Genomic DNA, 115,343 nt, shown 5'->3' with positions numbered 1-115,343 from the left:
CAAGAAAAAGATATCAATACAATTGCGCAACCTAACCTTTTAGTTGTTACAAAAGATACGCCTGAAGAGACTGTATATTTACTTACTAAAACAATTTATGAAAACTTACCTTTCTTAAACACAGTTCATAAAGCAACAAAAGCTATGTCTTTACAAAAAGCGATTGATGGTTTACCAATGCCATTACATCCAGGTGCAGCTAAATACTACAAAGAGCAAGGTATTAATATTCCTAATGCTTTAATTATCAAATAAAAAACATAAAGAGGATTTTCCTCTTTATGAAAGTCACTATAAAAATAGTGTCTTTGATAAATAGGAATCTTGGAAGGATTAATCAATGATCAAAATTAAATATTTTAAAGAAATCACTTTTGTATATGCAATATTTATATCGCTATTTCATTTTTATATAAATGTTTTTGGGGGTATTAGTGATTTGTGGTTTAACTCTGCGCACTTTGCACTTCTAGCTTCACTTGGCTTTTTAACATACGAAGCAATGAAAAATGAAGAGGGGCACAAAGATGAAGTTTCATTAGCTAATATCATTTTTGCTGTTTTAGCATTGGTGACATTTTTTTATATGGCATTTTTTGAAGAGTCATTATATGCTGAATATAATGGTGAGATGAGAGTAAGTGATATTATAATTGCTTCTATGACAATTGGTCTTGCAATTGAGATGGTTAGAAAATCAACTGGGTACATTATCCCTGCAATCATCACTTTTTGTATTGCATATCTATTATTTTTAGGTCAATATTTTGAGGGTGTTTTTGCCTTTGGAGGAATGACCCCCGAAAGATTTTTATATAGAATGTACTATACAAGTGAGGGGATGTTTGGTTCTATTGCAACTATTTCATCAACATATGTTTTTATGTTTATTTTATTTGCTGCTTTTTTACTTAAATCTGGAGCAGGGGACTTTATAGTTGATTTAGCAAAAGGAGTTACTTCAAAATATACAGGTGGAACTGGTCATGTTGCAGTATTTTCATCAGCACTTATGGGAACTATTTCAGGTTCGGCTGTTGCAAATACAGTCTCAACTGGGTCAATTACAATTCCTATGATGAAAAAATCAGGTTTTAAACCAACCTTTGCAGCAGCAGTTGAAACAGCAGCAAGTACAGGTGGACAAATCATGCCTCCAATTATGGGAGCAGGGGCTTTTATTATGGCTCAAATGACTCATATTCCCTTTGTAACTATTATTTCAGTTTCAGTTTTACCAGCAATTTTATATTTTGCTTCTATCTCTTTTTATATTCATATTCATGCAAAAGAGCATAATATAAAAGGTGAAGCAGAAAATGTAGATATAAAAGCAATTTTAAGAGAGGGTGCTCACTTTTTAATTCCCCTTGTAACTTTAGTTGGACTTTTAATTTATGGATTTTCCCCAACATATTCAGCAGGAATCTCAATTGTAGCAATTATTGCAGCTTCATATTTAACAAAAACAAAAAGAATGGGATTAAAACAAATTTTAGAGGCTTTAGCTTTAGGCGCTCAAAATATGGTTGTAACAGGAGTTTTACTTGTTGCAGTTGGTATTATTGTTGGTATTATTAATATCACTGGGGTTGGTATCACCTTTTCTCAATTAATTATTGAATGGTCTAATAACTCACTTATGATAGCTATGATTTTAGTTGCATTAGCTTCTTTAATTTTAGGAATGGGTTTACCTGTAACTGCTTCATATGTAGTTTTATCAGTTTTATGTGCACCAGCACTTGTAGGTCTTATGTTAAGTCCAGAGATGGCAGCACTTGTAAATGCTGGAATTGAGATGCCTGAAGTTGCGATGTATTTACTTGCAGCACACTTGATAATCTTTTGGTTATCCCAAGATTCAAATTTAACTCCACCTGTTTGTCTTGCAGCTTTTGCCGCAGCAGCTATTGCAAAAACTCCACCAATGAGAACAGGTTTTATGTCTTGGAAAGTTGGAAAAGGTATGTATATAGTTCCTCTATTGTTTGCCTTTACTCCACTTATAACAGGAACTTTATTTGAAAAACTTGAGGTATTTGTTTTTGGTTTATTTGGAATCTTGGCTTTTGCAATTGCTATGGAAGGTTTTTGGGATAAAAGAACAAATATTATTGAAAGAGTTATATTTGCCTTTGCATCATTAATGTTATTAAGTCCTGATAGTATGTTTGGATATGAAACAGTTTTTGAAATTGTACAAAATAATCATATAATTGGAGCAATTTTATTTATTTTAGCAATGGCTTATCATAAAATTACATATAAAGTTCATAAAAAGGAATTACATGCAACAACTGCTTGATACTCTAAAACAATGTGGATATGATCCACATTTTGTTCAAACTAAACAAGAAGCTTTAGAATTATCAAAAACTTTTATAAAAGATGAGATGAGTGTAGGGCTAGGTGGCTCTACTACAGTTAGCGAAATAGGTTTACTTGATGAGATTGTTAATAATAAGAATATCACACTTTTTAATCAATATGAAAAGGGTATTTCTATGGAAGAAAATACCAAAAGAAGAAGAGAAGGGATGTTAACTGATCTTTACGTTACAGGGACAAATGCCTTAACAAAAGATGGCAAACTTGTAAATGCTGATGGAAGTGGAAATAGAGTAGCTGCATTAATTTTTGGACCTAAAAAAGTTCTGGTTGTTATTGGAGTTAATAAAATCGTTGAAAATGTTGCTGAAGGTTTTAAAAGACTTATGGAAGTTGCAGCAGTTAAAAATGTTGATAGAATGAACTCAAAATCAATTGAGATGGGAAAAGAACCTAGACACAACCTTGATAATATTGCAAATAAGTTTACTTATATAAAAGCTGATGTTAAAGATAGGATTTCAATAATCATTGTAAATGAAGAATTAGGATATTAATCTTTTAGCTTTAAGTTACTTTTTTCTTAAAAAACCAAGTTGCGATGATTAAAGTTGCAAAACCAATGATAATCATCGGCACTATTTGGTTTAAAGCTAATTCCCACGAAATATCTTTTAAATATACACCTTTTATTAAAATCAAAAAATATTTTAGTGAAATAAAATCTGTAAATGGTATAAGCCAATCTGGCATATTTTCAACTGGTGTTGCAAAGCCTGACATTAAAATTGATGGTACAAGAAGCACAAACGCTCCTAAAATTCCTTGTTGTTGGGTTGATGAGATAGATGAGATAAAAAGACCAAATCCAACAATAGAAAAAACAAAAGCAAAAATAGAGGCTACTAAAATCCAAAATGAACCTATAAAAGGTACACCAAAAAAGATTATAGCACTTAGATAGATAATCATTGCTTCAATAATAGAAATAACCATAGGTGGAATTGTTTTTCCTATAATTAAAATCATTGGACTAATAGGAGCAACTGATATTTGCTCAAAAGTTCCAAGTTCCCGTTCTCTTGCTACAGAAAGTGAAGTTAAAATAAGAGCAATAATCATAGTTAAACTTCCAACTAAATTTGGTAATATCCACCAGAAGTTGTCCAAATTTGGGTTATACCAATTTCTAGTAATAATCATCTCTTTTTTATTTATAAAAGTAGATTGAATTATTTGCTTGACATAAGCAATTGCTAGTTGGGAACTATTTGATTTCCTACCATCTCCTATAATCCCAATAGTAGCAGTTTGACCTTGCGACAAGTTTTTTGAAAAATCTTGAGTAATCTTTATAGCTAAAACAATTTTCTGAGAATCTAATTTTTTCTCTAAATCTAAAACACCATTTAAATATAAAACCTCTTCAAATCTATCGCTGTATTTCAAACTTCTAATTAATTCTTTACTTTGTCTTGAACCATCTGAATCTAAAACTCCAATTGAGATATTTTTAACCTCTAAAGTTACTGCAAAAGCAAAAAGTACAAGTTGTAAAAGTGGAGGTATGATTATAACTATTCGTGAACGTTTATCACTCCATATTGCTAAAAATTCTTTTCTTATTAGGGCTAGTAATTGATTAAACATTAGTTTATCTTCTTTTTTGTGATTAAAAAAATGATGAAAAAAAGTATAAAACCTATTAACAACATAAAAATAGAGTTAGGGATTATAATTTCATAAATATTGCCTGTTAAAAATAGAGTTTGTAAAATAGGTATAAAATATGTTGCTGGAATACCATTTGTTAAAAACTGTAGCCACTGGGGCATACTTGAAATCTGAAAAATAAAACCTGATAAAATCATAGCTGGTAAAAAGCCAACTATTAAAGCCATTTGAGCTGCAACAAATTGATTTTTTGCAAGTGTTGAGATTAAAAGTCCAAGACTAAGACTTGGAATTAAATAAATAGCAGAAGTTAAAAATAAAAGAAAATATGAACCTCTAAATGGTATTTCAAACCAAAAAAGTGTGATTAAGACACAAATAGTAAGGGAAATTAATCCAAGAAAAAAATAAGGGAATAGTTTACTAATAAGTAGTTCTAAAATTGTTGTAGGAGTAGACATAATAGCTTCCATTGTACCTCTTTCCCATTCTCTTGCAACAACCAGAGCTGTTAGAAGAGTACCAATAAGAGTTAGAATTATTGCAATAGAACCTGGCAATAAAAAATATTTACTAGAAAGAGGTGCATTAAACCAATACCTAGTTCTAACTTCAATAGTCGAAGTTGAAGTTAAATTTTCATACTTTAACCAAGATTGCCATAGCTCATTAGAGTATTTATTTACATATCCAGCAATACTTGGTTCACTACCATCAGTTATAATCTCTATTTGTGGCTTACCTTTTAAAATCTCTTTATCAAAATTTGAAGGTATTATTATCATAGCCCTTAAACTTCCTTCTTGAAGTTTAGAAATAAATTCTCTTTTATCTCGACCAATTTCAACTTTAAAGCTTTCACTACTTTCAAATGATTTAATTAAACTTGAGGTGTATTTTGAACTTTTTTCTAAAACTATCCCTACTGGTATCTTTTTAGCATCAAGTGAGATTGCATATCCCATCAAGAATAGAAGCATTAAAGGAAGTATTATAGCAATAATCAAAGCACTAGGATCTCTTAATATTTGGATAGTTTCTTTTATAAATATTGCTTTTAATCTTTGTATACTAATCATTGTCTTCTCTTTTAATTAGTTCAATAAATGCCTCTTCCATTGTTGCATTTTCGGAAACTTCTTTTATAAGATTATGTGGTGTATCAAGGGCGATTGCTTTACCTTTATAAATCAAAGCAATTCTATCACAATATTCTGCTTCATCCATAAAGTGAGTTGTAACCATAATAGTCATACCTTTTCTAACCATTGCATAAATATGATTCCAAAACTCACGTCTAGTTTGTGGGTCAATTCCTGATGTTGGTTCATCTAAAAATAAAACAACAGGGTCATGCATAACTGCACAGGCTAGTGATAATCTTTGTTTATAACCTAAAGGTAAATCACCTGATGGCATTTTTCTATACTTTTTTAAATCAAAAATATCAATCATATTTTCAATTTTTTCTTTTCTTTTTTTCCCTTTTAAACCATAAACTCCTGCAAAAAACTTTAGGTTTTCATATACAGATATTCCTCCATAAAGTGAAAACTTTTGAGACATATATCCTATTTTTGCTCTTGCCTTAAAAGATGATTTTTCTAAGCTCATATTTAAAACTTTTGCAGTACCACTAGTTGGAGGTAAAAGACCACAAAGCATTTTAAAGGTTGTTGATTTTCCAGCTCCATTTGGACCTAAAAAACCAAATATTTCACCCCTTGGGATTTGAAAGTTTACATTATTGGTTGCTACAAATGAGCCAAATTTTTTACTTAAGTTTTTAGCTTCTATTAAAAACTCTTCATCACTTTTTTCAAGCTCTCCCATTTGGGAAGCTAGAGGTGAATCTGCATTAAAGTTACCATTTAATATATTCATAAACCCATCTTCAAAATTAGGAGTTATTTTTTCATATTTACAATTCTTTGCCCCTATAGTTTCTACTTTTGGAAGTAATTCTTCACTATCACAAATTAGTTTTATACTATTTCCTAAAATTACTCCATCTTTTATATTTTTATTTTTTAGTGCAGCTCTAAGGGTTTCTCTTTTATCTTCAATTTCTCCTATGATTTTAAAGACTTTATTTTCCATTGTGTTACTTAAATCTTTTGGAATACCATTAAATACTATTTCACCTTCATTTAGTAAAATTACTTCATCACAAAGTTCTGCTTCATCTAAATAAGCTGTACTCCATATAACTCCAACACCATCAGAGATTAAACTTTGAACTATTGCCCATAATTCTTTTCTTGAAATAGGATCAACTCCGACACCGGGTTCATCTAAAAGTAAAAGTTTAGGCTTTTTAATTAAAGCACAAGCAAGTCCAAGTTTTTGTTTCATTCCACCTGATAAATCCCTTGCTAAAAAGCTAGTGAAATTTTTAAGATTTATAAATTCAAGAAGCTCTTCTATTCTTTTCTTTTGTTCTTCTTTTTTGATTGATTGTAAATTTGCATAAAGTTTTAAGTTCTCTAAAACTGTTAAGTCTTCATAAAGTCCAAATTTTTGTGGCATATAGCCAATCTCTTCTTGAACTTTAAAAGCATCATCTGGCAAGTTATAGTTTAAAACTTTTAGCTCACCTTCTTCTGAGTCTAAAAGTCCTGTCATTAGTCTAATAAGTGTCGTTTTCCCTGCACCATCAGGACCAACAAGTCCTGTAATTTTACCCTCTTTAATCTCTAAAGAGATATTACATAGTGCTTTAGTTTTTCCAAAGTTTTTACTTAAACTTTTAACTTCAACCAATGACATAAATTATCTTATTTTAAATCTTCAAACTTGATAGTTACAGGCATACCTTGTCTAACATTATCATCAGGATTTTGTAAAATTAGTCTAATTCTATAAACTAATTGTGTCCTTAACTCTTCTGTTTGTACATTTTTTGGTGTAAACTCAGCTTGTGCAGAGATAAAACTAACTTTTGCTTTATATTTTTTATCTGTACTATCAGTTGTAACTATTGCTATACTGTTAGGTTTAATTAATCCTAAGTATTTCTCATCAATATAAGATCTGACCCAATATTCATTTGTAATTGCTAAATCTATTACAGGAGTTCCTTTGTTAACTATAGCTCCTATTTCATATGCTCTTGTTAAAATAATACCATCATTTGGCGCATAAAGTTTTGTATCTTTTATATTTATTTTTGCAAGACTTTCTTTTGCTTTTAAGGATTCAAGTTTTCCTTCCGCCATCATTATATCTTCTCTTTGGTATCCATTTTCAAGTTCATCTAAGGCACTTTTAGTGTATGTAACTTGTGCTTTTGAAACTTCATACGCAAATTTATAATCTTCAAAGGTTTGATTTGAGATTGATTGAGTATCATATAGCTTTTTAAATCTTTCATAATCTTTTTTACTTTTTCTAAGTTCAACTAAACTTTTTTTATAGGAAGCTTTTGCTTTTTGAATCTCTTCAATTCTATAACCTTTTTTTAGTTTTAAAATATTTGATTCTTGAACTTTAATTTGAGCTTGTATTTCTTTTAATGCTTCTTTGTAAATATCATCTTCTAGTTCAACTATTAATTCACCTTTTTTGACAAATTGACCTTCATCAAAATAGATATTTTTTATTTTACCTGATACTCTATGTCCTAAACTTACAGTTCGTAAATCTATATTTCCATAAAATTTTGTTTCTTCTTCTTTCTTTGAGCATGCTAAAAAAATCATTGAGATTAAAATAGGTAGTAATAGTAGTTTCATCTTCATTATATAGCCTTATGGTCTGTTATAAAATTATTATAACAAATTATCAGTTAATAGAATTTAACTTTTTTTGTTATTTTTTTAACTTATGAGAGCATTGATTTTATAAATGCCCAGTTTTTACAAAGATTATAGTTTCCTCATTTACATAAGGATGGTGCCTACTTAGATGTGGACTTCTAATCCAAGTACCTATTTTGTACTCTCCATGTTCATCTATAAACGTTCCTTTTAAAACAAGTATCTCTTCTCCTCCCCAATGTGTATGGGGGATAAAAACTTCATCTTTTGGCCATTTTACTAAAGCTGTTTGGTCTGATAGGGGCATCACTTGTAAATTACCTTGACCTTGCAACCATTGAGTATTTGATGTATCAACAATTGAACTTTCTACTGTATTTTGAGAATAATTTATTTTTTTAAAAATTTCACAGCTACTACCAGTAGTGATTCTTGATTCATCCTCTCTTGGAAGTTTTAAATAAGTTCCTTTTTTAAAATCTCCAAACTCATTTGAATATGTTCCATCTAAAATAAAAATTTCAACACTGTTGATTCTTTTGCTATTTTTAAAGCTTGAATTTTTATCAAGTTTAATCAAAGAAGTTTCTTTATCTTCATCCAATGAGAATATCTTTTTATGGCAATTTAAAATATCATCATATTGCCATTTGATATTAGCTTCATCTAAAGATATTGACTTATCATATTCTATATTTATCATCGTTTCCCTTTTTAAACTTCTTAGAAATTCATATTAATCAAATAATTGCTTATCTTTGGTATGTAATCTTTTCTACAAACTAAACAAGTTGGAATATATGCTGTTTTCTTATCTAACTTTGTAATTTTAACATCATTTATAAATCCAAGTTTTTCTACCAAGTTTGTGGGAAGTAAAGTTTTACCCATACCAGATTTCACGCAGGCAAGTATTGTTTCTAAGCTACCAAAAGAGAGACTTTTTTCAATAGTTTCTCCTTTTTTTTGATAGTAGTTTTTCAAAAACTCATCATAGGCACAACCTTCTTTAAATGATAAAATTACATTTGGAGTGTTTTCCTCTTTTGGCTCTAGTATTGCTATCTCTTCTTCATATTTTTTTAAGACAAGTAATTCATCATCTTTAGGCTCCCCACTAACAAAAGCAATATCTATTTTATAATTTAAAATTAATTGAATCATATCTCTAGTTGTACCAGTTAAAAGTTCCATTTGCATTTTTGGAAAGTCTTTATGTAGTTCCATTAAAAATTGTGAAATTCTAACTGCTGCATTACAATCTGTTGAACCTACAATTAACTTTTTTTGGTGTTGTTGATTCTGTATATCAGATATTGCAAATTCAACTTTTTTTACTATTTCAACTGCATGTTTGTAAAGTCGTTCCCCTTCATTTGTCAAAATCACACCCTTTGGTACTCTATGAAAAAGAGTGCAGTCTAAAGATTTTTCTAATTGCTTTATTCTAGATGTTACATTTGATTGGGCAAAACCAAGCTCATTTGCTCCCAAAGAAATACTTTTATTGTTTGCAACACTTATAAATATTTTTAGTAAATTTGAATCCATATCACTAATCCTTATATCACATATCACGATTTAGTATTTGACACCATATCACATTTAGTGATAGTATACATAAAAAATATTTAACTACAATCTATTTTAAAGGAGTTTTTATGCCAATAATTAATGTAAAAATGACCCACGAAGATGGTGGAGCAACAAAAGAACAAAAAGAGCTTTTAGCAAAAAAACTAACAGATGCCTTTGTAGAGGTTTTTAATAGAGGTGAAAAAACTTGTGTTGTAACAATTGATGAAGTTTCTACAGATAATTATGCAATTGGTGGGAAAACTATTACAAATATTAGAAAAGGTGATTAATGAATCTAAATTTATTAGATAGAAACAACAATTTATCTATATTAATAGCTGGAATTATCGCAGTTATTATAGGTATTGGTGTAGCAAGGTTTGCCTTTACTTCCCTTTTACCACCAATGCTTGAAGGTTTTTTAACAGTAACTTTTGCTGGTCTTTTAGCTGCTGTTAATTTTGCAGGATATTTAAGTGGTTCAATCTTTTCCATGTTTATAAAAGATATTAATCAAAAAGTATTACTTTTTAGAATGGGAATAGTTTTATGTATATCAACTACTTTTGTTTTAGGGCTTACTGAAAATGAAACAATTTGGTTTATAAGTAGAATTATTGCAGGCTTTGGGGCTGCTATGGCCTTTGTTGTTGGTTCTGCAATTGTAATGACAAAACTAAATTTTGAAAATAAAACAAAAGCAATGGGGATACATTTTAGTGGAATTGGTTTTTCGATTTTAACAACCGATTTAGTTAGTCGTGCTGTTTTAAGTAGTGGTTATGATTGGAAAAGCTCTTGGTTAGTTTTAAGTTTTTTTGCTATTTTAGCATCAATATATTCTATGTATATTTTATGTTTTGATAAAAAAGTAAAAACAAAAGTTGTAAAACATAAATTTAATTTTTCTTTATTTACTCCTTTTGTAATTTTAATTATCATTGCTTACTTTACAGAAGGAGTAGGTTTTGTTGTTCAAGCAACTTTTTTACCTGACATAATCAATACCCTTGAAGGTCTTGAAGGGTATGGTAGTTTAACATGGACTTTAGTTGGATTAGCTGGGATTCCTTCATGTATTATTTGGATGAATCTTGCATCAAGAAAGGGAAGTGTAAATATTATAATTATTGCTTTATTTGTTCAAATGATAGGAATTTTAATCCCAACTTTTACAACTAATATCTATATGAATCTGCTTAGTGGGGTTTTGTATGGTGGTACATTTGTTGGACTTGTTGGATTATTTATGAATTTAGGTGGTAAATTAGCTGGAAGTAATCCTGTTATTTTAATGGGAGCTGTTACAACATCTTATGGAGTAGGGCAAGTTATAGCGCCATTATATTCTGTTTATTTTATTGAAAAGTATGGAAATTATGATTACTCTTTATATTTGACTGCATTAATAGTATTTTTGGGAATTATTCTTTTATTTTTTGCTAAAACAATAATGACAGATGAACAAAAGAGATTATAGTTTAGGCTAAAATCTCTTTTACCTTCTCAACTGCTAGATTGTTATCAAAAGGCTTATGTAGAATCCCTTTTGATTTTTCTTTTATATTTTCGTTAATTTGTTCACTATCTTTTGTTGCAATAAGATAATTAACCTCTAAATTTAAAATCTTTTCAATATTTGATTCTTCCAACGACTCATTATCAATAACAAGTAAATCAAACTCTTCGTCTCTTAGTTTTTTGAACATATCAATGGTATTGTTGATTTGTTGAGTTTGGAAGTTTTTATTAAATTCAATTATTAAACTCATATAACTAATTGGATCACTATTTAGCACTAAAATTTTAGATGTATCTTTTGTTTGATTATCCTCTTTTTCATCTTCCATATCAAATAAAAATTCATGTTCTAAATCTTCAAGTTTATTTGAGTTATTTACTTTTTTAGTAACTTGTTCACTAGATACCATATCTAGGTTTTTTGGTATCTCTATTTTTATTGTTGTTCCTATTTTAACTTTACTTTCTATATTTATTGAACCATTAAATAGAGTAATTAAGTCTTTACAAATTGCTAAACCTAAACCAGTTCCTCCATATTTTCTAGTTGTACTTCCATCTGCTTGTTTAAACCTATCAAATATATGTTCTAGTTTATCTTCAGAAATTCCAATTCCATCATCACTTACAACAATTTGTATGGTTTCTTCTTTTTCTTGAACAATTAATCTAATCTCACCATCTTTTACAAATTTAATTGAATTTCCAATTAAGTTTTTAAGTACTTGATTTAATCTTGATTCGTCTGTATATATCTCTTTTAAAGATTTATCAATTTTAGTTACAAGCTTAATACCTTTCTCTTTTGCTTGAGGATAGAACATGTCATTTATTTTTTGAATAAAAGATTCAATATTTATCAACTCATAATTTAGTTTCATTTTTCCAGCTTCTAATTTTGAAAGGTCTAAAATGTCATTGATTAAGAAAAGTAAATCATTACCACAGTTGTTTATAATTTTTAAGTTTTTAATATCTTTTTCATCAAATTTATCAGACTTATTTTTCATCATTATAGAACTAATAAGATTAATAGAATTAAGTGGAGTTTTTAACTCATGACTCATATTTGCTAAGAAATCATCTTTTGTTTTGTTAGCTTCTTCTAAAGCTTTTTTCTGTTGGTTTTGAATCATAGTTAGCTGTTTTAAGTTGATGATATCTTCACTTATTTTACTTGACATTTTATTAAAAGATTTTGCTAGAATTGTTAACTCTCTCATGTTTTTTAAATCTAATTTAATAGCAACTTTCTCATCATCATGGGATTCAAAACTTTTAATACCATCAATTAACTCTTTTAAAGGCATTGTAAGATATTTGTGGGTTGCATAAACTGTCAATCCCCAAAAAAGTAATATACTTAAAATAATATTGAAAATAATTAAGAAAATTGTCTCTTTTGTATAATCAAAGACTGTCTGTTTTGTAGTATAAAAAGTTAAAGTTCCTATCTCTTCACCATTTCCATCAACGAAATTGTGTATTTTATGATTAAAGCTAATTAAAGGAGATACAGAATAGACAAAGTTTTCATCTCTTTCTTTCCCTTTGTATTTATCTCTTAATTTTTTGTCAACAAGTCCCCGTAAAGTAATAACTTTGTTTTTTGAAACTAAAGAGATTCCCTTTATATCATCTTGTTCTAGCATCATTTCATTTAATATATTTTTTAAATTATCTTTATCATCAAACCAAACTCCATAAGTCAATCTTTTATTAAAATGTTTAAATGCTTGATTGAAATCTTTTCCCATTCTATTAACTGATGTATTAAGTTCTGAGTATATTTGGTATGAGGTTAATAATGAAGCAAAAATAATATACGAAATCAATATTTTTTTAAATATTAAATAGCCAATGGTATTATTGAAATTTCTAAAAATTTGATTATCCAAAATATACTCCTTAAACATTTGAAACTATTATAACTTTTAAAGGTATCGTAATAGTATTAGAATAGAAATAATTTTGTAAAATAATGAGAATTTAAAAAAAGTTTATAAAATAAAATAGAAGAATAAAGCAAGAGGTGCCCCTCTTACCTAAGCTTAATTAGTAGTTGGATCTACAAAAGTTCTTCCTGCTAGATCTTTATCAATTGTAAATAATCCATAACCATTGTCTCCAACAAGTTTTATATGATCAATTATTTCACTTAAAGTTGCTTCTTCTTCTACTTGTTCTGTAACATACCATTGTAGTAGATTGTATGTTGCATGGTCTTTTTCTTTCATCGCTAAATCAGAAAGATTATTTAAATTTTTTGACATTGATTGTTCATGTAGGAGTGCTTTTATAAATACATCTAAAAGTGATTTATATTCTACTCTTGAACTTTTAATTTCTGGAAGTTCAATATCTGAATCTTGATCTTCTAAATATTTAAAAAATTTCATTCCATGGGAAACTTCTTCTTGATATTGAATTAAAAACCAAGATGCAGCTCCATTAAAACCCTCCTTTGAACAATATGCACTCATACCTAAATATAGATATGCAGAATGAAATTCCTTGTTAAGTTGTTTTACTAATGCTTTTTCTAAATTTTTATTTATCATAATTTCTCCTTTTTGACATTCTAACTTTTTCAATTGAAATAATTCTATTTAATCTATTGTAGCTTTAAGACTTAAAATAATCCTAAAAGAGATTTAGATAGAATCACGCAAAAAGAAAGATAACAAGGATATATTTTATGGCAATTTATACATGTGGACATACAACTCCTGATTCAGATTCTATTTGTTCAGCAATCTCTTTAGGGTACCTTTTAAATAAAATTGGACGTGAAGCGATTCCAGCTAGACAAGGAGTAGTTTCTCCTGAGACTCAATTTATCTTAGATAAATTTGGTTTTGATGCTCCTATGCTTAAAACAGAGTTTGCTGGTGAAGAGATTTTTATTACTGATTATTCTGATAGAGGACAAGCTCCAAAAGATATTGATGAAGCAACTATTGTTGGTATTGTTGATCACCACAAATTAGGTGACTTAACAACTTCAACTCCATTAGAGTGTTGGATTAGACCTGTTGGTTGTACAAATACAATTGTTAAAGAGATGTATGATTATCATAAAGTAGAAATACCAAAAGAGATTGCTGGTGTTATGTTATGTGCTATTTTAAGTGATACTGTAATTTTTAAATCACCAACTTGTACACCAAAAGATATCGAAGTAGTTAGAGAATTAGCTGAAATTGCAGAGGTTGATGATTTTGGTGAACTTGGTATGGAGATGTTTAAAGTAAAATCAGCTGTTGATGGAACTCCTGTTAGAGATTTGATTTTAAGAGATTATAAACCTTTTGACATGCATGGAAATGATGTTGGTATTGGGCAATTAGAAGTTATTGACTTAGCAATTTTTGATTCAATCAAAGATGAATTACAAGCTGATTTAGACAAACTTAGAGAAGAAAACAATCTTCATACTGCTTGTTTATTATTGACTGATATTATGAAAGAGGGGTCTGAAGTATTAGTTTCTTCAAGTGATTCTTCTATTTTTGAAAAAGCATTTGATGTAAAACTAGAAAATGGTAAAGTTTGGTTAGATGGTTGTCTATCTAGAAAAAAACAAGTTATTCCTTTCTTGCAACCTGCATTTGCATAATTCTTAAACACAAAACATATTCAAATAGAGTAGCTTCTTTGCTACTCTTATTTTATTTTTATTAGGATTTCCCATGGAACTTTTTGCTGATATTACTCTTTATTGGGTAATAGGATTTGTTATTGCTGGTTTTTTAGCAGGGTATATAGACTCAATAGCTGGTGGTGGTGGAATGGTACAAGTTCCTGTATTACTTCTAAGTGGTTTATCTCCTATTCATGTTTTAGCTTCAAATAAAATGGCTGGTTTAGTTGGTGTTTTAATGGCAACAATTAAATATGCACTTAGTAAAAAGATATCTTGGAAAGTTGTAAGTATCGCTATTATTCCTTGTCTAGTGGCTTCTTATATTGGAAGTAGATTAATAATGTTTGTATCTGATGAGATAATTACTTGGGCTATCATTTTAGCTATTCCTGTTGCTATGGTATTTTTATTTAAAAAAAGTAAAAAAATAGTAGAAGAAAAAACAAAACTAAATAATAAAAATATTATTCTTGCAACTGCTCCAATTGGATTTTATGATGGTTTATTAGGTCCTGGAACAGGAACTTATATGACTATTTCTATGAAAAAGTTTTTGCATCTTGATTATTTAGTTTCAACAGCATCAACTAAGCCTTTAAATTTTGCTACAAATGTAGGTTCTGCTATTGCCTTTATTTTTGCAGGAAAAGTATTATGGGGAGTTGCTATTGTTTTGGGATTAGCAAATATAGCTGGCTCATATGTTGGAAGTCATTATGCTATCAAAGGTGGAGAAGAATTTATAAAAAAAGTACTTGTCTTTGTACTTGTTTTTATGTTAGTTGGAAATATAATAAAAATAGTTGTGAGTTAATGAAAACAAAAATTTTTAAAATAACGTTTGACTTTAGCCAATAAATTCCCGCTAGGGTAATTTATTGGCTCCACTGATTTGTTATCTTATTCTCCATAATGTGACCACATTCTAGAAATTCTTACTTTCTTTTCATCTTCTTTTACTTCATAAACCAGTCTATGTTGAATATTTATTCTTCTCGAATAGGAACCATTTAAGTTTCCTACTAATTTTTCATAAGGAGGTGGGTTTTGAAATGGATCTTTTCTTATTATTTCAATAAGCTCTTTAGCTTTTTTATCTAAATTAGCACTTGATAGTTTTTTAGCATCTTTTAATGCTAATTTACTATAAAGTATTTTATACTCTACCATTCAATATCTTCACTAAACTCACTATCATCTGCATTCATAGACTCTTGAATTGAAGAAGCCATATTTGGTATAGAATTTAAATATAGTGTTTCTTCTATTGCATTCCAGTCTTCTTGTGAAAGCATAACCACATTGTTTCTTTTTCCAGTAATAAGCACTGGTTCATGAGTCTGTGCCGTTTCATCCATGACATTATAAATGTCCGCTCTAACTTGACTTACTGACATAATTTTGGTCATATTCAACCCTTTAAGTTAATTTTATATATTGTACTCAATATCGTACGTTTTGTCAAGAAGTATGATTTTTTAGATAACGGTTGACTTGAAAAACAAGGGATGATGCCACTTGATTATTTGAATTTTCATTTTAGCTTTTTTGTTCTAAAAAGTTTAAATTAACCGCAGTGTACCCTTGTTTTTCTTCCAAGGTTTTGTTATCTATTTAAATAGTAATTTAATTTTGCCATCCCAAATTACAAAGTTGACTTTCCATATTTGTTTTGGCTTATAGAAGATACACATATACCTAATTGCCATGTTGTCATATTTTAAAATATAAGTATGCTTAACAAAACTATTTCCTACTTTTTCTGTATCAATAAAATCTGTACCAATAGCATTTCCAAAACGTTTGTCTACCATAGATAATTGCGTTTGTGTCTGATATGCAACATTATCAATTTCCACTGATGGCAAAGGCCAATAAGGTTTTAAATCGTTAAATGCTTATTGAATTTTTCTATTCTTTACTTAATTATATATCCTGTTCAAGAATTTCAGATTTATCGTTATCACTTGACCCCTATTTTCTTATCTGTGCTTTAAGCTTAAAATAGTTTTGAAAAAATCATTCTTGAAAAACTAGTTGACATAATGGACATCATATCTCTGCGTATGTTCATTTATCTGTAAAGTTAAATGATTATACATTATTTATTATATAGTATTTTGGTTTGGGAAAAGAGTATAGATAGGATTAAATAAGTATTGTGTCTCCGGAATTTTCAAATTTTTTCCAGATAGTTTTACCCGTGGCACAAACTTTATTTGTGCTTTTAATTTGAATAGTATGTACAAAAGAGTTTTCAGAACTATCCTTTTTTGTTGAAGATAAAATCACATCACCATATTGAGCCTCTGATATAAAACGCCCATCTATAAAGTACAAATAATAGTTATTTAATATCTCATTAGGTATTGATTCTATTAGCCATTGTAGATATCTAAGATTATTAACATGTTTGTTAGTATCAGTATCATACATATTAACTTTAAACTCTTTTCTATATTCAAAAGAATCAAGAGCTTCAATTTTATTACTTATATCGTGTTCATGAGATACTGATTTGTCTGATGACCATCTTTTTAAAAAGTCTGGAAGTATTCGTGTAGGTCTTCTTTTTTTTATATCATAAAAAAGCCATAAACCTCTAGCTCTTCCTATAATATTATAGTTTTCATCATAAATGATATTTTCTCTAAATCCTCTAATAGTCTGATATTTTGATATCCAAGTTCTAATAATTATTTTTTCTTTATATAAAGGATAGCGTTGCATTTGCATCATACCAGATAGCAATACCCATCCAAGATTTTCTGACATCAAAGATAAAAGATTATGCCCAGCATAATGACAATGCTCAGCAGCAGTTTCTTGAAGCAAAGTCAATATAGCAATAGGAGAAGCTTCCCCTAATCTATTCAACTCAAAAAATCTCAATTCAAACTCTTTATCAAAATAATTTTCCACAAAAACTCCTTTAATAAATAGAATATATGCAATTTAATAAGTATTGTCAAGAGTAAAGGAAAAATCCCCGGATTTTTCAATTGCTTTAGATAATGATTCTGCATTTTTGGGTATTATATAAAGTTATTTAAAGATATTTAGTAGTCTCTTTTTTAATTGTTATCTTTAATCTTATCTTTCATCTGTATTATTATTTTACCATAAGATTAAGTGAATTTTCTATTTAAAATTATACATTCTTTACTTAATTATATATCTTGTTCCCAAAATTTCAGAGTTATCGTTATCACCTGACCCCTATTTTTCTGCTAGGTTTTGTTAGTTTTTAAACTACAATTATATTTAAAAGTTAGCATTATTTATTTTATTTAACATTTGTATCATTTGATTAACTTGTAATATAACATTCTTAGTTTCAGGATGTTCTTGTCCAAGTATTTTTGATTTTATTTCACAAACTACTTTATAATATTCTATTGACTTAGTATATTGTCCTATACAACCATAAGCTATTCCTAGAAATTGATAGGTTGATGCTGTATCAAGATTATATTTACCTATTGTTTTTAATTGTATATTTACTGCTTTTTCTAAATAATTTATTGTAATATTATGCTTACCTATAAATCCATATGCTTTACCTAAGTCATAGTATGTTTCAGCCGTATTAAAATGATTTTCACCTACAGTTTTTAGTCTTATGTCTAACGCTTTTTTATAATAATCTATTGCTTCATCATATTCTTTTTTATTGAAATATGACTTTCCTAAATTACTATAATTTGAAGCTATAATAGGATTTTCAATTCCCATAGTTTTTAGTCGTATTTCTAATGATTTTTTAAAATAACTTATAGAACTATCATATTCATCTTTTAAACCATGTGCTATACCTAAATTATTATATGTAAGTGCTGTATCAGGATGTTTATCTCCTTGTATTTTAAGATTAATACTTAATGCTTTTTTATAGTATTCTATAGCTTTATCAAATTCATTTTTTGATTTGTATGCTATTCCAAAATTATTATATAATCCAGCAATGTATGGATGGTCTTCACTTACTAGTTTTAATTGTATTTCTAATGCTTTTTTATAATATTCTATTGCTTCATCATATTTTCCTTTTTCTTTTAAAACTATACCTAAATTACTATATGTATATGATATTATTTCATCAGCTCTATCATCATTGATTTCAAGTAATATCTTTAAAGCATTTTTATAATATTCAATAGCGTTTTGATATTCACCTTTTGAATATGAACTTACTCCTAGATTAACATATATACCAGCTAGATTTGTATTGTATTTACCCTCATTTTTTAATGTTATATCTAGGGCATTTGTAAAATATAATATTGCTTTATCATATTTTCCAGTAGAAATATATATTTTTCCTATGTCGTTATATGTTGATACTATATTTTTATGATTTTTACCTAAAGTTTTTATTTTTATTTCTAAACTTTTCTCATAATACATTATTGACTTAATATAATCAAACTGAAGATATGCAATATTTCCAAGCCTACTATATGAAGTAGCAAGCTTATTTTCAGTTTTATTTATGTTAGAAAGTTCAAGTCTTTCTGCTTCTTCAAAATCTTCATTCTCTAATGCAATTTGGAACTTTTTACTTGAACCTTTTTTTAAACTAACATATTTTTCTTTCCATTCTCTTATAATTTTATTTTTATTTTCAATTGTAATTTCTTGTGTATCTAATTTTTGTACTAAATGGGTATAAACTTTTTCTGGAATTTTTTCATTTTTCTTATTTTCAAACTGTTTAAGTATTAGAGCTACTATAATACTTAAAATTATAACTCCTACAGCTGTGCCAGTAAACAATTCATTTAATAAATAATTTGAGTTTAATAGTGTAGTATCAATAATATTTTTGAAACCTATTTCAATGAAATATAATATTGTTGTAACTATTAATATTATTGTTCCAATCAAGATTAAAATTCTAAAATTTTTATTCATTTGTACACTTTATCCTATACTTTAAAGTTTATATTACTATGGAGACTAACGGCAGTGCTGAGCGACACTCAGAAAGGAGGATTGAAAACGGAGTTTTCGAAATCCAACTGAATGAGTGGAAAAGAGTGTTCGCTCCTGCGACTTGTTATCCGAACGCCGTAGGCGAAGGATGACAAGAACTCGCTCAGTACTGCCGTTATCAGGTCGCCGTAGGCGAGCTGATAACTATTTATTGAATATACATTATATAAATAAAGCACTTAAATGCACTTATTTATTATATTTTCCAAAAGAGCTTATTTTAAGGTAGTTTGTAAAAAAACAATAGAAAATATGATGACTTTTTTCTATACTTTTATTTCAAGTTATAATTTTCATGTGTATTTTATGTCGATATTTAGAACTTTAATATACATAATGTATGTTAAATGTGAAAAATCAACTTGAAACAACATTTAGGATATTTTTAAGTCATTTTATTTATATGATATTTTATTTTGACTTGCAAGTAAAGCAGAGCAAAGTTGGTATAAAACCCTTGCTCCAACATTCTCATCCCAGTCATTCTCACTACTTCCTACTTCACACAAATCAAACCCTATGATGTTTCTACCACTTTCTACAACCATATAAATTAAGTGTTCTAATTGGCTATATCTTAATCCACCAGGAACTGGTGTTCCTGTATTTGGGCAGTTCAAAGGTTCTAATCCATCAATATCAATAGAAAGATATACATTTTTAGGAAGTTGTTCTATATAAGAAGAAAAAATACTTTCTAAAGACTCTCCTTTGGCAAGAAGTTGTTGCATATTTGTATCATATAAACATGCACCTTTTTGTTTATAATTTTTCATTCGTAAAGATTCTTCATTGCTATAATCTCTTATTCCAACTTGAACAAGTTTGCTAACCTTCTCACACTCTTTCATAGTATTATAAAAAATAGATGCATGGGAATAAGTAAACCCTTCATAGGCCTCTCTTAAATCATGGTGAGCATCAACATGTAAAATCCCAAACTCTTCAGTTTGAGTATCATTTAATGCTTTTAAAAGACCTAAAGGTGAAGAATGATCACCTCCTACAACACCTACAAACTTATCTTTTTTTAATTGTTTTAGTGATTTTTTATAAACAGAGTTATTTAGTATATTTGATGCTTTATTTACAAAATCTAATGCTTTTTTGTCTGTTGAATTACTTTCTAATGCTTCAATAACTTTAATAGCCTTTTTTCTTGCTTTATTGCTTAGCTTTAAAAGTTTTTTATCAGTTTTAAGCATTGTAATACCAGCCGTATATGGTTTTTCATAATGAAAAGTTTCTAAATCAAGTTGATGACTTGATATTTTAATCTTATCAGGAGCTTTTGCTGTTCCTTCTCCAAATGAGACAGTTGTTTCCCATGGAACTGGTATTAAGATTAAACTTGCTTCATTTGGATCTAATTTCCCTCCAATAAAACCATCATCTTCTTGAGGTGGAAGACCAAGCTCTAGTATTTTTATCTCTTCTTCTAAAGTTCTATATGACATCAATTTTCCTAAAATCTATTAAATTTATTAAATTATAGAATAAAAATCTCAATAGTATTGTTAATTTTTAATTTTATTTATATAAAATCTAATATGGCAGAACAATTAAAGAATATTTATACCCACGAGTATATATCAAACTTAGCTAATAAAATAAAATTAAACTATAAAGATTTTGAAAAAGAGAGTTTTTTCAACTCTATTTTTGATAAGTTATGGGATGGGCTTGAATTAAAACAAAGAATGAGACATATAGCTATTTGTTTGAATCAATACTTGCCAATATCTTATGAAAATCAATTAGAGGTTTTAAAAGAAGTTTCAAAAGATTTTTCATCTTATGAAGCTATGTTTTTTCAAGATTTTGTTGAAGTTTATGGTTTAGAAGATTTTGAAAACTCAATGAAAGCATTGGAAATTTTTACTATTGATTCAAGTAGTGAGTTTGCAATTAGACAATTTATTATAAAATATGAAGATAAAACAATGTCTCAAATGAAACTTTGGGCAAAAAGTAAAAATGAACATATTAGAAGGTTATCTTGTGAAGGGTGTCGTCCTAGACTTCCATGGGCAATTGCTCTTCCTAAGTTTAAACAAAACCCTTCAAAAGTTTTAGAGATAATTGAACTTTTAAAATATGATAAATCAAAATATGTTCAAAAAAGTGTTGCTAATAACTTAAATGATATTTCAAAGGATAATTCACACTTAGTAATAGATTTTGTAAAAAAGAATTTAGGAGTCTCAAAAGAACTTGATTGGATTTGCAAACATGCAAGTAGAACACTATTAAAAAAATCAAATGAAGAGATTTTAGAATTATTTAATTTAGGGAAATCAAGTCATGTTGATATTAGAAATTTTGATTATGATAAAAAAGTAAAATTAAATGGTATTTTAAATTTCTCTTTTGAACTAGTTTCACAAGAAGTTTTAGGAAATCTAAGAATAGAATATGAAATAGATTATTTAAAATCAAATGGAACACATAATAAAAAAAGATTTATGATTTCACAAAATTATATTGATAGTAAAAGTAAAACTTTTTTAAAAAAACAACAATTTAAAAACTTAACTACTAGAAAACATTATTTGGGTAAACACTATTTATCAATAATTATAAATGGAAAAGAGTTTATAAAAAAGGAATTTATATTAAATGACACCAGCAATTAATTTACTTAAGAAAAATAAAATAAAATTTCAAATTCATAAATATGACCATGATCCTTTATGCACGGATTTTGGTAATGAAGCGGTTGAGAAACTTGGACTTGATAAAAACCAAGTTTTTAAAACACTTTTAGTTGAATTAAGTCCCAAAGAGCTTGCTGTAGGGGTTGTACCAGTCTCTTCAATGTTAAGTTTAAAAGAGATAGCAAGTGCTTTAAAAGCAAAAAAAGCAGTTATGGCAGATAAACAAGAAGCACAAAAAGTAACAGGATATTTATTAGGAGGAATCTCCCCTTTAGGTCAAAAGAAAAAATTAAAAACTGTGATTGACAACAGTGCCTTTGACTTTAAAACAATATTTATTAGTGGAGGGAAAAGAGGTTTAGATATTGAGCTTGATCCAACTGATATAAAGAAATTATTAAACGCTGTTACTTATAAGATATCCACATAGATATAATTTATACAATTAATTATTTTTTTAACATTTTCTTAATATTTTAAGAGTAACATATCATAAGACTAGTTTACAAAGGATATAATATGGCTAAAAACTCTTCGGATTTGAATGCTATTTGTTCTCAATTATTAACTCCAAAAGACTTAAAGATATCAGAGGAGTTATTTAATGAGGTTCAAAATGAAAACATTGTAACTCAAATTGTTGATAATGGTGATTCAAAAAGTATAAAAATCTATTCAACTTATCAGTTGTTTTTATCTTCAATAACTCCAATTTTACATGATATTGGGTTTATGATTATTGATGAGGTTACATACAATATAAGAAATGGTAAAGATTTAATTTATGTTTCTAGATTTAATCTTAATATCTCTTCACCAGGCGATTTTAATAGAATCGAAAATGCTAAAGAGAATCTAGAAAAGATAATAGTAAGCTGTATAAAAGACAAATCATTAAAACATACAAAGGCATTTTCTCTTGTTTTAAATCAAGATTTTGATTTAAAAAAGATTTTTTTAGTAAATGCTTTTATTGAATATATTGATCAGTCTGTATTAACAATTAATAGTGCAACTATTTTAAAGACACTAATAAATCATCATACTATTACAAATTTGTTTGTGGATTATTTTACAACAAAATTTGATCCTAAGATAAAAGCAAAGAAAACAAAACTAGATAAATTAGAAGAAAATATTGAAAACTTAGTAAAGGTTATTCCTCACATTATTGATGATAGAATATTAAAATTAACACTATCATTTTTACATTCACTTTTAAGAACAAACTATTTTTTAAATAAAGAAACAATTTCATTTAAAATCGATACTAAAAAATTTGGTGAAAACTTAAAAGGATTACAACCAAATTTCGAAAACTTTATTTATCATCCAGATTTTTATGGAGTTCATTTAAGAATGAGTAAAATTAGTAGAGGTGGACTTAGATGGTCTGATAGACATGATGATTATAGACAAGAAGTAAAATCTCTTATGATTACTCAAGAGGGTAAAAACTCAATTATTATTCCCGATGGATCAAAAGGTGGTTTTGTAATCAATAAAAACAACTCTTCAATTACAAAAGAGTATTTTCAAGAAATTTACTCAATGTATATAAATGCAAATCTTGATTTAGTTGATAATATGGTAAATGGTGAAATTGTAAAAGATGAAAATATTGTTGCTTACGATGACGATGATCCATATTTTGTTGTTGCAGCTGATAAAGGAACTGCAGCGATGAGTGATGTTGCAAATAACATTGCAATTGAAAGGGGTTATTGGTTAGGTGATGCCTTTGCAAGTGGTGGATCAAATGGATATGGTCATAAAGATTTAGGTATCACTGCACGTGGTGCTTTAATGTCAACAAAAAGATTTTTTATTGAAGAGGGAGTTGATATCTATAAAGACAGTATTACTGTTATGGGTATTGGTTCTATGAGTGGAGATGTTTTTGGTAATGGCATGATTGAATCTGACAAGTTTAAACTTCTTGCTGCTATTGGACACAAAGAGATATTTATTGACCCAAATCCAGATCCTCAAAAGAGTTTTGATGAAAGAAAAAGACTTTTTGAAGATAAAAATTCTGGATGGAGCTTCTACGATGAAAAAGCAATTTCAAAAGGTGGAGGAGTATTTTTAAGAAGTGAAAAAGAGATAAGTTTAACTCCTGAAATTCAAAAACTAATAAAAACTACAAGAAAAGTTGTAAGTGGTGAAGAGTTATGTAAAATGTTGCTTTGTATGGAAGTTGATATGTTCTTTAACGGTGGAGTTGGAACATATGTAAAAGCTAGTGATGAAAACTCAATTGATATTGGGGATAAACAAAATGAAGCAGTAAGAATAGATGCTACTGAAATGAAAGCGAGAGTTGTTTGTGAAGGTGGAAACCTAGGATTTACACAAAGAGCTAGAATTGAATATGCTTTAAATGGTGGTAGAATAAATATTGATGGTATTGATAATGCTGGTGGAGTTGATACTTCAGACCATGAGGTAAATCTAAAAATCTTATTAAATACAATTAAAATAAGTGGAAATATTTGTGATGATGAGAGTAAAACTATGCTTCACTCATTAACAGATCAGGTTGTGAACTTAGTGTTACAAAGTACTTATAATCAAGCTTTAGCAATCTCTTCTGATGAAAGATTTTCAAGGAGATATCGAAATGACTTCTTAAAGACAATTCATATTTTAGAAAATCATGTAGAGGCTTTTAATAGAACATCATTTTTTATTCCAAAAGATGAGAATATTCATGAGGTAATAGATATTAATGGTTCAATTGTAAGACCAGTATTGTGTTCATTACTTTCATATTCAAAAATCTTTGTTAAGAAAATCTTATTGGGATCAACTTTAGTAGATGAACAGTTTGCCCTTGATTATTTAAATAGATATTTCCCGAAATCATTTGTTGGAATGTATGAACATGAATTATTGAATCATCCATTAAAAAGAGAAATTATTGCTACAAAGATGGCAGATATTTTAATCAATTCTCAAGGATGTACTTTTATTAGTGATTATGAAAAACTTGGCAATGAAAGATTCTTATTAAAAATAAAATCTTATCTAGTAGCAAAAAAACTATTTGGAACAAAAGAGATTAAAGAAAAAATATATTCTCAAGATTACATAATGGATGTGGAAGAGCAATATAGATTGTTATCTAAACTTGAATATACTTTATATGTAAGTACAAGATGGATGGTTAAATATCTAAAGAAAAATCAGTTAGATGCTACACATATACTAGACCACAAAAACGAACTTTTCAATCACTTGACAGAAGTTCATGAAGGTGGATTAAAAGTATACATAAAAGACGATTTAGAATTTAATCAGTTCTTTAGTGTTATTGATTATTTAAGATTTGCAGTTCCTGCAATTGTAATTAAAACAAATACAAGTCACACCTTTAAAGATGTATTAGTATTATTTTATTTATTAATTCATGAATTTAATATTCTAGATATTTTAATGTCATTAAATAAAATAGAATTAAAATCAAGAAATGATATGGTTTTAAGGGGACAAGTCCTACAATTTATAGAACATATTGTTGTTCATTATACAAAGAAAATATTAGATTTCAAAAGAGTTGATGAACATCCAGAAGATGCTTTTAAAAGTTATGTTAAAAATGAACATGAAGTTTTTTATAAAGTAAGAGATAATCTTGACACATTTATGTCAAAAGAGAACAAGGATATAAAAGAGATAGCAGTAACAGTAAATCAAATAATGGTTTCTTCATTATAAGAATTATTTATAATTTTATAATAAATTAAACTAATATTAAAAAATAGTATAACTTGAACTTATGACATTTATTTTAAGTTCTAATATGTTATTGTTCAAAAAAAAGGAGTTAGTCATGAAAAGTAATATGGATGATGAATTAAGCCTTGATAAAATTGAAGATTATAACGGAAATGAGTCAAAAGAAAAAAGAAATACTGTAAGAATTGTAGTTATTGGTATTTTACTAGTTGGAGCAGTTTTTGCATATTTGAGATATAACAGTAGTTATGATGACTATGTTGGAACTCAAGATGCTCCAGGAATTGTTACTAATAAAAAATAAAAGGATTAAGAGTGTCAGAATTCTATGATTACTTTAAATATCATATGAACACAAAACACTCTTATTTTTCTATTAGAAATAATCCAAATAGACTTGATTGGAATAACCAACCAAGTGTATTTAAATCTTATCCTGATACTTATGAGAAAGTCACTTTAGATACAAAAAAACAAAATCATGAGTTTATTTATTTAATTGCTGGAATAAACGCAAAAAAAACTTATCCTGGCGTTGAATACTACTTAAGAATAAATCCAAGTGCAGGGGCTTTATATCCAAATGAAATCTATTTTCAAAGTAGAGCAAATAAAGATCTTGAAGATGGGATTTATCACTTTGATATTAAAAGTTCAAGTATCACTTTTCTAAAAGAAATCAAAGATAGTGGACTTGAGCCATATTTTGATTTAGAAACAAAACAAGACGGGTTTATTTTTTTAATCTCTTCACTTTATTATAGAAGCTCTTGGAAATATAAGAATAGGGCTTTTAGGTACTGTTTACTTGACGCGGGACATGTTTTAGGCTCAATTGAAGCTTCCTCTTATTTACACAATAAAAACTTTAAGATTGTAAATGATTTTGATAAAAAGAAAATGAATGAACTTTTTAATTTTGATGAAAAAGAGTTTTTTACTTCAGCTGTCTTTTTGACAAAAAATACAAATGAAAGTGTTAAAAAAGTTAATCTTGAATTAGAAAATATTGATGGAACTTTAGTTTTTGAAAAAAATGAGATGATAGAAAATGCCTATTTTGATTCTTTAAAAATTGAAAACAAAAAACCTCAATTAAAAGAGGTGAATTTCAATTTTCAAAAAAGCTATTTTAAAGAAGTGATACTAAAAAGAAGATCAATAAGAGGATTTAGTCAGCAAAGTATCACAAAAATTGAGTTCGATTCTATAATGGAAAATGTAAATAAAGTTGTTAGTTCAGATTGTGATGAAGAGATAGATATTTATTATGTGATAAATAGAGTTCAAGGTATGAAGCTTGGATTGTTGAAAAATGGTGAATACATAAAAGAAGGTGATTTTTTATCAAAAGCAGGATATTTGTGTTTAGAACAACAACTAGGTAGTCAATCTGCAGTAACATTTTTCTTTTGTTCAAAATCAAAGAACTATCAAACAATGTATCAAAAGGCTGGATTATTAGGGCATAGACTTTATTTAGCTTCAAACTATTTAGGGATTGGATGTTCTGGTATTGGAGCTTATTATGATGATGAAGTTTGTGAATTTATTGGTGATTATACGCAAGTTTTATATGCCTTTGCAATTGGCAAATAAGAGGGGAAACCTCTTATTTTAAATAGTTTTCTTTTTTATCTGATGTATCTAATTCTTGACCAATCTCTTGGTATCTTTTAAAATAATATTTAACAAATGATTTGATTTTTTCATTTGTTGGCATAAAATATTTATCTTTTTTTTCTGCAAAGTTATTTAAGAAGATTGTGGCATCTTTTTTATCTAAATAATGAATTGCTAGATTAGTATAGGTGTCGATATACCATTGTTTTAGTTTATCATACTTAGTTGAACTCATATCAATAATTAATTCTTCATCTTCAAAGTTTAGAATTTTAGTTTCAAATAGACCTGTTAGATGAATAAGTCCTTCACAATAATATGGTTGCACTTCATCAACTTCCATCCATCCAATAAGACTAACAGCCCTTTTTATAGTATCTACTAAAACTTGTTTTTCTAAATCTTTTTCTTCATTGCTTTCATCTAAAAAGAAAGAAACTAAACCACCAGTTGTTGCTTTAAACTCTTCAATATTTTTGAAGTTTCCAGTTTTATTCATAAGAGTTTCAGTTTCTTCATCACACCAAAGAATATGTCCAAACTCATGTCCGATTGTTGAGATATCATAAACTTGATGCCAAGCTTCAGTTTCATTAAAAAGAAAAATTCTATCTTCGCTTAAAAACTTTTGCCCGAAAATCTCTTGCGAAAGTTTTAAGAATGGTTTAGCTCGACTTGTTTGCAAAATCTCATCAGAAAATGCAAATATCTTTTTACCTTCTTCTTTTGATACAACTTCATCATTTGGCACAACTTGAGCAGAGAATAAACCATTGAATTCAGCTCCAAAGAATAGGGCAGGTCTTCCAACATACAGTTGAACTTTGTCAAGTGATTTTAGTGAGAAATCATATATCTTTTGATATTCACTTGTTTTCTGCGTTTTTTCATATATTTTTTCAAAAGCAGATTTGATTTTATTTACTCTATTATCATTTTGAGCAAATTGTGGATTTGTAAGTCTTATATCCCATTCTAATGCAACTGCTTTTCTATAATGGTCTTCATAATACTCTAAAGGATGTCCTATTTGAATTGGAGTTTTTATTTTCATCCAAGCTCTATCAACATCTGCCCATTTTTCAACTAAAAGGTGGGTTTTATTTTCACCAAAGGCTTTAATTAATGATTGAATATAAAGGATATAATCCCATTTTTGTTCATAAACTTCATCTTCTAATTCAATTAATACTTCTTCAAAATCTTCTAAAGCATCGATAACTTCAGTAGTTTGTTTTTTAAAAGAATCAATATATGCTTTTGAGTGGTATTGGTCTTTGTCTTTTATTAATGCAGAGTATGATCTATCCGCTAATATATTGTTATGTCCTAAATCAAATAAATGATTTTTTTCTAAGTAGTCCATAACCTTTGCTTCATCACCATCAAACATATTTGATAACTCTTTATTAATTCCATTTATTATGTGAGCAGTCCAAGAACTCTGCCATGAAGACATTTTTAGTCCAACATTGTAAACACCTTGGAAAACCTCTTGGTAAAATGGAGTTAAAAGATTATTGTGTTTAATATATTCTATAAAATGTTTATGTTTTTCTTGCCAATAATCTCTTACAAAACAATATGCTTTTTCTTGTAGTTCTATTATCTCTTCTTCATTTTTCTCAAGTTTTTTTAAAACTTGAACCAATGAATCATCTCTTAAATTAACTAATCTTGTTGTTAATGCAACTCTTAAATTTTCATTCATATCTAAGTCTAAAAATTTTGCAAACTCATCAATAAGTTCTAATTTCTCAAACTCATTATTTTCTAAAAAAGATAAAAGTTTATTAGTTGAGTTTTTTTGAAAATCTAAGTACTCATAAATATCATTCAAATCTTCAATAAATTTTTCTTTAATCATGTAAGTCCTTTGTGAGATAATTCTACAATTTTTTGCTTAAATTAGCACTTAAAACTAAAAAGTGCTAAAAAAAGCTAAAACTTTAGCTTCCTTTTATAAAGTTTTGTTAAAATTTCATTACAAAAATTAAAAAATATAGGAGAAATTAGAATGGCAAAACATCAATTTCAAACAGAAGTAGGACAATTATTACATTTAATGACACACTCTTTATACTCAAATAAAGAGATTTTTATTAGAGAACTTGTATCAAATGCAAGTGATGCAATTGATAAATTAAACTATTTAAAGTTAACAGATGAAAAAATTAAAGCTGCACTTCCAGAAGATTGGGCAGGGCAAATTACAGTTAAGATTGATGAAGAAGATAAATCAATTACAATTGTAGATAATGGTATAGGTATGAATGAAGAGGACTTAATTGCTTCAATTGGTACAATTGCTAAGTCTGGAACTAAATCATTTGTTGAAAACTTAACTGGAGATGCAAAAAAAGATTCAAACCTAATTGGACAATTTGGTGTTGGTTTTTATTCAGTATTTATGGTTGCACAAAAAGTTGATGTAATCTCTAAAAAAGCTGGCGAAGAGCAAGCTTTTAAATGGTCATCAACAGGAACAGGCGAATTTGATTTAAGTACTTGTACAAAAGATTCTTCTGGTACTGTAATCTATATTAAACTTAAAGATGATGAAGTTGAAGATTATACTTCAAAACACAGAGTTGAAACAGTAATTAAAAAATATTCTAATCACATTGCATATCCAATTAACTTAGCATATACAGAAGAGGTAACTGAAGAGTTAAGTGAAGAAGATAAAAAAGCTGGAAAAGAAGCTAAAACAACAAAAGAAAATAGAAATGAAAAAATCAATGAAGCAACTGCTTTATGGATGCAACCAAAATCTAAAGTAAAACAAGAAGAGTATAACGATTTTTACAAATCTATTTCACATGATTCTCAAGATCCAATGCTTACAATTCATACAAAAGCAGAAGGTGTAAATGAGTATACTACACTATTTTATATCCCATCAATAGCTCCAATGGATATGTATAGAGCAGATTATCAACCAGGTGTAAAGCTTTATGTAAAAAGAGTATTTATTACAGATGATGAAAAAGAGTTATTACCAACTTACCTTAGATTTGTTAGAGGTATTATTGATAGTGAAGATTTACCATTAAACGTTTCAAGGGAAATTTTACAAGAAAACAGAGTTATGGCAAATATCAAACAAGGTTCTGTTAAAAAGATTCTTGGTGAAATCAAAAAACTTTCAAAAGATGAAGAAAAATATGCACCATTTATTGAGCAATATAATAGACCATTAAAAGAGGGTGCTTACCAAGACTTTACAAACAAAGAAGCACTTTTAGAGTTATTAAGATTTAAATCAACAAAAACAGAAAATGCTAAAATGACTTCATTATCAGCATACAAAGAAGCAGCTGATTCTGAACAAAAATCTATTTACTATATTGTTGGTGAAAATGAAAATGTATTAAGAAACTCTCCATTATTAGAAAGTTATAAGAAAAATGATATTGAAGTATTAATCTTAGATGATAAAGAGATCGATGAGATTGTTACTCCAATGTATGGTGCTTATAAAGAATGGGAATTCAAAGATATTACTTCTTGTGAAGCTCCAAAAGTTGAGCAAAGTGAAGAAGAGAAAAAAGAAGTTGAAGAAAAATTCAAAGATATTACAACTAAAATCAAAGAGGCTTTAGGTGAAGCAGTAACTGATGTTAGAGTAACTAACAGACTATCTGAATCTCCATCTTGTGTTGTTAAAGATGCAGGTGATGCACAAATGCAACAAATGGCTCAAATGATGAGAGCAATGGGTCAAGAGATGCCAGAAACTGCGCCAATTTTAGAAATTAATCCAGACCATGAAATTGTTTCAAAATTAAATGGTTTAAGTGATGATGGTTTAGTAGCTGATGTATCATGGGTATTATTAGACCAAGCTAAGTTAAGTGAAGGTATGGAAATAACTGATACAGTAGCGTTTGCTCAAAGACTTTCAAGAATCACAGCAAGAGCACTTTAAAAATAAAAGAACTATTTGCACGCATCTTCAGCGTTGCAAATAGTTTTTCTTTCAGTCACTTACTTTCATGTAAGCTCCTTCAATAAAAACTATCCACGCCTTGAATCTTCATACAACTAGCTCTTTTAAAGTAAACTTTCAGGATAATATTTTTTTATTATATTTGGAATATTTTCATTTATAGAATTAATAGTTTTTATTGTAATTGGTTCATGATTTTTTTTAACTATGATGAAATAATCAGATATTGTTATATCTAATCCACTAATCTCATCTTCATCTTTACTACTATCTACTTCATAGTGATTTGAGACCTCTATAAACTTCCCCTCTTTAATAATTAATTTTTTATCATTTGTGAGTATATAATCTTTTCTTTCAAAAGAGTTGTCATCTTCAATAGAAAAATTTTCCACTTGATTGTTTATTAAGCTATAACATATAAACATTTAATTCCTTTTATTTATATTTTTTTTATTGTATAATAATTTCAAGCTAAGGATTAAAAAATGACAAAAGAATATATTATCAACTATTTATCAGAACACAAAGATGAATTTTCTCAAAAGTTTGGTATTACTAAACTTGGGCTATTTGGTTCATATGTTAGAGATGAAGCTAAAAATAGTAGTGATGTAGATATTCTAATTGAACTTGAAAATAATCTTACAAATATACATGAAAAAAAGTTAGAGTTTAAGAAAACTTTAGAAGATTTTTTTCATCTTAAAGTAGATATTGCTAGAGAAAAATATTTGAAACCTTTATCTAAACAAGAGATTTTAAAAGAGGTTGAATTTGTCTAAATTAAAACTATCTCTTTTATCAATCATTGAAGCAATTGGTAAAATTGAGAATTATACAAATGAATTTGATAATGCTGATGACTTTTATCATGATGAAAAAAGTTTTGATGCTACTATGATGCAGTTTGTAATTATTGGTGAAATGATTTCAAAACTTGATGAAGACTTCAAAGAAAAATATTCAAATATACCTTGGCAAAAAGTTAAAGACTTTAGAAATATTGTAGCTCATAATTATTTTGGTATAGATGCTGATGAAATTTGGGAGATAATTACTACAAAAATCAAACCTTTAAAATATGATATTAAAGGTTTGTTAGATAAAGAACTTTAATCTTCTTTTATCTCTTCTATTTCACTTTCATCAACTTTTTCAACTCTTTTTTCAGCTTTTGAAATTATCTCTAAATAAAATGTTTCGCATTTTTCATTATCCGCTTCATTTACAAATTTTATAATATCTGAAAATGGTATCTCTTCTGGTGTTTCATCATCTTTGGCAAATTTACAATCAAAAAACCAAAAGTCTTTACCTTCGGGAAGCGCTTTTCTTTGTTCTCTTTTTATGTATTTTCTAATCTCATTTTTAATTGATTCTACAACTCTGTCTTGGTTTTTATTTTCTGCTTGAAGTTTAAAACTTTTTTTCAAAAATTTCCTTTTTTGCAATTGTATCCAAGTCTTTACATTTTTGTTGTAGATTTAATTAAAAATCATCATTTCTTTTTAGATTTGCAAAGGGATATTAATTGATAGTTAATTTTTCTTTGATATATTTCTGGAAATTAAATTTTATAGGATTTAAAATGTCAATTACTATTAGAAATGCAGTTATATCAGATGCTAAAATTATTTATGATTTTATTATGGAACTAGCAATTTATGAAAAAGAACCTGATGCTGTTGTTACATCAGTAGAGGAAACAAGAGAAAAAATATTTAATGAAAATTCAAGTGTAAAAGCTTTAATTTGTGAAGAGAATGGAAAAGCAATAGGTATGGCAATATATTTTTATAACTATTCAACATGGCTTGGTAAATATGGTATCTATTTAGAAGATTTATATGTAACTCAATCAAAAAGAGGAATAGGAGCAGGAAAACTTATGCTTAAACATATAGCAAAGAAAGCTTTAGAAGAAGATTGTGGTAGATTTGAATGGTCTTGTTTAGATTGGAATAAACCTTCAAGGGATTTTTATGAATCAATTGGAGCTAAATCTCAAGAGGAATGGATAGGGTATAGATTAGAAGGAGAATCTTTAATCAACTTTGCCAATAGTTGATTTTCATTTACTTTAATATTGGTTTTGATATAATCTTTAGTAATGCCTTTTGGTATTACTAATAATTATATGTGATATTAAAGGTTGTAATGATGGAAATGAATTTTATTCTACTTCTTGCCATAATTGTATTATGGGCTTCAGTTGTACATGGAGCAATAGGTTTTGGTTTTGGTATGATATCAACACCACTGGTTGCATTAATGGCAGATATTCAAACAACAATTATATTTATGCTTTTACCAACAATGGCTGTAAATATTTTAAGTATAGTTAGTGAAGGTAACTTCTTTGAGGCTTTAAAAAAGTTTTGGTTTATAATTTTACTTATGGTTTTAGGTAGTGCCTTAGGTACAGTACTTCTTGTTTACTCTAATTCAGAATTTTTTAAACTCCTACTTGCTGGAATCATATTTTTATATCTATTACAAGGGCTTGTAAAAATAGAAGCAACATTTGTTTCTAAATATCCTAAGTCATCAACATATGGATTAGGTTTATTTGGCGGAGTTATCTCTGGACTTACAAATGTAGTTGCACCACTTATGATAATGTATACATTAGAGATGAAATATTCTAGAAAAGATACAATTCAATTATCAAATTTATGTTTTTTATTTACAAAAATAGGACAGATTGCAGTATTTATTTTTTATGGAACTTTTACCCTTGAAACCTTAGGTATTTCAATTTCTACAGTATTAGTAGTTTGTATTGGTATGTTTTTTGGAATAAAAATTAAAAAAAGAATTGACGTAAAATACTATACAAAGATATTAAAAGGCTTATTATTTATAATAGCTTCATTTTTAGTAATCAATACAATATTTAATTAAAGAGTAGCATATGGATTCAAATTTATTAAAAGTATTTATTAGTGTATCAAATACAAAAAGTATTTCAAAAGCTGCTAAAGATTTAGGCTTCACCCAATCAAATGTAACTCTTAGAATAAAACAACTTGAAAAAAACATTGGATGTGAACTTTTTCATAGAACAAATAGAGGGGTTATTTTGACAAATGAGGGGGAAAGTTTCTTACCATTTGCAGTTGAAATAGTTAAAAAAGTTGAAGAATCATATTTAAAAATGAGAAATATTAATCATCAAGAACTACTTAAAATTGGCTCAACTCAAACAAATGCAACAATAAGATTAATTCCAATACTTGAGATGTTAAATAAAGATTTTAAAGATATGAAAATAGAGTTTACAATAGATAGTAGTAAAACTTTAGTTGATATGATACTTAACTATGAAGTTGATATAGCTTTTATAAATGGTGACCCAAACAATAAAGATATAGAGGTTTTAAACACCTTTGAAGATGAAGTTTTTTTTGTGGAGCCCAAAGATAAAGAAGCACAAAACTGTGCCTTATCTTTTAAAGAAAATTGCGCTTATTGTTTATTTTTAGAAGAATATGTTAAAAAAACAAAAGAAGAGAAATATAAAACCATAGCACTAAAAAACTATGAATTAATATTAGGTTGTGTAAAAGCAGGATTAGGAGTATCTTTACTTTCAAAACAGATTATAGAAAAGTTTGGATATGAAGAAAATTTAAAATTGACACCAGTTGATTCAAATCTAAATTCTCATCTTATTTGTAGAAAAGATTATCTTCCAATGATTGAAAAATATTTAAGGGAAATAAAAATTTAATATTTTTTGTTAAATTACTCTTTAAAGTGCCTCATAGTAATAAAATATTACAATTCAATAAATAAGACATAAAGAAGGTGCCTTTTGAAATTTGAGTTACTTTATGATGAGTTTAATGAAAAAATTGCAAAAAAAGAATTTGAAGATTCATTAAATTTAGTTCCAAAACTTATTGAGTTTGCAACTAATGATTTAGATGTATTTTATGCTTTAATGGGAAAAGCTACTGTACTTACAAATCTTAATGAAACAGAAGAAGTTATTGAAACTTATGATGAGATAATTAATAAGTTTGATAGTTCTAAAGATTCAATTATTTTGAAGTATTTAGCTTATGCCTATTATAACAAGGCATTAGTTTTTGCAAAGCTTAATAAGTATGAAGAGGAATTAGAAGTTTATAACATACTTTTAGAAAAGTTTATTGAAGATACATCTGAAGATTTAGAGATAGTTTTAGCAAAAGCATATGTAAACAAAGCTATTTGTTTAGGGGAGCTAAATAAATTAGAAGATTCTATTATAGTTTATAAAGAGTTGATTCTAAACTTTAAAAATACAACTGATTCAACAGTTCTTAATACTTTAGTTAGTTCTTACTACAATATTGCATTAACATTTGCGAAATTAGGTGATAATGAAAAAGCAATTGAAACCTATGATGAATTAATAGAAAAATTCTCTAATTCAACTAATGAAAATATTTTAGAATATATTGCAAAATCTTTAGTAAATAAAGCTAGTAGATTAAAAGAGTTAAATAAAAATTTAAAAGCAATAGAAACCTATGATGAGGTTATAAAAAGATTTGATTCTTATGATGGAAAAATCATATCTCAAGTTGCAATTGCACTACATAACAAAACAGTAATTCTTGGTGAACTTCAAAAAGAGGATGAACTTTTAAACACTTGTGATTATATTATTGAAAAGTTTTCAAATGTTAACAATGAATTGATTATGAATATTGTATCAACGGCACAAGTGATAAAAGATAAAGATAAATTTAATAATAATACTTACTAGTAAGTATTATTACTTTCTGGGTTATCTTCTAAGCGAACTTAGAAGATAACTCTTTTAATATACTGTTAGTTTCAAATGAATCACCATTATATTTAACTAATTTAATCCCTTGAGAGGTAAAAGATTTAGCTGTATTTTTGCAAGCTTTTTTAACAACTACAAAATCGCAATCTGTTAAAACTCTACCCATTTTATTGTGCTGTTCAATATGATCTGCATCATCATGGTCATGGTTACATTCATGATCCTCTTCTGGCTCATCATGGTCAATATCTGTTCTTGGGTTATTTTTTATTTCATTTAACTCAAATGATCTAAACATACCTGTACCATTCATAGTAAATACTGCAAATTTAGGAGTGTGTCCTGCATTTGGAAAAAACATTAGATTTTCATCTTTAACTGGCACTGCAATTCTCATAATATATCCTTCAAATTTTTTATTATATTACATCTTAATTATTAAACTATGCAATAACTAATCCATAAATAAATTTTTTTAAGTAAATTGTAAAATTAGCTTTTAATAAAAACTTTTATGATAGAGTATCTAAAAATAGGAAAATAATATGGGGTTTTTTAAAAACATTGTAAATCTAATTGCAAAAGCATCAATACCAACTTATAAGTTTGAAGAAAATAGCTTGATTTTTAAATTAAATAATGATCAATTCTTTACATATGATTTAGGTGAATATGAGATTAAAACTAGACATGATTCCTATGCTTTAGAAGCTTATACTTTAAAAAATGATGATATTTTTTTAGAATATATAAGAACCCATAACAATGCTTCATGGAACGGACAACCCCTATCACTATTTGAAGGTTTTTTCAAACTTAAACTAAATATCAAATCATTTAATCTTTTAGAAAAAAAAGAGATAAATAAATACACATTTAAAGTGTTTAAAGTTGATGATTCTTTTGTTTTACATATTATTTATATTTATACGGCAGTTTCTGATATTATTATTGTGGATATGAAAGGGGAACTTTATAAAAACTTACTTACAAGGCTAGATGAGTCCTATGAGTATAAGTTTAATAGCGAAGAAAAAGGCTTTGTTAATTTCAATATCTCAATGATAAAAGAAAACTATATTCAAAATTTTATAGAAGGTGAAAAATGAAAATAAAAAACTATTTACTTATGGCTTTATTAACTTTTTTCTTTATTGGATGTACTTCCACTACAAGATATCAATTTAATACAAATAAGCTAGTTTTAGGGAAAACGGATAGTTTAGTTAATTTAAACTTTACAAATCCAAAGTTTCAAAGGCAAGGTTCTTTTTGTACCACTGAATCATATACGATAAGTGATGAAAATAAAGATTATGGATATATTTTTATAGAATCAATAGAACTTAGTAATAATTGTTATTGGAATGGCTTACCAAGCTCTTTTTTACAAAACAATATAAAACAACAGTTAAACTTGAATTCGCTAAAAACGGTTGAAGATTATGATATTGACGGATATAACTTTAAGACTTTAAAAGTTAATGATGACTCTTATCTCAATCTAATTTATATTTATAGTGGAAATAAAAATAGGTTTATTATAGATTCCAAAGGAAATTTATATGATAAACTTTTAAGAGGTTTTAAAAAAGATTATAAAAATAAATATTTAAAAGAGAAAAGATTTCTTGGAAAATATAATGACAGTTTAGTTCGAAAAAATATAATTAATCGATATTTTGAAGCTGAGAAAATCGAAATGACTTCTCAACTTATTTTACCCCTTTAGTTTCCAAAAACTTTTTTTAGTAAAGAGGTAGTTTGCTCAACGGGATTAGTTCTTATAAGAGCTTCTTTTTGAGCAATCATCTCAAATAATCCATCTATAGCTTTATTGGTTACATAATCATCTAAGTTCTCGTCACTTGCACTTGGAATATAAGAATCAACCCCAAATCCTTTTGCTAAATTCATAACAGAACTATTCTCAACAACATCTTTACCATATTGTTTATAATATGAATTAAAAGAATCATAGTATTTTGCTACACTATTTTGAGCCATTGTTTCTTGAACAATTGGTTTTATCATATTTTTTAATGATGTAGTTGTATTATTTTTAAAGTAGTTTGTTGCTGCATCTTTGTCACCATTTAAAATCTTTTTTGCATCATCTAAAGTCATCTTATCAATTGCATCTACAAATATCTCTGCAGTTTTAGGAGCAGCTTTTGTTGCTGCGCTGTTCATCGATTTTATTAAATCATCCGCAACTTTATCTCCACCAACTTTTCTAATTAGTGTTTCTGCTTTTTGTAAGTTTTCAGGTAAAGGGATTTTTACAAGTGAATTATTTAAATATCCATTTTGGGTACCAAGTGTATTAACAGCATAATCAACACCAACTTTTAGTGCTTCTTTTAAACCACTAGAAACTGTTGAGTTTTTTAAATTAGAATCTGTAGTTGAACTGCTAGGTTTTGTTACATTATCCGTAACTGCTTTAGTAATACTTCCTAAGTCAAAGGCAAAACTTAATGTTGAACATAAAAGTAAAGATGCAACGATTGATGTTTTTTTATTTATCATGATATATCCTAATTGATTTTTTTATTATTATATGTTAATTTCCATAAAATATGATTATTTTATTTATTTACTATATAATAATTGTGTAAATAAGGAGTAAGAGTGATTAATGAGATTTCAAATTTTTTACATAGTTTTAAAAACAAAACATTAGAAACACACGAAATAGTTGAGTTAAAAGAGAAAATATACAAGTTTGCCAATGATATAAAAGAACAATCTTTTGATAAAGAATATGAAGAGAATTTTTTAACTATTTTAGGTTATAGCTATAGGTTAGATGATTTATCACAAAGAATTTTCTATACTTTTCAAGAGGCAGTTTATGCAATAGATTTAGATATATTGATGAAAAATGAGGATTCAAGAAAATTAAATTCTATTGTCTATATTTTAGTTTTAGAGCAATTAATTAAATATTATGAATCAAATTGTGAAGATGAAGAGTTAAAACAAAAAGCTCTTGAAACATATAAAATTATAGAAGATAGAAAAGCAAAAGAGAATAAAAAATATCATATGTATCAGTATTAAATTGTCATGAATTACAAAATAATGATAGAATATGTTAATAATTAAAGAGGTTTAGTGTGGCAATTTTTAAAAAAAATGTATGGATGATTTTTTATATTATTTTTTTAATTAGTTTAATCATCTTTTTATTTTTAATATATAAAGTTGATAAAAGTGAATATAATGAATTTACCGAAAAACAAGAAAATCTAACCAAAATCACTGCAAATTCAATTAATTCAATTTTTTTACAATATGAAATGGTTTTAGATATTCTAGGATCTCAATTAGTTAAAAATAAACTTTATAAAGATTTTGAATCCTCAAGAAAACTTTTAGATAATTTATTAACTGTTAATACAAATCTTCTTGCTTTTGCTTTAGTTAAAGAAAATGGACAAATATATGTAACTAGTACCAATCTTTCTAAAATAAAAGATCTTCCAAATCTGTTGGATCTCGAAGAGACTAGAGATACTTTTTTAAAATCATTAAATTCAAAAACGATGGTAATTGGTAGAACTTATTATAGTAATGAATTAAAGAATTTAGTTATCCCTATTAGAAAAGCTATTAGAGATAAAGATGGAAATGTTATAGCTGTTATTATAGCAGGAATCAAAGTAGATGAAAATTTTAAACTATTGAGTGATACTCAAAGTAAAACTGTTTTGATTAGAGGGGATGATAGGTATATACAACTTTTGGATTATACTAAAAGCAATCATTTAAAAAAATTTTATAAAATTCAAGTTCCTTTAGAGCATCTTGAAGACAATATAAGAAAAATTGAAACAAAATATAATCAAAAAATTGAGGATATACAAAATAATGAAAACATAGTTACTATTGAATATAAGGCTTTAATGATAAGTAAAAATGTTTTAGCTTCAGTTCAATATTTAAAAAGATATAATTTATGGGTAATATCTCAAATAGAGAAAATTATTATAGAAGAGCAAATAAATAAGAAAATATTGATTATTAGTATATTTTTTGTAATAGTGTTATTTATTTTTTATCTATTAATTAGAAGTATTGATAAATTTGAGATGAAGAAACAAAAAGCTCTTTATTATCAAGCAACCCATGATTATTTAACAAATTTAAATAATCGTTTTTATTTATCAAAAAATTTTGAAGAGAAAGAAATACTTGATAAGTACACACTGTTTTTTATTGATTTAGATAATTTTAAAAACATAAATGATAACTATGGACATGCTATTGGTGATTATATTCTTAAAGAAGTTGCTTCTCGACTTAATTTTTTTAAAGAAGAAAGAGATATTCTAACAAGAAACAGTGGTGATGAATTCTTATTAATAAAAGAATCTATAAATAAAGATTATATTAATCAGATTGCACAAAAGATTATTAATAAAATATTAGAGCCTTATTACATACAAAAATATAAAATTACTATAGGTGTAAGTATTGGAATTGCACAATATCCAAGTGATGCAAAAAATTTTGATGAGCTTAAAAGATATTCTGATATTGCAATGTATAAAGCAAAAAAAGTAAGAAATACATATTGTTTTTTTGAAGATTCAATTAAACATAAATATCTAAGAGATTCCTTAATTGAACAGGAATTAAAAAATGCAGTAACCAATAATGAGATATATTTAGTTTATCAACCACAAATAGATAAAAATGATCTCCTTTTCGGTGTTGAGGCATTAGTTAGATGGGAGAATAAAAAACTAGGAGTAGTCTCTCCAGATGAGTTTATTAAGATTGCAGAATCAACAGGTCAGATGGTTAATATTGGAGAACATATATTAAAAACTTCAATAAAAGAGATAACTGAGATTCAAAGTTCGCTAAATATATCTTTTCAATTATCTATTAATGTTTCAGTAAAACAGTTTATGGAAATAGATTTTTATGATAAGTTTTTTAAAATAATAGATAAATATAATATTGATTATAAATGTATAACTTTAGAAGTAACTGAGAACGTTTTTATAGAAGATTTAAAGTATATACTAGATTTATTGAGTAAATTAAAAACAAAAGGGATTAGAATCTCTTTAGATGATTTTGGTACAGGATATTCATCTTTAAGTTTGTTGGGTAAACTACCAATTGATGAACTTAAAATTGATAGAAGCTTTGTGGAAGATGTTTTATCTGATGTAAATTCAAGAAACATGATAGATGGTATTATGTCAATTGGTAAAAAATTAGACCTAGAAGTTTTAGCAGAAGGTATTGAAACAATTGAACAAAAAGAGTTTTTATTAAAATCAAAATGCGATTTATTTCAAGGGTACTATTTTTCTAAACCTTTAAAAAAAGATCAGCTAAAAGAATATGTAAAAGAAAATTTTAAAGATAAGGTATTTTAATGATTAGATTAAATTGTGATATGGGTGAAAGCTTTGGTGTTTGGAAGATGGGAAGAGATGAAGAGATAATGTCTTATATTCATCTTGCAAACTTGGCCTGCGGTTTTCATGCTTCAGATGCTGTTACAATGAATCGGTCAGTAGAACTTGCAAAAAAATATAATGTAACAATTGGAGCACATCCTTCTTATAATGATTTAATTGGTTTTGGAAGAAGAAGTATTCCTTGTTCTTTAGAGGAGATTAAATCTATTGTTTTATATCAATTAGGTGCATTAAATGCCTTTTGTAAGTCCCATGGTACTTATGTATCTTATGTAAAACCCCATGGAGCTTTATATAATGATATGATGAAAGATGAAAATATTTTTAAAGCAGTTCTAAATGCTATTTCTTCTTATGATAGAAATATAAAGTTAATGATTCTTTCAAAACAAGATAATGAAGCTTACGCTTATACTTCAAAAATATATGGAATAGAATTAATCTATGAAATCTTTGCCGATAGACATTACAATGATGATGGAACATTAGTTTCAAGAGTACATCCAAATAGTGTTATAGAAGATGAATTAGATGTTTTACAAAGGATGAAAAATTTAATTGATAATGGTTATATAAATAGTATAAATGGAAACAAACTTTTTTTAAAAGCAGATACAATTTGTGTTCATGGTGATGGAAATAATGCTTTAAATTTTATAAGTGCATTACAAAAAGTAATTAATTAATGACGATAAAAGTTGCATCTGTCGATTCAGTTATAATATATTTTGGTGAAGTTATATCTAAGGATATATCAAATAAAGTAAAATCTGCTTATGCATATTTAAAATCCTTAGAAAATGATAGCTTTATAGAAATAATCCCCTCATATACATCTATTTTGATAAAGTATGATATCTTTAAGTATGATATCTCTTCAATAACTAATTTTTTAAAAAATGAATTAAAAGATATAGAAAATGAAGATTCTATTTCAAGTAAACTTATTGTTGTAGATACTTTTTATTCTACAGAAGTTGGCTTTGATTTACAAACTGTTGCCTCAAATGCAAATATTTCCATTGAAGAAGTTATCAAAATTCATAGTTCTAAGATTTATGATGTTTATACCATCGGTTTTTTACCAGGGTTTGCCTACTTAGCTTCAGTTGATGAAAAAATTATTACTCCAAGATTAAAAACCCCAAGAAAGAAAATACCAAAAGGTAGTGTTGCTATTGCTGATTCTCAAACAGCTGTTTACCCATGTGATTCCCCTGGAGGTTGGAACATAATTGGTAGAACAAACTTCAAATTTTTTGATAAAAGTTTAGAAAATTTAAGTCCAATTTGTATTAATACAAAAATAAAATTTAATCCAATATCAAAAGAAGAGTATATTGCACAAGGTGGGAAAATTGAGTTTTAAAGTTTTAAATTCAGCAATTTTAACTTTGATTCAAGATAGTGGGAGGTTTTCATATTCACATTTAGGGGTTACAAATTCAGGATATATGGATGAATATGCTGCCTTTGCTTGTAATAAACTCCTTGATAATGATATAAGAGGAAATTTATTAGAAATCTCTTTTCCCAATTTACATTTAGAAGCTACAAAAGATACTACTCTAGCTATTACTGGTGCTTATTGTGAGTTTTTTATTAATGGTAAGGAAAAAAACACATGGTCTAGCCATAAAATAAAAAAAGGTGATAGCATAAAAATAGGAAGGTTTATAAGTGGACAAAGGGTTTATTTAGGCGTAAAAAATGGCTTTATTTTAAAAAAAGAGTTTGGTAGCTTTTCTACAACACTAAAAGAGGATTTTGGAAAAAAACTTGAGAAGAATTCTATTTTAGATTTTGAAGAGTTTATAGAGATAAAAACTAAAAGATGGCATGAAAACTACTTACCAAAATATGATAAAGAGTTAACACTTAGAGTTATTCTTTCTTATCAAGAAGATTTATTCTTAAAAGAAGCAAAAGAAGTTTTTTTTAATAATAAATATAAAATCACGTCTGATTTTAATAGAATGGCTTGTAAATTAGATGGAAAAGAAGTAAATTCAAATATAAATGGAGTTATCTCTGAAGCTGTAAGTTATGGTTCCATACAAATACCAACTGATGGTAAACCTATAGTTTTGTTAAAAGAAGCACAAACAATTGGTGGTTATCCAAAAATTGGGAGTGTTTTAAGTATTGATTGTTTTAAACTTGCTCAAATGAAAATTGGTGGAATTGTTAATTTTGAAGAGATATCAATTGATCAAGCACAAGAAAAATTTAAAAAATTTTATTCTATTTTTCTTTCTTAGCTTCAATATTCTTAACAAGATTTGTTAAAATTTCATGAAAATTTTCATCTTTTTTTACCTTTACCATTGAAAATTCAAAAGTAGGTTTTATGATAATTCCTGAGTTACTTTTTAAAGTTGTACCAAAAAGTATACTTGAAATATTTTCAATTAAAGAAACAATTGAAGATATATCATCTTCATTAAAAGTGATTATAAATTTATTAGAAAGATACCTTGTAAGTTCAAATTCTAAGCCTTCATCTTTTAATTTTTCTTTCAAATAATTAGAAATATAAATCAATAAATTATTAGAGATTAGTTTATTGTAAGTACTCGAAATATACTCATAATCAGATACATCTATTAAAGCTATAATTGCATCATCTTTGAATTTAGCATCTTTAGTTAAGTATTTATGATATAACCATTTTTTGTTATTAACTTTTGTTAAATAATCTTTATAAATATTATCAGTAATTGATTCTAACTCTTCCTTTAACTCGCCAATTTGATTATACAGATTTTTTAAAAGTAGGGTATTGTTCTCTTTAATTGCTTTTTGTGCATCAAGGGTTAAACCACTTGCTAAATCAATCGTTGTAATTGCTTCATTTACATAATTATTTATTACATTAAATTCATCTATAATTAAATCACTTAATTCTTTTTCAAAGCTTTCTTCATGAACATCAACTTCAGAAGTTTTTGCATGCTTATCAAAACATTGAAAATAAATAGATGGTAATATAATCTCATTTTTAAGAAGTTCATTAATTGTTGAATCAGTAATTTCTTTTAATTTAGTCTTCATTATTTTCTCTCTTTAGAATCTCATTAATTTCAACAGGTTTCCCAATATAATACCCCTGTGAATAATGAATATTTAATGATTTTACATATCTTAGTGTTTTTAAATCACTTACAAACTCCGCAACTACTTTAATATTTTGTTCTTTACAAAATAGAGTTATACTTTTTACAAGGTTGTAGTAAATATCTTCATCAATTTTTTTTACTAAGCTTCCATCTAATTTGATATAATCAGTATTGATATTCAAAATATGTTCATAATTTGAAAATCCTGAACCAAAATCATCTATGGCAATTTTTACATCAAATGCTTTTAAGTCATTAATGAAATCATTAACCAAATAAAAATTGTTGATTTTACTACTTTCTAATATTTCAATTGTTAAATAACTTCCTACATCATTATTTTTAATATTATTTATAATAAGATTTTTCATAGAAGGATTAAGTATGTCGTTGTAATCTAAATTTATATTTACATGGATTTTATGTTCTTTTATGTAATTAATAACTTTTATAATAAGAATTTCCATTAATTTATTAAATAGTCTATATTTTCTAGCTTTACTTAAAAATACTTGAGGTAGTAAGACATTGCCTTTTTGATCATAAAGCCTCATTAAAGCTTCATATTTGACAATTTTTGATGTTTTGTTATCCATTATTGGTTGGAAAAATGGCTCAACTTTTTTTTCTTTTATATTGTTTTGTAAGGTTGTAAGAAGTTCAGCATTTTCAAAATGATTTCTATAAAGTTTTGAGTCATAATATAAAAAATGAATATAGTTCATTTTTGCATTATGTAGTGCCTTTTCTGCATAAATCAATAAATCTTTATCTAAACCTTTTGAACAACCAATTGTAACATCAAGATCGATCTCAATATCTGAGTTTAGAAGTTTATATTGTGCAGTTATAATATTATGAAATATAATGTTTTTAACCTCTAATATATCCATCTCATCAAGTTCTTTATAGATAGTTAAGGTGAAAACATCAACATGTGTATTTTTTATTTCTACACAAACTTTTGTAGCTAGATATTTTAATAGGTCTTTTTTTATTTTATTTTTTAATAAAGATAATAGTTGTGAAAGAATATAGTCCCCATTTTTAAATCCATATAGTGCATTAATATCTTTCATGTATAATATGTCAATAATATAAATAGTCTTTGTATCATTTTTAAAAAAATGTTTACAAAGCCTTTGAAACAAGGACATTTTTTACCTTTTTTATATAATTATTAAATTAGTATATATAATTTAATCTTAAGAAATGTGCATAAAAAGTACAAAAAGTATTAAATTCTTAAAAAAGTCAAATTTTTTCTTATTAAATTATACAGTTTGTATAAAAGAGTTAATTTCAATGATTTTTGGATAGAATTCATAAAAATTTAATTAAGGTATTTTATTTGGAAGAAATTATCAAAGACTGGGGCTATTTGGCCTTGTTTTTATATTCATTTGGTGGAGGATTCGTAGGACTTGTTGTTGCAGGTGTTTTATCTTTTACGGGGGATTTAAATCTATTTATTTGTATGCTTGTTGCAGGTACTTCAAATTTTATTGGGGATCAGTTCTTATTTTACATGGCAAGAAGTAACAAATCATATGCAAAAGATACAATGAAAAAGTTTGGAAGAAAAGTTGCCCTTGCGCATTTGTGGATGAGAAGATATGGTTCAACTGTAGTATTTTTTCAAAAATATATTTATGGAATAAAGACATTAATCCCTTTAGCAATGGGATTAACTAAATATTCTTTTCAGAAGTTTACAATATATAATATCTTTGCTTCAACTCTTTGGGCAATTGTTATTGGTTATGCTAGTTTTATGATGGGTGAAGTTATTCTAACATATGCAGAAGAGTATAAATATTATGGCGTTGGGATAATATTATTTTTAGTTTTTGGGATTTCATATTATGTTAAAAGAATATAATTTTTCAAAGGAGTTTTTAGAAAATATTAACTCATTAGGATATCAACAGTTAACTAAGATTCAATCTTTATCTTTACCTTTATCTTTAAAGAATAAAGATTTAATAGCACAAGCAAAAACAGGTTCTGGAAAAACAGTTGCCTTTTCCATTCCTCTTGTAGAAAAGCTTGATGTAAAAAAATATAAAATACAATCTTTAGTTTTGGCTCCTACTAGAGAATTGTCAAATCAAATTGCTAGTGAAATTAGAAAGCTAAGTCGACATATTCATAATGTAAAAGTTCTTTCATTATGTGGAGGAACACCTTTTAAACCTCAAGTTGCATCAATAGAACATGGTGCACATATTATAGTTGGTACTCCTGGGCGAATTTTACAACATATTCATGAAACAAAAATTGATTTTGACAATGTTAATACTTTAGTTTTAGATGAAGCAGATAAGATGCTTGATATGGGATTTCATGATGATATTATAAAAATAATAGACTCTTTACCTAAACAAAGGCAAACTCTTTTATTTTCTGCAACATATGAAGAGAATATTGAAAATCTTTCAAAGGAGATTTTAAATAATCCAAAATTTGTTAAAACTGATGATGTTCATGAAAAAGATATCATAAATCAAACTTTTTATGAAGTAGAATCAAGATTTAAAACTTCATTGATACCAAATCTGATTTTACAAAACAATGCAAAATCTATTTTAATTTTTTGTAATACAAAAGTTAAGTGTGAAGAGTTAGCAGATGAACTTCATTCATACGGGATTGATGTATTAACTTTACATTCAAATTTAGAGCAAAGAGATAGAGATGAGACATTAATCTTATTTTCAAATAATTCTTACCCAATTTTAATTGCAACAGATGTAGCTTCTAGAGGACTTCATATTGATGATATTAATTTAGTTATAAACTATGATATTCCAAGGGATGAAAGTGTTTATACTCATAGGATAGGAAGAACAGCAAGAGCTGGTAAAAATGGTTTAGCTGTAACACTATTTGAAAAAGATGAATTTTTTAAAGTTGAGCCTATAAAAGAAAAATTTGAAGAGATTAAATTTGAAGATTTTAAAGATATTAAAACCTTTGAAGATTATAAGATTGATTCAGAATTTAGGTCTTTAATCATCATTGGTGGGAAAAAACAAAAACTTCGAGCTGGTGATATTTTAGGTGCATTAACAGCTGGAATTGGTTTAAATAAAGAAGATATTGGAAAGATTAATATTTTAGATTTTGTTTCATATGTAGCTATTAAAAAAGAGGTTTTGAAAAAAGCTTTAAATGGTTTAACGAAAAGAAAAATCAAAAACAAAAGCTTTAAAGTTTTTGAAAAGTAAATATGATAAGATTTCATCATTAACATTAAAAAAGGATATATTTAATATGGCAACAGCAACAGCAAGACATTTATTAGTTGAATCAGAAGAGTTATGTAATGAACTTAAACAAAGAATTGCAAAGGGTGAAGATTTTGGTGCATTAGCACAAGAGTTTTCTCAATGTCCATCAGGAGCTAATGGTGGAGATTTAGGGAAATTTTCTCAAGGACAAATGGTTCCTGAGTTTGATACAGTTGTATTTAATGAAGCAGTAAATGTAGTTCATGGACCAGTGAAAACTGATTTTGGATATCATTTATTAGAAACTACTTCAAGAGAAGACTAATTAAAAAAAGAGGTTAGCAGGCTTTTTCTTCTACCTCTTCTTCCCAAAGAATTGTAACTCCATACTCTTCATGGGGTATTACATATTTAAAATATTCACTTCCACCTTTTTTACCATGTAATCTTACTATTACTTGTTGTTCTTGTAAAAGTTTTTTCATCTCATATTCAGAGAAACTTCTTTTGTTGTATCTTAAAAATGTATTTGAATATACTCTAAATCTACAAGTTGAATCTGCTGTAAAGACATATTGTTCACTCTCATCATACTCTTTTTTTGAATTTTCACAGGAATAAAGTTTTATATTTTTACCCTTTACATTTATTTTTTTTGAGATAACTTTTCCTTCACAATATGGACATTCCCCTAAAATCATAAGCATCCTTTTTTGGGAAAGATTATAATAAAGTTTTTTAAATTATTAAAAAAATATGACAGATTGCAATATCTAAAAAGAAAAAGGGATTACCTTTCTCTTTTTTTCTCAAAAATTCTTTCTGTAAACTCAGCAAATTTACCTCTAACTGCTTTTTCTAATTCAATGGCAAACATTGAAATTTCAGGATGTTTTTCCCTTGTTTGTTTAAGAAGTGTAGTTAGACCATTGTTGTATTTATTTAAATACAGGTTATCAATTTGTCTGTTTGAACCAATAACAATAGCCATACAAGATTCATCTAGCCTACTTAGAATTAATTGTGTTGTTTTTTCTGATGAATTTTGCCACTCATCCATAATAACAATTGCTTCAGAAAGGGTTCTTCCTCTAGCTTCCCCTGGCCATAAAGTTTCAATACAATACCTTGATGTAAGTTCAGCAATTTTTGAATCAATAGATTCTTTATTTTCTCTATTCTCACTTTTTTTTAGTTGTTTTTTTGCAACAAATTCCAATGTATCATAAAGTGCCATATTATAGACTCTAAATTTTTCTTCATTTCCAGCTAAATAACCAACATCAGCACCTTTATCTAGGGATTCAATAGAGTTTCTAACATATACAATTTTGTCATAATGCCCTAAATCAATCAATCTCATGGCACTTACCATTGACATAAGAGTTTTACCTGAACCTGCTTTTGCATCGATTACCATTAATTCAAACATATCACTTAAAATTGCTTTCATAAATAGTTTTTGTTTTAAATTTACAGGCCTAACTTGTAAGGTTTTAAAATCAGATTCATTTAGAAGTTGGATTCTTTCATTTATGATAACTCCATAAGTTGAGTTACCATCTTGGCTTTCAAAAGAATAACAAAAGTTTTCATTTGAGTATTTTTCATCAAATTTTCTAATATTTGCTCCATCAAGGGAGTTAAATACACTTGAATCTAAACTTATTTTTTTAAGGAATTCAAATTTAGGTACTGTAGATTTATCATCATGTAGAGTTTCTGTTTTTATACCCTTAAAAAGTGCAAAAGTTCTTGCATAAACATCAAGGGATAAAAATAGGGTTTGAGCACCTTTATAATAATCTTGTGCAATAGCTGCAACTTCAATGATACGTTTATCGTTACTTTCACTAATATGAATTTGCTCAATTTCTGATTCATATTGATCTTTAGAGATAATATGTAACATCATCTCATTATTATAAAGTTTTACAACTTTAAATCCTAATTTATAGTCAACCTCTTTGATTTTCATATTAGCAAGTAAACGAGCGAACTCTCTAGAATAATAACCTAACTCATTTGTCAGTTTCTTTTTGTCCTCTAATTCTAATAAAACTGTTTCTGGTATTACAATGGTGTTTGTGTTATTGTCAGATAATCTGTTCAAGTTTTGAACGTTTTGCAGGATAATATTAGTATCAATTACATATACTTTATCTTTCATAGAAAAATTATATCATTAAAAAGCTACAAGTTAACGACAAAATTGTATAATTAATAATGCTAAAATTTAATAATCACACAATGCTAGAAATTTTAAATATTTTAAAAAAAGAATTAACTACCAAAAACACAGTCACTTTTGAAGTTTTGAATCCTGATAATTTTAATAATAAAGCTATTGGAGAAAATATTGAAATTTCAAATGAAGTACATATATTTAGAGATTATAAATCATGGCTAGATTTAGCAGAAAAGCTTTTTTCTAAAATGTTAACACCAATAAAGGTTGATGAAAATATTGTTCAAATAACATTTCAAAAACTAAATTTAAATGATAGCTTTCATAATGATGAACAAGATAGAGAAAAGTATGGTAGCCAATCTTTATTTTCTAAAATTAATAAAAATGAAGAACCTGAAATTCTATATTCATACTTACAAGCACTTAAAAATGTAAAAATAGAAAAAAGAGTTAGAATTTTAAATCTTGGAGTAAATTCTGGGGAAGAGTTTGAACTTATAAAAGAGTATTGTGAAAACTTTAAAGATTTAGAATTAATTGGAATAGATTATTCAACTACAGCCATACATGCAGCAAAAGAAAAATTTAGAGATGATAGCAATATTAAGTTTTTTGTTCATGATATTAATAGTTTAGAACAATTAGATTTAGGAACTTTTGATTTAATTATTACAATTGGGACTTTACAAAGTTGTAACTCAAATTTTAAAGAATTATTTATGAACATCATACAAAACTATTTAAAAAAAGATGGTTCTGTAATACTTGGTTTTCCAAACTGTAGATGGCTTGAAGGAAAACCTATTTTCGGAGCAAAGGCTCCAAATTATAGTTTTTCTGAAATGAGTATATTGTTTAATGATGTTGTTTTTTGCAAAAAATACTTACAACAAAAAAAATTTAGAGTAACAATAACTGGTAAGTACTATATCTTTTTAACAGCAACTAGTATTAGAAAATAATTAGTTTAAATTATTTATTTTTATTTCTAGTTTTTTTTGATAAGGTTTCCCTATGAAAAAAAACATATTAATAACACTACTTTTTATTTTACTCTTAAAATTAAACCTTTTCTCTTACGAAACGAATTATTTATATAATAAAGAAGCATCAAAACTTATAAAAGATTTAGTTAATAATCATGGATTTAGTAAAACCTATTTAGATAGATTGTTTTCTAGTGTTAAAGTTCAAAAATCTGCATTGAAATATTATACGAAAAAGAAAAAAAAAGATTTTGAGATTAAAAAAAAGTATCATGGAAGTTGGGATAGGTACGAAAACAAACTTTTAAACAAAGAAAGAATTGATGTAGGTGCGAAATTTATGAAAAAAAATAAAAAAGCACTTAATAAAGCCTATAAAAAATATGGAGTTCAGCCTGAATATATAGCTGCAATAATTGGTATAGAAAGTTTTTATGGCAAGTATAGTGGTGATTATCCTGTATTTGATGCATTGGCTACATTAAGTTTTGAAAAAAATAGAAGAAATAAATTTTTTAAAAATGAATTAAAAGAGTTCTTGATTTTAACAAAGAAAAACAAACAAAATCCAAAAAATATATATGGTTCTTTTGCTGGAGCCATTGGCTTGGCGCAATTTATGCCTAGCAATTTTAAAAAACTTGCAATAGATTTTAATAATGATGGAATTGTTGATTTAGATAATGAAGATGATGCAATAGGTAGTATCGCAAAATATTTTAATAAGTCAGGTTGGAATAGGATGATTCCTGTTGCAACTAGAGTAAGTTATGAAGGTAAAAGATTTAATAGATATAAAACTGGATTTAAATACAAATATAAGCGTTCAAAACTAAAAGGGATAAAACCAAAAGACAATAATTTCTATTATCCCAAGAAAGTGCATTTAATAAAACTTAATCGATATAAATTTGATGAACTCTGGTATGGAACTAGAAACTTCTATGTTATTACTAGGTATAACCGTAGTAGTTATTATGCAATGGCAGTTTATAAATTAGCAAAAAAATTAAGAAAGGCTTACAGAAAAAAAAGTGTATAATACAAACTTTAAAATAAAAATATGAAGGAATAAAATGAAAAATTTATTATTTAGTTTTAGTTTAGTTTTTGTAGCTTTATTTTTTGCTGCTTGTGAATCAGATGAAGCAAAAACAATTGTTGAAGATAATCGGAGTTTTGACGAGTTAAAAGAAGAAAGTAATAAAACTTATACGCTTAATACAACAGATGGTGAAAAAATTGTATTTAAAATTGAAGAGAATAAAATAACTTCTGAACAGTTAAATGGGAAAACTCTATTAATAAACTTTTGGGCAACTTGGTGTAAACCTTGCGAAAAAGAGATTCCTGCATTTAATGAACTTTATAAAAAATATGGTGACAATTTTGAGATTATAGGTGTGCTTTTTGAGAAAGATAAAAATCCAAAAGAGTTAGCAGATTTTATGGCTAGATTTAATATGAAGTTCCCTGTTACAGTAGGTGAAGAGAACTTTAGATTAGCAAAAACATTTGATGATGTAAAAATGGTTCCTGAATCATATCTTTATGACAAAAATGGGAATTTTGTTAAAAATTACATTGGAGAAGTTGACCAAAAAGACTTAGAAGAGTACTTAAAACAGTAATATCAGTAAAGTTTTTGTATACTAGTATTTAAAAATAACTAAAAAGGTAACATATGTCAATATCAGAGTTTTTGTCAACAATAAAAGAATCACAGTTTAATATAGCACAGATATATGAAAAAGCACCAAATGAAACAATGATACTATTAGCAGTTATAGTTGTTGCAATTATTATTGTATATTTTATTATTTCAAACTCAATAAAAGCTTCAAATACTGTAAAATTAGTAGAAAATATTTTAGATTCAAAAACTTATGATGAGATTGATAAAAAATTATCAATTTTAAGTGAAGAACTTCCAAAAAGAGGGGTTAAAGTTACTGATGCTTTAAATGTTGTTAAGGAGCATCTATTATTTAAAACCTCTAAATTATTAGCAAATATGACAATTGCCAAAAAAATTGAAAAATACCAAGAGCTTTCAAAGAGATACTCTCAAATCGCACAAGCTTCAAAAAAACAAAAAAATGAAGATTTAGTTGTTTTTTATGAACAAAAATCAAAAGAATTAGTAGAAGTTAATCTGTCTGAAGAGATTGCATATTATCTTGAAAATGTACATTTTAGCGAAGATGAAGTTGAAAATGTAAATGCAATAGTTAAATATGCAAATAGTTTATCAAATCCTAAATCTATAATTGATCCAATGATTGAAACAATGAATAAATTTAGTTATGGTTATAATATTGATTTATTTAGATTTATTGAGAAACTTACAAAAGAAGATTCTAAACAAGTTTTTGAAAATGCAAATGAAAGAATGGAAGAGTTATTTAACAATGGTGATAAAGAAATCTCTAAAATCATTTTAGATTATCTTCTTGAAAAAAATGAAAATCAAAAAGTTTATGATTATATTTCTGCTTTAAACATAAAAAACTATTTACAACAACTTCACGATTTATATTTCAACAAAAAAGATGATTTAAATTTAAACTTAGCATTTATTGCAAATCCATTAAAAATTGATTCAGATTATAAAAGTTATTTAGATGAATCATTAACATCAAATTGGAGAGATCCTTCTCACATAGAGTTTTTATCAAAATCAAAGGGTGTGCTTGATGTTCTAGGTCACATGGAGTTTAGAACTTTAATTGAAAGAATTGATAATATAAAAGTTGAAACTGAAAATAGAAAAATGGTTGAAGAAGCCTTAACCATTGCAAAAAGAGCTGAATCTATTGCCATAGAAGCAAAGTCTTTAAACAAAAGACCTGTTATTATGACTCAAGCAACACAAGTAAAAAAAACTAGTGAGAATTGATTTTTAAATGAGTGATTTTAATCCAGTATTTATAGTGTTTTTTTTAATATTAGTTGCACTGATTTTTTTAATATTTAAAAGAACGAATTCTAATTATAAGCCTAGTTATTTAAAAAAGCAAGAATTAGTAAAACAATATGAATATGAGATGTTAAAATTAATATCAAAATATGAAAAAGAACCAGATATTTTAAAAGTTAAAAAAATAGAGTTTTTAAAACAAGCAAGCAATGAACTACACAATAATATATTTTTTGAGGATAAAGAAGCTAAAGCTTTAGTTCAGAAATTAGCATCTTTATAAAATAAAATAGAAAAATTTAAGGTTGAAAATTCAACCTTAAATTAAAATTCTGCACTAGCTACCCAGTCTGCAGGCTCTTCAAGAAATATCACAATTTCCTCAAGAATTTTTTTATGTTTCTCTTCTTCTTTTGCAATTTGTAAAAAGATTCTTTTTTCTCTTTCATCACTTAACTCTTCAGCTTTTTCAGCATAAAAATCATGAGACTCTACTTCTCTTGTAATTGCGTCTTTATAAAATTGGATTTGTTCTTTATCAAAACTCACATTGTTTTTTTCTTCAATTAACACTGTGAATATTGTTTGAGTATCAGTAACTAAATCTAATTTATCATAATCAATATTCTCTTTTTTAAGCATATTTTTAAATACATTATAGTGCTTAACCTCTTCATCAGCCAACATTGTAAAAATTCTCTTAAGACCAGGATTCGAGGCAGATGCTGCCATTTCTCTATAGTATGCTTCACCTTCTTTTTCTACTTTCATAGCGTACTCATATACATTCATACTTTTCCTTTTTGAATAAGATTTATTAATATAATATCATAAGTAAATAAAATTTACAAAATATTTTTTTACTTAATTTATTCATAGGGACAAGGAACAGGAGGAATCTGTTTAAATGAGTTTTTTATTGCTTGGTTTATAGAGTTTTTATATCTAGAAGTTTTTTGTGCAATTGCCGCAAATTGGATAAAGTCTTCACTCCATTGTAGAGTCTTTTCTTTTTTGTAGACAAATGCAATTTTTTTCCCCATTTGCTTACATCTTAAGTAAATAGTTTGGGCATAGTTGTTTATAAAAACAAACTCTTTTGCATTTATTTTTTCTCCCCATGCGAAAAATACAAATTTACCACTTGGTATAAATTCTTGGGCATCAAAATACATAATATCTCTATCAAATTCTGTATTTTGATTTGAATTATATTTTTCTAAATCTGCATCAAACTTCATTAATAGTGATGAGGCATCAATATTCTCTTCAACTAAATTAAATAAATTTTTTATCTCAACAAGTTTGCCTTTATAATTTTGTGCCAATGCTTGTTTAAATACTGTAATATGACCCTCTTGCTTCAGTTCAACATATTCATCAAATTTATCAAAATCTTGATCCAATAAAAATTTATTTGAGTCATACCCTTCTGGCGTAACTAAAGGGCTATATAAAAAAATTGTGCCAGCAATGTTTTTCTTTCTATCTTTATTCGTTTTTATTAATTGTTTTAATTCTTTTGTTGTAATCTCTTTCTCATCATCATTAAAATAAAGATAACTTGAAGTTAAAAAAACCTCTTCGTATTTAGTTTCTAATATTCCAAAATATTGCATCTCTTTCCTTATAAGTATATATGTAATATTATCCAAATCTTTTTTAAAAGTGTTCCAATGGATAAAAATTATCTCTAAACTTAAATAAGACTAAAATTATCCTATTTGTTTTTAAGGCATAAAACTCTTTAAGTCTATGTTGATAAAATTTCAATACATTAAAACAATTTGATGTAAAACTACACAGCCAAAACCGCAATGTAAGTTGACAGAGTACTTATTTCTTCTCCTTCGCTTTTGTTAACTTCATTGCATATTTTCAAATCACACTTAGCAAATTTCGATATAATATTTTCTTTTTTAGGAAATAATATGAGATATGACAAAATGAGTTCTTTTATTGTAATGGATATAGTAAGAGATGCACAAAAATATGATGATACAATACATTTTGAGATTGGACAACCTGATTTAACCCCAAGTTTAAAAGTAAAAGATAGTTTAAAAAAGGCCTTAGATGAGGACAAGTTTTCCTATACTGAATCTTTGGGTTTACTTGAACTTCGGGAAAAAATTGTTAACCATTATAAAAAATCTTATGGTGTAAGTATTGACCCTTCACAAATATTATTAACGCCAGGAACTTCTGGCGCTTTTTTAATTGCATATACTTTAACCCTAAAAAAAGATGGAAAACTAGGTCTTAGTGATCCATCATACCCTTGTTATAAAAACTTTGCATATATGTTTGATATAGATCCAGTTTTTATGAATATAGATAAAATAACAAATTATGAATTAACAGTAGAACATCTAAAAAAAGAAAATATTGATGCTCTTCAAATATCAAGTCCTAGTAATCCAACAGGTAATATTTACTCTAAAGAGAATTTAAAAGAGTTAATTGAATATTGTGACGAAAATAATATCTCTTTTATATCAGATGAACTTTATCATGGTTTGGTTTATGAAAAAGAGTCAAATTGTGCTTTAGAATTTAGTGATAACACAATTGTAATTAATGGTTTTTCAAAATATTTTTGTATGCCAGGAATGAGGTTAGGGTGGATTATTGTTCCTAAAAATCTAGTTAGAGAAGCAGAAATCATTGCTCAAAATATTTTTATTTCAGCTCCAACATTATCACAATATGCAGCTTTAGAAGCTTTTGATTATGAGTATTTAGAAGAAATAAAAAATACTTTTAAAGAAAGAAGAGACTTTTTGTACAAAGAGTTAAATGACATATTTAAAGTTGATGCCAAACCAGATGGTGCATTTTATCTTTGGGCAGATGTATCAAAATATTCAGATGATAGTTTTGCTTTTGCTAAAGAGTTATTAGAAAATATTCATATTGCTTCAACGCCAGGTATTGATTTTGGTATCAATAAAACAAATAAGTATTTAAGATTTGCATACACACGAGATATAAACCATATGAAAGAGGGAATTGAAAGGTTAAAGAAATATTTACAAAATAGAAAGAAGTGAAGGTAACTCTTCTAATGATTTGATATAGTGTTTAGCCTTAGAAAAATCTTGTGTTTTAGTAAACTCATTATGTACTATTATACAATCAATATTTGCATTAAAAGCAGAGATTAAACCACGTTCTGAATCTTCAACAACTACAACTTCATCTTTCTTTGCATTAAATAGTTCAAGTCCTTTTAAATAAGGTTCAGGGTGGGGTTTTGCTTTTTTGTAATCCTCCACACATAAAACAAATTCCATAAAATCAATGATACCTCTATTTTTATGAATAATCTCAAAATCTACTCTTCTTGAAGTTGTTACGATACCCATTTTATAATGTTTGCTAAGTTTTTCTAATATTTTATGAATATTATCAATTGCAAGATTTTCAGTTTTTAAATATTCTTGATAATATATATCTCTTTGGTCTCTTGCTATATTAATTTGCTCTTTTGTTGCATTTGGTGCAGCAACCCATACACCTTTTCCATCAGTCATAAGTTTCATATATTGCTCGAAGCTCACATCTACATCAAAAAACTCTTTTAAAGCACGTTTGCTAGCCTTGTAGTATAAAGGTTCAGTTTCAACAAGAACCCCATCATTATCAAAAAGTATATATTTTTTCAAATCTTAGTTATCATCATACTTTTCATACTCTTCATCATAGAAGCATCCAAGTTGACAATGGGTTACTTTAATATCAGAATTATTAATAGTAGAACCTACTTTTCTCAAACTTGCACCTTTGTCTCTAGCTGCATACCATGCAACTTCACATTCAACTTTTTTTGTTTTGTTAAAGTTTTCAGAAAGTTTGTTATAAATTTTATCATCAAGGTCAGAAAACTGTATCTTACCAAATACGCCTAATTCACAGTTAGTAATTTTAATATTCATTGATTTCGTGATTAAGTCCATGTCTTTTGGTTTTACACCAATTAATCTTGCTACTTTAAAAGCTTTTAAGCAAGATAGTTTTCCTTTCTCATCTAAGTTAGTTAATAATAAGTCTTTTTGCGTCTCATCTAATTGTTTCATTTTTTATATTATTGCCTTTTATAATACCTTGTAATTTTTTCGAATTATACTATTTAAAAGTTACATAAAAATAGCGATTGAAGGATTATACAATTTAATGGTGAAATTAAAGTGATTAATATGAATATTTTATGTGATTTTTATGAAAAAATAATATATCGTGTAGAATCGTACTATTTAAAAAAAGAATTATTAGTTTTCTTAATGATTGTCTTATAATTTTAACTTAGATTTTTGTTATATTTATTCGACTAATTAGTTAACATTTTTTTAATGCTTCTAGTTCCCATTTACTTTTTGGTGCACTGTAGTTTTCAAAAGAGTTATAAATTTTTTCTATATCATCACTTACAATTATTGCATTTAAATGTTCTTGACTAATAAAACCATTATGAACACAATTTTCTAAAAAATCTAAGAATTTATTATAATATCCATTTACATTATACAAGGCACAAGGCTTTTTATGTAATCCAATTTGAATATAAGTGAAAATTTCACTAATCTCTTCAAAGGTTCCAAATCCACCAGGAAAAGCAATAAAAGCATCAGATAATTGCTCCATTTTCTCTTTTCTTTGTCTAATAGTATCAACCTTATAAAGCTTTGTTATTGAAGTATTTTCAATCTCTTTATAGGCTAAATCATGAGTTATTACTCCAATAACTTCCATATTTAAACTAATGGCAGTTTGTGATATTGTACCCATTAGACCAGCTTTACTACCACCATAAACTATTGTAGAATCAGTAGTTGAAAGAAATTCTATAGACTCTTTTGCTTTTATATTATAAATTTTGTTATTCCCAAAAGATGAACCACAATAAATAGCTATTTTCATTAATACTCATTTCCTTCAATTAAATTATAAGAAAAATATTCAATTTCAGAATCTTCCACTTTATATCTTATCTCTATAGGTCTACAACAAACTTCACAATCATCAATTATAAAAGATGAACCTTCCATCCCTAAGTCTAAAAGTACACTTATTCTTTGTCTACAGTATGGACACTCAATAAATTTCTCAAACATTTAGATTCTTAGTAGTCTTATAAGGTTTAAACATAATTAATAATCTTGGTAATAATAAAAGTGCTGATAAAAGAATTGTTGCCATAACAATTACAGTTAACAACCCAAAATATATAGTTGGAACTAGATTTGATAAAACTAAAATTGAAAAACCTATAATTACAACTAGTGAAGTATAAACCATCGCGTACCCAATTGACTCATGGGCTCTTTTCATCGAATTTACATAATTGTGGTCTTTTTTAAATTCTTCATGGAATCTATGAATATAGTGAATTGTGTCATCTACCCCAATTCCAATTGAAATAGCAGCAATTGTAATAGTCATAATATCTAAAGGTATTGAAAGCCAACCCATTATTCCAAAGATAATAGATATAGGCACAATGTTTGCTAAAATAGCAATAAATGCGATTAGTAATGACCTAAATAAGATAAAGAACATTATAAATAAAATAATAACGACAAAACCAATTGTTTTGATTTGAGAGTCAAAAAGAGATTGAAGCATATTATTATATAAAATCATAAGATTTGATAATCTGAACTCAACTGTACTGTTATCAATTATATTAGGTAATTCCTCATTTATTTTTTTAATCAATTCATCACGTCTTAAATTAGGATTTGAATCAATTATTCTTGTACTTATTCTTGCTTCATTATTCTCAATATTAATATAAGGATTTAAAATAATGTCCTTATATTCTTGAGGCAATTCTTTATATAATAAAGCTAAGGTGAAGCCATCTAAATCTTTACCTTCATTTAAGACTTTTCCAGTTTTTAAAAGTGTTGCTAAGGATGAAACTTTTCCAATTTGAGGATTTTTCTCTAGATAATTATGAACTCTTGTAATGACATCCATTTTATCTTGAGTAAACCAATATTTTTCATCATTTGCTGATTGGGCAAATTCTGCTTCAAAATCATCAAAGCCATCATCAGCTGCTGCAGTTTCTTTTTTTTGTTTTTCTTTTTTATTTGCATCAAATTTGATAATTACATCTAAAGGTGTAGTTCCACCTAATTTATTATCAATAACTTCCATACCTTTATATATTTCTGTAGTTTTTTTAAAATAATTAATAAAACTATTTTCAACTTTTAATTTCATAGCACCTGTAATTGAAAATGCTAAAACTAAAATAGAGGCAATTATAATACTTAAACCATGTTTCTCAACTATATTTGAAGTAAAATTCATATAAGTTGATTTATTATTACCTTTGTCTTCTACTTTTATTTTATTCATTAATATTAATAAAGAAGGGAAGACAAGAAAAGATATTAATAATGAGATGGCAATACCTGTACTCATCATCCAACCTAGGTTTTTTACAGGTTCAATACCAGATAAAACAAGTGATCCAAAACCTGCTATTGTTGTAATGATTGCAAAAAATGATGGGTTGAATTTTGACAAAATAGTATTTATAACTAATTTATATTGATTAGAGTTTTTATATTTAAAACTAAGCTCTCTATATCTTACAATTAGGTGTAGAACTATCGAGATAGTAATAATCAATTGTAAGGCAATAAAATTTGATGATATAACTGTAACTTCCCAACCAAATAGACCTAAAGTTCCTGTTGTTGAAATTACAGATAATGTACATATTACTAAAGGTAGTAAAACCCAAATAAATTGTCTAAAGATTACCCATAGAATAATTGTTAATAAAAATACTAATGTAGAGCCATAAATATATAAATCATTTTTGACAAAGCCGATGATATCATCAGCTATCATCCCTACACCACCTAAAAATAGTTTATCATCATTGTTGTATTTTTTTAAAATAGTTCTAATTTTCTCAATATTTAGGTGGTTTTGTTCCCTTTGTAAATCTCTATATTTTTTAAACTCAGTACTAACTTTTTCTAATTGATTTATATCTTCTTTAGATGCAGTATTTTCTCTTTTTTTTACAAGAAGTGTATTTCTTTTTTCTATGAATTCAAAGTATTTAGTATCAATTTCAAGATTTAGAACAATTGCAGTTGTAGTGAAATCAGAGCTTACAAGTGAATCTTTATAAAGTTCAGATTCTAAAAACTCTTTTTTTACTAATTCTTTATCAAAGTCACTATTTTCAATTGTTCTTACTCCGTCTACAAGTTTTCTTAATTCTTGAACAGGAGATTGTAATAATGGAGCATTTAAAATTGATGTGATGTTATCTACACTTTCAACTTTTTTTAAGTCTTTAGTTAGACTTTTTAAAGTTTCAATACTTTCATTAGATAATAAATCATTTTTAGGTTTATACGTTACAATTAAGTAATCAGGGGTGTAATATCTTTTTGCAACTTCTCTAGAAAATTTTAAATCTTTATCATCATCAAGAAGAAGCGTTTCTGATGAAGCATCTATTTGAAGTTTTGTAGAATAAAAGCCTAAGAAACAAACACCAATTAAAACTAAGATTAAAACTTTTAATGGGTGTTTGAGAATATAAGAATCATAAAACTTTTTTATCATTTATTTGAATTATTTTTATCTTTTAAATAACTTAGTAATTCATCAAATGTTTTATCTTTTAAGAAGCCAGAAAATTGCTTTCTATATGTTTGAATTATACTAACACCTAATAAATCAACATCGTAAATAAGCCAGTTATCTTTATTTTTTTCATAAAATTTATAGTTTATTTGATATTTTTCTTCTTTTCCAACTAATTGAGTTTTCAAAATAATTCTATTTGCTTTAGGTTGTTCTTTATCTAAAATCTCTACTAGTTCATCAGTATATAAATCTAGTTTTTCTACATATGAATTTTTTAGTTTTTCAGTAAATGCTTTAACAAAGTCTTCTTTTTTATCTTGTGATATTAGATTCCATTGTTTACCTAATGATAATCTTGACATTAATTCATAATCAAATATTGGATTCATTAAATTAATAATCTCTTCAGATTTTTTTTCTTTTGACATATTTGAATCTTTTAATATCATTAAAACTTTATCAATAGCATTTCCCATTTGAGCGTCAATATTATCTTTTTTAAAGTTAGCGTATGAAAAATTTAAAACTAAAAGTAATGAAAATAAAATTTTGTACATCTATTATTCCTTAATTTGGTTTTCTCTATTTTGATTGTAAACATCTCTTAAAAATGGGTATAAATCTATTGCATCTTTTTTTATATTTTGATATTGTCCTAACATCAATGATGTACTATTTATAACATCTACACTCTTAATTGCAAAGCTTTGCCCAAAGTTTTCTGGGATTTTGTATTTTAAATCTCCTGAACTATCAAGTGGACTAACATATCCATCAGCAGCTAATCCAACAATGTCTCTAACATTTGATGGACCGTAAACAGGAAGTACTATATGAACTCCACTTCCAAAACCATAATATGCTAAAGTTTGACCAAAATCTTCATCTCTTTTGTTTAAATTATAATCTTTTGCTATATCCATAAATCCTAATACACCTACAGTAGAATTTATTAAAAATCTTCCTGTTTCTTCTGCTGCATAATCAAATTTGAATTGTAAAATATTATTTATAAATCGTATAGGAAATGTGATATTTTCAAAAAAGTTTGAGATTCCAACTCTTGCAGTTTCAGGAACTACATTTGCGTAAGCTCTTGCTGTTGGGTCTAATACATTAATATATAATTTATCGTTAAAAGTTGTGATTACTCTGTTATAAGATTCAAAAGGATCATAAATCTCTTTTTCTTCTTTAAATTCAGAAAGGAAATCTTCTTTGTCATTTGAAGTATTTTGTTCTTGAACTTTTACAAATTTATCTTTACTAAAATAAACGTAAGTAACTCTTTGGTCTTTAGGTACTGCTTCAAACTTCAAGTCAGGAGTAACTTTATAATGGTTTGTTACACTACATGCGTTGAATGTAACAATTATAAATAAGAAAATAATAAAACTCTTCATTTGTTTCTGGCCTTGCGTATGTGTTATTGTGTGCGAATAAAGATAATAACTAAAAAAAATAAAAAAATAGCTTAAAATTTTTATGTGAATTTTAATAATAATTTATTGATTTATTCTACTTTTAATTACAATCTTGTTATAATCCCGAAATTTTAGAAATTATTGGAGATTTTTAATGGGTAGAGCCTTTGAATATAGAAAAGCAGCTAAGATGAAAAGATGGGGAGCAATGTCAAGAGTATTCCCTAAACTTGCAAAAGCGATTGAAATTGCAGCAAAAGCAGGTGGTGGTGATCCAGAGATGAACTCAGCACTTAGAACTGCTATATTAAATGCAAAATCTGAAAATATGCCAAAGACAAATATTGATGCAGCTATTAAAAGAGCTACAGGGAAAGATGCAACAAACTATACTGATGTGAATTTTGAAGGCAAAGGCCCTCATGGTGTTTTAGTTTTTGTGGAAACTGCAACTGATAATAACACAAGAACTGTTGCTAATGTAAAAATGCATTTTAACAAAAATGGTGGGCAATTAGTACCAACTGGTTCTTTAGAATTTTTCTTTGATAGAAAAGCAATTTTTGAATTTAATAAAATTGAAGATATGGATTTAGAAGAGCTGGAGTTAGAATTAATTGATGCAGGTCTTGAAGAGATTGAAGAGGAAGATGGAGTTGTTTTAGTAACAGCTGAATATACTGATTTTGGGACATTAAATAAAGCATTTGAAGATATGGGTATTGAACTTACTAAAGCTGAGTTAAAAAGAATCCCAAATAATCCACAAGAGTTTACAGAAGAACAACAAGAAGAGATTGGAAAACTTTTAGAAAAGCTTGAAGATGATGATGATGTTCAAGCTGTTTATACTAATATAGTATAAAAAAGATAGAGTTTTCTCTATCTTTTAATTTATTTTTTCCCCTAAAATATTCTTATTTAATTTTATCTGTTTTTTTTCTATTGGTTTTTTATTCTTTTCAATTTTAGCAATTGCATTTTTTATGTTATTTATTCTCGTTTTTGAACTTGGATGTGTTGATAAAAATTCTATATTTTCTTTCTTACCTTTACTCATATTTTGCCAAAAATTTAAAGCTTCATGAACATTGTATCCTGCTTCATGCATAAGATAAATTCCTATTTCATCTGCTTCATTCTCTTGCATTCTTCCATAAGGCAATAAAACCCCATATTGTGCACCCAAACCATAAGCAATATTAAAAGATTGTGATAGATGAGGAGCTTTTGAACCAATAATTATATTTCCTACTAATTGTGCTCCTTGTGCAACCATTCCTGTACTCATTCTTTCTGCTCCATGTCTTGCTAAAGCATGGGCAATCTCATGGGACATTACAGTTGCTAATTGATCGTCATTTTTTGCAACTTCTAATATTCCAGTATACACAACAACTTTCCCCCCAGGTAAACAAAATGCATTTTTTGCATCATTTTTAACTAAGTTAAATTCCCATTTATAATCACTTCTGTTAATTACATTAGCAATTCTTTCTCCTATTCTTTTAACTCTTTTTGAATCTTTAGTATTAGTAATTACTTCTGATTTTTTTAACGCTTCTTTATAAGATTGTTCACCTAAAGCCAATTCTTGAGATTGTGATAATAAAATCATTTGACTTCTTTTAGTATAAGGTGTTTTACTTGTACATCCTGTAATAAATATTAGTATCGTAATTAGTGTAAATAAACTTCTTTTCATTTCTATCCTTTATCTATTTTAAAATCTGTCATTTCTCCAATTATATCACCAAAAAAGACTACATCTTTTAAAATAGCAATACTGCAAAAACCTTCATTATTCAATGATAAAAAAAGCTCACCTTTTTTACTTCCAAATATTTTTTGATTTATATAAACAATAAGTTTTTTTTCTTTCTCTTTTTTCATTGTTTTATTTAACTTGTAAGTTTTATCTTTTGAAGGGATTAATAAATCAATTTTTCCATCTTTTTTATTAGCTCCAATAGCACTAAAGGTATAATTTTTGTCATAACCAAATTCTATTAGTTCATTTAAATTAAAAAATAGTGATAATAGATCATTTTTTGTAAAGAACTTAAGTTCATCTGTATATTCAGTATAAAAAGGTTTTTCTTGAAATTTTAGTTCATTATTAACACTCTTTTTAATACCTTTATTTGTTGTTTTAACTACAATTTTTTTATTTTTATAATCAAAGGTATATTCTTTTATTCTTGATTTATAATTGTTTCTTTTAATTTTTATAAATTTTTTTGGGATAAATTTATTATCAATAAAACTGCCTGTACTTTTATAAATCTCAGTTCTATTGTTTGTTAATACTTTTGCCATACCTACAGTTTTAGCTTCAATTTTAATCTCATATTCACTTTCATTGTAAGTTAATTTAGCATTTGCAATACCTAAATCTAAAAATGATCCATAAGTTATTAAGTAATTTGCTTCAATTGTTTTAGCAAAAAGCATAGTATTAGTAAATATAAATAATAAAGTAATCAATCTTTTCATAATAAATTATATCATATGCTTTGTAGAAAAAATGTGAATTATCTTTTTTTTATCACATATATGCCTTCAAAATCTAAACAAAGTTTTCCATCTTCAATAATTTCTCCTTTGATTCTTAAAGAAGAACTATTCTTTTCTCTTAGTTTCTTTTCAAAAAGCTTTATTTGTTCCTTTGAGGGTAAATAGGTTTTACATACAAAATCTTTTGTTATAGGTGATTTATATGATGTATCACTTTTTATTATTGCAATCATACTATTTTCTAAACTCAATTTAGAAGCTTCTAAATAACATACACACCATGCAGAAATTGTGGCAATTGTACTTAAACTTCCAGCAAAACCTGTACCTTTGTCATTGATATTTGGTTTTAAAGGAGCTTTAGTAATTAAACTTTCATCATTTAATTCTTCAAGAGTAAATTGCATATATTTTGTCATAGGTATTTCATTATGAAGTTTTTCTTCAAGTTTTTTTAGCATCTTAATCTCCTCATTGATTTATTATACAAAAATATATTTAGTAAGATATGTACAATCTAGAATTTCATTGTACTAAAATTGTACAATGATTTTTTTAAAATCATAATAAAAAATTTAAACTTAAAAACAAAGATTAGATTTTGATTTTAATTAATAGCAATTGTATGTACTTATAGTAATGATAAGTAGAAATTGTATTACTTTTAGTAACTTTTATTTTAATTGTAAAAAAATGTATCCTTATTTACAAAAATTGTACATTCAAGCAAATGAACATTATGCTATACTAGTGCTACAAAATTACTAGGAGAAATCTATATGAGTTTATTAGCTACTTATAAAGCACATACACAAGAGAGATTAAATGAAGGTGGATTACCACCACTAGCTTTAACAGCAGAAGAGACTGCACAGCTAGTTGAATTATTAAAAGCAGATACTGTTGAAGAAGCAGATTATTGTTTAGAATTATTCAAAAATAAAATTAATCCAGGTGTTGATGATGCAGCATATGTAAAAGCTGCATTTTTAAATGATATTGTACAAGGAAATGTAACATGTTCAGTAATTTCAAAAACTGAAGCTGTTGAGATTCTTGGAACTATGATGGGTGGATTTAATGTTACTCCATTAATCGAAGCTCTAAAAGTTGAAGAGGTTGCAGAAATTGCAGCGACACAATTAAAAAACACTATCTTAGTATACGATGCATTCAATGATGTAAAAGATTTAATGGATGCTGGAAATGCAAAAGCAAAAGAAGTAATTGAATCATGGGCAAACGCTGAGTGGTTCACAAATAAACCAGCTTTAGAAGAAGAAATTAAATTAACTGTTTACAAAATTCCTGGTGAAACAAATACAGATGATTTATCTCCTGCAACTGTTGCCTTCACAAGACCAGATATTCCATTACACGCAACTGCAATGCTACAATCTAGAATGGAAAATCCACTAGATACGATGGAAGAATTAAGAGCAAAAGGTAATCCATTAGCATACGTTGGGGATGTTGTTGGTACAGGTTCTTCTAGAAAATCAGGTATTAATTCAGTTCAATGGCACATGGGTAGAGATATTCCAGGTGTTCCAAATAAAAGAACTGGTGGTGTTGTAATTGGTTCTATTATTGCTCCAATTTTCTTTAATACTGCAGAAGATTCAGGATGTTTACCAATTGAAGCTCCAGTTGATGCTTTAGAAACTGGTGATGTTATTACTGTAAAACCTTATGCAGGACAAATCCTTAAGAATGGTGAAGTTGTATCTGAATTTAAATTAGCTCCAAATACTATGACTGATGAGATGAGAGCAGGGGGAAGAATTCCTTTAATTATTGGTAAAGGTTTAACTGCTAAAGCTAGAGAATTAATAGGATTAGGGGCATCTGATATGTTCTTAACTCCAGAGCAACCAGAAGATTCTGGAAAAGGTTTCTCTCAAGCACAAAAAATGGTAGGTAGAGCTTGTGGTATGGAAGGTGTAAGACCTGGTATGTATGTTGAGCCAATCGCTACAACTGTTGGATCTCAAGATACAACTGGACCTATGACAAGAGATGAAATTAAAGAGCTTGCAGCATTATCATTTGGTGCTGATATGGTTATGCAATCATTCTGTCACACAGCTGCTTATCCAAAACCAGCAGATATTAAATTAAGACACACTTTACCAGATTTTATTAATTCAAGAGGTGGTGTTACACTTAAGCCAGGTGATGGTGTTATTCACTCATGGTTAAATAGATTATGTTTACCAGATACTGTTGGTACTGGTGGAGATTCACATACTAGATTCCCAATTGGAATCTCATTCCCTGCTGGTTCTGGTCTTATTGCCTTTGCTGGTGTTACAGGTATGATGCCTTTAACTATGCCAGAATCTGTTTTAGTTAAATTCAAAGGTGAAATGCAACCAGGAATTACTTTAAGAGACTTAGTAAATGCTATTCCATACCAAGCAATTCAAGATGGTTTATTAACTGTTGAGAAAAAAGGTAAGAAAAATGTATTCGCTGGAACAATTATTGAGATTGCAGGACTTCCTGATCTTAAAGTTGAGCAAGCATTCGAATTATCAGATTCAGCAGCTGAAAGATCAGCAGCAGCTTGTTCTGTTCAATTAGATAAAGAACCAATCATTGAGTACTTATCTTCAAACATCGCTTTAATTGAAAAAATGATTGAAGAAGGTTACGAAGATGCTAGAACTTTACAAAGAAGAGCTGACAAAATGAAAGAATGGTTAGCTAATCCAGAGTTATTAACTCCAGATGCTGATGCAGTATATAAAGAAGTAATTGAAATTGATTTAAATACAATTACTGAACCAATTTTAGCTTGTCCAAACGATCCAGATGATGTTGATACTTTAACAAACATCTTAGCTGATGATAAAAGAATCAAACAAATTGACGAAGTATTCGTTGGTTCTTGTATGACTAATATCGGATTATTTAGAGCACTTGGTGAAGTTCTTAAAGGTGAGGGTGAAGTTCCTACTAAATTATGGGTTGCACCACCAACAAAAATGGATGAAGCTCAATTAACTGAAGAAGGATACTACGCAACATTTGCAGCAGCTGGTGCAAGACTTGAAATCCCTGGTTGTTCTTTATGTATGGGTAACCAAGCTTCTGTTTCAGAAGGAGCAGCAGTATTCTCAACTTCAACTAGAAACTTTGATAATAGACTTGGAAAAGGTTCTCAAGTTTACTTAGGTTCTGCAGAAGTAGCAGCAGTAACAGCACTTTTAGGTAGACTTCCAACTAAAGAAGAGTACATGGAAATTGTACCTAAGAAAATTACAGCTGAAAACAAAGATGGTGTTTATAAATACTTAAATTTCCACCAAGTTTCAACTGACCACCTAACTACATTAGTTACTTCAAGATAATAAAAAAACTCAAGCTTTATGCTTGAGTTTCATGAATATTCATTTACTATTTATCTTTTTAATAATATAATTTAAAAGTTTAGTAAGTTCCCTCCAAAGGATTAATTGTGTCTGCAAAAGAAGAAAAAAAGAATAATATTATAGAAAACTCTTTGAAACTTTTTTCAAAAAATGGTTTTTATAATACAACAATCCCAGATATTGCAAAAGCTATGAAAATGAGTGTTGGTAATATGTACAACTACTTCAAGTCAAAAGAAGAGTTAGCTAAATATGCCATTAAATACTCAACTAATGTGATAGCAATAGAGTTAAGAGAGATAAATCAAATGGATATCTCTTCAAAAGATAAAATCTTTGAGTTTACAAGGAAATATCTTGAAAATGTAAAAAAATCTCCAGAAGTTATAGAATATTTTTTAAGAGTTTATTTATCAAATAGAGAAGTTTTTGGTGATGGATGTGAAGGTTTTCTTTGTGTTAGTGATTTTGTTACTGAAGTTATGATTTTACTTGATGAAGGTGCTTCAAAGAAGGAGTTTAGACAACAAGATTTCTTCCCTGCATTTGGTATGATCATGGGAGCATTAGGTGGCTTTGCTTTTCTTACTGGAGAGAAAGTTCTAGATAAAGATATTATGGATTATGCAGATGAAGTTGCAGAAAATATCTATAGAGCTTTAAAGTATGAAGACTAATAAAAAACCAAAAGTTCTATGGTTTCAAGCAGTAACTTGCAATGGAAATACCCATTCACTTTTAAGTGCTAACGAAAATAGGTTAGCACTTTTTTTCAAATCTTTTGATTTGATTTATCATCCCTCTTTAAGTGTTGATGTATCATTAAAAGAAATTGTTAATTCAAATGAGAAGATTGATTTTTTATTAGTTGAGGGTGCAATAAGTAAAGATGAAAGATTTTTTACTATTTCAGATTCAAGTACCTATGATTTATTTAACAAACTGATAAAGAAAAGTAAATATGTAATTGCAGTTGGCTCATGCGCTTCTTACGGTGGTTTGCATCAGAAGTTTGAAGAAAATAAAACAATAAAAGGTCTTCAAGACTCACTTGAAACTGAAAATTTATATATCTTAAAACACCCAATTGTAAATCTTACAGGTTGTCCTGTTCATCCTGAATGGATATTTCAAACATTATTTTCATTAACTCAATATGGAAAAATTGCTTTAGATGAACTAGGTCGTCCAAAAGAGTTATATTATGGTTTAGCTCACCATGGGTGTACTAGAAATGAATACTTTGAATGGAAAGTTGAAGGTTCATTTGGGGCTAAAGAAGGATGTTTATTCTACGAGCAGGGGTGTCGAGGCCCTATGACACACTCAAATTGTAATAAAGTGCTATGGAATGATGTTAGCACAAAAACAAGAGCAGGAATGCCTTGTATTGGTTGTACAGAATTTGATTTTCCACGGGATAATATGTTTGAAACTAAAAAAAACATTGGTATACCAGATGAAGTACCACTTGGAATAAATAAAAGAGCTTATCTATCAATAACTGGTATTGCAAAAACTTTCAAGATTGAAAGACTTCATAAAAAGTTAATTGACTAATTTAATCTTTTTGTTTTTTGAACTTAAATAAATTTTAGTCCATTTATAGTTACTCAAATTTTTTATATCAGATAAAATATCTATCTCTTTATTATTTAAATCAATTGTCTCTAAAGTATGTAAAACTAAAATATCATCCCTTTTTGTTAAGGGTAAAATCTCTTTATTTATACTATCTAAAATAAATAGATCAGAATATGAATTTTCTTGATAACCTAAAACCAAATGATATTCATTATTATGAAGATTATGTATCACTGAAAGTTTTGATTCCTCAACACCTAATTCAAGTAAAGTAAAATATTTGGCAATAACAAAGTCTTCGCAATCTCCTGCACCTTTAATCATAAACTCTTTTCTAGTTGCCCAGTAATCTTTCTTTTTGTAAATAGTCTCATCACTTACATATGGATAAGTATTATAAAAATCATTAACCTCATTTAATTTTATAAAGTCATCATCTACGTTTTTTAATGATTTTTTTAATAGCATCAAATCATTTATTCTATCAAAGATGATATTTTTTTGTGATGAGTGAGATATTTTAATAAAATCTTCATCTGTAATTTTTAAATCTTCTAATGTTGAAGAAAAGAGTAAAGTTGTAGTCAATAATGTAATTAGTATTAAGTTTTTCATTGGTGAATTATAATCAATTTATGATAAAATCACAACTTGTGAAAGGGAAATATGAAAACAGTTGACTTAGTAGAAAGAATTGAAGGGGAAGCAAAACTTGTTTGCTCTTGGGATGATGGTATTATTTCAGATGCAAAAATTAAGTTTTTAAATTTTAGGGGCTTTGAATTTATCTTAGAAGGAAAATCGGCACTTGATGCCCTTGTTTATACACCTAGAATTTGCGGTATTTGTGGTCAAGCACATTTAAAAGCAACTGTTGACGCTCTCGAAAATGCTTATGAAAACATAGGTGAAAAATTAACTGTAACAAATAAAGCAAAACTATTAAGAGAAATTGGTTTAAATATTGAAATGATTGATTCACATATCAAATGGTTTTATTTGTTCATTATGCCAGATATGACAAAACTCTCTAAAAAAGAATACTCAAACTATGAACCATTTACAGGTAAGAAATGGTTAAAAGGAACCTCAATAGCTAGCGAGATTATAAAATCCCTTGCAATTATTGGAGGACAATGGCCACATACTTCTTATATGATACCAGGAGGGGTTATGAGTGATCCTACACTTTTAGATTTAGTTACTATGGAAAATTATCTTGATAATGCTATTAGGTTTTTTGAAGAGGATTTTGCAGGAGTTTCGCTTGATGAATATTTATCTTTTAATAGTGAATCAGATTTAGAAAAGATTGGCTTAGATTTAAAAGATTTTATTGATATTAGCTTTGAAAATGATTTTCATAATATTGGAAAAGCATATAATAGATTTATTGCCCTAACAAATTCTCCTTCTTTTAAAGCAGGTAAAAAAAATAAAAGATTAAACACTAATTTAGATTTTAAAAATATTAGTGAAGATAGTAAATATACATTTAATGTTGATTTAAATGAAGAGTCAAATGAAGCCTATGGCTGGGCAAAAAATGTTAAATATGCAAACAATTTTTATGAGACTGGACCACTTGCGCGAGCTGTAATAAATGAGAGAAAATTTATCTCTAAGTTAAATAAAAAATTCGAGGATTCTGTTTTAACAAGGGTACTAGCTAGAATGGATGAGTTTGCATACTTAATACAAGAAACAAAAGAACTAATAAAAGAGATTGATATCTCTGAACAAAGTTTTATTAAACCTAAATTCACATTCAATATGGTTGATGAAGCAATAGGTGTATCCTCTGTTGAAGCAACTAGAGGCTCTTTATATCATGAAGTAAAAATTAAATATGGAAAAATAGATTCATATAATGTAATTACTCCAACAGTATGGAATTTAGGTCCTGGAGATAAAGATAACTATTCAATTGCCCAAAAGGCAATTATAGGAAATGATTCTATTGAAAAGGCAAAAATTATATTAAGAAGTTTTGATGTATGTTCTGTGTGTACAACTCATTAATTAAAATATGTGTTAATAAGTAACACTTTAAATATAAAATAAAACTTAAAAAGTAATTATTTAAGTTATCAAAAATAATAGACAAAATTTGTCTTATTTTGTCTAACCCCCAACAAAAACGACACTTTTATGTCACTATTACCTTTTTCTGGCAAATTTATGAATATTCATTCAATTTTTTTAGTTAAAAAAATTAAGTTTCAGCTAAGTCTAAACGCGTTAATTTACCTTTAATTAAATGAATGTTCATTTAAATAAGACTTTGGACTAAGGAGCAGTATATGGTTGATTCTCATGATATGGTAAAAAAAGTTTTTACCACAAATTCCTCAAGAATTGATACAAATAAAGGTGATGCATACTATAACAACTTGTTTGAACAGGCAAAGACAAGGTTAAGTGCATTAAAAAAACAACCTCCACTTAAAAATGTTGATATTCTTGACGTTGTAGAAAGTGAAGGTGTAGATAGAAGAGATTTCATGAAGTGGGCAAGTGCAACAACAGCAACACTAATGTTACCTCCTATGTTTACTCCACTTGTTGCAGAAGCTACTGAGCTTATGAATAGAGTTCCTGTTATTTGGATTGAACTACAAGATTGTGCAGGAAATTCTGAAGCAATTTTAAGATCTGCAACTCCAACTGTTGATGATTTAATTTTTGATGTTTTATCTTTAGAATATCATCATACACTTCAAGCAGCATCTGGCCATCAAGCGGAAGCGCAACTTGAAGATGCAGTTCACCATTTTAAAGGTAAATATCTACTTTTTGTTGAAGGTGCTATTCCAACAGCAATGAATGGTGGTTATGGAACAATTGGACCTGCCGGTGAAACTTATATTGAAAATTTAAAAAGATTGTCAAATGATGCAGCCGCAGTTGTAGCAGTTGGAACATGTGCAACATTTGGTGGAATTCCAGCAGCTGCACCAAACCCTACAGGTGCTGTTGGAGTTATGGATATTGTAAAAGGTAAACCAATTGTAAATATTCCTGCATGTCCAGCTAATCCAGCAAATATGGTTGGTGTTGTTTTACATTATGTTTTAACAGGTCAGATTCCTGAGTTAGATTCATTACTTAGACCAAAATTTGCATTTGGATATAGAATCCATGATAACTGTGAAAGAAGAGCACACTTTGATGCCGGTGAATTTGTTGAAGAGTGGGGAGATGTTGGAGCGCAAAATAACTTCTGTCTATATAAAATGGGATGTAAAGGTCCTATGACATTTAACAACTGTTCAATTATCAGATATAACGAAGGTGCAAACTGGCCTATTGGAGTTGGTCGTGGATGTATTGGGTGTTCAGAACCTGATTTCTGGGATAAATATGCTTATGAAAGACCAATGGCTGGAGCTAATATTAAAGCACCAACTGGCGGTGTAGAAAAAACTGTAGATGAATTTGGTCTTGGATTATTAACGGCAACGGCAATAGGTATTGGTGTGCATGCAGTTACAAGTGCAGCAGTAGGAAAAAAATCAGAACATAGTGAAGATGGAGAATAAGAATGAGTAAACATGTAGTAATTGACCCAATAACAAGAATTGAGGGACATTTAAGAATTGAAGCAGTGATTGATGAAAATAATGTAATCACTGAAGCTTTTAGTTCTTCAACTATGTTTAGGGGTATAGAAACAATCTTACAAGGTAGAGATCCTAGAGACTGTGGTCTTTTAGCTATGAGAATCTGTGGTGTTTGTACAGGTACTCACTATCAAAGATCAATTGAAGCTGTTGAGCATGCATTTGATGTTACAATTCCAAAAAATGCTAGGCTAGTTAGAAATCTAATGCAAGGTGCTTTATATTTACATGACCATGTTGTTCATTTTTATCACTTACATGCTTTAGACTTTGTTGATATTACAAAAGCTTTAGAAGCAGATCCAAAAGCGGCTGTTGCAGAAGCTCAAAAGTGGGCAAAACTTTCAGGTCATAGATCTTGGAAAGCAAGTGAAGATACTTTTATTGAAGTTCAAGAAAGAGTTACTAAATATGTAAAGCAAGGAAGACTTGGTATCTTTGGAAACGCTTATTGGGGAAGTAAAGCTTATAAATTAACTCCAGAGCAAAACTTAATTGGTTTATACCACTATTTAGAAGCACTTGAACTACAAAGAAAAATTGCAAAAGCACAAGCGATTTTTGGTGGTAAAAACCCACATCCTCAATCAATAGTTGTTGGTGGTGTAACATGTGTTCAAGATCTAAAAAATCCAGCAAGAATTGCTGAGTTCAAAGATATTATTCAATTGGCACAAAAATTTATTAAAGAAGCTTACCTTCCAGATATTTATATGGCTGGTACTATGTATGCTGATGAAGCATTAGCTGGAATTGGTGGAGGTTTAGGAAACTTCATGTCTTATGGTGATTTTAGATTAGATGATTTACCATTTTATAAATCTTCTAAATTATTCCCAAGTGGTATAGTTATGAACAAAGATTTATCAAAAGTTTATGAATTAGATCAAACTAAAATTACAGAAGATGTAACACATGCTTGGTATGAAGGTACTACAAATCTACACCCATATGATGGTGTTACTCATCCAAACTATACAGGTTTTGCTAAAAAAGAAAATAATATTGCTTATTTAGATACTGAAGGTAAATATTCTTGGATTAAATCTCCATTATATGATGATGAAAGAATGGAAGTAGGTCCATTAGCAAGAATGGTTGTTGGAGTTGCAAAAGGTCATGAACTTATTACTAAGTATGTTACAACATTCCTAAAAAATGGTAATTTACCAACAAAAGTTTTATTTTCAACAATTGGTAGAACAGCTGCAAGGGCAATTGAATCTGAAATGATGGCTGATGAAATGATAGGTTGGTGTGATGAGCTTGCAGTAAATGTTGCTTCTGGTGATCTATCTACATGGACAGAGTTTGATTTTGATAAAGTTTCAAAAGATACTCAAGGTTATGGTATGGCAGAAGCTCCAAGGGGTAGTTTAGGTCACTGGGTAAAAATCAAAGATGGAAAAGTTGAAAACTATCAAGCTGTTGTACCATCTACTTGGAATGCAGCACCAAAAGATTATAAAGGGAGACTTGGAGCATATGAAGCATCTTTAGTTGGTACACCAGTTGTTAATCCAGATGAACCATTAGAGATTATTAGAACAGTGCATAGTTTTGACCCTTGTATTGCTTGTGCTGTTCATATTGTTGATACAAATGGTAAAGAATTAGCAGTTTATAAAGTAGATCCAATAGGAGGAAGCTGTGCCTAAAATGAAACGGGTTATGAGAATGACTCCAATGATGCGAACTATTCACTGGGTGAATGCGATTTGCATGGTTGTTGCAGTCATAACCGGTCTTTACATAGGATATCCATACTATCAAACATTAATTGCAGACCCTGCAGTTGATAAATATGTGATGGCATGGAATAGGTGGGGGCATTTCATTGCAGCAATTATTTTTGATGTTTCTGCAATTTTAATTGGTTATTTATATCTATTTTCAAGATTTGAAAAACCATATAAAAAGATTTTGCCAACTAAGAAAAACTTTATTGAGTTTTGTGAAGTATTCTTTAACCTAATTACTTTTAATAGAAGAAAAAAGTTTGATTCAACATATAGTGATTCTTATAACATTATGTTTTTCACACTTTTTCATATTTTATTAGTATTTATGTTATTAACTGGACTTCAATTATATGTTCATGGTTTAGCCTCTGGACATAGTTCTATTGGAGATTGGTGGCCATGGTTGCTACATTTAATGACAGATTGGACATTATATGTATTTGGTGGGAATATGGGTGTTAGAATAGCGCATCATACAGCAATGTATTTGATTTTAATGTGGGTGATGTCTCATATATATTATCAAATTTGGAGAACAATCTTCTGGAGAGAAGGAGATATTAATATTGTATTTGGTGGTTATAAATTTGCAAATAAATCATCAAAAGGTGAAGATAAGTAGTAAGTCTATTTAAAATTGACACAATAGGCTGTAGTTTTAGCTACAGCCTATTTTTTTTCTTATAATATAAGAATATGAGAATTTAAAGCTAGGAAAATTGATGAAAAATATTGTAATTGGTGTTGGAAACGTACTATTTAAAGATGAAGGTGTAGGTATTTTTGCATCTAAATATTTAGAGGAAAACTATAATTTTGAAGGTGATTTAGAAATTATAGAGGGTGGGACTTTAGGTTTTAAACTTATGACATATTTCCAAGAATATGATAATGTAATCATTTTAGATACAGTTTCAATTGAAGATAAACCAGGTGAGATTTTTAGATTACCATCTGATGTATTACTTGGACTTGGACAATATAGAAAAACAGCCCACGAAGTTGAGATTGTTGAGATGCTTGAAATAGTATCTGTTTTAGATAGTCATGCAGAAGTGACTATTTTAGGAATAATTCCTGAAGATATAGTAAGTGTAGAAATAGGACTTACTAAAAAAATTGAAGATAGATTTGAAGAGTTTATTTTACAAACTATAAAAGAACTTGAAAGTATAAGTGTAAAAGCAGTTAAAAAAGATAATAAAAGTGTAAAAGATATAGGACTTCAATTAATTGGAAGTTATAATGGGGAGCATTTAAATAGAATCCCAAATGAGGAAGATACAACATGGAGTTAATTTATAAGATAAATTTCAATAGTACAAATTTTTATTTCAAAAATATAATCGACAGTTTAATAAAAGAATCACAAGTTTTAGCACAAACAAAAATGTATAAAGGTTTTGTCCTTATTATTTGTGATGATACACAAGAAAATATAGAAGGTTTTTTCAAAACTTTAGAACAAAAACTTCCTTTATCAATCTTTTTAGAAAGTGCAGAAGTTATTGAATCTTTTAATTATAATGATTATGAAGAATTGGAAGATAAAGGCGTAAAAGTAAATCTTTCTTTACTAACTAATGACGAGATTAAAAATATTATAACTGAAAATAATATAGATTTTACGAATGACATTAACAAAATAAAAGATGGTGGAATATCAAGGTTTGAGACACATAATGGTTTAAAAGATATTTTTTTACCTTCTGTTGAAAATAGAGAGTTTTTTGAAAAAAAAGGTAGAGAGGTTAAGCTTTTAATTACAGATATAAATTCACTTACAAACTTAGTTGAAATATCACAAAAAGATTTGCAACTTCTATGTTCTATTGAAAGACCTTTAGTTAAGTTAAAGTTTAAACTTTTACAAAATTCTAAGGGTGAATATTCAAGTACTAGATTTATACATGCAAAGATTCCAGATGATAAAGAAACACTTCTTTTTGCCGATGCATTAAAAAAGCAGGGGATTAATTGTGTTTTATATATAAATGATGATGTTTATCAAGATGGTCTAAAGGTGAGTTATAATGAGAAACAAAATATTATAAGCCATGGGGAAAAAGGGATTTTTCCAAAATATGATTATCAATTAAATAGACAAGTTAATTCATCAGCAGATTTTTTTGAAGAGTATGGCTCAGTATTTAAAGCATCAATTGCACAATTAAATAAAAGAGTAGTACCAGTTATTGGAATTTATTTTTCATATGAAAGTGATGAGTCATCAATTAAAATAAATGTTCCAACAGTTGGAGAGAAAGATGTAATTCTTATTCCAAATGTAGTAAATAATGTAAAAAATTGTTTAGAAGATATTGCCTCAATAGATGAGCATTGTGAGAGATTAATTTCTAATTACAAAGAAAAATTCCCAAAATATTTTGAAAAAGAGTTTATAAATAAGGATGTAGATGGTTTTGAGTCAATCTTAAATTTATTAGCTTATATGTTAGGAATGAAAAATAGAAAACAGTTTGAAGATACAGCTTTAATGTTTGGTGGAAAAAGTGGTCTACAAGTTGATATGAAGATTATGCAAATTGATGGGAAAAATTACTTAGACTACAGAAGAGTTATCCAAAGTATAATGAGTTACAAAATGGCAGATGTAGATGAAACTATGCTTGCATATTCATTTTATGAATCTTTAGTAGATTTCATGGAGGAAAATATATCAAAAATATCTGAAGAGATTAAGGCAAAAGATTTAATCCTTTGTGGTAACATGTTCTCTAACTCAATACTACTATCTAAATTAGATAAAAAACTAAGTAATATCAATATTCTTATCCCTAAAGAATATCCAATAGACTTATAATAAAAATATAATTAAAAACAAACTTAACACAATAGAGAATTATTAGTTAAACTAATAATTCTCTCTTCTTTAAAATCCATATAATAAATCATAATTATGTAAATTTTATGTAAAAAAAATGTATCAGGTATTTGTCCCCTTGGGCATTTGTGACATTAATATGACATTTGAAAAAAACAAAAGAATTATAATTTCAAATAAATTTAATAAAAAGATTATAATTTTAGTTAAAGTTAAGTTTAAGTCATGTAAGATTTGTTAAGTTAAACAAAAATGAATGTTCATTTGTTGATAGAATTTGTAAGTTTATTTTAAACTTACTTAAATGATGCTTTTATTGTGAATGAATGTTTATTAATTGAAAGGAAAAAAGAGTGAAAGATTTAGGTTTATTTCAACAGCTCTCTCAAAGATTAGAGAAACTTGAAAAATTACCAAGAATGGATGAGTCAAAATCTATTCCTAAGGTATTAGAAGAAAAAGGTATCTCAAGAAGAGATTTTATGAAGTGGGCAACTGCCGTTACTGCAATGTTAGCATTACCTGGTAATTTTACGCCACTTGTTGCAAAAGCTGCTGAGTTAAGTGATAGATTACCTGTTATATGGTTACATATGGCAGAGTGTACTGGATGTTCTGAATCATTATTAAGAACAGATGCTCCAACTATTGATTCATTAATTTTTGATTTTATTTCATTACAATATCATGAAACATTAATGGCAAGTGCAGGATGGCAAGCTGAAGATAATTTAGAACATGCAATCGAAAAATATAAAGGTAACTATATTTTAATGGTTGAAGGTGGAATTCCACAAGGTCAAAATGATTTTTATTTAACAATTGGTGGAAAAGGTCATACAGGTGAGCATTCTGCAAAACATGCATCAGAACATGCAAAAGCTATTTTTGCAATTGGTACATGTTCTTCATTTGGTGGTGTTCAAGCCGCAATTCCAAATCCAACAGGAGCAGTTGCTCTTTCAAAAATCACTGATAAACCAGTAATTAATGTTCCAGGATGTCCTCCAAGTGAGAAAAATATTGTTGGTACATTATTACACTATATTTTATTTGGTACACTTCCAGCTTTAGATGCATATAATAGACCAAAATGGGCTTATGGACTTAGAATTCACGATTTATGTGAAAGAAGAGGTAGATTTGATGCTGGTGAATTTGTAGAAGAATTTGGTGATGAAGGTGCTAAGAAAGGTTATTGTTTATATAAGGTAGGTTGTAAAGGTCCTTATACTTTTAATAACTGTGGTAAAAATAGATTTAACCAACATACTTCTTGGCCAATTCAAGCAGGTCACGGATGTATTGGATGTTCAGAACCAGACTTCTGGGATACAATGGGACCATTTGAAGAACCAGTTGCAGATAGATTATATAACACAGTATTTGGTGGCCTTGGAGCAGATGCAACAGCCGATAAGGTTGGAACTGGATTATTAGCTGTGACTGGTGTAGGTATTGCAGCACATGCAGCATTATCAACATTTAGAAAACCAAGAACAGAAGAAGAGGAAAAGTAAGATGGCAAATAAAAGAGTAATAGTAGACCCAATTACAAGAATCGAAGGACACTTAAGAATTGAGGTTGAAGTTGATGAAAATAATGTAATTCAAAATGCTTTTTCTTCAGCAACTTTATGGAGAGGACTTGAAACTATTGTAAAAAATAGAGATCCAAGAGATGCAGGTTTTCTAATGGGAAGAATTTGTGGTGTTTGTACATACTCTCACTATAGAGCTGGAATTGAAGCTGTTGAAGATGCATTAGGGATTCAAATTCCATTAAATGCACAGTTAACAAGATCTTTAATGAATCAAGCATTATTTATCCATGATCACCCAGTACACTTTTATCATTTACATGGACTTGATTGGTGTGATGTTGTTTCAGCACTTGATGCAGATCCTGCATTAGCTGCAAAAGAAGCTTTTAAATATAGTAAATATCCTGTTGCCGCAGGAGAAGGTGATTTATTAAAAGTAAAAGATAAATTAAAAGCCTTTGTTGATAAAGGTGATTTAGGACCATTTGCAAATGCATACTGGGGACATAGCACTTTTAAATTTACACCTGAGCAAAATTTAATTGTAGCTTCTCACTATCTTAAAGCTTTAGAGATTCAAAGAACTGCTGCTCAATTAATGGCAATTTTTGGTGGGAAACAACCACATCCTCAAAGTTTAACTGTTGGTGGTGTAACTTGTATTATGGACTTATTAGACCCAAGTAGAATGGGTGAGTTCTTAGTTAAGTTTAAAGAGGTAGCAAACTTTGTAGAAAATGCTTATTATGCAGACATTAAAATGGCAGGTGGGGCATATTTAACTGAGGCATCTGTAACTTCTGAAGCTGGTGTTATGAACTTTATGGCACACAATACAATGCAATTAAATCAAACAGAACATTTATTTGATGCAGGTATTATATTAAATGGTGACCTTACAAAAGTTTATGAGATTGATGAGAGTTTGATCACAGAAGAAGCTACTCATGCATGGTATGAAGATGATGAACCTTTACACCCATATGATGGTAGAACAAATCCAAAATATACAGGATTACAAGATAGAATGACAGTTGGACCTGATGGTGAAGATATTGCTTCAAAAGCAGTTGATGAAAAAGGAAAATATTCTTGGATTAAATCACCTAGATATGATGGTAAAGCAATGGAAGTTGGACCTTTATCATCAATGTTAGTTTCATATGCAAAAGGTAACCCAAAAATCAAAAAAATTGTTAATGATTTCTTAGGAGAAACAGGATTACCAGCAGCAGCATTATTTACAACTTTAGGTAGAACAGCTGCTAGATGTTTACAAACTAAAGCAATTATTGACCATGGATTAGAAACATTTAATACATTAATTGAGAACTTAAAAGTAGATCAAGAAACTTGTGCTCCATATAAAATTGATAAAAACAAAGAGTATAAAGGAAGATTTGTTGGTGATGTTCCAAGGGGAATGTTATCTCACTGGGTTAGAATTAAAAATGGTGTAATTGAAAATTACCAAGCTGTTGTTCCTTCAACATGGAATGCAGGTCCTGAAGATTCAAAAGGTATTAAAGGTCCTTATGAAGCTAATTTAATTGGGATGAAAGTGCAAAATCTTTCTCAACCACTAGAGATTATTAGAGTTATTCATAGTATGGATCCATGTATTGCTTGTGCTGTTCATGTAATGGATGTAAAAGGGAACGATTTAGGTGTTTACAAAGTAGACCCTATGTATGGAACTAGCTGCTAGGAGCAAATTATGATAAAAAAACATTATGAATTTTCGTATTGGTTAAGAATTACTCACTGGGTGAGAGCTCTTGCAATAATAATTTTAACAGCAACGGGTTTTTATATAGCATATCCATTTGTATCACCTGCTCACTCTGGGGGTGAGCCTGTGTTATTCTTAAATGCTTTATCTAGATCTTGGCATGTTATTTTTGGATTTATGTTAATTGCTGTTACAATTGGAAAATTTTATTTATTTATTTTTGATAAACAAAGTAAACCTGAAAGAGACTCTTTTTGGGATTTTATCAATCCTAAAATTTGGATTCAGCAAATTGGATATTATTTGTTAATCACAAAACATCCACACGGAAAAGGTGTTTATAACCCACTTCAGTTTATGGCTTATGTTGGGGTGTATATAGCGATTGTTATGATCTCACTAACAGGACTAATTCTTTATGTTCATGTATATCATGAAGGTATGGGAGGTTTTTTGTATGACTTTATGAGATCATTAGAAGTAATGATGGGCGGTTTAGCATTTGTAAGAGAATTACACCACATTTTTATGTGGATTTTTATAATCTTCTTACCAATTCACGTTTATCTTGCAGTATTCAACTCAGTACATGGAAAACAAGGGGCAATGGACTCTATTTTCTCTGGTTACAGATGGGTAAAAGAAGATTAAAAGTAATAATATGAATATATTAATTTTAGGAATAGGAAATATCCTATTCCAGGATGAAGGAATTGGAGCTCATTTTATTCATTATCTTGATGAAAAATATGAATACAGTTCTGATGAACATACTATTAATATTGTTGATGGTGGAACATTAGCCCACAGGCTAATTCCACTTATCATCAAATATGATAAAGTTTTTGTTGTTGATTGTATAGATGCATTAGATTCAAAACCTGGTGATATTTATTTTTTTGATTATTTAAAAGCTCCTGCAGAGATTGATTGGCAAGGTAGTGCCCATGAACTTGAGATGCTTCAAACTTTAAATATGATTAAAATGAATGGAGACTTACCAAGTACAAATGTTCTTGGAATTATTCCTAAAAGAGTTGCCGATGATACTACCTTTGAATTAAGTGAAGAGATTATAAAAGCTATTCCTACAATGGAAAATACAATTATCAATGCAATAACAGATATAGGCGTAAATGTTTCAGTTAAAAATGAAGATTTATCAATTATTGAAATAGCTAACAGCTCATATAAAAGAGAGATTATAAATGGTCCTACAATATAAATTTAAGTATACATCCAATAACAATAACTTAATAACTATTTTAGATAATATTTTAGCAGAAAAAGCAACTATTTATAATCTTCATAAAAAGGGTGATTTTCTTTTTTTACATGTAGATGATGATGAAGAAAAACTATTAAAAATCTCAGATGAAATATCAACTGAGCTTCCAATGTCAATGTTTTTGGAAGATTATACATTAGAAGTTGTACCACAGTTTCCAATTGTCAACTATCAATATACTCCTGATAGTCTCAGAAAGTCTTACTGTTCAAATTGTTTAACCAAAGTAGAAAATAATGAGTCTAAATTTTTCTACAATCCCTTTGTAAATTGTGAAATCTGTGGTACAACTTGTGATGTAGAAAAAATAGAGATAAATTCAAAAGATGAAGATTTTATATACTCAAACTATAAAGAATTTTTTGAGAAACTTGCATTAGCAATATCTTTAAATAAAAAAGTAAAAATTAATAACCATGTGTTTACAAAGCTAGAAAAACTTGAAAAAGAAAATGAAAAAATACTTTGTACAAATCTTGATAAGTTACCAAATATAGTAGTTGGTTCAAAACAAAAAATTGCTCTTTTATTGAGTTTAGAAAAGCCAACAATTTGTTTTAATGTAAATAGTATATATAAAACAAATAATAATTGTATGGTCAATAAAGTTGATATCAAAGCACCTTGGAATATATTTTATCATCTATTAGCAAAAGAGCTTTTAGCTTTAAATATAAATTTTGTAAAGTTTGAAACTAATGAAGATTTTGATTTAGAAATTAATTTTAGTGATATTGAAAATAATACAAAAATATCTATAACAGAAACTAAAATACACTTTTTAGAAAATAGTTTTTATGATAAAGCTTTAGATGAGTTATATAATAAATTTGATGAAAAAGCAAAATCACAATTTATGGTTTTACTAAGTGAAAATAAGTTATTTGAAAAATCTATAATAAATATCTATGCCTCATCTAAATATGATACAGCAATATCTTTATATTCTCCAAAAATCGATGGTGTAATTGATATATTATCTTTTAAGATGCCTAAAAGTGTTAATGAGATTTTTGAAGGTATTAAAAAAGAAAAAAATGGTGAAAGATTACTAGAAAATTTTAAAAATAAGTTTGAAGAAGAGTATGATAATGCTTTAAATGCAGATATCTCTTTTATTAAAGATTGTTCTTTAACTTCATTATTAAAAATACCCGGGACTATTTTAGGAATAGATAATATTTATGAAGAAGCTGCAAGTGCTTTACTTCAAAAAGGGCCTAGATTAGACTTTAAAATTGTAGATAGAAAAAAACTGTTTAATAAAGAGTTTGATTTTATTAAACTTGTAAAAAGTGGAATTAGTTTTAAACTTGCAGGGGTAGATGATAAAACTTTAGCTTTGGGATATGTTGAAAGTTTTATTTATTTCTTATCTGATTTAATTGATGATGTTAATGAAAACTTTCCTATTGATGGTATATCTTTAAGTGGTGATTTAATTGCAGATGAATTTTTCAATAAAATCTTAAAACTAGCGTTAACAACAAACTTTAAATTATATTATAATAAGGATTTTCCAATACAATTATAAAAAACTAATTTGGAAAAGAATGAAATCTATACAAATACAAGTAAAAGGTATTGTTCAAGGTGTTGGGTTTAGACCATATGTTTACAACCTAGCTTTGAAAAATAAGCTTTTGGGCTGGGTAAATAATGATGACCAAGGTGTAAATATTGCATTAGAGGGTGATAGTTTAAATCTTGAAACTTTTTTAGATACTTTAAAAAACTACCCACCACCCCTTGCAAAAATAGATTCCATTAGAAGTGAAGAAAAAAAACTCCAAAATTTTCAAAGTTTTGAAATAATTGAGAGTAAAACTACTTCAAATAAATCTACTATTATAAGCCCTGATATGGCTATTTGTGATGATTGTATTGATGATATAAATAATCCTAAAAATTTTAGATATGAATATGCACTTACAAACTGTACAAATTGTGGACCTAGATATTCAATTATAAATACAGTTCCCTATGATAGAATTAACACCTCCATGGCTAAATTTAAAATGTGTTCTAAATGTGAAGATGAATACAAAAATCCATTAAATAGAAGGTATCATGCACAACCTGTTTCTTGTGAGGTTTGTGGGCCCAAAATTGCTTTGTATAATAATAAGAATGAACAATTATCAAAAGATGTTCAAAGTATAATTGATATAGCACAAAAGATTAAAGAAGGTTCAATAGTCGGAATAAAAGGTTTAGGTGGCTTTCATTTAGTTTGTAATGCTTTAGATGATGATGCAGTATATGAATTAAGAACTAGGAAAAATAGACCAACAAAACCCTTTGCTGTAATGTTCAAAAATCTTGAACAGATAAAAAATCATACTTTATTAACTAAAAAAGAAGAGGAAATTATTTCTTCAAAAGAAAAGCCAATTATTTTAGTTAAAACAAAAAATCAAAATAAAACAAAATTAAGTAAATACATTGCCCCAAATATAGATAGGCTAGGTTGTTTTATTGCTTATACACCACTACATCATTTATTATTTAAATATTTAGACACTCCTATAGTTGCAACAAGTGCAAATTTATCAGATGAACCAATATTAAGGTTTAAAGATGAAGTTATAGAAAAACTAGGAGCTGTAGTAGATTTCATACTTGATTTTGATAGAGATATAATAAATGCCTGTGATGATTCTGTAGTTCAAGTTGCAAATGATGATATTTTGGTTTTAAGAAATGCTAGGGGATATGCTCCTACAAGTTTGAAACTTCGTAAAAAAACTAATAAGAAAATATTAGCCCTTGGGGCAAATCAAAAATCAACAATAGCTTTGGCTTTTGAAGATAATCTAATTTTATCACCCCATATTGGAGATTTAGGTTCAATAACTTCAATAGAATACTTTAATAGAACAATTGAAACCTTTAAAAGGTTTTATGACTTTGAACCTGATTTAATAGTTTGTGATAAGCATCCAAATTATGAGAGTTCAAAATGGGCAAGAGATCAAGATATTAAAGTAGTAGAGATACAACACCATTATTCTCATGTTTTATCAACTATGGCAGAATACAATCTAAATGAAAAAGTTTTAGCTTTTTCATTTGATGGAACTGGTTTTGGAGATGATGGAAATATTTGGGGTGGTGAAGTTTTTATTGCTACAAATAAAGAGTATGAAAGGGTTTATCATTTAAACTATTTTAAACTTTTAGGTGGAGAAAAATCTATAAGAGAACCAAAAAGAGTTGCTTTATCTTTACTTTTTGATTGTTTATCATTGGATGAGGTTTTAAATTTAAATAATCCAACGGTAAATACTTTTTCCCAAAGTGAAATAAAAATTATGTATACCATGTGGCGAAAGGGATTAAATGCTCCAAAAACTAGCTCAATGGGAAGAGTTTTTGATGCAATTGCAAGTTTATGTGATATTGCACAAACTCAAAGTTACGAAGGGGAAACAGGCTTGCAAATTGAAATGGCTTATGATAAATCATTTAAAGAGGCTTATCCCTATGAGATAAAAGATGGAAAAATTGATTTTTCAAAAGCTATTAAAGAGATCATTAAAGATAAAGATAAAAATTTAATTTGTAGTAAATTTTTAAATATGTTAGTTGAATTAATCTCTCAAATATCAAAAAAATATAATGATTTACCAATTGTATTGACAGGTGGAGTTTTCCAAAATAAGACTTTATTACAGTTAGTAAGTAAAAAACTTGAAGAAGAAAATAGAAGATATTATTATTCAAAAAAGATACCACTAAATGATGGTGGTATCTCTATTGGTCAAGTTTATTTTATGCTATAGATTCTTTTGGTTTGATCTTTTTTTCTATAAAAAAGGCACCAAAAGGGATTAATGATAAAACAAAAAGTTGAAAAACAAATCCAACATCCCAAGATTTTCTTAATTTTGTTTCAAATAAAGATATCATAAAAATAATAAACAAAACTCCATGAATCATACCAAACACTTTAACAGGATAAGGATTCTCTCCAATATACTTTACAGGCATAGCTATAAAAACTAAAAGCAAATAAGATAATCCCTCAATTGCAGAAATAACTCTAAAACGGCTTAATGCATCTTTTATCATAATAAATTTCCTAAATTTTTTTGCAATTATATATAAATTTATTTATAGTTTCTTTAGTTTTATAACTTGATATTTTTATTAACTGTTTTTAAATTTTTCTTGAATTTCTACAAACTTATCAAAGTTTTCTATAAAAATATTAGATATAAAAGGGTCAAATTGAGTCCCTCTATTTTCTAAAATATAATCTCTTATCTCATCGTTTTGCCATGCATCTTTATAACATCTTTTATTTGCTAAAGCATCAAAAACATCTATAAGGGCTGTAATCCTTCCATATATAGAAATAGACTCACCTTTTTTACCCCTTGGATAACCTTTTCCATCCCATCTTTCATGGTGTTCATAAGCTACCATTGATGCTATATTTAGAGTTTCTTTATCTGTATCTTTTAAAATATCATAACCAATTGTAGTATGCTCTTTCATTTTTTCAAACTCTTCAGGGGTTAATTTAGCAGGTTTTAATAAAATCGCATCTGAAATTCCAATTTTCCCTACATCATGCATTGGTGAAACGATTTTTAAAGTTTTTGCCTTCTCTTCATCCATACCTAAAAGTTTTGCTAATACATATGACATATCAGCTACTCTTTTAATATGATTTGGGTCATCAATATATCTTTTCTCAACTACATCACCGAGAGTTTCAATTAAAACTTTTTGAGTACTAAACATCTCTTCATTTAGTCTTAGATTACTTAATGAGATTGTCGTGTGTTTAAAAAAAACTTCAATAAGATTTTTATCTATATCTTTTAAGTTCTCATAGTTTGAAATATAAATTATATTTGAACGATTCTTTTCCACTTCTAAATAACCTAAACAAATATTATCTTTAAAAATACTCTTTTTTGATTTAATCACTTGGGCTATTAACTCTTTTACTTCTTTATCTAAAGAATCAAATCCATTTATATTTTCAAAATAACCAGCGCTATTTATAATTTTATACTCATCATGATTTTTTTCAACAGTCAGACTATCAATATGTTCAATTAGCACTGCATCACGATTTAGTTTTAAAAGTGAGATTATTTGATTTAAAATACCTTGATTAAATAAATTTGTTGAATAATCTTCAAGTAGGTTTTCTGAGGCATAAATAATTTGTTGAAGACCTTTTTTAGTTGCATCCAATGATTTTAAAGTTTTATAAGATCTAAGTGCAGTAATCATTGTAGTAATTAGTTTTTTAGATGTTAACTCTGTTTTTTCTTTATAGTCATTAATTGCATAGTTTTCAACAATATCAGTTTCAGGAGCAGAACCTGGCTGTCCTGTTCTTAATATGATTTGAATTAAATTATTCTTTTGAACCTCTCTAATATTTTTAACTAGTTTTAATCCACTATCATCACTATCCATAACTACATCAAGTAAAATCATTGCCGCATCTGGATTATTTTTGATTAGTTCTATAGTTTCTTCTTCATTATAACTACTTAAAAATTCAATTCCTCGATTTTTGTATTCCAAATCTTTTAAAACTGTTTTAGTCAATATATGAACATCTTGTTCATCATCTGCAATTATAACTTTCCATTTATTATCTATAATTCTTTTTTTTAGTTTTTCATCTTTTTTATTAGATTTAAAAAAATTCATATTTCCCATATTTATTCCCTATTTGAAAATTTTAATCAAGTTCCTTAAATTTAATTAGAAACTCTACGCCTTTATTTTTCTCACTATTACATATGATTGTGCCATGAAGTGTATTTGAAATAATATTATATAAAATATTTAATCCTAAACCAGTTCCACCATTATTTCTATTTGTAGTAAAGAATAGTTCAAATATCTTTTTTAGATTTTCTTTTTCTATACCTTTCCCATCATCAATATATTTTAACTTAATAAAACCACTATCTTTTTTTGCATAAATTTTTATATTTCCTACATCATCTTTTTGAAAACCATGATTAAGTGAATTGAAAATTAAATTTGTAATAATTTGATAAATGGCCCCTGGATAAGTTTGTATATTGATATCTTCATCACAATTATTTTCAATATTTATGTTTGTTTTTTTAGTAACATTATTTATACTAAATAAAGTTTCATCTATATAATCTTTTAAATTAATTTTTCTCTTTTCTTCACTTGATTGATCAAAAGAAACTTTCTTGAAAGTTTTAACTAATTGGGCAGTCCTTTGCAGGTTTAAATTAATAAGATTCGCTAATTCTTCTGATGTTTTTAAATATTCTTCAAACTCATCTTGCGACATTCTTTCTTCATGATAACTGTTTTTTAATTCTTTTGTTTTTGTTAGAAAGTGAGTTATTCCAGTAAGGCCAATACCAACAGGAGTATTGATTTCATGAGCGACTCCTGCAACTAAAGAACCTAAACTTGCCATTTTCTCAGATTCTACAAGTTTGTTTTGAGTTTGTTTTAGGTTTTCTATAGTAACTTCTAATTCATCATTTGATTCTTGTAAATCTAAGTTTTTGTTATGTATTTCAGTTTCAAGTTCTTTTTTATCAGAAATATCTCTCAATATAGAATATATAACGACTTCACCATGAAGAAGTATTTTTGTTATGATTATTTCAGTCCAGAAGTTATTATTAAACCTATCTTTACAAATCCATTCAAATCTTTCACTTCCTTTTTTCATACACGAAACTATATTCTCTTTCATTGCTTCTTTTGAGCTTCTTCCATTTGGCTGAAATTCAGGAGATAAGTCATAAGGTGTTAATCCTATAAAGTCAGATTTTTTTTCAAGTTTTAATGTATTTAATATAGTCTCATTACAATCATAAAATTTTTCATCTTTTATTAATACTAATCCATCTTTAGATTCATTAAACAGTGTTTCAAATACCTCTTTTTGCTCTTTTAATTCTACTGTTCTTTCTTCAACTTTCTTTTGTAGATTATTATTTAACTGTTCTATCTCTTTAGCTTGCTTTTCATTTTTTTCAATTCTATCTTTTAATTTCTTTCTCATTAAATCAAATTTTTGAGCAAGTATTCCTATCTCGTCATTTGTTTTGATATTAATCTCTTTAGACAAATCACCAGAAGCAATGTAACTACTTGATCTGGTTAAAGTAACAATTGACTTTGTAAATTTGTTAATGGAATAGTATAAAACTAAAAGGAGAAATATTGATAAAATAATTGAGAAAACTAGTATGTTCTGTTTATAGCTAGCAAGTTTTTCTTCTATATGTTTTTCTGTATAAAAAACATTTAATTCTCCAATATTTTCATTGGCAAAGGAAAGAAAAATATTATTTTTAATAGTGTTTTTTTCTTTGAAACTATCTTTTTTATAATTTAGATTTATTATATTACTGTAATCAATTAATTGAATTCTTTCAATTTCTTTATCTTTTAATATAGATTGTAATAGTGTTCGAATCACTTCTTTGTTTAGTTCATATAAAAGTACAGAAATAGATGATGAGTAAATTTGTTCGTTGTATTTTATTTTTTCTTGTAAATTAATTTCATATGATTTTTTTTCAAAGTTAATAATTGCAGTTATATAAAAACCAAATGAGATTATTATAGAGATAATTAATGATAAAAAAATTTTAATAAATAAACTCATATTTATTCTTTCTGAAATGGATTGAAAATATATTTTTCATATGATTTATCAATATTTTTTATAAAAGGGTTTTCAATTTTATACAACACTCTATTTTCAATTTTTAAAAAGTTTATGCTAGTTTTATAATATTTATCAAATACTTTATCTAAAGAACCATCCTCATAAGCAATTTTTAACCCTTGATCAATTCTTTTAATAGCTTTTTCATTTGATTTATGTGTAAAAAAGAATCTTGGCAATGGATAGTATAAGATAAAATTTGAATCAATATGTAAATTCTTTATATCTTTGAAAGCTTTATATTCATTTAATACTTCATTTATCCCTCTAGTAAACAAGTCAATTCTTCCAAGTGAAACCATATAAAAAAGACTTTCATAATTACTTATTGTTTTTACTTTAAATCCATTATATCTTAGTATTTTTGTATCTAACCAACCAACACCTTGCCCTATATTTAGCTTTTTTAAGTCATCTAAACTATTGAAATTGTTCCCATCATCTTTTATTTTGGGTGAAACGAAAGCCACCCTATAACCTGTAACTCCTCTATCAACAGGAAAATTTGAATATGAAAATTCATCTATATACTCTTGGGAAGCAGAAGATTTTAGTAAAAAGTTTTTTATTTTGTTCTCTTTTATTGTTAGTAACGCTCTTGATAGTGACATTTTAGGACCAGGTATGAGTTTATATGGTCCATATTCATCTTTTGTTTTTTTTAATGCTAAATTTATGATTTCTATTTCATAAAGTTTTCTTTTATCTTGTTCTCCTTGTATATTATTGTATACAAAGGTTGTAAAAGCAAAAAAAGTTTGTGGTAGTATAAAAATTACTAAAAAAAGTATACTTTTAATTTTAAACATTTACTAAACCTAAAAAATTATTTTTAAATATCTTAAGTATAATAGTATTAGAATTAAAGTAAACTTTATAGATTATTTTAAAATTATTATGATTATTGATATTTATAAAAAATAGTTTTTAATATCTCAATTTGTTTATTTTGTAAGTAAGTAAATTTAAATTCGCATTCTTTTAAATAATAAAAAAAATTGCTTTCATTTACCCCTTTATATTTCTTTAGATTCTCTTCTAAATACTTCCAAAAAATATTTAACGGGGTTGAATAAGAGTATTGGGAATAGATTCTATGCCATTTTAAGTATTTTTCAAACTCTTTATCATCTTCTATTGTATTATGTCTTGGAAGTTTTGGCATCAATAAAGTAAAAACCTTTTTATTAGAATAAAAGCCTAAAATATTAATGGCGTTATATAGGGATCTTTTTTTATTCTTTTTTTCTCTATCTGTAAAATAGTAAAATTCTTCGTATGAACTATTATCATTGATACTGTTATAATGTACATTTTCTAAAAAATTAGCAATCAATTTTCTAAATAACATATACCTATTTTGAACAGTTCTATAATTGATTTTAAGTATTTTAGAACATCTATTAGCACTTATATTATTACAAAAAAATTCAATTATTGTGTAATCAGTTTCAATTTTTCTAGTAGAAAACTTTCTATTACATGAACTACATTTTTTATAATTATCTTGAAGGATATAAAGTCTTTTTGAATCACAATAGGGACAATATTTAATTTCCATTTTAAAACCATCTTTAATATTTTTATTTTTAAAAGAATAACTTAATCTAACTAATAGTTAACTTGTTCTAAAAGTACACAAGATGTACCTACTATTAGTTTGAATAAAGTTTCATTAGACTACACTTTCTAAAATGAACAATAATTCACAAGAATTTAAAGGATAATATATGTGTAAAGATTGCGGTTGTACAATAGCAGGTGATACTCATCACCATCATCATGATCATGACCACTCACACAGTCATGAACATTCACACCAAGAAGGTAGTGTTTCTCATCAAGCAGCTCATGAAACTCTTCATCATAACCCACAACTAAATGATGCAAAAACAGTTTCAGTAATTCAAAAAATATTAGACAAAAATGACCATGAAGCAGCTCATAATAGAGCTCATTTTGATAGTCATAAAGTTTTAGGAATAAACCTTATGTCAAGTCCAGGAAGTGGTAAAACAACACTTTTAGAACATATGGCTGATATAGCTGATTTCAAATATGGAGTTGTTGAAGGTGATTTAGAAACCAATAGAGATGCGGATAGATTAATTGCTAAAGATATTAAAGCTGTTCAAATTCAAACAGGAAGTGCCTGTCATTTAGATGCATTTATGGTTCATAAAGGATTACATGATATGCCTTTAGACGATTTAGATGTATGTTTTGTCGAAAATGTAGGTAATCTTGTATGTCCTGCATCTTACGACGTGGGGACTCATTTAAATGTTGTATTAGTTAGTATTCCTGAAGGTGAAGATAAAATTGCCAAGTATCCAGTTATGTTTAGAGCAGCAGATTTAATTCTTTTTACAAAAACTGATTTACTTCCTTATTTTGAGTATGATTTAGAAAAAGAGAAAGAATCTGCTAGAAAACTAAAACCAAATGTAGACATTTTGGAAGTTTCAACAAAAGATGAAGATAGTATAAAAGCTGTTATTGAGTGGATAAATTTTAAAAGAAAGATGAGATAGTAATATGTGTTTATCGATACCATCAAAAATTAAAAAAATAGATAAAGAAAATAATGTGTGTACTGTTGATACTATGGGAGTTGAGAGAAATGCTTCTTTAGATTTAATTGACCAGCCAGTGGAGATTGGAGATTATGTTTTAATTCATATAGGTTTTGCAATGAATAAAATTGATGAAAAGGATGCTTTAGAATCCTTATCTATTTATCGTGAAATAATTGAAAAAATGGAAGAAGAGGATATGCAACAAGCAATTTTAGATGGGGATAATTGCCCTAATAGGTGAAAAAAATGAGTGAATTAAAATTAAAAGACCTTTATGATGGTTTCCGTGACCCTAAAACGGTAAAAGCTTTAAAATCATTAGTTGATAAAGAAGCTTCAAAAATTGATAAAACAATTAGGATTATGGAAGTTTGTGGTGGACATACGCATACTATTATGAAATATGGTATTAATCAATTGATACCTAATAATGTAGAGTTTATTCATGGTCCAGGATGTCCTGTATGTGTAATGCCTAAAGAAAGAATTGACCATGCGTATATCTTATCTTTACAAAGTGATGTAATTCTTGTAACTTTAGGTGATATGATTAAAGTTCCTGGTTCAAAGGGCAGTTTACAAGATGCTAGAAGTAAAGGTGCTGATGTAAGATTTGTATACTCTCCACTTGATACAATAAAAATAGCTAATGAAAATAAAGATAAAAAAGTGATTTTCTTTGCAATAGGTTTTGAAACTACTACACCAATGACGGCTGCTTTACTTGAACATGTAACAAGAAATAAAATTGAAAATATCTATTTTCATATAAACCATATAACCGTTCCAGAACCAATGAGAGTTTTACTTGATAGTGATGATTGTAAGATTGACGCTTTTATAGGACCTTCTCATGTTAGTGTAATTACAGGAAGTAAAATCTATCAAGAGTTTATTGATATATATAAAAAGCCTGTTGTAGTAAGTGGTTTTGAACCAGTTGATGTTATGCAATCAATTCTTAGTATTTTAAAACAATTTAGTGAAAATAGATGTGAGTTAGAAACACAATATTCAAGAGCAGTATCTTATGATGGTAATTTAGCTGCCCAAAAATTGATTGATAAATATTTTGAAAAAGCTGAACACTTTAGATGGAGAGGATTAGGTGATATTGCTGATTCTGCACTAAAACTAAAAGATGAATATGCCTCAATTGATGCAGAGATTATCTATAAAGATATTTTACCAACTAAAAAAATTGATGACCATAAACTTTGTATTTGTGGAAGTATTATGCGTGGAGTTGCAAAACCCCATGACTGTAGTGTATTTGGAACAGCATGTAAACCAAGTACTCCATTAGGCTCTTGTATGGTTAGTAGTGAGGGAGCATGTTCGGCATATTATAAATATGGTAATCTTTTAAAATAAAAACTAATAGTTTATTAAAGAAGATTATTACATTTATGATGTTTAAGAATTTTATATTTAAAGAGAAAAAATGAAAACAATAACACTAGCCCATGGAAATGGCGGACAAGAAAATAATGAATTAATATCAAAGGTTTTTTATAAAGCTTTTAAAAATGATATTTTAGAAAAAAGTGAAGATGCAGCAGTTATCCAAGATGGTACTTTAGCTTTTTCAACTGATTCTTTTACAGTTAGTCCTATAGAGTTTGCAGGTGCAGATATTGGAAAACTAGCAGTTTGTGGAACTTGTAATGACTTAGCTATGATGGGAGCAAAACCAAAATATTTAACTTGTAGTGTTATTATTGAAGAGGGTTTTGAAGTTGAAACATTAAAAAGAATTGTAAATAGTATGAAAATTGAATTGGAAAAAAATGGCGCTCATGTTGTTTCTGGGGATACAAAAGTAGTACCACGTGGAAGTGTTGATAAGATTTTCATAAATACAACGGGAATTGGTGAGATTAAACAAAAAGGTATCTCTTCAAATGAGATTTTAGAAGATGATGTAATTATTGTTTCAAATTCAGTTGGAAAACATGGAGCAACTATATTTGCAGCAAGAGAAGGTATTGATTTCTCATCTTCATTGGAATCTGACTGTGCTTCTCTTTGGCCAGTTGTAGAAAAACTTATTGAAAGTGGTATTAAAGTTAGAGCCTTAAGGGATGCAACAAGAGGTGGAGTTAGTGCTGTACTTAATGAATGGGCAAAGCAATCAAATATTTGTGTTGAAATTGATGAAGAAAAGATTCCTGTAACTGATGAGGTAAATGGAGTTTGTGAGATGCTTGGATTTGAAGCATTAAGTTTAGCAAATGAGGGTACTTTTGTTATGGCTATTTCAAAAGACCAAGTTGAAAAAGCAATGGATGTTTTAAAATCGATTGATACTTCAAAAGAAGCAACTATCATTGGAACAGTAAGTTCTAAACATTTAGGAAAAGTTGTTTTAAATTCTCCTTGGGGAACAGCTAGATTTATTGATTTACCAACTGGTGAATTATTACCTAGAATTTGTTAAGTGTAACTCGTTACACTCTTTAGTTTTTTGCTTCTTTTTAACAGAATTTATTTCTATGATAAAAAAGAAGATGAATAAGAATTTGGTCCCTATTTTGATGGGACATCAAAATAGGAGCATATATGCATGAATACTCAATAGTTCAATCTTTATTAGAAACTTGTGAAGAACACGCAAGACAAAACAACTCAAAACAAGTGAGAAAAGTAGTTGTTAAAATTGGAGTTTTATCTGGAGTAGAACCAGATTTACTTCAAACTGCCTTTGATACTTTTAAGGAAAAAACTGTTTGTGATAGTGCAGAGTTTATAATTAACCATCAAAAAATAGTTATCTCCTGTACAGATTGTGGAGAAGATTCTACTTTAGAGAAACATGAATTTTGTTGTCCTAAATGTGAATCAACACAAATAAAAGTAATAGATGGCGAAGATATGTTTCTTATGAGTTTGGAGATGGAATAACTTAAAAAAGAGAATTAAATAATACTACTAATATAAGAAGATACCTTTTTAAATTATAATAATTCTTGACAAACCATAAAAAGGCTAGTTCTTGAATAAAATAACATTAAAAAAACTTATTTATAATAGTTATTTAAAAACAGCATTAACTTCAATATTGTTTATTGAAGTGGTTTTAGTTTTTTTATATTTTAGTTCAAATAATAAACTTATAAATACTACAGTTGATTTTATTTTAGAAGACCTAAAACACAGTGTTTTAGATAGAGTAAGTTCTACAACTTCAATTATTAATGAAAAGTTTAATAATCTTGAAAACCAATCATCTTTGTTACAAAATGAACATCAAAACTTTTTTTCTTTTAAAGATAATATAACTTTAGATAATAAACCTAAGTTTACTTTTGCACCAAATGGAATGTATTATAAAACTGAAAATAATGGTGGCTCATCGGTTGTAGTTTCAAAAAATACAACAATTGATGATAATTTAAGAAATAAACTTATAAAAACTGAGATTTTTGATAAAAACTTTAAATCAATAGTCAACAACAATAATATGGTTGATGCTATTTATTTTAATTCATATGACAATATTTGTAGATATTATCCATTTTTAGAAAAAAGCTTTAATATTTTTCCCTCTGATATAAAAATGGAAAATTATAATTTTTATTATGAAGCCAATTTAGAAAATAATCCAAACAAAACTCCTATTTGGACTGATGTTTATTTAGATCCTGCAGGAAAAGGTTGGATGATTAGTCTTATTGCACCAATTTATAATAAAAACTTTTTAGAAGGCGTTACAGGTATAGATATTACTCTAAATTCTATTATTGATACTTTATTGGGCTTAGAACTTCCTTTTGATGGCTCATCTTTTATTATAAATAAAAAAGGTGAAGTTATCGTAATGGAGGATAAAGTAAAAGGCTATTTGAATTTAAACCAAAAAGAAAAAATAGATTACTTTAAAAAGGATAAGATTAAAAAAACTGTTCTTTATGATAATAAAACAAATATTTTCGATTATAAAAATGAGCAGTTTGTAACGTTATTAAAAAGCTTAATTAATGATGATAAAGATTCTCATGAGGTAGTTTTAGATGAAAACCGATATATGATATTTTCAAAAAAAGTGAATATAACAGATTGGTTTTTAATCTCATTAATTCCTGAAAATCAAATTATATCGGAAGTGAAAGAATTAGAAAAACAAAATTTAAGCCTTGGATATTTAATTATTGCATTTATAATTGTTTTTTATTTCTTGTTTTTTCTATTTTTATACAAAAAAGCAAAAGATTTCGTTTCTAGAATAAATAACCCATTATCAAAAATTGTAGAATTCACAAAAACATTGGGAAGTAAAAGTGAAATTAACTCTTTAGAACATTGTGGAATAGAAGAGATTGATTCTTTAAATGATAATTTCAATAATCTTGCCAAAGAACTCGATAAAAGAACAAAAAGACTTATTCTCTCAGAAAGTAAAAGAAAAGAGAATGAAAAACTTGCAAATACAGATCAATTAACAAAGGTTTATAATAGAAGATTTTTAGAAGATTTTTCAAATCGTTATATGAAAATTGTAAAAAGAGAACACAATACTCTATCTTTATTAATTATTGATATAGATGATTTTAAAACTGTAAATGATACATACGGACATGATGTTGGTGATAAGGTAATTAAACTTTTGGTTAATAGACTAAAAACAACTATAAGAGATAATGATATTATTGTTAGACTTGGGGGTGATGAGTTTTTAGTTTTACTTCCAAGTACACCTATAGAGAATGCAAGAAAAGTTGCAAGAAAGATTTTAGATGTAATAAATTCTTTAAATAAATTTGAAAATGATGAACTTAAATTTACTATAACAATTGGTTCTTCAGAGTATAAAAAAAGCGATGTACATATTAACGAAATGATAAATAGAGCTGATAATGCATTATATAAAGCAAAAAAGCTTGGGAAAAATCAGCTTATATAAGACTATTTTTTTACAACTTTTTTATAATTTATACACAATTTATTAAAATTTTTTGTTTTTATATGCTAATATCTAGTATATTTTTTAAGGAGTGTGAATGAAAAAATTAATTAGTTTAGCTGTTGCATCTGCATTAACATGTGGAATTGCATTAGCAAAAGAGGTTAAGGTTGGTGCTGTAATGCCTATGTCTGGTCCACTTGCAGCTTATGGGCAAGTTACAAACTTAGGTGTTGAATTAGCACATAAATTACAACCAAAATTAGCAAATGGTGATACAATTAAAATTGTATTATTAGATAACAAAGGTGATAAGGTTGAAACTGCTACAGCAACAACAAGACTTATCTCTTCTGATAAAGTTGTAGCTATTTTAGGTGCTTTAACTTCAACAAACACTGCACAAACAATTGCAATTGCTGATAAAAAGAAAGTTCCTGTAATTGCTTCTGTTGCTACAAATGATAAATTAACTGCTAGAAGAACTTTTGCAAATAGAGTATGTTTTACTGACTCATTTCAAGGTGAAGTAGTTGCAAACTTTGCAAAAGACCAAGGTTATAAAACAGCTGTTGTTATTGTTGATCAAGCACAAGTTTACTCATTAGGTCTTGCAAAAGCTTTCCAAAAAGCATTTAAAGCAAATGGTGGAAAATTACTTAAAAGAATTATGGTAACATCTGGAGATAAAGATTTCAAAGCAGTTGTTTCTCAAATTAAATCTTTAAATCCTGATTTTATGTTCTTACCTTTATATCACCCAGAAGCTTCTATGATTGCTAGACAATCTAAACAATTAGGTCTTTCAAAACCAATGTTTAGTGGTGATGGTGTTGCAAATCAAACATTTATTGATTTAGGTGGTAAATCTGTTGAAGGTTATATGTTTACTGACTTTTTTGATTATACAAACCCACCTTCGAAAACTTCTGCAGATTTCATAGCTTTCCATGAAAAAGAGACTGGAAATAAAGAAGTTAATTCATTTACAGCACTTGGGGCTGATACTTATAATATTTTAATTGATGCAATGAATAGATGTGAAGATCCAACTGATTCAATTTGTATTAACAATGAAATTAAAAAAACAAAAAACTTTGATGGTGTATCAGGGATGATTACAATTGATAAAACTGGTAATGCAACAAGATCAGCAGTTATCAAAGAGATCAAAGATGGAAAAGCAGGCTTCAAAGCTACTGTTAATCCATAATAAGATACTTTAATCTTAGAGTTTGACATTTATTTGTCAAACTCTTTTTTTTTGTCATAAGAAAGTAAATCTTCTTTCTTTTCTTATGGTAAAAGTCTTAAAAAAATTTGGGAGACTCAATGGATTTATTAACGTTTATGCAACAAATGGTAAATGGATTCTCATTAGGATCTATGTATGCCTTAATTGCAATTGGTTATACGATGGTTTATGGTGTGCTAAGGCTTATCAACTTTGCACATGGTGATATTATGATGGTTGGTGCCTTTTTAGGTTATACATTTATTTCAATTTTAGAATTACCTTTTGCTTTTGGAGTCTTATTAGCTATTATAGGATCAGCACTTTTAGGTATGTTAACTGATAAAGTTGCCTATAAGCCTTTGAGGGAAGCACCAAGAATTTCTTTATTAATTACTGCAATTGGAGTCTCTTTTTTCCTAGAAAATGCCTTCACTGTATTTTTAGGTGGAGTTCCAAGAGCCTTTCCTGTTCCAGCTTATATGGAAAATATCTTTAATGTTGCAGGAGTTACATTTTCAGTTTCATCTGTTATGGTTCCTATTGTTACTTTGATTTTACTTACCGGAATTTTATTTATTTTATATAAAACAAAGTATGGAATGGCAATTCGTGCTTTGTCCTTTGACTTTAAAACTGTAAATCTAATGGGTATTGATGCAAATAGAATTATTGCATTAGTATTTGCTTTGGGTTCTGCTCTAGCTGCTGTTGGTGGAATTTTTTGGGCTGTAAACTATCCTTCAGTTGAGCCTATGATGGGAGTTTTAGTTGGACTTAAAGCCTTTGCAGCTGCAGTTGTTGGTGGTATTGGTTCAGTAACAGGTGCAGTTTTAGGTGGATTTATTATTGGGTTTACTGAAGTAGTTGTTATTGCATTTTTCCCTGAACTTGGTGGTTATAAAGATGCCTTTGCCTTTATCTTTTTGATTTTTGTTCTTTTATTTAGACCAACGGGAATTATGGGTGAAGATTTAGAAAAGAGTAGGTTTTAATCATGATAGAAGACAAAATATTTACAAAACAAAGATTAATTAATCTTGCAATTATAATTACAGCTATTTGGTTTACATGGTTTGCACAAAACTTTTTTGATGAATATACTGTCAGAATTATTAATAATGTTGCAATTTTTATAATATTAGCAGTTTCTTATAATTTAATTAATGGTGTTACAGGACAATTATCCCTTGAACCTAATGGATTTGTTGCTGTTGGAGCTTATGTAACAGCTATCTTAACACTTGATGCAGATGCTATGTTTTATCAATTTGATATTGAAGACCCTGCAGGATGGATTTTAGTATTACAAGCAGATTTTGGTTGGGCACTTTTAATGGCTGGTATAGTTTCGTCTCTTTTAGCCCTATCACTAGCTTTCCCAGTATTTAGAGTTAGGGGAGATTATCTGGCAATTGTAACACTTGGTTTTGGTTTTATTATTAGAATTTTAGCAATCAATAATCCTCAAGTAACAAATGGTTCTTTAGGATTAAATGATATTCCAGAGTTTTCAAATCTTTATTGGACAGGTGGAGTGTGTATTTTTGCTGTATTAGCTATATTAAATATTATCTATTCAAAGTATGGACGTGCTATGAAAGCAGTTAGAGATGATGAAGACGCAGCAACTGCAATGGGAGTAAATACATTTAAAACTAAAACATTAGCTTTTACAACTTCAGCCTTTTTTGAAGGAGTTGGTGGTGGTTTACTAGCAGCACTTTTAACATCAATTTCACCAGATTTATTCACATTCTTCTTAACTTTCCAGTTATTAATTATCATTATTTTAGGTGGATTAGGAAGTACAACAGGGGCAATTATAGGTACAGTATTCGTTATGGCAGGACTTGAATGGATAAGATTCCTAGATGAACCAATGAATCTATTTGGTTATCAAACTGAAGGCCTTCCAGGTATGAGAATGGTTGTATTCTCACTTATTCTTATCATAGTAATGTTATTTGCGAGAGAAGGAATGATGGGTAAAAAAGAACTTTTTGAATTGAAATTTTTCAAAAAAAGAAAGGGTGGTAAATGATTTTAGAAGTATGTAACGTAACAAAAAAGTTTGGTGGAGTTACAGCTATAAATGATACATCTTTTCATGTAAAAGAGAAAGAGATTTATGGTTTAATTGGACCAAATGGTGCTGGTAAAACAACAATGTTTAATATCATCACTGGAAACTATGACCCTACAGAAGGTCAAATAAAATTTCATGGTCAAAGAATTGATGGTATAAAACCACATAAAATTGTTCATAGAGGAATAGCTAGAACATTTCAAAATATTAGACTTTTTACCTCTATGACTGTAATTGATAATATTTTAATTGGCTTTGATTATCAAGCTGAATATACATATCTAGAAGCAATCTTTAGATTTCCTAGATTCTTTAAAGAGGAAAAAAGAGTTAAAAAAAGAGCTATAGAAATTATGGAGGTTCTAGGAATAGCTGATTATGCTAGCGAAATGGCAACTTCACTTTCATATGGACAGCAAAGAAAAGTAGAAATTGCAAGAGCATTAGCTGCCTCTCCTCAGCTTCTTCTATTAGATGAACCAGCAGCAGGTATGAACCCGCAAGAAACAGATGAACTTGCAGAGCTTTTCTTTAAAATTAGAGATGAGTTTGATGTTACGATTTTATTAATTGAACATGACATGAAGTTTGTAAATAAACTTTGTGATAGAGTTATGGTACTTGATTATGGAAGAACAATCTTTGAAGGTGATATAAAAGATGCAATTAAAGATGAAGAAGTGATAAAAGCTTACCTTGGAGATTTTAAACATGCTTAGTGTAAAGAATTTAGAAGTATTTTACGGTTTAATTAAAGCTGTAAAGGGGAGTTGATTTTGAAGTAAAAGCTGGACAAATTGTTTCGCTTATTGGAAGTAATGGTGCAGGGAAAACTTCAACACTTCAATCAATTGTAAATGATGTAAAAAAAACAGGTGAGATTGTATTTAATGATTTAGATATCTCAAATCATAAAACCCATAAAATTATAAAAGAGGGGATATCTTTAGTTCCAGAAGGAAGAAGAGTTTTTCAAAACTTAACAATTGAAGAAAACCTTAGAATGGGTGCTTTTAATCAAGATGAACTTTATGAAGAATATCAAGAAAGAATGTTCAAATTATTCCCAAGACTTATTGATAAAAAAGGTCAATTAGGTGGAACTATGAGTGGGGGAGAGCAACAAATGCTTTCAATTGCAAGAGCTTTAATGTCTTCTCCAAAACTTTTGATGCTTGATGAACCATCTTTAGGGCTTGCTCCTAAAATTATAGGTGAATTATTTGAAACAATCGTTAAATTAAAGGAGGATGGTATTACTATTTTACTAGTAGAACAAAATGCCTTTGCTGCTTTAGAAATCTCAAATTATGCCTATGTTTTAGAAAATGGGAAAATAGCTTTAGAAGATGAAGCTAAAAACTTAATCACTTCAGATGAAATAAGAAAAAAATATTTAGGTGGATAATCCATCTAAATATTTGCTATTTAACAAATATTAACCTTTTTAATATAAAATACGATTACAAACTAATTAGGAAAACTATGCTTTTAATGAAATTAAAACCAAAAGAAAAATTTGCATTTTTACAGCTTGCCCATTATCTAGCAAGAATTGATAATGATTATGGAGAAAAAGAAGAAGAGATAATCTTAGAATATTGTGCTGAAATGGGAATTGAAAATGATGATGATTTTGGAATTGAGGATTTTTCTTTAGAAGAGACATTAAAAACATTTAAATCTAAAAAAAGTAAAAAGATTGTTGTTATGGAGTTAATGATTTTAATCCATGCAGATGATAAATTTGATCTTCATGAAAAAGCTTTGATTTCACAAATAAATGACACATTTCAACTTGCAAGTGAAAATTTAGAATTTTGTTCATCATGGGGAAAAGGTGTTGCAGCCTTGTATGCTCAGGGTAAACTTTTTATTCATGGATAGTTAATTATCTTAATTTTTATATTTAAATAATTTTACTAGGATAAATTAGATAGAATATCTACTATGGAAATCATCGAAAAATTAAATTTAAAAATTGATAAATTAGTACATGAATATGAACTCTTAAAAAGAGAGAATAATATGTTGCGTCAAGATTTAGAAGATTTAAAAAATAAAAACGATGAATTGGAAAGAAATAATCAAGATATGCTTTTAAGAATAGATAGTACATTAACCTTTGTAGAGGCTAAACACATTGCAAAATAAACTCACTTTTCATATTAATAATATGGCTTATACAATTGTTGTCGATGAAAAAATAGAAAAAGAGATAAGAAAATATCTTGAGCCTGGTAAAAACTCTGATACAAGAGAGTTATTAGCTGCATATGTCAGGCTAGCTCAAGAGTATACAATTTTCAAAGAAGATTTAGAGCAGATTTCAGAAAAAATACCAAAACTTTAATTATGAAAAAAGCTTTTTCTTTACTTGAGATAATTATAGTAATTTTGATTATCTCTATTGTATCAACATTTTTAATTATAAAAACATCATCAAGTATTGAGTTTACTAATAAAACTAGTGTGAAAGCAGATATTGCACAAATTAGAAGTTCTATATCAAAAGAAAATTCAAAAAATATTCTTAGTGGTGATGATTATATTTCAAAGCTTGATGATGCAAATATAAATGAAGAAAAAAGTTTATTATTCTCAAATATTTTAGATAAACCTTTAATCTCAACAAATAGTTTAAAAAAAGAGATTGGAAAGTGGATTAAAAGCTCTTTCACAAAATATAAAATTTACATTACAAATGAACAATATTTAGAATTTGAATTTACAAATAATAGTTTTAAATGTTTAAGTAGTATTGAATTATGCAAGGATTTTGAGTGAATTATTATGAAGTAAGTTTTTTAAAATCACCACTAAACCCCTTGACATATCAAAGTTTAGAAGAGATAAAAATTGGAACAAAAGTTCTAGTTGCTTTAGGTAATAGAAAAAAACAAACCCCTGCTGTTGTGATAAAAAAAGTTTCTAAACCAGATTTTAAATGCGTAGAAATTTTAGAGGTATTACCTTTTTATTATGATGAAAAAATGTTTGAAATTGCAAAGTTTATTTCTCAATATTATGTATGTTCTTTTGGTGAAGCCCTAAGTGTTTATGTTCCTTTTGATAAAAATATAAAAGAAGAAGAAAATAAAATTGAGTTTGATTCTAAAATTTGTTTATCAATTGAACAAGAAAATGCATTTAGATTTTGTCAAGAGAAAAAACAAGCCTTACTTTTTGCAAATACAGGAAGTGGGAAAACAGAGATTTACATAAAAACTATTGAGAAAGTTTTAAATGAAAATGGCAATGCCATTTTATTGATGCCTGAAATCTCTTTAAGCCCTCAAATGCAAAAGCGTTTAGAAAAAGTGTTTGGTGAAAGTGTTGCTATTTGGCATTCAAAAATCACTAAGAAGAAAAAAGAAAAAATCCTTGAAGGAATCTATAAAGGGGAAATAAAGTTAGTTGCAGGGGCTAGATCAGCTCTTTTTCTACCCTTTAAAAATCTAAAATTAATAGTTGTAGATGAAGAACATGATGAATCATATAAAAGTGATTCTAAACCAAGATATAATGCAAAAGACTTATCTTTGTATATTGCAAAAAAATTTGATATAAATCTTATTTTGGGAAGTGCAACAGCATCAATCTCTTCTTTTCATAAATTGCCTTTTTATAGATTAAAAGAGACTTTTTTTGAAACAAAAAAACAATTAATATTTGATGATTCTTCAACAGAACTATCAAATTTAATCATAAATAAAATAGCAAATGTTTTAGAAAATAAAAATCAAGTTATTGTGTTTTTACCAACAAGGGCAAATTTTAAATATCAAATTTGTACTTCCTGTGGAAAATCAGTTGAATGTCCATATTGTTCAGTTTCAATGAGTTTACATAAAAATGACTTAGCCTTAAAGTGCCACTATTGTGGATATGCACAAAAAATTCCCGAGCAATGTCCTTCGTGCAATAATGGAGTAATTCATAATATTAGAGTTGGTACTGCAGAGGTTGAAGAGAGGCTAAAAGAGTTCTTTCCTGAAAAAGTTATAAAAAGATTTGATAGAGATGAAATCAAAACAGATAGTAAATTAAGAAAAGTTTTAAATGATTTTAATGCAAATAAAATAGATATTTTAGTTGGTACACAAATGCTTTCAAAGGGGCATGATTATCATAATGTAAAACTTGCAGTTGTTTTAGGAATAGATTCAGTTTTAAATATGAGCTCATATAAAGCAAGGGAGAGAGCCTTGTCTTTACTTATCCAAATATCAGGAAGAAGTGGTAGAAAAGGTGAGGGTGAAGTGATAATTCAAACACAAAATGAAGATTTACTTAGTTACTACTTGCAAGAGTGCGATTATGAGGATTTCTTAAATTCAGAATTAGAGTTTAGAGAAGGACTTTATCCCCCTTTTATTAAAATGGCTAAAGTCATCTTTGCCCATGAAAATGGTTTAAAGGTAAAAGATGAATTAGATAGGTATGTAAAGATTTTAAAAGAATATGAAGATATAGAGGTTGTTGGCTTTGGACAAAGTCCAATTTTCAAAATGGCAAATAAATATCGATATGAAATTATACTTCGCTCACCAACTGCTAAAGCACTTTTAGTTGCTCTTCACTCAATCAATTCTACTATGGCAACAATAGATATGGATAGCTCTTTTTAAACTTATTAACTTAGCTTTTTGTGAAATTTGAGTATAATCCACAAAAAATTTTTAAAAGGATAACTAGGAATGGCATTTACAAAAGATGATTTTAAAAGCAAAATAGAAGAGATTCAATCTCAATCTTGGTATAAAAACCCAATTGGATTTGGTATTGCAAGAGTTGATAGAGGACAATTAAATCCTGAAAAAGTTTTACAAGCAACATATCCAGTAATGAACTGGGAAGAAAACTATGGTTCAGCTGCAGTATTTCTTAATGCATTAAAAGAAGCGGGTGTTGAAATTGATACTTCAAAGTCTGAATTAGTTGCATCTATTAGTGATGTATTTTTAACTAGTTGTATTGAGGTATTTAGACCTTATATCCCTGAAGCAAAAGGACAAGAACATAAGAATGTTCAAGTTGTATCACAATTGGCATCATTACCAATTGATTCTGGATTTACAGCTGATGATTATAAAGTTGTATTTATTTTTGAAGATGAAGCACCGCAAAGTGCTGAAACAGTATATTTAAAACTTTATGCTTTATCAAATGGAAAAGCTAAATTAAGAGGAGTTAATCTTAATGGTGCATTTGGACAATTAGAAAATTGTGCATGGGTTGGTAATCAACCAATTGAGTTAGACTGGTTAAGAGAAAATGAGATTGCATTAAAACTTTCTGGAAAATATCCATCAATTACGAAAGTTGATAAGTTCCCACAATTATTAGACCATGTAATTCTTGCAGATAATACAAGAATCTTAGATACTAATAAAGTTAGAATGGGTGCTCAGTTAGCTGCTGGAACTACTGTTATGCCTGGTGCTGCTTATATTAACTTTAATGCAGGTACTGAAGGTGCTGTAATGGTTGAAGGTAGAATTTCTTCATCTGCAAAAGTTGGAAAAGGTTCTGATGTTGGTGGTGGAGCTTCAATTCTTGGAGTTTTATCTGGAACAGATGGTGTTCCTGTAACTATTGGAGATAATACTTTATTAGGTGCAAATTCTTGTACTGGTACAAGTATTGCAGATGGATGTATTTTAGATGCAGGTGTAACAATTTTACCAGGTACTAAAATCACACTTTCTGAAAAAGCAGTTGCAGCCTTAAAAGAGATTAATCCAGATAAAGAGATTAAAGAGCTTATGAGAGGTATGGACTTCCAAGGTGTAAATGGAGTTCACTTTAGACAAAACTCTGTAACAGGTCAAATCATTGCAATGAGAAGTACTAGAGAAGTTAAATTAAATGAAGATTTACACTAATATTTTTTAAGATATGATTAAAAGGGGTGGCAAATTTGTCACCCCTTTTTTATTAGATATTTAAAATTACTTTTACTTTCTAAAACAAGTCAACACTACTAACTTGCTCTTCATGAAATCTTACTACTTTATCTCTACCACTACTTTTTGCTTCATATAAAGCAATATCAGCATTTTTAAGAACTGAATCAAAGTTTTTGCCATCTTGTGGGAATATAGATAAACCTACACTAATGGTTTTTTTAAGTTTTGCTCCTGCATAAACATCGATTTCATTTTCTCTAACTTTTTTACCAATATTATTTGCAATTTTTAGGGCATTTTCTTCATCTTTAACACCAACTAGTAAAACTATAAACTCTTCCCCACCATATCTTACTACAAGGTCAGATTCTCTAACAGATTCTTCTAAAATAGTTGCAAGTTCCCTTAATACTTTATCTCCAATATCATGTCCATATTCATCATTTACAGCTTTAAAGTGATCCATGTCCAACATTAACACACCAATATTTGTATTATCTCTTTTTGCTTGAGGAATTAGTTTTTTAGAGTGTTCATCTAAAAACTTTCTATTATAAAGACCAGTAAGACCATCTCTAAATGCTGAATTTTTTAAGGCATTCATTAATAAATTAACTTCAAGAGAAGGTGAAGCTTCTTTTAAATAGTTCTTGATAAATACAGTCTTTTGCTTTAATGCTTCAAACTCTTCTTCTGTATCTACAACACAGTGAACTATTAGATATAAACTTTTTACTATATTTATATTAAAACAATAATAGTATTTATCTTTTTTATCAAAATATTGACAACTATTATGTAAATCAATTGAATGTACATCACTTTTTGTTCTAGCACTTCTGCACAATTCTGGAGATTCACAAAGAGTTTTGTAACAATAAAAAGATTCACCTTTTTCTATAACCTTTGTGATTTTATTATTTAGCATATCAATTTCAGAAAATGTAAAATTGTGTAGTTCAAATTCATTTTCCATAACATCTGCAAGTCTTTGGTAAATCTCTTCTTTTGAACTATCTTGCTCAACTTCTTTTTTAAATTGATATAGGTTTGAAAGCTTTTTGATGACTTCTCTTGATTCATTTAATGGATTTCTATTGGTTGAAAATTCAGTTTTATAACCTATAAATCCTTGAAGTTTTTTATCAATCTCTTCTGTAGTATCTCTAAAGGTTATCATTAGATTATTGTAATCATTAGTTAAATCTTTAATATCTTTTGATAATCCAAATGGAGCTTCTACTTTTTTAAAGTTACCATTTAAAGCATAACTAATATTGCTTTTAAAAAGAGTTAACAAAAAGTTATAAGGGCTAAGTATTTTTCTACTTATAAATGTAAAAATTAGTATTGTTAATATAACAATAAAAACAGTCAGATATAAAGATTCAATACCAATTTCTTTAATAGAACTAATATCCAATTGCATAGAAACTGCACCTAATGTTTCACCTTGAGGAACATTATGACATTTAAGGCAATCAATTCCTTTATCTGCTTGTGCAATATAAGGAATCGAAATTCTAATTTTTGAAGTTGTTAAAGCTTCATCAATTTTATATGTGATTTCTCCACTTTTTAAAACCTCTTCATCTATTTCATCCCTTGGAATATTAAAAGAAGTAGTATTAAATTGTTCATTAATTTTTTCACTTCTTACAAGCCATAGTTTATCAATATTTCTAATATTAGAAACAGATTGAATAAATGTATCTATATCATCCATATTATTGTTTACCATATGAGAAGTTAGGCCACTTTTTACAACTTCAGAAATAGAATTAGCATTATGTATCGCAGATTTTATTCCAATATTACGTAAATTATATAAACTATAAAAAGTAATAAAAATTGATAAAATAATAATTATTAAAATTGAAAATGTTAATATATTTTTCTTCATTCAACCATCCTGGTGAGTATTAAATAATAAAAATCCTATTATTTTTGAGTATATTATCACAATAGTCTTGTTTTTTCAAAGTCAAAAACTATATTTTGAAAAGATCTTTTGGATTAATATGCATCTCATTTTTAGTTGCTTGGAAAGTTAGTGTATCATTTACTCTTCCAACCACATAACCTTTCTTTATCCATCTTCCAACTTTTAAAGATGGAGAGATTTTATCAAGATGTGAATAAACTGTATGTAAGCCATTTTGATGGGCTATAATTACAACATTTTCAAGCATACCAGCATCTTTTTTTGCATATACAATTTTCCCATTAAATATTGCTTTTACTTTTGCTTGTGGTCTTTTAGATTTTAAAACTACAGATTCATTGAAAAGTTCAATTTTATAAACTGGGTCATAGTATTTCCCAAATCTTTTAATTACATTAAATGAATCAAGGGGTGCAATAGTTTTACGTCCTCTATATCTAGAAATTTTAATTCCTGAAGTTGATGAACCAATCATTCTTACATCAATATCAATATTATTAGCATATTTTTCATTTCTAGTATCATCTACATTGAAGTTATCTTTTTTTGTTTTAGTTGATTTTTTCTTCTTTTTTCTAGCTGCAAGTTTTTTAGCTCTAGCAATTCTTTCTTGCTTTTGTTTTTCTATTTCCTCTTTTTTAAGGATGTTTAATTTCCCAAGTAAGCTTTTTAATGATTCTTGTTTTTGTAAAGTTTTCTTCAATTCCTCTTGATAAACTTTATGTTTTTTTTCTAAAGATACTAAAGATTTAGAGTGCTTTTTTTTCAGTAAATTTAATTCTTTTTTTCTTTTTTTTCTATCTTCTATATATGAAGCAATTTTTTTGATTCTATTTTGATTCTCTTTTTTATTTTGAGTAATTAAGTCATAAGAATTATTAAGTTTTAAAATTTCATCTTTAGAACTTTGAGATAATATAGTATATATTTCAGAATCAATTAACTCTTCCAAAGAGCTTTCATCTGCAAGCTTCATTGCAATTGCAGAAGAAAATTCTTCTATAATAACTTTTACTATTTGTCTTTCATTTTCTTTTTTTTCTTTTATTAAAGTTTTAGAGTTTTTTTGCAAGTTTGTAAGTTTACTTCTTGCATCTTTTAATTGCGCTTCATGCTTTTTAATATCATTATTTACTATATTGATATCTTCTTCAAGTTTAGTTAATTCTTTGTTTTGTTTTGATATTTGTTTAGCTAAGATTTTAACTAGAAAATCTGTTTTCATTTGAGTTGTTTTACTTTTTTCAAGTATTTTTTTATTACTAGTAATTTTTCTATCGATGTTTTTTGTTGAAGAGTCTAAAAAACTAAATAATATTATTGATAAAAATAAAAGTCTAATCATATTTCATTTTGTATTTTAAAAGTACGCCTATTATTGTTAGTATTGAAATCCCAAAAGAAAGTAAGAAAATCTTGATAAGTGAATTGTTTATTGTAAGAGTAACAATAACAATACTCTCTAAATCTTTTGGTAATAATACGCCAATATCTCCAACTAAGTATATGAAAATTCCTGAAACAATTAGAAAAGACAATAAAGAACTCATAATAGCATATTTTAAAATTGTAGATGAACTATATAAAATAGAAGCACCATGTAGTTTTAATATAGTTATTTTTTCATGATGTTCATGGAACCATATTCTAATTTGTTTAGAAATCATAATAATTGCGAAAATCAAAATTATAGAAAACAAAATTAAACTAATTTGATTTAATAGTAATAATAAAAGATATACACTATTATGGTTTTTAGAAAACATTTCAACTTTTCTAATATTTTTATTTTGATAAAGTTGATTTTTTATAATTTCTAATTGATAAGTTGTAGGGAAAACCTCAAGTTTGATTTTATAAAAATGGGGTAATTTTTGTTTTAATAAATCAATAGATGATTTTGATAAACTTGATTTTATATTGTTTATAATTCTATTGTTTTCAAGGGTAATGATTTTTTCAACTCTTATATCACCAAGCTCAGTTATATCTTCTTTTATTAATGGTGTGTTTGTTATTACAACAATTGAGTAATCATTTGCAATGGTTTTTTTATAGTTGTCTAAAATATTAGAAGAAAAAAGATAAATTGTAAAAGAGATTAACATTGCAGTTAATGGAATAACAAAAGCAAAAGTGTTTTTAAGAAACTTCATATATTATTCCATCCTCAATAGACAACTGTCTAAATCTAATACCAAAGTTTTTTGGAACCCTATGAGTTACAACAACAACTGTAATCCCTAATTGTTCATTTGCACCTTTTAATAAATTCCAAACGACATCGGCAGAATAATCATCTAGGTTTCCTGTTGGTTCATCTGCAATAATTATTTTTGGGTTATGGGCCAACGCCCTTGCAACTGCAACTCTTTGTTGCTCTCCTCCACTAAGTTCATTTGGATAATATCCTTCTCTATGACTTAGTTTTACATGGGCAAGAAGTTTTTTTGCTTGTTCTTTTGAAATGTCATGGGAATATCCATTGATTTTTAAGGGAATCATAATATTTTCTTCTATTGTCCACTCTTTGATTAATTTATAATCTTGGAAAATAATCCCTATATCTTTTCTTAATCGCCTAAGAGCTTTTCCTTTTATCCCAAAAACTTCTTGACCTGCAATATTTAAGTTCCCATGTTTTAATGGGATTTCACCATAAAACGATTTTAATAAAGTAGATTTACCACTACCACTTGTTCCACCAATGAATATAAATTCTCTTTCTCTAATGAAAAAATTACCTTTTTTTATAATGTATTTATTCTCATCATATGAAAGATAGATATTCTTGGCATTAATCATTTTTTAGCATCTCTTTTAATTGATTATGTGCTTTTATATTTGCACTTGTTGGTAAAGGTAGATCTTGAAAATATTTTGCTTTCTTATTTTCAATCAAAATATATTTATTTAATGGTCTATCAAAACTTCCAAAAGTTACTTGAATTAAACCAGAGTGACTCTCTTCCATAGTAAATATATCTTCAATATGAATAAAGTAATCATCTTTTACAACGGCTTTTGTGCTAATATTATTTATGATTTCATCAAATTCAATCTCATCACTAAATGAGAAGTCATAATTAAAGTTAATCTCTTTATCTTCTTGGGCACATTTTAATACTACATCATAAATATTTTTACCTTGTTTTTTCCATCTATCTTCATATTTACTTGAAATTGCCAAGTCTTTGTTTATATCAATAGTTATTTGTCCAGATGGTAAGTTTGTTAAAAGTTCAATACAATAATCAAAATATTTTCTACTATCTGTTCTAAGCTCTAGAGTGCCTTCTTTTTTTAATACCCTTAAGGCTTCATTGATAAAGGCATTTGAATAGATTCTTCTATGGGGTTTTTTATCCCAAGGTACAGGGAAATGAACAAATATCCTTCCAACTTTATTGGATTTGATAAATTCCATAAATAATCTTGCGTCATAATTTACTACTAAAATATTTTCAATTCCTTGAATCTCAACTTGTTTTAGTAATTGTTCAATTGATGGGGTGTGGATTTCAAGACCAATATATTGAATATTAGGATTTTGCTTTGCTTGATGTAAAAGGTGTCTTCCACTACCAAATCCAATCTCAATATTAATTTGCTTTTCTGTATCAAAATCATTTACAAAATAATCAATATCTTTTAAATATTTTTGTGTAGGTTTGATTTTTTGGTTTATACTTTGAGTATTTGAAAATACAATATTTGCATCAATTTCATTAACATAGGCATTTAAGGCATCTTTTACAAGTTGTACTGGAGTTACTCTAGTAACTTTATCAACTTTTAAAAGGTGTTTTTCCTCTTTTTGTTTTAATGTAAGCAGAAAATCTTTATTCTCTTTTTCTACACAAATCTTATATTCTGTTTTTCTAGGTTTACTAGTAAAATTAAATGATTTTGCTATAAATTTAAAAGTAACATCTTCATTTTTTGAAGGTGTTACTAAATCTTTGTTAAAACTGTCAAATATGATGTGCGGCATTTACTAATTCAACTCTTGTAATTTAGGTAAAACCAATTCTGTTTTATCAGTAATCTCAGATAAGATACCATTTTTATCAACAGCTTGAATTGAGTAGCTGTAAACTACTCCTCTTACAATATCTTTATCTTCAAATCTTAAAGCATTGATATTTTCAATTTTTTCTTTTTTTGTTTTGAAGAAGTTTTCTTTGATACTTTTATGAATCACATAAGAAACGGCTCTTCTATCACCAGGTTGCCAGTTTAAAATTGCTTTTTCACCTTGAATTTGTGCTAAAGTGATAACTGGTTTTGCTAGTTTTCCTAATGTTGAACCCATTATAGAATTGATATTTAAATCACTTTCTAATCCATCTTTATCAACAGAACTAATTTTATAGAAATATGCTTTTCCATCTTCATTTACAAAATCTTGGAACTCTAAAGTATTTGTGTCAACAGTTTTTATAACATCAAACCCATTATCTGCATCTGAACTTCTGTAAATATTGTATTTAATCACATCAGAAGATTGTGAAGGTTCCCATGTTAATACAATTTTTCTTGGTAAGTCTCTAGAGGCTTTTAAGCTTAAAATACCTTCAGGTAAAGGTTTTGTTTGAGCTTTTACAATAGCACTTGGTTGTGATTCTAAGCCATCAAAACTTAAAGCTGTAATTCTATAGTTATAAACTACATTATCATCTAAGTCTAAATCTATAAATTCAGCTTGTAATCTTCCATCAATTGTATCAAGTTTTTCCCACTTGCTTGTTGATGGTGAACTTCTTTCAATTTTGTATGATTCAATTCTTTCATTTGAATGAGGTCTCCAGATGATTTTAATTTGTCTTGGTAGATTTGAAATTGCTTGAATAAAACTAACTCCTTCCATTTTTGGCAGGGTTGATACAATATAATCATTAGTAGTTCTTGATTCAACTTCCCCTTTTGTAGCTGAAGAGATTTTGTAAACATACTTTGTATTTGGTGCTAAGTCTTCATCGACATAATGCGTAGTATATCTATTTTCAATAGTGTCAATTAATTTTAATTTTTCACCATCCTCTTGAAGATTAGCTCTATAAAAGTGATATCCAACAACTCTTGGGTCATCAACTTTTCTCCACTCAAAGGCAATATTATTAATATCAGAGATAGTTCTAATAGAAGCAGAATCAACAACCTCTAAAGTATCATCAATTTTTGGAAGATTTGGTTGAGATAAATTACCATTTGTACATCCACTAACTAGTAAAATCAAAGCAGTTAATGATGTTAGTTTCATTAATTTTGTCATATACACTCTCCATGTTAAAGTTTTTTTCTAAAAATTCTTGCATATCATTATTAAGCTTTGCTGTAAAACTCATTTGTTTATTTGTAATTGGGTGAATTAAATATAAATTATATGCATGTAAATAAAATCTATTTATTTTATTTAATTCGCCCTTAAATCCATATAAATTATCCCCAAGTATATGCCTATTTATCGAAGCTAGATGGACTCTTATTTGATGAGTTCTTCCTGTGAAAAG

115 protein-coding genes and 1 pseudogene (2 of these 116 cut by a window edge) are annotated in these 115,343 nt (G+C 27.6%); 68 read left to right on the top strand and 48 right to left on the bottom strand.

The window, feature by feature from the left end:
- The 3 genes from AC2TY9_RS13990 to AC2TY9_RS13980 form a co-directional block, all read left to right on the top strand.
- On the top strand, positions 1 to 255 hold the final stretch of the coding sequence (locus tag AC2TY9_RS13990; RefSeq protein ID WP_489778137.1) for a TAXI family TRAP transporter solute-binding subunit. The gene continues 759 nt to the left of window position 1, outside the view; 255 of the gene's 1,014 nt are visible here — the last part of the coding sequence; the start codon falls outside the window, past its left edge; the stop codon is at positions 253 to 255.
- Between the two features lie 85 nt (positions 256 to 340).
- Positions 341 to 2,308, top strand: coding sequence for a TRAP transporter permease (locus AC2TY9_RS13985; RefSeq protein ID WP_489778136.1), 1,968 nt, complete (start codon positions 341 to 343; stop codon positions 2,306 to 2,308).
- Positions 2,292 to 2,888, top strand: a complete 597-nt coding sequence (locus tag AC2TY9_RS13980) for a lactate utilization protein (RefSeq protein ID WP_489778135.1) — start codon at positions 2,292 to 2,294, stop codon at positions 2,886 to 2,888. The genes AC2TY9_RS13985 and AC2TY9_RS13980 overlap by 17 nt, the downstream gene beginning before the upstream one ends.
- Positions 2,889 to 2,898: 10 nt before the next feature.
- On the opposite strand, the gene AC2TY9_RS13975 is transcribed toward AC2TY9_RS13980, so the two are convergent.
- From AC2TY9_RS13975 to AC2TY9_RS13950, 6 genes are all read right to left on the bottom strand, one after another.
- Entirely contained in the window at positions 2,899 to 3,981 is a 1,083-nt protein-coding gene (locus AC2TY9_RS13975) for an ABC transporter permease (RefSeq protein ID WP_489778134.1), read from the bottom strand.
- Complete coding sequence (locus AC2TY9_RS13970) at positions 3,981 to 5,084, bottom strand: ABC transporter permease (RefSeq protein WP_489778133.1); 1,104 nt, start codon at positions 5,082 to 5,084, stop codon at positions 3,981 to 3,983. The genes AC2TY9_RS13975 and AC2TY9_RS13970 overlap by 1 nt, the downstream gene beginning before the upstream one ends.
- Positions 5,077 to 6,774, bottom strand: a complete 1,698-nt coding sequence (locus AC2TY9_RS13965) for an ATP-binding cassette domain-containing protein (protein WP_489778132.1) — start codon at positions 6,772 to 6,774, stop codon at positions 5,077 to 5,079. The genes AC2TY9_RS13970 and AC2TY9_RS13965 overlap by 8 nt, the downstream gene beginning before the upstream one ends.
- Before the next feature lie 8 nt (positions 6,775 to 6,782).
- Positions 6,783 to 7,745, bottom strand: coding sequence for an HlyD family secretion protein (locus AC2TY9_RS13960; RefSeq protein WP_489778131.1), 963 nt, complete (start codon positions 7,743 to 7,745; stop codon positions 6,783 to 6,785).
- A gap of 100 nt (positions 7,746 to 7,845) precedes the next feature.
- Positions 7,846 to 8,466 (bottom strand): cupin domain-containing protein, encoded by a 621-nt coding sequence (locus tag AC2TY9_RS13955; protein WP_489778130.1) that lies wholly within the window; start codon positions 8,464 to 8,466, stop codon positions 7,846 to 7,848.
- 20 nt (positions 8,467 to 8,486) lie between these two features.
- The gene (locus tag AC2TY9_RS13950) at positions 8,487 to 9,314 is read right to left on the bottom strand and encodes a LysR family transcriptional regulator (protein ID WP_489778129.1); all 828 of its coding nucleotides are present in this window, start codon (positions 9,312 to 9,314) and stop codon (positions 8,487 to 8,489) included.
- Between the two features lie 110 nt (positions 9,315 to 9,424).
- Here AC2TY9_RS13950 and AC2TY9_RS13945 point away from each other — a divergent pair, with 110 nt between their 5' ends.
- Complete coding sequence (locus AC2TY9_RS13945) at positions 9,425 to 9,631, top strand: tautomerase family protein (RefSeq protein WP_489778128.1); 207 nt, start codon at positions 9,425 to 9,427, stop codon at positions 9,629 to 9,631.
- Positions 9,631 to 10,821 carry a YbfB/YjiJ family MFS transporter gene (locus AC2TY9_RS13940; RefSeq protein WP_489778127.1) on the top strand — a complete coding sequence of 397 codons (1,191 nt, stop codon included), beginning with the start codon at positions 9,631 to 9,633 and terminating at the stop codon, positions 10,819 to 10,821. The genes AC2TY9_RS13945 and AC2TY9_RS13940 overlap by 1 nt, the downstream gene beginning before the upstream one ends.
- Before the next feature lies 1 nt (position 10,822).
- Here AC2TY9_RS13940 and AC2TY9_RS13935 read toward each other — a convergent pair whose 3' ends face one another.
- Together AC2TY9_RS13935 and AC2TY9_RS13930 are read right to left on the bottom strand one after the other, a co-directional pair.
- Positions 10,823 to 12,760 (bottom strand): sensor histidine kinase, encoded by a 1,938-nt coding sequence (locus AC2TY9_RS13935; RefSeq protein ID WP_489778126.1) that lies wholly within the window; start codon positions 12,758 to 12,760, stop codon positions 10,823 to 10,825.
- A 153-nt stretch (positions 12,761 to 12,913) separates the two neighbouring features.
- On the bottom strand, positions 12,914 to 13,423 hold the full coding sequence (locus AC2TY9_RS13930; protein WP_489778125.1) for a ferritin: 510 nt from the start codon (positions 13,421 to 13,423) through the stop codon (positions 12,914 to 12,916).
- 137 nt (positions 13,424 to 13,560) lie between these two features.
- Between AC2TY9_RS13930 and AC2TY9_RS13925 the strand changes: the two genes are divergently transcribed.
- Positions 13,561 to 14,481 carry a manganese-dependent inorganic pyrophosphatase gene (locus AC2TY9_RS13925; protein ID WP_489778124.1) on the top strand — a complete coding sequence of 307 codons (921 nt, stop codon included), beginning with the start codon at positions 13,561 to 13,563 and terminating at the stop codon, positions 14,479 to 14,481.
- Between the two features lie 73 nt (positions 14,482 to 14,554).
- The gene (locus AC2TY9_RS13920; RefSeq protein WP_489778123.1) at positions 14,555 to 15,322 is read left to right on the top strand and encodes a sulfite exporter TauE/SafE family protein; all 768 of its coding nucleotides are present in this window, start codon (positions 14,555 to 14,557) and stop codon (positions 15,320 to 15,322) included.
- An 86-nt stretch (positions 15,323 to 15,408) separates the two neighbouring features.
- On the opposite strand, the gene AC2TY9_RS13915 is transcribed toward AC2TY9_RS13920, so the two are convergent.
- From AC2TY9_RS13915 to AC2TY9_RS13890, 6 genes are all read right to left on the bottom strand, one after another.
- Positions 15,409 to 15,678 carry a Txe/YoeB family addiction module toxin gene (locus tag AC2TY9_RS13915; RefSeq protein ID WP_129062160.1) on the bottom strand — a complete coding sequence of 90 codons (270 nt, stop codon included), beginning with the start codon at positions 15,676 to 15,678 and terminating at the stop codon, positions 15,409 to 15,411.
- Positions 15,672 to 15,917 (bottom strand): type II toxin-antitoxin system Phd/YefM family antitoxin, encoded by a 246-nt coding sequence (locus tag AC2TY9_RS13910; RefSeq protein WP_489778122.1) that lies wholly within the window; start codon positions 15,915 to 15,917, stop codon positions 15,672 to 15,674. The genes AC2TY9_RS13915 and AC2TY9_RS13910 overlap by 7 nt, the downstream gene beginning before the upstream one ends.
- A gap of 201 nt (positions 15,918 to 16,118) precedes the next feature.
- A complete protein-coding gene (locus AC2TY9_RS13905; protein ID WP_489778121.1) occupies positions 16,119 to 16,376 on the bottom strand; it encodes a hypothetical protein in 258 nt (85 codons plus the stop codon).
- 280 nt (positions 16,377 to 16,656) lie between these two features.
- Positions 16,657 to 17,430, bottom strand: coding sequence for an acyl-[acyl-carrier-protein] thioesterase (locus AC2TY9_RS13900; RefSeq protein WP_489778120.1), 774 nt, complete (start codon positions 17,428 to 17,430; stop codon positions 16,657 to 16,659).
- A gap of 342 nt (positions 17,431 to 17,772) precedes the next feature.
- Complete coding sequence (locus AC2TY9_RS13895; RefSeq protein WP_489778119.1) at positions 17,773 to 19,422, bottom strand: tetratricopeptide repeat protein; 1,650 nt, start codon at positions 19,420 to 19,422, stop codon at positions 17,773 to 17,775.
- 476 nt (positions 19,423 to 19,898) lie between these two features.
- Positions 19,899 to 20,960 carry an arginase family protein gene (locus tag AC2TY9_RS13890; protein ID WP_489778118.1) on the bottom strand — a complete coding sequence of 354 codons (1,062 nt, stop codon included), beginning with the start codon at positions 20,958 to 20,960 and terminating at the stop codon, positions 19,899 to 19,901.
- 93 nt (positions 20,961 to 21,053) lie between these two features.
- Here AC2TY9_RS13890 and AC2TY9_RS13885 point away from each other — a divergent pair, with 93 nt between their 5' ends.
- The 5 genes from AC2TY9_RS13885 to AC2TY9_RS13865 all read left to right on the top strand — a co-directional run bounded on the left by AC2TY9_RS13885 (position 21,054) and on the right by AC2TY9_RS13865 (position 27,500).
- Complete coding sequence (locus AC2TY9_RS13885; protein WP_489778117.1) at positions 21,054 to 22,139, top strand: DNA alkylation repair protein; 1,086 nt, start codon at positions 21,054 to 21,056, stop codon at positions 22,137 to 22,139.
- Positions 22,123 to 22,590, top strand: a complete 468-nt coding sequence (gene ybaK, locus AC2TY9_RS13880; RefSeq protein ID WP_489778116.1) for a Cys-tRNA(Pro) deacylase — start codon at positions 22,123 to 22,125, stop codon at positions 22,588 to 22,590. The genes AC2TY9_RS13885 and ybaK overlap by 17 nt, the downstream gene beginning before the upstream one ends.
- 89 nt (positions 22,591 to 22,679) lie before the next feature.
- Entirely contained in the window at positions 22,680 to 25,880 is a 3,201-nt protein-coding gene (locus AC2TY9_RS13875) for an NAD-glutamate dehydrogenase domain-containing protein (protein WP_489778115.1), read from the top strand.
- A 115-nt stretch (positions 25,881 to 25,995) separates the two neighbouring features.
- Positions 25,996 to 26,205 carry a hypothetical protein gene (locus AC2TY9_RS13870; RefSeq protein WP_489778114.1) on the top strand — a complete coding sequence of 70 codons (210 nt, stop codon included), beginning with the start codon at positions 25,996 to 25,998 and terminating at the stop codon, positions 26,203 to 26,205.
- 11 nt (positions 26,206 to 26,216) lie between these two features.
- Positions 26,217 to 27,500: a SagB family peptide dehydrogenase gene (locus tag AC2TY9_RS13865; protein WP_489778113.1), complete on the top strand. Its 1,284-nt coding sequence runs from the start codon at positions 26,217 to 26,219 to the stop codon at positions 27,498 to 27,500.
- Between the two features lie 13 nt (positions 27,501 to 27,513).
- On the opposite strand, the gene ciaB is transcribed toward AC2TY9_RS13865, so the two are convergent.
- The gene (gene ciaB, locus AC2TY9_RS13860; RefSeq protein ID WP_489778112.1) at positions 27,514 to 29,391 is read right to left on the bottom strand and encodes an invasion protein CiaB; all 1,878 of its coding nucleotides are present in this window, start codon (positions 29,389 to 29,391) and stop codon (positions 27,514 to 27,516) included.
- A gap of 150 nt (positions 29,392 to 29,541) precedes the next feature.
- Between ciaB and htpG the strand changes: the two genes are divergently transcribed.
- Entirely contained in the window at positions 29,542 to 31,455 is a 1,914-nt protein-coding gene (gene htpG, locus AC2TY9_RS13855; protein WP_489778111.1) for a molecular chaperone HtpG, read from the top strand.
- Between the two features lie 125 nt (positions 31,456 to 31,580).
- Here the strand turns inward: htpG and AC2TY9_RS13850 are convergent, their stop codons facing one another.
- Positions 31,581 to 31,904, bottom strand: a complete 324-nt coding sequence (locus tag AC2TY9_RS13850; protein WP_489778110.1) for a hypothetical protein — start codon at positions 31,902 to 31,904, stop codon at positions 31,581 to 31,583.
- A 60-nt stretch (positions 31,905 to 31,964) separates the two neighbouring features.
- On the opposite strand from AC2TY9_RS13850, the gene AC2TY9_RS13845 reads away from it, so the two are divergent.
- Together AC2TY9_RS13845 and AC2TY9_RS13840 are read left to right on the top strand one after the other, a co-directional pair.
- The gene (locus AC2TY9_RS13845) at positions 31,965 to 32,261 is read left to right on the top strand and encodes a nucleotidyltransferase family protein (protein ID WP_489778109.1); all 297 of its coding nucleotides are present in this window, start codon (positions 31,965 to 31,967) and stop codon (positions 32,259 to 32,261) included.
- Complete coding sequence (locus AC2TY9_RS13840) at positions 32,254 to 32,595, top strand: HepT-like ribonuclease domain-containing protein (RefSeq protein ID WP_489778108.1); 342 nt, start codon at positions 32,254 to 32,256, stop codon at positions 32,593 to 32,595. The genes AC2TY9_RS13845 and AC2TY9_RS13840 overlap by 8 nt, the downstream gene beginning before the upstream one ends.
- On the opposite strand, the gene AC2TY9_RS13835 is transcribed toward AC2TY9_RS13840, so the two are convergent.
- Positions 32,592 to 32,912: a DUF6172 family protein gene (locus AC2TY9_RS13835; RefSeq protein ID WP_489778107.1), complete on the bottom strand. Its 321-nt coding sequence runs from the start codon at positions 32,910 to 32,912 to the stop codon at positions 32,592 to 32,594. The two genes, AC2TY9_RS13840 and AC2TY9_RS13835, sit on opposite strands and share 4 nt — an antisense overlap.
- A gap of 155 nt (positions 32,913 to 33,067) precedes the next feature.
- Between AC2TY9_RS13835 and AC2TY9_RS13830 the strand changes: the two genes are divergently transcribed.
- From AC2TY9_RS13830 to AC2TY9_RS13815, 4 genes are all read left to right on the top strand, one after another.
- A complete protein-coding gene (locus AC2TY9_RS13830) occupies positions 33,068 to 33,547 on the top strand; it encodes a GNAT family N-acetyltransferase (protein ID WP_489778106.1) in 480 nt (159 codons plus the stop codon).
- Positions 33,548 to 33,639: 92 nt separating this feature from the next.
- A complete protein-coding gene (locus tag AC2TY9_RS13825; protein WP_489778105.1) occupies positions 33,640 to 34,383 on the top strand; it encodes a sulfite exporter TauE/SafE family protein in 744 nt (247 codons plus the stop codon).
- Between the two features lie 10 nt (positions 34,384 to 34,393).
- Positions 34,394 to 35,212 (top strand): LysR family transcriptional regulator, encoded by an 819-nt coding sequence (locus tag AC2TY9_RS13820; RefSeq protein ID WP_489778104.1) that lies wholly within the window; start codon positions 34,394 to 34,396, stop codon positions 35,210 to 35,212.
- Between the two features lie 84 nt (positions 35,213 to 35,296).
- Positions 35,297 to 36,238, top strand: a complete 942-nt coding sequence (locus tag AC2TY9_RS13815) for a tetratricopeptide repeat protein (protein WP_489778103.1) — start codon at positions 35,297 to 35,299, stop codon at positions 36,236 to 36,238.
- Between the two features lie 28 nt (positions 36,239 to 36,266).
- Here the strand turns inward: AC2TY9_RS13815 and AC2TY9_RS13810 are convergent, their stop codons facing one another.
- Complete coding sequence (locus AC2TY9_RS13810) at positions 36,267 to 36,659, bottom strand: NifB/NifX family molybdenum-iron cluster-binding protein (protein ID WP_489778102.1); 393 nt, start codon at positions 36,657 to 36,659, stop codon at positions 36,267 to 36,269.
- A gap of 148 nt (positions 36,660 to 36,807) precedes the next feature.
- Between AC2TY9_RS13810 and AC2TY9_RS13805 the strand changes: the two genes are divergently transcribed.
- Both AC2TY9_RS13805 and AC2TY9_RS13800 read left to right on the top strand, forming a co-directional pair.
- Entirely contained in the window at positions 36,808 to 37,371 is a 564-nt protein-coding gene (locus AC2TY9_RS13805) for a hypothetical protein (RefSeq protein WP_489778101.1), read from the top strand.
- Positions 37,368 to 37,994: a hypothetical protein gene (locus AC2TY9_RS13800; RefSeq protein WP_489778100.1), complete on the top strand. Its 627-nt coding sequence runs from the start codon at positions 37,368 to 37,370 to the stop codon at positions 37,992 to 37,994. Before AC2TY9_RS13805 ends, AC2TY9_RS13800 begins: the two co-directional genes overlap by 4 nt.
- Here AC2TY9_RS13800 and AC2TY9_RS13795 read toward each other — a convergent pair.
- Entirely contained in the window at positions 37,991 to 38,794 is an 804-nt protein-coding gene (locus tag AC2TY9_RS13795) for a DUF4197 domain-containing protein (RefSeq protein ID WP_489778099.1), read from the bottom strand. The two genes, AC2TY9_RS13800 and AC2TY9_RS13795, sit on opposite strands and share 4 nt — an antisense overlap.
- Positions 38,795 to 38,896: 102 nt before the next feature.
- Between AC2TY9_RS13795 and AC2TY9_RS13790 the strand changes: the two genes are divergently transcribed.
- Genes AC2TY9_RS13790 through AC2TY9_RS13770 form a run of 5 tightly spaced genes read left to right on the top strand, consistent with a single transcriptional unit; the run spans position 38,897 to position 43,970 of the window.
- On the top strand, positions 38,897 to 39,328 hold the full coding sequence (locus AC2TY9_RS13790) for a hypothetical protein (protein WP_489778098.1): 432 nt from the start codon (positions 38,897 to 38,899) through the stop codon (positions 39,326 to 39,328).
- A 56-nt stretch (positions 39,329 to 39,384) separates the two neighbouring features.
- Positions 39,385 to 41,664, top strand: a complete 2,280-nt coding sequence (locus AC2TY9_RS13785) for an EAL domain-containing protein (protein WP_489778097.1) — start codon at positions 39,385 to 39,387, stop codon at positions 41,662 to 41,664.
- Positions 41,664 to 42,395, top strand: a complete 732-nt coding sequence (locus tag AC2TY9_RS13780; protein WP_489778096.1) for a 5-oxoprolinase subunit PxpA — start codon at positions 41,664 to 41,666, stop codon at positions 42,393 to 42,395. The genes AC2TY9_RS13785 and AC2TY9_RS13780 overlap by 1 nt, the downstream gene beginning before the upstream one ends.
- Entirely contained in the window at positions 42,395 to 43,078 is a 684-nt protein-coding gene (gene pxpB / locus AC2TY9_RS13775) for a 5-oxoprolinase subunit PxpB (RefSeq protein WP_489778095.1), read from the top strand. The genes AC2TY9_RS13780 and pxpB overlap by 1 nt, the downstream gene beginning before the upstream one ends.
- The gene (locus AC2TY9_RS13770; protein ID WP_489778094.1) at positions 43,068 to 43,970 is read left to right on the top strand and encodes a 5-oxoprolinase subunit C family protein; all 903 of its coding nucleotides are present in this window, start codon (positions 43,068 to 43,070) and stop codon (positions 43,968 to 43,970) included. The genes pxpB and AC2TY9_RS13770 overlap by 11 nt, the downstream gene beginning before the upstream one ends.
- On the opposite strand, the gene AC2TY9_RS13765 is transcribed toward AC2TY9_RS13770, so the two are convergent.
- Positions 43,954 to 44,763, bottom strand: a complete 810-nt coding sequence (locus tag AC2TY9_RS13765) for a diguanylate cyclase domain-containing protein (RefSeq protein ID WP_489778093.1) — start codon at positions 44,761 to 44,763, stop codon at positions 43,954 to 43,956. The genes AC2TY9_RS13770 and AC2TY9_RS13765 overlap by 17 nt on opposite strands.
- Entirely contained in the window at positions 44,753 to 45,907 is a 1,155-nt protein-coding gene (locus tag AC2TY9_RS13760) for an EAL domain-containing protein (RefSeq protein ID WP_489778092.1), read from the bottom strand. The genes AC2TY9_RS13765 and AC2TY9_RS13760 overlap by 11 nt, the downstream gene beginning before the upstream one ends.
- A 272-nt stretch (positions 45,908 to 46,179) precedes the next feature.
- Here AC2TY9_RS13760 and AC2TY9_RS13755 point away from each other — a divergent pair, with 272 nt between their 5' ends.
- Genes AC2TY9_RS13755 through AC2TY9_RS13745 form a run of 3 tightly spaced genes read left to right on the top strand, consistent with a single transcriptional unit; the run spans position 46,180 to position 48,386 of the window.
- Positions 46,180 to 46,710: a DedA family protein gene (locus AC2TY9_RS13755; RefSeq protein ID WP_489778091.1), complete on the top strand. Its 531-nt coding sequence runs from the start codon at positions 46,180 to 46,182 to the stop codon at positions 46,708 to 46,710.
- Entirely contained in the window at positions 46,694 to 48,058 is a 1,365-nt protein-coding gene (gene dbpA, locus AC2TY9_RS13750) for an ATP-dependent RNA helicase DbpA (protein ID WP_489778090.1), read from the top strand. The genes AC2TY9_RS13755 and dbpA overlap by 17 nt, the downstream gene beginning before the upstream one ends.
- A 46-nt stretch (positions 48,059 to 48,104) precedes the next feature.
- Positions 48,105 to 48,386 carry a peptidylprolyl isomerase gene (locus tag AC2TY9_RS13745; RefSeq protein ID WP_489778089.1) on the top strand — a complete coding sequence of 94 codons (282 nt, stop codon included), beginning with the start codon at positions 48,105 to 48,107 and terminating at the stop codon, positions 48,384 to 48,386.
- Positions 48,387 to 48,399: 13 nt separating this feature from the next.
- Here AC2TY9_RS13745 and AC2TY9_RS13740 read toward each other — a convergent pair whose 3' ends face one another.
- Together AC2TY9_RS13740 and AC2TY9_RS13735 are read right to left on the bottom strand one after the other, a co-directional pair.
- The gene (locus AC2TY9_RS13740) at positions 48,400 to 48,762 is read right to left on the bottom strand and encodes a hypothetical protein (RefSeq protein ID WP_489778088.1); all 363 of its coding nucleotides are present in this window, start codon (positions 48,760 to 48,762) and stop codon (positions 48,400 to 48,402) included.
- A gap of 89 nt (positions 48,763 to 48,851) precedes the next feature.
- Positions 48,852 to 50,231 (bottom strand): PhoH family protein, encoded by a 1,380-nt coding sequence (locus tag AC2TY9_RS13735; RefSeq protein WP_489778087.1) that lies wholly within the window; start codon positions 50,229 to 50,231, stop codon positions 48,852 to 48,854.
- Positions 50,232 to 50,311: 80 nt separating this feature from the next.
- Here AC2TY9_RS13735 and AC2TY9_RS13730 point away from each other — a divergent pair, with 80 nt between their 5' ends.
- Genes AC2TY9_RS13730 through AC2TY9_RS13710 form a run of 5 tightly spaced genes read left to right on the top strand, consistent with a single transcriptional unit; the run spans position 50,312 to position 54,441 of the window.
- The gene (locus AC2TY9_RS13730; protein WP_489778086.1) at positions 50,312 to 51,214 is read left to right on the top strand and encodes a class I SAM-dependent methyltransferase; all 903 of its coding nucleotides are present in this window, start codon (positions 50,312 to 50,314) and stop codon (positions 51,212 to 51,214) included.
- Positions 51,215 to 51,266: 52 nt separating this feature from the next.
- Positions 51,267 to 52,280 carry a lytic murein transglycosylase B gene (gene mltB / locus AC2TY9_RS13725; RefSeq protein ID WP_489778085.1) on the top strand — a complete coding sequence of 338 codons (1,014 nt, stop codon included), beginning with the start codon at positions 51,267 to 51,269 and terminating at the stop codon, positions 52,278 to 52,280.
- 34 nt (positions 52,281 to 52,314) lie between these two features.
- Positions 52,315 to 52,869, top strand: a complete 555-nt coding sequence (locus AC2TY9_RS13720; protein ID WP_489778084.1) for a TlpA family protein disulfide reductase — start codon at positions 52,315 to 52,317, stop codon at positions 52,867 to 52,869.
- A gap of 53 nt (positions 52,870 to 52,922) precedes the next feature.
- Positions 52,923 to 54,137 (top strand): hypothetical protein, encoded by a 1,215-nt coding sequence (locus tag AC2TY9_RS13715; RefSeq protein ID WP_489778083.1) that lies wholly within the window; start codon positions 52,923 to 52,925, stop codon positions 54,135 to 54,137.
- Between the two features lie 7 nt (positions 54,138 to 54,144).
- The gene (locus AC2TY9_RS13710) at positions 54,145 to 54,441 is read left to right on the top strand and encodes a hypothetical protein (protein WP_489778082.1); all 297 of its coding nucleotides are present in this window, start codon (positions 54,145 to 54,147) and stop codon (positions 54,439 to 54,441) included.
- Between the two features lie 41 nt (positions 54,442 to 54,482).
- Here AC2TY9_RS13710 and AC2TY9_RS13705 read toward each other — a convergent pair whose 3' ends face one another.
- The gene (locus AC2TY9_RS13705) at positions 54,483 to 54,950 is read right to left on the bottom strand and encodes a ferritin-like domain-containing protein (RefSeq protein ID WP_489778081.1); all 468 of its coding nucleotides are present in this window, start codon (positions 54,948 to 54,950) and stop codon (positions 54,483 to 54,485) included.
- A gap of 77 nt (positions 54,951 to 55,027) precedes the next feature.
- Positions 55,028 to 55,777, bottom strand: a complete 750-nt coding sequence (locus AC2TY9_RS13700; protein ID WP_489778080.1) for a hypothetical protein — start codon at positions 55,775 to 55,777, stop codon at positions 55,028 to 55,030.
- 312 nt (positions 55,778 to 56,089) lie between these two features.
- Here AC2TY9_RS13700 and AC2TY9_RS13695 point away from each other — a divergent pair, with 312 nt between their 5' ends.
- On the top strand, positions 56,090 to 57,211 hold the full coding sequence (locus AC2TY9_RS13695; RefSeq protein ID WP_489778079.1) for a pyridoxal phosphate-dependent aminotransferase: 1,122 nt from the start codon (positions 56,090 to 56,092) through the stop codon (positions 57,209 to 57,211).
- Here the strand turns inward: AC2TY9_RS13695 and AC2TY9_RS13690 are convergent.
- The 7 genes from AC2TY9_RS13690 to AC2TY9_RS13660 form a co-directional block, all read right to left on the bottom strand.
- Positions 57,191 to 57,826 carry an HAD family hydrolase gene (locus tag AC2TY9_RS13690; protein ID WP_489778078.1) on the bottom strand — a complete coding sequence of 212 codons (636 nt, stop codon included), beginning with the start codon at positions 57,824 to 57,826 and terminating at the stop codon, positions 57,191 to 57,193. The genes AC2TY9_RS13695 and AC2TY9_RS13690 overlap by 21 nt on opposite strands.
- Before the next feature lie 3 nt (positions 57,827 to 57,829).
- Positions 57,830 to 58,237 carry a ModE family transcriptional regulator gene (locus AC2TY9_RS13685; RefSeq protein WP_489778077.1) on the bottom strand — a complete coding sequence of 136 codons (408 nt, stop codon included), beginning with the start codon at positions 58,235 to 58,237 and terminating at the stop codon, positions 57,830 to 57,832.
- Between the two features lie 259 nt (positions 58,238 to 58,496).
- Positions 58,497 to 59,078: an LOG family protein gene (locus AC2TY9_RS13680; RefSeq protein ID WP_489778076.1), complete on the bottom strand. Its 582-nt coding sequence runs from the start codon at positions 59,076 to 59,078 to the stop codon at positions 58,497 to 58,499.
- Entirely contained in the window at positions 59,078 to 59,272 is a 195-nt protein-coding gene (locus tag AC2TY9_RS13675; RefSeq protein WP_489778075.1) for a zinc ribbon domain-containing protein, read from the bottom strand. Before AC2TY9_RS13675 ends, AC2TY9_RS13680 begins: the two co-directional genes overlap by 1 nt.
- Positions 59,265 to 61,760: an efflux RND transporter permease subunit gene (locus AC2TY9_RS13670; RefSeq protein ID WP_489778074.1), complete on the bottom strand. Its 2,496-nt coding sequence runs from the start codon at positions 61,758 to 61,760 to the stop codon at positions 59,265 to 59,267. The genes AC2TY9_RS13675 and AC2TY9_RS13670 overlap by 8 nt, the downstream gene beginning before the upstream one ends.
- Positions 61,757 to 62,341: an MlaC/ttg2D family ABC transporter substrate-binding protein gene (locus AC2TY9_RS13665; protein ID WP_489778073.1), complete on the bottom strand. Its 585-nt coding sequence runs from the start codon at positions 62,339 to 62,341 to the stop codon at positions 61,757 to 61,759. The genes AC2TY9_RS13670 and AC2TY9_RS13665 overlap by 4 nt, the downstream gene beginning before the upstream one ends.
- 3 nt (positions 62,342 to 62,344) lie before the next feature.
- Positions 62,345 to 63,187, bottom strand: a complete 843-nt coding sequence (locus AC2TY9_RS13660) for an MlaA family lipoprotein (RefSeq protein WP_489778072.1) — start codon at positions 63,185 to 63,187, stop codon at positions 62,345 to 62,347.
- Between the two features lie 175 nt (positions 63,188 to 63,362).
- Here AC2TY9_RS13660 and AC2TY9_RS13655 point away from each other — a divergent pair, with 175 nt between their 5' ends.
- The gene (locus AC2TY9_RS13655; protein WP_489778071.1) at positions 63,363 to 64,073 is read left to right on the top strand and encodes a YebC/PmpR family DNA-binding transcriptional regulator; all 711 of its coding nucleotides are present in this window, start codon (positions 63,363 to 63,365) and stop codon (positions 64,071 to 64,073) included.
- Between the two features lie 24 nt (positions 64,074 to 64,097).
- Here AC2TY9_RS13655 and AC2TY9_RS13650 read toward each other — a convergent pair whose 3' ends face one another.
- From AC2TY9_RS13650 to AC2TY9_RS13640, 3 genes are read right to left on the bottom strand one after another with little or no spacing between them, the layout of a single operon-like run.
- Positions 64,098 to 64,913 (bottom strand): M48 family metallopeptidase, encoded by an 816-nt coding sequence (locus tag AC2TY9_RS13650; RefSeq protein WP_489778070.1) that lies wholly within the window; start codon positions 64,911 to 64,913, stop codon positions 64,098 to 64,100.
- A gap of 2 nt (positions 64,914 to 64,915) precedes the next feature.
- Complete coding sequence (locus AC2TY9_RS13645) at positions 64,916 to 65,704, bottom strand: DUF3108 domain-containing protein (RefSeq protein WP_489778069.1); 789 nt, start codon at positions 65,702 to 65,704, stop codon at positions 64,916 to 64,918.
- Positions 65,705 to 65,742: 38 nt separating this feature from the next.
- Positions 65,743 to 66,186 (bottom strand): YiiD C-terminal domain-containing protein, encoded by a 444-nt coding sequence (locus tag AC2TY9_RS13640; protein ID WP_489778068.1) that lies wholly within the window; start codon positions 66,184 to 66,186, stop codon positions 65,743 to 65,745.
- A gap of 318 nt (positions 66,187 to 66,504) precedes the next feature.
- Between AC2TY9_RS13640 and AC2TY9_RS13635 the strand changes: the two genes are divergently transcribed.
- The 3 genes from AC2TY9_RS13635 to AC2TY9_RS13625 all read left to right on the top strand — a co-directional run bounded on the left by AC2TY9_RS13635 (position 66,505) and on the right by AC2TY9_RS13625 (position 70,662).
- Positions 66,505 to 69,081, top strand: a complete 2,577-nt coding sequence (locus AC2TY9_RS13635; protein WP_489778067.1) for a bifunctional aconitate hydratase 2/2-methylisocitrate dehydratase — start codon at positions 66,505 to 66,507, stop codon at positions 69,079 to 69,081.
- A 107-nt stretch (positions 69,082 to 69,188) separates the two neighbouring features.
- A complete protein-coding gene (locus AC2TY9_RS13630; RefSeq protein WP_489778066.1) occupies positions 69,189 to 69,779 on the top strand; it encodes a TetR/AcrR family transcriptional regulator in 591 nt (196 codons plus the stop codon).
- A complete protein-coding gene (locus AC2TY9_RS13625; RefSeq protein WP_489778065.1) occupies positions 69,769 to 70,662 on the top strand; it encodes an NADH-quinone oxidoreductase subunit B family protein in 894 nt (297 codons plus the stop codon). The genes AC2TY9_RS13630 and AC2TY9_RS13625 overlap by 11 nt, the downstream gene beginning before the upstream one ends.
- Here the strand turns inward: AC2TY9_RS13625 and AC2TY9_RS13620 are convergent.
- Positions 70,651 to 71,301 (bottom strand): transglutaminase-like cysteine peptidase, encoded by a 651-nt coding sequence (locus AC2TY9_RS13620; protein WP_489778064.1) that lies wholly within the window; start codon positions 71,299 to 71,301, stop codon positions 70,651 to 70,653. The genes AC2TY9_RS13625 and AC2TY9_RS13620 overlap by 12 nt on opposite strands.
- Before the next feature lie 51 nt (positions 71,302 to 71,352).
- Here AC2TY9_RS13620 and AC2TY9_RS13615 point away from each other — a divergent pair, with 51 nt between their 5' ends.
- The 12 genes from AC2TY9_RS13615 to hypF all read left to right on the top strand — a co-directional run bounded on the left by AC2TY9_RS13615 (position 71,353) and on the right by hypF (position 87,245).
- Positions 71,353 to 72,708 carry a nickel-dependent hydrogenase large subunit gene (locus tag AC2TY9_RS13615; RefSeq protein ID WP_489778063.1) on the top strand — a complete coding sequence of 452 codons (1,356 nt, stop codon included), beginning with the start codon at positions 71,353 to 71,355 and terminating at the stop codon, positions 72,706 to 72,708.
- Positions 72,709 to 72,989: 281 nt separating this feature from the next.
- Positions 72,990 to 74,228: a hydrogenase small subunit gene (locus tag AC2TY9_RS13610; RefSeq protein ID WP_489778062.1), complete on the top strand. Its 1,239-nt coding sequence runs from the start codon at positions 72,990 to 72,992 to the stop codon at positions 74,226 to 74,228.
- Between the two features lie 2 nt (positions 74,229 to 74,230).
- Positions 74,231 to 75,967 carry a nickel-dependent hydrogenase large subunit gene (locus tag AC2TY9_RS13605; RefSeq protein ID WP_489778061.1) on the top strand — a complete coding sequence of 579 codons (1,737 nt, stop codon included), beginning with the start codon at positions 74,231 to 74,233 and terminating at the stop codon, positions 75,965 to 75,967.
- A 1-nt stretch (position 75,968) separates the two neighbouring features.
- Positions 75,969 to 76,673, top strand: a complete 705-nt coding sequence (locus AC2TY9_RS13600) for a cytochrome b/b6 domain-containing protein (protein ID WP_489778060.1) — start codon at positions 75,969 to 75,971, stop codon at positions 76,671 to 76,673.
- Between the two features lie 100 nt (positions 76,674 to 76,773).
- Positions 76,774 to 77,349 carry a HyaD/HybD family hydrogenase maturation endopeptidase gene (locus tag AC2TY9_RS13595; protein WP_489778059.1) on the top strand — a complete coding sequence of 192 codons (576 nt, stop codon included), beginning with the start codon at positions 76,774 to 76,776 and terminating at the stop codon, positions 77,347 to 77,349.
- Positions 77,340 to 78,875: a Kae1-like domain-containing protein gene (locus tag AC2TY9_RS13590; RefSeq protein WP_489778058.1), complete on the top strand. Its 1,536-nt coding sequence runs from the start codon at positions 77,340 to 77,342 to the stop codon at positions 78,873 to 78,875. Before AC2TY9_RS13595 ends, AC2TY9_RS13590 begins: the two co-directional genes overlap by 10 nt.
- A 440-nt stretch (positions 78,876 to 79,315) precedes the next feature.
- On the top strand, positions 79,316 to 80,416 hold the full coding sequence (locus AC2TY9_RS13585) for a hydrogenase small subunit (protein WP_489780434.1): 1,101 nt from the start codon (positions 79,316 to 79,318) through the stop codon (positions 80,414 to 80,416).
- Between the two features lies 1 nt (position 80,417).
- Positions 80,418 to 82,148 (top strand): nickel-dependent hydrogenase large subunit, encoded by a 1,731-nt coding sequence (locus AC2TY9_RS13580; RefSeq protein WP_489778057.1) that lies wholly within the window; start codon positions 80,418 to 80,420, stop codon positions 82,146 to 82,148.
- A 9-nt stretch (positions 82,149 to 82,157) separates the two neighbouring features.
- The gene (gene cybH / locus AC2TY9_RS13575) at positions 82,158 to 82,823 is read left to right on the top strand and encodes a Ni/Fe-hydrogenase, b-type cytochrome subunit (protein ID WP_489778056.1); all 666 of its coding nucleotides are present in this window, start codon (positions 82,158 to 82,160) and stop codon (positions 82,821 to 82,823) included.
- A 10-nt stretch (positions 82,824 to 82,833) separates the two neighbouring features.
- Positions 82,834 to 83,397 (top strand): HyaD/HybD family hydrogenase maturation endopeptidase, encoded by a 564-nt coding sequence (locus AC2TY9_RS13570; protein ID WP_489778055.1) that lies wholly within the window; start codon positions 82,834 to 82,836, stop codon positions 83,395 to 83,397.
- Positions 83,381 to 84,994 carry a hypothetical protein gene (locus AC2TY9_RS13565; protein ID WP_489778054.1) on the top strand — a complete coding sequence of 538 codons (1,614 nt, stop codon included), beginning with the start codon at positions 83,381 to 83,383 and terminating at the stop codon, positions 84,992 to 84,994. The genes AC2TY9_RS13570 and AC2TY9_RS13565 overlap by 17 nt, the downstream gene beginning before the upstream one ends.
- A gap of 19 nt (positions 84,995 to 85,013) precedes the next feature.
- The gene (gene hypF / locus AC2TY9_RS13560; RefSeq protein ID WP_489778053.1) at positions 85,014 to 87,245 is read left to right on the top strand and encodes a carbamoyltransferase HypF; all 2,232 of its coding nucleotides are present in this window, start codon (positions 85,014 to 85,016) and stop codon (positions 87,243 to 87,245) included.
- Here hypF and AC2TY9_RS13555 read toward each other — a convergent pair.
- The 5 genes from AC2TY9_RS13555 to AC2TY9_RS13535 all read right to left on the bottom strand — a co-directional run bounded on the left by AC2TY9_RS13555 (position 87,235) and on the right by AC2TY9_RS13535 (position 92,729).
- A complete protein-coding gene (locus AC2TY9_RS13555) occupies positions 87,235 to 87,534 on the bottom strand; it encodes a DUF3817 domain-containing protein (RefSeq protein WP_489778052.1) in 300 nt (99 codons plus the stop codon). The genes hypF and AC2TY9_RS13555 overlap by 11 nt on opposite strands.
- 78 nt (positions 87,535 to 87,612) lie before the next feature.
- Complete coding sequence (locus tag AC2TY9_RS13550) at positions 87,613 to 89,151, bottom strand: DUF3369 domain-containing protein (protein ID WP_489778051.1); 1,539 nt, start codon at positions 89,149 to 89,151, stop codon at positions 87,613 to 87,615.
- A 22-nt stretch (positions 89,152 to 89,173) separates the two neighbouring features.
- Positions 89,174 to 91,105, bottom strand: coding sequence for a HAMP domain-containing sensor histidine kinase (locus AC2TY9_RS13545; protein ID WP_489778050.1), 1,932 nt, complete (start codon positions 91,103 to 91,105; stop codon positions 89,174 to 89,176).
- A gap of 2 nt (positions 91,106 to 91,107) precedes the next feature.
- Entirely contained in the window at positions 91,108 to 91,977 is an 870-nt protein-coding gene (locus AC2TY9_RS13540; protein WP_489778049.1) for a substrate-binding periplasmic protein, read from the bottom strand.
- 92 nt (positions 91,978 to 92,069) lie between these two features.
- The gene (locus AC2TY9_RS13535; RefSeq protein WP_489778048.1) at positions 92,070 to 92,729 is read right to left on the bottom strand and encodes a transposase; all 660 of its coding nucleotides are present in this window, start codon (positions 92,727 to 92,729) and stop codon (positions 92,070 to 92,072) included.
- A gap of 169 nt (positions 92,730 to 92,898) precedes the next feature.
- Here AC2TY9_RS13535 and hypB point away from each other — a divergent pair, with 169 nt between their 5' ends.
- The 17 genes and pseudogenes from hypB (at position 92,899) to AC2TY9_RS13450 (ending at position 107,861) form a co-directional block, all read left to right on the top strand.
- Positions 92,899 to 93,702 (top strand): hydrogenase nickel incorporation protein HypB, encoded by an 804-nt coding sequence (gene hypB, locus AC2TY9_RS13530; protein WP_489778047.1) that lies wholly within the window; start codon positions 92,899 to 92,901, stop codon positions 93,700 to 93,702.
- A gap of 4 nt (positions 93,703 to 93,706) precedes the next feature.
- Entirely contained in the window at positions 93,707 to 93,988 is a 282-nt protein-coding gene (locus AC2TY9_RS13525; protein WP_489778046.1) for a HypC/HybG/HupF family hydrogenase formation chaperone, read from the top strand.
- Positions 93,989 to 93,993: 5 nt separating this feature from the next.
- Positions 93,994 to 95,121: a hydrogenase formation protein HypD gene (gene hypD, locus AC2TY9_RS13520; RefSeq protein WP_489778045.1), complete on the top strand. Its 1,128-nt coding sequence runs from the start codon at positions 93,994 to 93,996 to the stop codon at positions 95,119 to 95,121.
- Positions 95,122 to 95,191: 70 nt separating this feature from the next.
- Positions 95,192 to 96,187 (top strand): hydrogenase expression/formation protein HypE, encoded by a 996-nt coding sequence (gene hypE, locus AC2TY9_RS13515; protein WP_489778044.1) that lies wholly within the window; start codon positions 95,192 to 95,194, stop codon positions 96,185 to 96,187.
- 122 nt (positions 96,188 to 96,309) lie between these two features.
- Complete coding sequence (hypA, locus tag AC2TY9_RS13510) at positions 96,310 to 96,651, top strand: hydrogenase/urease nickel incorporation protein HypA (RefSeq protein ID WP_489778043.1); 342 nt, start codon at positions 96,310 to 96,312, stop codon at positions 96,649 to 96,651.
- Between the two features lie 91 nt (positions 96,652 to 96,742).
- On the top strand, positions 96,743 to 98,650 hold the full coding sequence (locus AC2TY9_RS13505) for a diguanylate cyclase (RefSeq protein WP_489778042.1): 1,908 nt from the start codon (positions 96,743 to 96,745) through the stop codon (positions 98,648 to 98,650).
- 97 nt (positions 98,651 to 98,747) lie between these two features.
- Entirely contained in the window at positions 98,748 to 99,863 is a 1,116-nt protein-coding gene (locus AC2TY9_RS13500; RefSeq protein WP_489778041.1) for an ABC transporter substrate-binding protein, read from the top strand.
- 119 nt (positions 99,864 to 99,982) lie between these two features.
- Positions 99,983 to 100,879 carry a branched-chain amino acid ABC transporter permease gene (locus AC2TY9_RS13495; RefSeq protein WP_489778040.1) on the top strand — a complete coding sequence of 299 codons (897 nt, stop codon included), beginning with the start codon at positions 99,983 to 99,985 and terminating at the stop codon, positions 100,877 to 100,879.
- A gap of 17 nt (positions 100,880 to 100,896) precedes the next feature.
- On the top strand, positions 100,897 to 101,928 hold the full coding sequence (locus AC2TY9_RS13490) for a branched-chain amino acid ABC transporter permease (protein WP_489780433.1): 1,032 nt from the start codon (positions 100,897 to 100,899) through the stop codon (positions 101,926 to 101,928).
- Complete coding sequence (locus tag AC2TY9_RS13485; RefSeq protein WP_489778039.1) at positions 101,925 to 102,692, top strand: ABC transporter ATP-binding protein; 768 nt, start codon at positions 101,925 to 101,927, stop codon at positions 102,690 to 102,692. The genes AC2TY9_RS13490 and AC2TY9_RS13485 overlap by 4 nt, the downstream gene beginning before the upstream one ends.
- Positions 102,685 to 103,381, top strand: a pseudogene (locus AC2TY9_RS13480) (ABC transporter ATP-binding protein). Before AC2TY9_RS13485 ends, AC2TY9_RS13480 begins: the two are co-directional and overlap by 8 nt.
- A gap of 77 nt (positions 103,382 to 103,458) precedes the next feature.
- Positions 103,459 to 103,860 carry a TerB family tellurite resistance protein gene (locus AC2TY9_RS13475; protein WP_489778038.1) on the top strand — a complete coding sequence of 134 codons (402 nt, stop codon included), beginning with the start codon at positions 103,459 to 103,461 and terminating at the stop codon, positions 103,858 to 103,860.
- A gap of 63 nt (positions 103,861 to 103,923) precedes the next feature.
- Entirely contained in the window at positions 103,924 to 104,127 is a 204-nt protein-coding gene (locus AC2TY9_RS13470) for a cell division protein ZapB (protein WP_138150799.1), read from the top strand.
- Positions 104,117 to 104,326, top strand: a complete 210-nt coding sequence (locus AC2TY9_RS13465) for a hypothetical protein (RefSeq protein ID WP_489778037.1) — start codon at positions 104,117 to 104,119, stop codon at positions 104,324 to 104,326. Before AC2TY9_RS13470 ends, AC2TY9_RS13465 begins: the two co-directional genes overlap by 11 nt.
- Before the next feature lie 2 nt (positions 104,327 to 104,328).
- Positions 104,329 to 104,760, top strand: a complete 432-nt coding sequence (locus AC2TY9_RS13460) for a prepilin-type N-terminal cleavage/methylation domain-containing protein (RefSeq protein WP_489778036.1) — start codon at positions 104,329 to 104,331, stop codon at positions 104,758 to 104,760.
- Positions 104,757 to 106,604 (top strand): primosomal protein N', encoded by a 1,848-nt coding sequence (locus tag AC2TY9_RS13455; protein WP_489778035.1) that lies wholly within the window; start codon positions 104,757 to 104,759, stop codon positions 106,602 to 106,604. Before AC2TY9_RS13460 ends, AC2TY9_RS13455 begins: the two co-directional genes overlap by 4 nt.
- Before the next feature lie 69 nt (positions 106,605 to 106,673).
- On the top strand, positions 106,674 to 107,861 hold the full coding sequence (locus tag AC2TY9_RS13450) for a tetrahydrodipicolinate N-succinyltransferase N-terminal domain-containing protein (protein ID WP_489778034.1): 1,188 nt from the start codon (positions 106,674 to 106,676) through the stop codon (positions 107,859 to 107,861).
- Between the two features lie 79 nt (positions 107,862 to 107,940).
- On the opposite strand, the gene AC2TY9_RS13445 is transcribed toward AC2TY9_RS13450, so the two are convergent.
- From AC2TY9_RS13445 to AC2TY9_RS13415, 7 genes are all read right to left on the bottom strand, one after another.
- The gene (locus tag AC2TY9_RS13445) at positions 107,941 to 109,788 is read right to left on the bottom strand and encodes a GGDEF domain-containing protein (protein ID WP_489778033.1); all 1,848 of its coding nucleotides are present in this window, start codon (positions 109,786 to 109,788) and stop codon (positions 107,941 to 107,943) included.
- 88 nt (positions 109,789 to 109,876) lie between these two features.
- On the bottom strand, positions 109,877 to 111,175 hold the full coding sequence (locus AC2TY9_RS13440) for a murein hydrolase activator EnvC family protein (RefSeq protein WP_489778032.1): 1,299 nt from the start codon (positions 111,173 to 111,175) through the stop codon (positions 109,877 to 109,879).
- Positions 111,168 to 111,986: a cell division protein FtsX gene (locus AC2TY9_RS13435; RefSeq protein ID WP_489778031.1), complete on the bottom strand. Its 819-nt coding sequence runs from the start codon at positions 111,984 to 111,986 to the stop codon at positions 111,168 to 111,170. The genes AC2TY9_RS13440 and AC2TY9_RS13435 overlap by 8 nt, the downstream gene beginning before the upstream one ends.
- Positions 111,973 to 112,635 carry a cell division ATP-binding protein FtsE gene (locus tag AC2TY9_RS13430; protein WP_489778030.1) on the bottom strand — a complete coding sequence of 221 codons (663 nt, stop codon included), beginning with the start codon at positions 112,633 to 112,635 and terminating at the stop codon, positions 111,973 to 111,975. The genes AC2TY9_RS13435 and AC2TY9_RS13430 overlap by 14 nt, the downstream gene beginning before the upstream one ends.
- Positions 112,628 to 113,824 (bottom strand): tRNA (guanosine(46)-N7)-methyltransferase TrmB, encoded by a 1,197-nt coding sequence (gene trmB / locus AC2TY9_RS13425; protein ID WP_489778029.1) that lies wholly within the window; start codon positions 113,822 to 113,824, stop codon positions 112,628 to 112,630. The genes AC2TY9_RS13430 and trmB overlap by 8 nt, the downstream gene beginning before the upstream one ends.
- Positions 113,825 to 113,827: 3 nt before the next feature.
- Complete coding sequence (locus tag AC2TY9_RS13420; RefSeq protein ID WP_489778028.1) at positions 113,828 to 115,105, bottom strand: fibronectin type III domain-containing protein; 1,278 nt, start codon at positions 115,103 to 115,105, stop codon at positions 113,828 to 113,830.
- Positions 115,053 to 115,343 carry the final stretch of an RluA family pseudouridine synthase gene (locus AC2TY9_RS13415; protein ID WP_489778027.1) on the bottom strand. It continues 696 nt past the right edge of the window, so the window shows 291 of its 987 coding nt (coding positions 697–987); its start codon lies beyond the right edge, outside the window; its stop codon occupies positions 115,053 to 115,055. The genes AC2TY9_RS13420 and AC2TY9_RS13415 overlap by 53 nt, the downstream gene beginning before the upstream one ends.

It is taken from the genome of Arcobacter sp. ISO1 (genome assembly GCF_058105185.1).
Note: the sequence above shows the minus strand (reverse complement) of the source record. Positions and strands in the feature narration are given on the sequence as shown.

Excerpts from the sequence above, each read along its gene's own strand:
- AC2TY9_RS13985 (WP_489778136.1), top strand. The coding sequence starts at position 341 with ATGATCAAAATTAAATATTTTAAAGAAATCACTTTTGTATATGCAATA.
- AC2TY9_RS13980 (WP_489778135.1), top strand. The coding sequence starts at position 2,292 with ATGCAACAACTGCTTGATACTCTAAAACAATGTGGATATGATCCACAT.
- AC2TY9_RS13975 (WP_489778134.1), bottom strand. The coding sequence starts at position 3,981 with ATGTTTAATCAATTACTAGCCCTAATAAGAAAAGAATTTTTAGCAATA.
- AC2TY9_RS13970 (WP_489778133.1), bottom strand. The coding sequence starts at position 5,084 with ATGATTAGTATACAAAGATTAAAAGCAATATTTATAAAAGAAACTATC.
- AC2TY9_RS13965 (WP_489778132.1), bottom strand. The coding sequence starts at position 6,774 with ATGTCATTGGTTGAAGTTAAAAGTTTAAGTAAAAACTTTGGAAAAACT.
- AC2TY9_RS13960 (WP_489778131.1), bottom strand. The coding sequence starts at position 7,745 with ATGAAGATGAAACTACTATTACTACCTATTTTAATCTCAATGATTTTT.
- AC2TY9_RS13955 (WP_489778130.1), bottom strand. The coding sequence starts at position 8,466 with ATGATAAATATAGAATATGATAAGTCAATATCTTTAGATGAAGCTAAT.
- AC2TY9_RS13950 (WP_489778129.1), bottom strand. The coding sequence starts at position 9,314 with ATGGATTCAAATTTACTAAAAATATTTATAAGTGTTGCAAACAATAAA.
- AC2TY9_RS13945 (WP_489778128.1), top strand. The coding sequence starts at position 9,425 with ATGCCAATAATTAATGTAAAAATGACCCACGAAGATGGTGGAGCAACA.
- AC2TY9_RS13940 (WP_489778127.1), top strand. The coding sequence starts at position 9,631 with ATGAATCTAAATTTATTAGATAGAAACAACAATTTATCTATATTAATA.
- AC2TY9_RS13930 (WP_489778125.1), bottom strand. The coding sequence starts at position 13,423 with ATGATAAATAAAAATTTAGAAAAAGCATTAGTAAAACAACTTAACAAG.
- AC2TY9_RS13925 (WP_489778124.1), top strand. The coding sequence starts at position 13,561 with ATGGCAATTTATACATGTGGACATACAACTCCTGATTCAGATTCTATT.
- AC2TY9_RS13920 (WP_489778123.1), top strand. The coding sequence starts at position 14,555 with ATGGAACTTTTTGCTGATATTACTCTTTATTGGGTAATAGGATTTGTT.
- AC2TY9_RS13915 (WP_129062160.1), bottom strand. The coding sequence starts at position 15,678 with ATGGTAGAGTATAAAATACTTTATAGTAAATTAGCATTAAAAGATGCT.
- AC2TY9_RS13910 (WP_489778122.1), bottom strand. The coding sequence starts at position 15,917 with ATGACCAAAATTATGTCAGTAAGTCAAGTTAGAGCGGACATTTATAAT.
- AC2TY9_RS13895 (WP_489778119.1), bottom strand. The coding sequence starts at position 19,422 with ATGAATAAAAATTTTAGAATTTTAATCTTGATTGGAACAATAATATTA.
- AC2TY9_RS13890 (WP_489778118.1), bottom strand. The coding sequence starts at position 20,960 with ATGTCATATAGAACTTTAGAAGAAGAGATAAAAATACTAGAGCTTGGT.
- AC2TY9_RS13885 (WP_489778117.1), top strand. The coding sequence starts at position 21,054 with ATGGCAGAACAATTAAAGAATATTTATACCCACGAGTATATATCAAAC.
- ybaK (WP_489778116.1), top strand. The coding sequence starts at position 22,123 with ATGACACCAGCAATTAATTTACTTAAGAAAAATAAAATAAAATTTCAA.
- AC2TY9_RS13875 (WP_489778115.1), top strand. The coding sequence starts at position 22,680 with ATGGCTAAAAACTCTTCGGATTTGAATGCTATTTGTTCTCAATTATTA.
- AC2TY9_RS13870 (WP_489778114.1), top strand. The coding sequence starts at position 25,996 with ATGAAAAGTAATATGGATGATGAATTAAGCCTTGATAAAATTGAAGAT.
- ciaB (WP_489778112.1), bottom strand. The coding sequence starts at position 29,391 with ATGATTAAAGAAAAATTTATTGAAGATTTGAATGATATTTATGAGTAC.
- htpG (WP_489778111.1), top strand. The coding sequence starts at position 29,542 with ATGGCAAAACATCAATTTCAAACAGAAGTAGGACAATTATTACATTTA.
- AC2TY9_RS13850 (WP_489778110.1), bottom strand. The coding sequence starts at position 31,904 with ATGTTTATATGTTATAGCTTAATAAACAATCAAGTGGAAAATTTTTCT.
- AC2TY9_RS13845 (WP_489778109.1), top strand. The coding sequence starts at position 31,965 with ATGACAAAAGAATATATTATCAACTATTTATCAGAACACAAAGATGAA.
- AC2TY9_RS13830 (WP_489778106.1), top strand. The coding sequence starts at position 33,068 with ATGTCAATTACTATTAGAAATGCAGTTATATCAGATGCTAAAATTATT.
- AC2TY9_RS13825 (WP_489778105.1), top strand. The coding sequence starts at position 33,640 with ATGGAAATGAATTTTATTCTACTTCTTGCCATAATTGTATTATGGGCT.
- AC2TY9_RS13820 (WP_489778104.1), top strand. The coding sequence starts at position 34,394 with ATGGATTCAAATTTATTAAAAGTATTTATTAGTGTATCAAATACAAAA.
- AC2TY9_RS13810 (WP_489778102.1), bottom strand. The coding sequence starts at position 36,659 with ATGAGAATTGCAGTGCCAGTTAAAGATGAAAATCTAATGTTTTTTCCA.
- AC2TY9_RS13805 (WP_489778101.1), top strand. The coding sequence starts at position 36,808 with ATGGGGTTTTTTAAAAACATTGTAAATCTAATTGCAAAAGCATCAATA.
- AC2TY9_RS13800 (WP_489778100.1), top strand. The coding sequence starts at position 37,368 with ATGAAAATAAAAAACTATTTACTTATGGCTTTATTAACTTTTTTCTTT.
- AC2TY9_RS13795 (WP_489778099.1), bottom strand. The coding sequence starts at position 38,794 with ATGATAAATAAAAAAACATCAATCGTTGCATCTTTACTTTTATGTTCA.
- AC2TY9_RS13780 (WP_489778096.1), top strand. The coding sequence starts at position 41,664 with ATGATTAGATTAAATTGTGATATGGGTGAAAGCTTTGGTGTTTGGAAG.
- pxpB (WP_489778095.1), top strand. The coding sequence starts at position 42,395 with ATGACGATAAAAGTTGCATCTGTCGATTCAGTTATAATATATTTTGGT.
- AC2TY9_RS13765 (WP_489778093.1), bottom strand. The coding sequence starts at position 44,763 with ATGAAGACTAAATTAAAAGAAATTACTGATTCAACAATTAATGAACTT.
- AC2TY9_RS13760 (WP_489778092.1), bottom strand. The coding sequence starts at position 45,907 with ATGAAAGATATTAATGCACTATATGGATTTAAAAATGGGGACTATATT.
- dbpA (WP_489778090.1), top strand. The coding sequence starts at position 46,694 with ATGTTAAAAGAATATAATTTTTCAAAGGAGTTTTTAGAAAATATTAAC.
- AC2TY9_RS13745 (WP_489778089.1), top strand. The coding sequence starts at position 48,105 with ATGGCAACAGCAACAGCAAGACATTTATTAGTTGAATCAGAAGAGTTA.
- AC2TY9_RS13740 (WP_489778088.1), bottom strand. The coding sequence starts at position 48,762 with ATGATTTTAGGGGAATGTCCATATTGTGAAGGAAAAGTTATCTCAAAA.
- AC2TY9_RS13735 (WP_489778087.1), bottom strand. The coding sequence starts at position 50,231 with ATGAAAGATAAAGTATATGTAATTGATACTAATATTATCCTGCAAAAC.
- AC2TY9_RS13730 (WP_489778086.1), top strand. The coding sequence starts at position 50,312 with ATGCTAGAAATTTTAAATATTTTAAAAAAAGAATTAACTACCAAAAAC.
- mltB (WP_489778085.1), top strand. The coding sequence starts at position 51,267 with ATGAAAAAAAACATATTAATAACACTACTTTTTATTTTACTCTTAAAA.
- AC2TY9_RS13720 (WP_489778084.1), top strand. The coding sequence starts at position 52,315 with ATGAAAAATTTATTATTTAGTTTTAGTTTAGTTTTTGTAGCTTTATTT.
- AC2TY9_RS13715 (WP_489778083.1), top strand. The coding sequence starts at position 52,923 with ATGTCAATATCAGAGTTTTTGTCAACAATAAAAGAATCACAGTTTAAT.
- AC2TY9_RS13710 (WP_489778082.1), top strand. The coding sequence starts at position 54,145 with ATGAGTGATTTTAATCCAGTATTTATAGTGTTTTTTTTAATATTAGTT.
- AC2TY9_RS13705 (WP_489778081.1), bottom strand. The coding sequence starts at position 54,950 with ATGAATGTATATGAGTACGCTATGAAAGTAGAAAAAGAAGGTGAAGCA.
- AC2TY9_RS13700 (WP_489778080.1), bottom strand. The coding sequence starts at position 55,777 with ATGCAATATTTTGGAATATTAGAAACTAAATACGAAGAGGTTTTTTTA.
- AC2TY9_RS13695 (WP_489778079.1), top strand. The coding sequence starts at position 56,090 with ATGAGATATGACAAAATGAGTTCTTTTATTGTAATGGATATAGTAAGA.
- AC2TY9_RS13685 (WP_489778077.1), bottom strand. The coding sequence starts at position 58,237 with ATGAAACAATTAGATGAGACGCAAAAAGACTTATTATTAACTAACTTA.
- AC2TY9_RS13680 (WP_489778076.1), bottom strand. The coding sequence starts at position 59,078 with ATGAAAATAGCTATTTATTGTGGTTCATCTTTTGGGAATAACAAAATT.
- AC2TY9_RS13675 (WP_489778075.1), bottom strand. The coding sequence starts at position 59,272 with ATGTTTGAGAAATTTATTGAGTGTCCATACTGTAGACAAAGAATAAGT.
- AC2TY9_RS13670 (WP_489778074.1), bottom strand. The coding sequence starts at position 61,760 with ATGATAAAAAAGTTTTATGATTCTTATATTCTCAAACACCCATTAAAA.
- AC2TY9_RS13665 (WP_489778073.1), bottom strand. The coding sequence starts at position 62,341 with ATGTACAAAATTTTATTTTCATTACTTTTAGTTTTAAATTTTTCATAC.
- AC2TY9_RS13660 (WP_489778072.1), bottom strand. The coding sequence starts at position 63,187 with ATGAAGAGTTTTATTATTTTCTTATTTATAATTGTTACATTCAACGCA.
- AC2TY9_RS13655 (WP_489778071.1), top strand. The coding sequence starts at position 63,363 with ATGGGTAGAGCCTTTGAATATAGAAAAGCAGCTAAGATGAAAAGATGG.
- AC2TY9_RS13650 (WP_489778070.1), bottom strand. The coding sequence starts at position 64,913 with ATGAAAAGAAGTTTATTTACACTAATTACGATACTAATATTTATTACA.
- AC2TY9_RS13645 (WP_489778069.1), bottom strand. The coding sequence starts at position 65,704 with ATGAAAAGATTGATTACTTTATTATTTATATTTACTAATACTATGCTT.
- AC2TY9_RS13640 (WP_489778068.1), bottom strand. The coding sequence starts at position 66,186 with ATGCTAAAAAAACTTGAAGAAAAACTTCATAATGAAATACCTATGACA.
- AC2TY9_RS13635 (WP_489778067.1), top strand. The coding sequence starts at position 66,505 with ATGAGTTTATTAGCTACTTATAAAGCACATACACAAGAGAGATTAAAT.
- AC2TY9_RS13625 (WP_489778065.1), top strand. The coding sequence starts at position 69,769 with ATGAAGACTAATAAAAAACCAAAAGTTCTATGGTTTCAAGCAGTAACT.
- AC2TY9_RS13620 (WP_489778064.1), bottom strand. The coding sequence starts at position 71,301 with ATGAAAAACTTAATACTAATTACATTATTGACTACAACTTTACTCTTT.
- AC2TY9_RS13615 (WP_489778063.1), top strand. The coding sequence starts at position 71,353 with ATGAAAACAGTTGACTTAGTAGAAAGAATTGAAGGGGAAGCAAAACTT.
- AC2TY9_RS13610 (WP_489778062.1), top strand. The coding sequence starts at position 72,990 with ATGGTTGATTCTCATGATATGGTAAAAAAAGTTTTTACCACAAATTCC.
- AC2TY9_RS13605 (WP_489778061.1), top strand. The coding sequence starts at position 74,231 with ATGAGTAAACATGTAGTAATTGACCCAATAACAAGAATTGAGGGACAT.
- AC2TY9_RS13600 (WP_489778060.1), top strand. The coding sequence starts at position 75,969 with ATGAAACGGGTTATGAGAATGACTCCAATGATGCGAACTATTCACTGG.
- AC2TY9_RS13595 (WP_489778059.1), top strand. The coding sequence starts at position 76,774 with ATGAAAAATATTGTAATTGGTGTTGGAAACGTACTATTTAAAGATGAA.
- AC2TY9_RS13590 (WP_489778058.1), top strand. The coding sequence starts at position 77,340 with ATGGAGTTAATTTATAAGATAAATTTCAATAGTACAAATTTTTATTTC.
- AC2TY9_RS13585 (WP_489780434.1), top strand. The coding sequence starts at position 79,316 with ATGGATGAGTCAAAATCTATTCCTAAGGTATTAGAAGAAAAAGGTATC.
- AC2TY9_RS13580 (WP_489778057.1), top strand. The coding sequence starts at position 80,418 with ATGGCAAATAAAAGAGTAATAGTAGACCCAATTACAAGAATCGAAGGA.
- cybH (WP_489778056.1), top strand. The coding sequence starts at position 82,158 with ATGATAAAAAAACATTATGAATTTTCGTATTGGTTAAGAATTACTCAC.
- AC2TY9_RS13570 (WP_489778055.1), top strand. The coding sequence starts at position 82,834 with ATGAATATATTAATTTTAGGAATAGGAAATATCCTATTCCAGGATGAA.
- AC2TY9_RS13565 (WP_489778054.1), top strand. The coding sequence starts at position 83,381 with ATGGTCCTACAATATAAATTTAAGTATACATCCAATAACAATAACTTA.
- hypF (WP_489778053.1), top strand. The coding sequence starts at position 85,014 with ATGAAATCTATACAAATACAAGTAAAAGGTATTGTTCAAGGTGTTGGG.
- AC2TY9_RS13555 (WP_489778052.1), bottom strand. The coding sequence starts at position 87,534 with ATGATAAAAGATGCATTAAGCCGTTTTAGAGTTATTTCTGCAATTGAG.
- AC2TY9_RS13550 (WP_489778051.1), bottom strand. The coding sequence starts at position 89,151 with ATGGGAAATATGAATTTTTTTAAATCTAATAAAAAAGATGAAAAACTA.
- AC2TY9_RS13545 (WP_489778050.1), bottom strand. The coding sequence starts at position 91,105 with ATGAGTTTATTTATTAAAATTTTTTTATCATTAATTATCTCTATAATA.
- AC2TY9_RS13540 (WP_489778049.1), bottom strand. The coding sequence starts at position 91,977 with ATGTTTAAAATTAAAAGTATACTTTTTTTAGTAATTTTTATACTACCA.
- AC2TY9_RS13535 (WP_489778048.1), bottom strand. The coding sequence starts at position 92,729 with ATGGAAATTAAATATTGTCCCTATTGTGATTCAAAAAGACTTTATATC.
- hypB (WP_489778047.1), top strand. The coding sequence starts at position 92,899 with ATGTGTAAAGATTGCGGTTGTACAATAGCAGGTGATACTCATCACCAT.
- AC2TY9_RS13525 (WP_489778046.1), top strand. The coding sequence starts at position 93,707 with ATGTGTTTATCGATACCATCAAAAATTAAAAAAATAGATAAAGAAAAT.
- hypD (WP_489778045.1), top strand. The coding sequence starts at position 93,994 with ATGAGTGAATTAAAATTAAAAGACCTTTATGATGGTTTCCGTGACCCT.
- hypE (WP_489778044.1), top strand. The coding sequence starts at position 95,192 with ATGAAAACAATAACACTAGCCCATGGAAATGGCGGACAAGAAAATAAT.
- hypA (WP_489778043.1), top strand. The coding sequence starts at position 96,310 with ATGCATGAATACTCAATAGTTCAATCTTTATTAGAAACTTGTGAAGAA.
- AC2TY9_RS13500 (WP_489778041.1), top strand. The coding sequence starts at position 98,748 with ATGAAAAAATTAATTAGTTTAGCTGTTGCATCTGCATTAACATGTGGA.
- AC2TY9_RS13495 (WP_489778040.1), top strand. The coding sequence starts at position 99,983 with ATGGATTTATTAACGTTTATGCAACAAATGGTAAATGGATTCTCATTA.
- AC2TY9_RS13485 (WP_489778039.1), top strand. The coding sequence starts at position 101,925 with ATGATTTTAGAAGTATGTAACGTAACAAAAAAGTTTGGTGGAGTTACA.
- AC2TY9_RS13475 (WP_489778038.1), top strand. The coding sequence starts at position 103,459 with ATGCTTTTAATGAAATTAAAACCAAAAGAAAAATTTGCATTTTTACAG.
- AC2TY9_RS13470 (WP_138150799.1), top strand. The coding sequence starts at position 103,924 with ATGGAAATCATCGAAAAATTAAATTTAAAAATTGATAAATTAGTACAT.
- AC2TY9_RS13460 (WP_489778036.1), top strand. The coding sequence starts at position 104,329 with ATGAAAAAAGCTTTTTCTTTACTTGAGATAATTATAGTAATTTTGATT.
- AC2TY9_RS13450 (WP_489778034.1), top strand. The coding sequence starts at position 106,674 with ATGGCATTTACAAAAGATGATTTTAAAAGCAAAATAGAAGAGATTCAA.
- AC2TY9_RS13445 (WP_489778033.1), bottom strand. The coding sequence starts at position 109,788 with ATGAAGAAAAATATATTAACATTTTCAATTTTAATAATTATTATTTTA.
- AC2TY9_RS13440 (WP_489778032.1), bottom strand. The coding sequence starts at position 111,175 with ATGATTAGACTTTTATTTTTATCAATAATATTATTTAGTTTTTTAGAC.
- AC2TY9_RS13435 (WP_489778031.1), bottom strand. The coding sequence starts at position 111,986 with ATGAAGTTTCTTAAAAACACTTTTGCTTTTGTTATTCCATTAACTGCA.
- AC2TY9_RS13430 (WP_489778030.1), bottom strand. The coding sequence starts at position 112,635 with ATGATTAATGCCAAGAATATCTATCTTTCATATGATGAGAATAAATAC.
- trmB (WP_489778029.1), bottom strand. The coding sequence starts at position 113,824 with ATGCCGCACATCATATTTGACAGTTTTAACAAAGATTTAGTAACACCT.
- AC2TY9_RS13420 (WP_489778028.1), bottom strand. The coding sequence starts at position 115,105 with ATGACAAAATTAATGAAACTAACATCATTAACTGCTTTGATTTTACTA.